Below are 114491 nucleotides of genomic sequence, written 5' to 3' on the forward strand. Positions count from 1 at the left end.
TCGCAAAACCTGAGCGCACCAGAGATTTATGCCAAGGATATCCCCCACGGCTTTCTTCTGCTCGAAGACCTGGGCGACGACCTTTTCTCCACGATTTGCTTGGATGGTTCCTCCAAAGAAACCGCGCTTTATCAAGCTGCGGCAGACGCGCTTATCGCTCTTCACAAGGCTCCGCCTCCAACGCTCGATCCTTACGCGCCCGGCCTCATGGCCGAGCTCGCTGCGCAATCGGTCGACTGGTATGCGCTTGGTCGCGAAGGCGGTGTCGATCCTGCCAAACGAAGCGCTGTCCTCAGCAGGATGGAGGATGCGCTCTCCGCATTTTCCAAAGACTTCACCGTTACAATCTTGCGCGACTATCACGCTCAAAACCTGATCTGGCTGCGCGATCGCGAGGGTCCGGCTCGTGTTGGTCTATTGGATTTTCAGGACGCCATGATCGGACACCCAACCTATGATCTTGTCTCCCTGCTGGAAGACGCGCGCCGCGATGTGAGCCCCCAAACCCAAGAGGCGACGCTGACCTATTTTATCGACCAAACCGGTCGCGATCCGGTCGAAACCCGCGCGGCCTATGCGACCATGGGGGCACAACGCAATCTGCGTATCCTCATGGTTTTTGCACGGCTGTCGCTGCACTTCCGCAAGCCTGACTACGTGGGCCTGATCCCGCGCGTTTGGGCGCATCTTCAAGGCAATCTTGCTCAGCCAGGCCTTGAGGGCCTGCGCGATGCAGTAACCGATGCCTTGCCCGAACCGACATCCTCCCATCTGACAAAGCTCAAAGAAAAATGCGGCACACACCCAACGCGGTCATGATCTTCGCGGCCGGGTTCGGCACGCGTATGAAAGAGCTGACACAGGATCGGCCCAAGCCGCTGATCCCGGTGGCGGGCAGGCCCTTGATCGACCATGCGCTTGATCTGGTGGACGATGCGAATATCGCCCTTCGGGTAGCGAATGTGCATTATAAACCCGAACCGCTGGTCCAGCATCTGACCGCGCGCGATGTGGTCATCTCGGACGAAACACATGCTATTCTTGAGACCGGTGGCGGGTTGAAAAAGGCCCGCGCCTTACTGCACGACGCACCGGTTTTTACGATGAACAGCGATGCGGTTTTCCGCGGTCCGAACCCGTTTGAGACGTTGCGCACCGCTTGGGACTCCGACCGGATGAGCGCCCTTTTACTCCTGATCCCCATTGCGCAGGCACGCGGCACGCTAAGCAATGGCGACTTTCAGGTCGACGCTGACGGGCGGCTCTCCCGAGGGCCCGGGCTGATTTACAGCGGCATTCAAATCATTGATCCAAGCGCGGTCGATCCGGTGGAAGACACCGCCTTCTCGCTCAATGTCGTTTGGAACCGCCTTGCCGCCGAAGATCGGCTATTTGGCGTCGCCTATGATGGCCAGTGGTGCGATGTCGGCCACCCCTCCGGGATCGCGCTTGCTGAAAGCTTATTGGCGGCTCCCGATGTTTAAGCCCAGCGCAACCCCTCGCGTTTTCGGCGCCGCCCCCGGCGTGGATTTCCCCAAAGCGCTGGTCGAGGGCCTGCGTCGGCGCATGGCGGACCAGCCGCCGGAAGCCATGGCGCAGGTAGAGATTTACGTAAACACACGCCGGATGCAGCGACGGGTCAGGGACATTTTCGATCAAGGTCCTGCAACGCTGCTGCCTCGGATCAAGCTGATCACCGATCTTGCGGATGATCTCTCACTGGCCGCGATACCGCCTGCTGTTCCGCCCCTGCAACGGCGGCTTGAGTTGACGAACCTGGTCGCGGCATTGCTCAAACAGCAACCTGACCTGGCGCCCAAAACCGCGCTTTACGATCTGGCTGACAGCCTTGCAGCACTTATGGATGAGATGCAGGGCGAAGGTGTCTCGCCAGAGACGATCGCGACCCTCGACGTCTCGGACCAATCCGGCCATTGGGAGCGGTCGCTGCAGTTTCTGCGCATCCTCAACACCTTCTTCGAAGCGGGCACCGCAGCTCCGGATGCAAATGCGCGCCAGCGCCTTGTGATTGAAGCCACGCTTGAAAAATGGACGCACACGCCGCCGCGTCATCCAATTCTCGTTGCGGGGTCAACTGGATCGCGTGGCGCGACAGGCCTGTTCATGAAAGCGGTCAGCAGGTTGCCCCAAGGCGGGATCATCCTGCCCGGCTTTGATTTCGATATGCCTCGCGCGATTTGGGAAACGCTCAGCGACGCGCTCACCGGGGAAGATCACCCGCAATACCGCTTTGCCCGCCTTCTGAGAGAGCTTGATCTGTCGAAGGCAGATGTTGCGGAATGGTCCAACCTTGCGCCAAGCGATCCCGCGCGCAATCGGCTCATCTCTCTCTCGCTGCGCCCCGCGCCCGTCACCCATCAATGGATGAGCGAAAGTGACAGCCTTGGCGATCTGCAAGACGCGACGCATGGACTGACATTGCTCTCCGCACCCTCCACCCGGATGGAGGCGGTCGCGATTGCCATGCGCCTGAGACAAGCGGCAGAGGATGGCCAGACCGCGGCGCTGATCACACCGAACCGGAACCTGACACGCCAGGTGACCGCGGCGCTCGACAAATGGGGGATCGTTCCTGATGACAGTGCGGGCGTTCCGCTGCCGCTATCTGCCCCGGGCCGGTTTTTGCTGCATATCGCAGATCTTTTCGGCCGCAAACTGACACCAGAGGCGCTGCTGACGCTGCTGAAGCATCCGCTGACAAATACAGGGTCCAGCCAGCGCGGCGATCACTTGCGCTGGACCCATGATCTTGAGCTTCACATCCGCGACGGCAAGCTGGCATTTCCCGATAGCGCGAGCCTGCACAAATGGGCCGCGCGCGCGAAAGAAGACGATGGGCGGCATGCATGGGTTACGTGGATTTGTGCGTTTTTGGCAGGGTTAGAGACACATTTTGAAGGCAACCTCACAGATTTTCTTGAGACACATATCACCAAAGCCGAGCTTATCGCGGATGGTCCGCTTGCCGGTTCGCAAAGTGAGCTTTGGGGCGAGGCAGCAGGGCGAAAAGCGCTTGAGATTATTGAGGAGCTCCGTTCTGTTGCGCAAACCGGCGGGCGGTTGGAGGTTGCCGACTATCGCTCTCTCATTCGGGGTGTCTTGAATCGTGGTGAAGTGCGTGACCGCGATGCGCCACATCCTCATGTCATGATCTGGGGAACGCTTGAAGCGCGCGTGCAGGGGACTGATCTGGTCATTCTGGGAGGTTTGAATGAAGGCATCTGGCCCGAACAACCCGCACCGGATCCATGGTTGAATCGCGTGTTGCGAGACCGTGCCGGGCTGCTTCTGCCCGAACGGCGTATCGGCCTGTCTGCCCATGACTACCAGCAGGGGGTCGGCGCAGCATCTGTTTGGCTCACCCGTTCGGTCCGGGATGCGGATGCCGAAACCGTGCCGTCCCGCTGGATCAACCGCCTGACCAATCTGTTGACCGGGCTGCCTGAGCAGAACGGTCCCGAGGCGCTGGCGCAGATGGGAAAGCGCGGACAGGTTTGGCTTGATCACGCCACCCTGTTTGAAGCTCCGACGCAAGGTCTGAAACCTGGTGGCCGCCCCTCTCCTGCACCACCTCTTGCGGCGCGGCCAGACGGGCTTTCCGTCACCCGCATTCGAACGTTGATCCGTGATCCCTACGCGATCTACGCTGATAAAATATTGCGACTTCAGCCCCTTAACCCGCTCCGACAAGAGGCGGATGCCCCCCTCAGAGGCATCACGATGCACAGCATCTTCGAGGCTTTTGTCAAAGACGACGGTCCGATCAACGGACCCGAGGGTCGCAACCGCCTGCTGGCTATTGGCGAGGCGCTTTTGGCAGAGAACGTGCCTTGGCCCATGGCGCGGCGCCTGTGGCTTGCCAAGCTGGCAAAGGTTGCGGATTGGTTCATGGCCGCCGAAGCAAAGCGACGCGACGGTGCCAAGCCTCACCTATTCGAGGAACGCGGCGAGATACAGATAGACACACCCGCCTTCAAGCTGACCGGCACCGCCGACCGGATCGACGTCACGGACGAGGGGGGCGCGATTGTTTATGACTATAAGACCGGTACGCCGCCAACCGCGCGACAGCAGAAAGAATACGATATTCAACTGTTGCTCGAAGCGGCGATGATCGAACGGGGCGGGTTCAGGAAGATCGGACCGATCCCGGTTGAAGACGCGATTTATATTGGCCTTGGGGCTAACCCGAAAGAAGTTGCAGCCCCCTTGGACGAGATTTCAACCAATGTCGTTTGGGGCGATCTTTTGGGTCTAATTCGACACTATTCCAGCCAAACTCAAGGATATACTGCACGTCGCGCGATGGAGCGTATCGGGGATTATTCCGATTATGATCACCTCTCTCGGTTTGGCGAATGGGATATCACGGACACCGCTGAACGGATTGACCTGACATGATCCGGAACGAGGCAACAGAACGGCAAGTGCAGGCCGCTGATCCGCAGCAATCGACATGGCTTTCGGCAAATGCAGGCTCGGGCAAAACACGTGTCTTGACCGACCGCGTCGCAAGGTTGCTGCTGGAGGAAGTCGAACCACAGCACATTTTGTGCCTGACCTACACAAAGGCCGCCGCGTCCGAGATGCAGAACCGCCTTTTTGCGCGGCTGGGGGCATGGGCGATGCGCCCTGACCCCGATTTGCGGCAAGACCTGACCGAGCTGGGCGTGGATGGCCCGATCCCCGACGAAATGTTGCGCAAGGCCCGCGTTCTGTTCGCCCGCGCGATTGAGACACCGGGTGGATTGAAGATTCAAACAATCCACTCGTTTTGCGCGGCCCTTCTGCGGCGCTTTCCGTTGGAAGCTGGCGTTTCTCCACAGTTCAAGGAAATGGACGACCGTGCCGCGAAGCTGCTGCGCGATGATATCCTTGATGCGCTAGCCGAAGGACCGCATCGCGCCGCTGTTGACCAGATGGCCGCTTATCTAAGCGATGACATTGCCAAGCTCGCCGCTGAAATCAGCAAGCATAAAGACCAGTTTTTAATGCAGCCTAATGATAGCGCTTTGCGCAAGCGTCTTGGCCTTACCGAAGCTTCCAAGTTGAGCGATCTGGCAGAGGAAACCTTCTTGCCCGGCGATGATGCTCTATTGGCTGGCCTCTTCGCGGATCTGCCAAAGGGCGGCGCCAATGATCTGAAGACTGCCGCAGCTTTGTCCAATCTCGTCGGGCGGCCCCTAATCGCTGCTGATCTTCCAACGTTGGAAAAGGTGTTTCTTGCGCTTTCCACAACCCAGCTTGCCAAGACGGGCAAGGTTCCGACGCAGTCATGCTGGGAAAAGACCGACCCAAGGCGCGATGCGCTCAACGACTTTATGGCGCGGATTGAGGACGCCCGGCAGACCCGTCTCGCCCTTCTCGCACTCGACAAAACCAAGGCGCTTTACGGCTTTGCGGTGCCCTTTGTCGCCGCTTACGAGGATGCCAAGCAACAGCGTGGCTGGCTTGATTTCGACGATCTGATCCTCAAAGCGCGCGCGCTTTTGACCAAGCCGGATGTGGCCCAATGGGTGCTATTCCGACTGGACGGCGGGATCGATCATATTCTGGTCGATGAGGCGCAAGACACCAGCCCCGCGCAGTGGGACGTGATCGAGCGTCTTGCACAAGAATTCACCGCTGGCGAAGGCTCCCGCGCAGAGGTACGGCGGACGATCTTCGTGGTCGGCGACAAGAAGCAGTCGATCTATTCCTTTCAGGGTGCGGATCCCTCTGCATTTGATCGGATGCGTGACGATTTTGCGAATGGTCTGCGCGCAGTTGGAGACGGCCTTGCCAATCTGCAAATGGCGCATTCCTTTCGCTCGTCTTCGGTCATTCTTGATCTGGTGGACGTAACACTTGACGAACAGGACTACGGCGATACCGCAGAGCTGAAACACCTTGCGTTCAAGGCTGATCTGCCGGGTCGCGTCGATCTTTGGCCCGTCGTGGAAAAGGCCGAAATCCCTCAGAAGGAGCATTGGCGCGACCCAGTCGACATGCTGGGAAATCGCGACCACCGCGTGGTTCTGGCCAAGCAAATCGCGGCACAAATCCGGCAGATGATCGACAGCCAGACGCCACTACCGGTGCAGGACAGGCAAAGCGATCCAGTGACCTATCGCCCCGCGACCGAAGGTGATTTCCTGATCCTCGTGCAGCGACGATCCGAGCTGTTTCACGAGATTATCGCAGCCTGCAAAGAGAAAGGGCTGGAGATCGCCGGTGCGGATCGGTTGAAGATCGGCGGTGAATTGGCGGTGAAAGATTTGACCGCTTATCTGAGGTTTCTGGCTACGCCAGAGGATAACCTCTCGCTTGCGTGTTTGCTCAAATCGCCACTTTTCAACTGGTCCGAGCAGGCCCTTTTTGACCTCGCACATCGGCGCGACGAGAGCTTTCTTTGGTCAGCCTTGCGCAGGCGCACAGAAGAATTTCCCGACACGCTCGCGCAACTCAACGCATTGCGGCGGGATGCTGATTTCCTGCGACCTTACGAGTTGATCGAACGTATCCTGACCCGTTTTGACGGGCGGCAAAAACTGCTGGGTCGTCTTGGGCCGGAAGCCGAAGACGGGATTGACGCGCTGCTGACACAAGCGCTGAATTATGAACAGTCCGAAGTGCCAAGCCTGACCGGTTTCATTACTTGGATTGAAGCGGATGATATCGAGATTAAACGTCAGCTCGACAGCGCAGGCGACCGCATTCGTGTGATGACCGTGCATGGCGCAAAGGGTTTGGAGGCACCGATTGTCATCTTGCCGGATACCGCCGATCGCAACCCTCCGCGCGCGGATGCCTTGATGATTGATAACGATCAGATCTTTTGGCGACCTGCAAAAGACGACATGCCCTCAGGTCTGATGGCACTCAAAGACGCGCGGGATTTGGCGTTGCGGCAGGAGCGAATGCGCTTGCTTTATGTGGCGATGACCCGAGCCGAAAAATGGCTGATCGTGGCTGCGGCAGGCGATGCGACCAAACCTGAGCGTAGTTGGTATAAGCTGATTGAGGCAGGGATGCAGACACGTCGGGCGATGCCATTTGATTTTCCTTTCGGCACAGGGATGCGGTTGGAGTTTGGCAATTGGCCAACACAGACGGAGAGGCGGGAGAGCACGCCTGCCGCAACGCTTCCCACGTTGCCGAATTTCTTTGGACAACCAGCGGCGAGTGTCCCGCCGCGCGCAGAGACGCTGTCACCATCCGATCTGGGCGGGCCAAAAGCGCTACCAAGCGCCTTGGGAGACGAAGAAGACATCGCCAAACTACGCGGAACGCAAATTCATCTGTTGTTGGAGCATCTGGCGGGGCAGCCAGTGGGGCGCTGGGATGCGCTGGCCGAAACGCTACTTGGAAGCAGAGCGCTTCCAGACGTCTTTGACGAAGCAAAATCGACCCTACTGCACCCTGATCTGGCATTTCTGTTCAGCGGGAATGCACTGACCGAGGTTCCTATCTCTGCCGATCTTCCCGCAGGTCGCATGCACGGCACTATAGACCGGCTTATGCTGACATCGGACGCTATTCTTGCCGTTGATTTCAAATCCAATCGTGGTGTTCCGGATAGGCCGGAAGACACGCCTGATGGTGTTTTGCGCCAGATGGCGGCCTATCAACATGGCCTTGCACAGATTTACCCCGACAAACAGATCGGCACTGCGATTGTCTGGACGACCATCCCGCGCCTCATGCGGCTGCCGCACAGTCTCGTGAACGCCGCCTTCAACCGGATCGGCATGCCTTGACGCCAGAACGCCGCGTCCCTACCTTCACCGTCCAAACCTCATGCCAAGGAGAATTCTCATGGCCACCGTCGCTGTCACCGATGACACTTTCGACGCCGAAGTCAAAAATGCCGATGTCCCCGTTCTGGTCGATTTCTGGGCCGAATGGTGCGGGCCATGCAAACAGATCGGCCCCGCTCTAGAAGAGCTGTCCGCCGAATATGAAGGCAAGGTCAAGATCGTGAAGGTCGATGTTGACAGCAACCCCGGTTCTGCCGCCGCCATGGGCGTGCGCGGGATCCCGGCACTGTTCATGTTCAAAGACGGCGAAGTGATTTCGAACCGTGCAGGCGCTGCGCCGAAAGCTGCGCTGCAAAGCTGGATCGACGAGTCGCTCTAAGCGCTTTGACTGCAGAATGACAAAGGGCGCCCCGGTGGCGCCCTTTTCTTTGAGGCCTTGTGCCGGTTTTGCACAGCCGCCATATATCAAGGACTTACGACAGGAGGCCCCGATGGCTGACGACACTTTCCCCGGATGGCATGGCACGACGATTATTGGCGTTCGCAAAGGCGGCAAGGTTGTGATTGCTGGTGATGGTCAGGTGAGCGTCGGACAGACGGTCATGAAAGGCACAGCCAAGAAAGTGCGGCGTCTGACGCCGGGTGGCTATGACGTTGTCGCGGGCTTTGCCGGATCGACCGCAGATGCGTTTACCCTGTTGGAACGGCTTGAGAAAAAGTTGGAAGCGACGCCTGGACAGTTGGCCCGCGCCTCTGTCGAGCTGGCCAAGGATTGGCGCACGGACAAGTACCTGCAAAAGCTCGAAGCGATGTTGATCGTCTCGGACGGCTCCGACCTTTATGTCATCACCGGCGCTGGCGATGTGCTGGAACCTGAGCATGACGTTACGGCGATCGGCTCGGGCGGCAACTTCGCCCTGGCCGCCGCGCGCGGCTTGATGGAGACCGACTTGGACGCCGAAGAGATCGCGCGCAAAGCGATGGCCATCGCCGCCGATATTTGCGTTTACACCAACGGCAACCTGACTGTGGAGACGATCAGCAAATGACCGACCTGACCCCCCGCGAAATCGTCTCGGAGCTTGATCGTTTTATCATCGGCCAGAACGACGCCAAACGCGCTGTTGCTGTCGCCCTACGCAATCGCTGGCGGCGCAAGCAGCTAAGAGATGATCTGCGCGATGAGGTGTATCCCAAGAACATCCTGATGATTGGCCCCACTGGCGTTGGTAAAACCGAAATTTCGCGCCGTCTGGCCAAGTTGGCCCGCGCGCCGTTTATCAAAGTCGAAGCGACCAAATTCACCGAGGTCGGCTATGTTGGCCGTGATGTGGAACAGATCGTTCGCGATCTGGTGGACAGCGCCATCGCCATGACGCGCGAGAGCATGCGCGAGGATGTCAAAGCCAAGGCCCATGCGGCTGCGGAAGAACGCGTGATCGAAGCCATTGCCGGTTCCGATGCCCGCGAAGGCACGCGCGACATGTTCCGCAAGAAGCTGAAAGCCGGGGAGTTGGACGACACTGTGATCGAGCTTGAGGTTGCCGAAAGCGGCCCGCCCCCGATGTTTGAAATTCCGGGTCAGCCCGGCGCTGGCATGGGCGGGATGATGAATCTGGGCGATATGCTAGGCAAGGCCTTTGGCGGGCGTACGGTCAAACGCAAACTGACCGTGGCAGAAAGCTATGAGACGCTGATTAGCGAGGAAGCCGACAAGCTGCTGGACGACGAAACCGTGAATGCTGCCGCTTTGGACGCGGTTGCACAAAACGGCATCGTTTTTCTTGATGAGATCGACAAGGTTTGCGCCCGCTCGGACGCGCGCGGCGGTGATGTCAGCCGCGAAGGGGTGCAGCGCGATCTGCTGCCCTTGATCGAAGGGACAATCGTTTCAACGAAATACGGACCGGTGAAAACGGATCATATCCTGTTCATCGCTTCTGGCGCGTTCCATATCGCGAAGCCGTCGGACCTACTGCCAGAGTTGCAAGGCCGATTGCCGATCCGGGTGGAGCTGCGTGCGCTCACCGAAGACGATTTCGTGCGGATCCTGACGGAAACCGACAATGCACTTACCCTGCAATATACCGCCCTTATGGGCACCGAAGAGGTTGTTGTAACCTTCACCGACGACGGCATCAAAGCTCTGGCCGAGATTGCGGCGCAAGTGAATGAGACGGTCGAGAATATTGGCGCGCGGCGGCTTTACACCGTGATGGAGCGCGTCTTCGAAGACCTCTCTTTCAGCGCGCCGGATCGGTCGGGAGATGAGGTGACGGTGGACGATGCGTTTGTCCGCAAACATCTGGGCGCGTTCATTAAATCGGCCGATATCAGCCGCTATGTTCTCTAGCGTCTTGTGAGCGTCCCCGACTTCCTGCGCGACAATGCCCGCTGGCTGGGCGCGGGGGTTTTGTTGACGTTCTTCTCCAGCTTCGGGCAGACGTTCTTCATCTCGATCTACTCCGAGCAAATTCGCACGGACTTCTCTTTGAGCCATGCGGGCTGGGGCAGCCTTTACGCCATTGCGACCACCGCATCGGCGGCGGTGATGGTCTGGGCAGGCATCCTCACAGACATCTTCCGAGTGCGCGTTTTGGGGCCGCTGGTTTTGGCCCTGCTCGCCATAGCATGCCTCAGCATGGCCCTGGCTCCCGCGGCGTGGATGCTTTTCGGAGTGATCTTCCTGCTCAGGTTTTCTGGGCAAGGCATGATGAGCCATGTAGCTGCCGTCGCCATGACACGCTGGTTTGTGAAAACACGCGGCAAAGCCTTGTCGACCGCCGCGGTGGGTTTCGCTATTGGCGAGGCGATCTTGCCCCTGTCCTTCGTAGCCCTGCTGGCCGTCCTGGGCTGGCGCATCCACTGGGGTATTTGCGCGACACTTTGCTTGCTGGCGATCCCGATGTTGCTTTGGCTTTTACGCCAAGAACGCACGCCGCAGGCTATCGCGAAAGAAACCCAGTCGGTTGGCATGGTGGGGCATCACTGGACACGGGGGCAAGCGATCAAGCACCCGCTTTTCTGGTTGATGGTTCCAACATTGCTGGGGCCTGCTGCTTTCGTGACGGCGTTCTTCTTTCAGCAAGTGCCGCTGGCCAATGAAAAAGGTTGGGCGCATATCGAGCTTGTGGCGCTCTTTCCGCTCTACACGCTTGTCAGCATCGGGGCCACAATCGGTTCAGGCGTTTTGATCGACAAGTTTGGAACCGCGCGCATGATCCCGATCTACCAACTTCCAATGGTTGCCGCGTTTACCATGATGTCTGTCGCGCAAACACCGTTGGGGGCCGCAATCGGCGTCGCTTTGATGGCCATCACGGTCGGTGCAAACGCGACAGTCCCGACCGCGTTCTGGGCAGAATTTTATGGCACAAGGTTTATTGGTGGGATCAAATCTATGGCTGCCGCAATTATGGTTCTCGGATCCGCTATTGGCCCCGGTTTAACCGGTTTTCTGCTGGATCAGGGTCTAAGTCTCAGCTTTCAGATGCTTGGATTTGCAATCTACTTTTTAATCGCCTCGGGCCTCGCCGCTATAGGGATCAGCCGTGCGCGTGGGCAGTTACCGCTGGCGGCGTAGATAAACATAATACGCCCCTTCGCCTCCATGCTTGATATGCGCTGGCGTGATTTGCATCACCACTTGCGCCAAAGAGCCCTGTCTTAACCATTGTGGCACTTGATGCCGCAAAATCCCGCGCGGGGTCGGGATCGGCCCGTCATGTTCCGAAACACGGCCCTTTCCGGTGATAACGAGAACCAAGCGCGCGCCCGAACCATACGCCGACAAGATAAACCGCGTCAGCGCGGGGTGGGCCTGTGACAGCGTCATGCCGTGCAAATCAATCCGGGCGTCTGGCGACAGCTTTCCGCGCTTCATGCGGGTGAAGGATTTGCGATCCATCTGTATGGGCTCACGGCGGAAATGATCGTGCAGATCGGGCTTGAGGTCATGGGCAGGTGCGCGCCTTACCTTTTGACCAACCGAGAAGGCCTGGATCTCGCGTTGTTCGGGCGTCGGCTTTTTGGGCGGCTGGTTGATCGTTGCTGTGCGTTTCACCGTGTGCATCGGAACTGCGGTTTCGGCCACCTGCTTCCACAGCTCCGCCTCGTCCGGGCGCAGGTCACGGCGCTTTCGGCTCATTTGCCCGGCTCCGTCACCGAAGAATACGCGCGCTGAATCGGCAATAGCACAACCATGCGCCCAGCGTCGCGAACCCGTCCCGCTTGACGCCCCGCCTCGTCCCCGGTGCCGTAGAAGATATCGGCGCGCTGCGCACCTTTGATCGCGGACCCGGTATCCTGCGCGACCATCAGGCGACGCATTGGATCGGCGCCGTCTTTCTCGATCCAGACCGGCGCGCCGAGCGGCACGATGCCCGGATCAACAGCGATGGAGCGCCCTTCCGTGATCGAACGATTCATCGCCCCAAGCGGGCCTTGATCGGCAGGCACGTCGCTCACTTCGCGGAAGAAAACATATGAGTTATTGTGTTGAAGCAAAGCACGCCCATCCACTGGGTTCTCCGCAACCCAGTTGCGGATCACCTGGGCCGAGACTTCGTGCGGTTCAAACACCTGACGCCGGATCAGCTCTTGCCCGATGGAGCGATATTCATGCCCGTTTTTGCCACCATAACCCACACGCACCAAACCTCCTTCGGCTAGCCTGATCCGGCCAGAGCCTTGAACTTGAAGGAAAAACTTGTCGACGGGGTTCTCCAACCAAACGATTTCAAGATTTCGGTCGGCAAGTGCACCGCCCTCTTCGATCTCTTTGCGGGTCAGCCATGGAGTGCCTGGCGTCACTTCCGGCGGAGTGCGGTAAAGCGGATAGGCAAAGCGGTCACTTTGCGTGCGCGATCCGGTCAATTCCGGCTCGTAATAGCCCGTGAAAAGCGCATCATTTCCGTCAGTCATCAGCACTGGCTTGAAGAACAGCTCAAAGAATTGCCGGGCATTCTTTTGCTGGCTGGCGACCGCGCAGAGCGATAACCAATCAGGGTCTTTCAGATCGGTGCAGGTGTTTTTGAAAACCTCAAAGGCCGCGCTGTGATCATCCTCAGCCCAGCCTTTGAGGTCGGAAAATTCCAGTGTGCGAACTGACACCTCAGCGCTGAGGGAAGATGCCGACATTGCAATCGCCAGTCCAAGAAGAGCCGCCCCAAGGGCGCGGCTCATTCGCCTGTTGCGACAAGCCGCCAATTTGGATCATCCGATCCCATAATCCGCGCGAAGGTCCAGACATCTTTCTGACGCTTGACTTCGCTCGGGTGGCCTTCGATGATATCGCCGCCTTTGTCCCGTACGACCGAAGTCAGCTCACCGACAAAACGAACGGAGATTTCGCCTTCGGTGGTTTCGGGATCAAATTCAGCTGCGACTAGGGTCATCTCGCGCACACCGCGGAAGTCTGCTTCAATCGTCAGGCCTTGCTCTTCGCGGGCTTCGACGACAGACGCAAAGCTTTCATACACGTCCTCGTCAAGGAACGGTTTGATCTCTTCCATCTCGCCTTTTTCAAAGCTCATGAGGATCATTTCATAAGCGCCGCGCGCACCTTGAAGGAACTCGCCAACACTGAAAGAGCCATCCGCGCCTTTCATCTTGGCCAAAGCCTCGGCGGCGGCGGATTTTTCATCAACGTGATCGGTAATGTCATGGTCCGGACCACCTTCGATCACTTCGAAATCCGGGCGGGAAGGCCGCGACGACGCGTCCTGAAGCGGAACTGGGGGCTTCTCAAAGCCTTCCCGTGTTCCAAGCACGCTTTTCAGGCGCAAAATCAGAAAAACTGCGATGCCGGCAAGAACCAAAATCTGGATAAGGGCAGAGCTCATTGAAACCTCTTTCAGGGGCGGGGCATGGTAACGTGCACTCAACGGACATATGTAAGTCAGGTGGTGGGTCAAGTCCACTGCAGCACTTAGACGTGAGGTTCCCCATGTGGCTGTTCATCGCCTTTCTGACCGTTCCACTGATCGAGATTGCCCTTTTTCTGCAAGTCGGGGGCCTCATCGGCTTCTGGCCGACTATGGGAACCGTGGTTCTGACGGCGATTCTCGGCACTTGGCTGGTGCGCTCTCAGGGACTCATGGCGATTTCAAACGTGCGGCGATCCTTCTCTGATCTGAATGACCCGACAGAGCCGTTGGCTCATGGCGCAATGATACTGTTTTCCGGAGCGCTATTGCTCACGCCAGGGTTCTTTACCGACGGTGTCGGCTTTGCCCTGCTGGTTCCAGGCATTCGGACAGCGCTTTTCCGCTACCTGCGCACAAAAATCAAAGTGCAGTCCTTCAGCGCTGGTCCCGATATGCGACAAGATCCCCGCGCCCGTCCACGCCCGACGCAAAGCGGCGTGATCGACGGCGACTACGAAGAAGTCGATCCACCAAAACGTCCCACCAATGGCCCGTCTGGATGGACCAAGCATTGAGACTGCCGCAGCAGAGTGCTAAACGCGCCGCAATTCATATTCAGGAGTAAACCCATGGCCGAAACAAACGGAGCCGCCGACCAGCAACAGGCGCCTCAGGTCAAAATGCAGATCCTCGCGCAATTCATTCGCGATCTGTCCTTTGAGAATATTCTTGCGCAAAAGGGCGTGTCTGGTGAAGTCACACCCGACGTTCAGGTTCAGGTGAACCTCGATGCGAAAAAACGCCCGACTGAGCATCAATATGAGGTGGTCGTGAAAACGCAGATCACCTCGAAAGCGAAAGATGGCGGCGAAACGCTGTTCATCATGGAGCTGGAATATGCAGGCATTTTCCACATCGAAAACGTGCCGGACGAGCAGATGCACCCATTCCTGCTGATCGAATGCCCACGGATGCTGTTCCCGTTCCTGCGCCGGATCGTGTCGGATGTCAGCCGTGACGGTGGTTTCCCGCCGCTCAATCTTGAAAACATCGACTTCATGGCGCTTTACCGCGCTGAGATTTCCAAGCGCATGGAAGCCGAAAAGGCTGCAGCGCCTGCAAACTAAGTCAGCGCGCCCACAACGCCGCGTCGCCCAATTTTTCGACAAAGGCTTTGTGGGCCGCTTCTTCCTCGGCCGTCAATCGCGACGGTAACGGCGTCGGCCGTTGGGATGGGCGCCAGTCTTCGCCGGAAGCTGCGTCCTTCGCGCTTTGGGACGATGTGCTCAGCCCAAAATCGGGCTGCTTGCCGCCGATGAGTTCAAGATAAACCTCTGCCAGAATCTCGGAATCGAGCAGCGCGCCGTGTAATGTGCGCGACGAATTATCTATGCCGAACCGACGACAGAGCGCATCCAAAGAGGCGGGCGATCCGGGAAACTTCTTGCGCGCGATCATCAACGTGTCGATAGCTTGATCCATCGGAAGGGTGGGGCGTTTGACCCAACCAAGCTCTGCATTGAGGAATTTCATATCAAATGCAGCGTTGTGGATGACCAGCTTTGCTTCGCCAATAAAATCGACAAACGCCTGCGCAATATCTGCAAAGACCGGCTTGTCACGAAGAAAGTCATCACCCAACCCATGCACCTCAAACGCCGCCTGCGGCATCGACCGCTCGGGATTGATATACTGGTGATAAGTTTTGCCCGTGGCGACATGATTCCACAGCTCAACCGCACCAATCTCGACGATGCGGTCGCCTTCGCCGGGTTCAAACCCTGTGGTCTCTGTATCAAGTACAATCTCACGCATCGGTTTGCCCCCTCAAATCATCCAGAATAGCCGCCACCTGGCGCTCTGCCGCCTCGATTGAGGTTGTCTCAACCACATAATCGGCGCGGTCCCGTTTTTCCGCATCTGGCAGCTGTTTGGCAAGAATAGTGTCGAATTGCGCCTCTGTCATAGTGCCGCGCTCCAACACGCGAGCGCGCTGAACATCTGAAGGCGCAGAAACGACGACGATTTTGTCAACACGCGTATTCGCGCCCGTTTCAAAGAGCAAAGGGATGTCCAAAAGGACGAGCTGTCCTTTATGGGTCTCTAGAAATTCAGCACGATCTGCGGCGACAAGTGGGTGCACAATTGCCTCGATTTTCCTGAGCGTATCGGGATCGTCCGAGATCAGCGCTTTCAATCGGTCGCGTGAAACCGCGTCACCTTCAATCGCTGCTGGCAGGGCCTCCGCAAGTGGCGCAACAGCAGCGCCACCTTTGGCGTAGAGCCGGTGTACCGCTGCATCTGCGTCCCAAACAGGAACACCATGCGCTGCAAACATCGCAGCCGTGGTCGATTTACCCATCCCAATGGAACCAGTGAGACCGATAATCATGCCAGCACGGCCGCGCGCAGCTCTTCATCGACTTCAGGACGCTTGCCGAACCAACGCTCGAATGCGGGCGTCGCTTGGTGAAGCAACATGCCAAGACCGTCGACCGTGACGCAACCCATCTCGCGGGCGTCGCGCAGGAGTTTTGTCTCAAGCGGGGCGTAGACCAGATCGGTCACAACTGCATCGCTCCGCAATCCATCAAGCGGCACGCGTAATTCAGAGTGGCCGGTCATCCCAAGGGACGTCGTGTTCACCACTGTCGCTGCGTCTTCGAGGATATTGCCAGCTTTGACCCAATCAACGACAACGATCTTGCTGCCAAATTCCTTTTGCAGATATTCAGCGCGCTGCCGTGTCCGATTGGTCAGTAGAATTTGCGGAACACCTGCCTCCAAAAGTGCGGCGATCACAGCGCGGCTTGCACCACCTGCACCAAAGACAGCTGCCGGGCCGCGACTTGGCGCCCAATTCGGCGCGCCAGAGCGGAGGTTTTCAAGAAACCCATACCCATCGGTGTTATCGGCATGAATTTTGCCGTCTTTGCGGAAGATCAACGTATTTGCTGCGCCCATCAAGGCCGCGCGATCTGTCACGATGTCTGCCAAGCCAACGACCGCTTCCTTATGGGGGATCGTTACGTTCAGCCCGACAAATCCCAGCTTAGGCAAAAGTCGCAATGTGTCCGCTAACGTGTCGGTTGTCACATGAAGCGGCATGTACTGCCCGGGCAGCCCATAACGTTTCAACCAATGGCCATGCAGCTGCGGGGATCGGCTATGGGCAATCGGGTCGCCGATCACGCCGGCAAGGGGAGTGGGTTTCGCGCTCATGACGAGAGTGTTCCGCGCAACGAGAGATATGACAAGAGCTCGATCAGGGGCAGGCCTAAAATGGTGAAATAATCGCCCTGAACCTGAGCGAAAAGCCGCACACCTTCTTCTTCCAGCTTATACCCGCCGACACTGTGACGGATGCTGTCCCAATTTCGGTCCAGATAGTCGGTAAGATAGTCATCGGAAATTTCGCGCATGATCAGACGCACTTGACCGACATGCCGCCAAACGGGCTTACCGTTTTCATAAAGAACGGCAGCCGACAACAGACTATGCCGCTTGCCAGACAGCGCGCGGATCTGGGCGCGCGCCTCGTCTTTATCACTGGGTTTGGAGAAAAGTGCGCCATCCTGCTCCAACACCTGATCGCATCCGATAACCAATGCGCCGGGCTCTTTTTCCGAGATGCGAAGCGCCTTCATCTCGGCCAGTGCGTCGGCGATATCGCGCGGCTTGGCACCTTCGGCCAGAAGCGACGCCTTGATCATCTCTTCATCGACCCGCGCTGGTTGCACCTCGAACGGAACACCGGCATTGCGCAGCAAGGTGGCGCGAATTTCAGAGCTGGAAGCAAGAAGGATGCGGTCGCTCATGTGTATCACCCTGTGGAGGAATCAGGCCCTTGAAATGGGGACAAAACGAACGCGTTTTCCACACGCGGCCACCATCCGCATAACTGGGCCTGTTTCAGCAAGCTACGCGAATTTCGTCAACCGTTGATAAGGATAAAATCCGGCTGTGGATAGGTTTGGACTTAGGCAATTCCATCACTGAAAAACTAATATAACGTACTGATATATAGTAAAAATATATCGTCCTTATCAGTCATACCTCGTTGAATAACTTCGTTGAAAAGATTTTATCCACGGGGAATGGCATGCCCTACAAAATCATCATCATTTCTTTCTTTCTTATATTTATTTAAGGGTGCCAGAGAAATGAGAGGAAGTGCTGTGCTGTCTGATCTCTATCTCTGGATTAAAGCGTTCCACATCATGTCGGTTCTGGCATGGATGGCAGGGTTGTTTTATTTACCGCGTCTCTACGTTCACCATGTTGAGCGGGCTCAAGGCAATGAAGAGATGTCTTCGGTCTTTGCAATGATGGAGCATAAACTACTGCGTCTTATCATGAACCCTTCGATGATCGCGACATGGATCTTTGGGCTTTTGCTTGTAGGCGCCGGGGTCGTCGATTGGTCGGCTGTCTGGCCTTACACCAAGCTCGTCGCGATTCTGGGGATGACCTGGTTCCACATGTGGTTGGCGAAACACCGCAAACTGCTGGCCAGTGGATCGTTCGAGACAAGCGGTCGGACCTACCGTATCATGAACGAAGTGCCGACCTTACTGATGATTGTCATCGTGATCTCTGTCGTGGTCAAACCGCTCTGAGATTGACTTTCTGCTGATCTCGGCCTATCCGAACACTCAGGTCCTGTTCTGGATACCTGTTTTCCATTCTTAACTCTAACGCTCCGTCGCGGTTTGCGCGTCGTAGAGCTGGAAGTATATCCCCGATGCCCGAAGATATGTCGCAAGAAAAGCTGAACCTCGCTGATCTGAAAGCGAAGACGCCTAAAGACCTGTTGTCGATGGCTGAAGAGCTTGAGATCGAGAACGCGTCCACCATGCGTAAGGGCGAGATGATGTTCTCGATCCTGAAAGAGCGTGCAGAGGACGGTTGGGAGATCTCAGGCGAGGGTGTACTCGAAGTACTGCAAGACGGCTTCGGTTTCCTGCGCTCGCCTGAGGCGAACTATTTGCCCGGTCCTGACGATATTTACGTCTCCCCTGACATGATCCGCCAGTTTTCATTGCGGACGGGCGACACGGTCGAGGGTGTTATCCGCGCGCCTGATGATAATGAGCGTTACTTCTGCATGACGAAGGTCACGCAGATCAACTTTGAGGATCCTGCGAAGGCCCGTCACAAGATCAACTTTGACAACCTCACGCCGCTTTATCCTGATGAACGGCTCACCATGGAAGTCGAGGACCCGACGATCAAGGACCGCTCTGCGCGGATTATTGATCTGGTCTCGCCAATTGGTAAAGGCCAGCGGAGCTTGATCGTGGCACCGCCGCGGACGGGTAAAACCGTTCTGCTACAGAACATTGCATCCTCGATCGAGAAGAACCACCCGGAGTGTTACCTGATCGTTCTGCTGATCGACGAACGTCCGGAAGAAGTCACCGATATGCAGCGCTCGGTTAAGGGAGAGGTGATTTCATCGACTTTTGACGAACCCGCGACACGGCACGTCGCTGTCTCTGAAATGGTGATCGAGAAAGCCAAGCGTTTGGTCGAACACAAGCGAGATGTTGTTATCCTTCTCGATTCGATCACAAGACTTGGTAGGGCATTTAACACCGTGGTGCCGTCTTCGGGTAAAGTTCTGACCGGTGGTGTAGACGCGAACGCGCTTCAACGGCCCAAGCGGTTCTTTGGTGCAGCACGGAATATCGAAGAAGGTGGTTCCCTGACGATCATTGCGACAGCTTTGATTGATACCGGCAGCCGGATGGACGAAGTGATCTTTGAAGAATTCAAAGGCACCGGCAACTCCGAGATTGTTCTGGATCGGAAGGTCGCCGACAAGCGCGTCTTCCCTGCGATGGATATTCTCAAGTCCGGCACACGGAAAGAGGAGCTGCTTGTCGACAAGATTGACCTGCAGAAAACCTATGTCCTGCGCCGCATCCTGAATCCGATGGGAACAACCGATGCGATTGAGTTCCTGATCTCGAAACTCAAGCAGACCAAGACCAATTCAGAGTTCTTCGATTCCATGAACACCTGATCTCTTGATGGGGGACTAACCCTTGGAGACGATCTTTGCCCTTGCAACGGCGCCCGGAAAAGCGGGCGTCTCTGTGGTCCGGATCTCCGGGCCACATGCGTTTTCGATTGGGGAAACATTGGCTGGGTCATTGCCTGAGCCACGTCAAACAGCAGTGCGGATTATCAAGGATCGTGATGGCGCCCCGATTGATCAAGCACTCATCGTTGCGTTTGCGCATGGGCACAGCTTTACGGGTGAAGACGTTGTCGAGTTGCAACTCCACGGCAGCCCCGCCATCCAGAAAGCAGTTCTTGCAGAGCTTTCTACTCACCTCGGCGCGCGCCTTGCCGAGCCTGGTGAATTTACCCGACGTGCCTTGGAAAACGGGCGTTTGGATTTGTCGCAAGTCGAAGCCCTGTCCGACCTCATCGAGGCGGAAACAGAAGCGCAGCGCAAACAAGCCATGCGGATTATGTCTGGCGAGATGGGCGAGAAAGTTAGCCTATGGCGTGCCGACCTGATCCATGCCGCCGCCCTTCTGGAAGCGACAATTGATTTTGCTGATGAAGAAGTTCCCGTAGATGTGACAGCTGATGTCCGCGCCCTCATTGAAAAGACAAAGGCTTTGCTGCGTTCCCAGATAGAGGGAAGCCATGTGGCAGAACGTATCCGCGACGGATATCGCGTCGCGATTGTCGGGGCGCCGAATGTCGGAAAATCTACGCTTTTGAACCGTTTAGCGGGGCGTGAGGCTGCAATAACGTCAGAGATTGCAGGCACGACACGTGATGTGATCGAAGTATCCATGGATATTTCCGGCTTGCCCGTGACTTTGCTCGATACTGCGGGCATCCGCGAGACCGATGATGTTGTCGAAGGTTTGGGTATTGAGCGCGCGTTGCAACGTGCACGAGATGCTGACTTGCGTGTTTTCCTTCTGGAAGGGGGGGAAGATCCCCAGATCGCCCCAGGTGAGGGGGACATTATCCTTCAAGCAAAAGCAGATGTAACGGGTAGCGGGATTTCTGGAAAGACGGGCCAGGGGGTCGATGACTTAATCGCGCAACTCTCCGAAGTGCTCGGAAACCGAAGCCTTTCGGCAGGCACCGCTATAAATGCCCGGCATCGTCAAGCCATGGAGGCAGCCCTTGTCTCGCTTGATGATGTGCTTGTGCAACTGGATCTGGGGCCGGATGTATATGATCTCGCCGCCGAAGGCCTCCGCCACGCGATCCGCAATTTGAGTTCACTCATTGGACTCGTCGATGCGGAGCATATATTGGACGACGTATTCTCAAACTTCTGTCTTGGAAAGTAGGAGTGTTTCACGTGAAACATTCGTTTGACATTATCATAATCGGGGGCGGACATGCGGGCTGTGAAGCCGCTGCAGCCTCTGCGCGCATGGGCGCTAAGACGGCTCTGATAACGCTGTGCCGCGATGATCTGGGCGTTATGTCCTGCAATCCTGCAATTGGTGGGCTTGGAAAGGGCCATCTCGTGCGGGAGATTGACGCGATGGACGGCATTATGGGGCGCGTTGCTGACCAAGCCGGTATCCAATTCAGACTGCTCAATCGACGTAAAGGGCCCGCGGTTCAAGGGCCTCGAGCCCAAGCGGATCGCGTTCTTTATAAGGCTGCAATGCAAGCCGAGATCACAGATACCCCGTGTCTAAGCGTTATCGAAGGGGAGGTTGCCGATCTGATCGTCCACGGGGATCGCGCTGAAGGCGTGCAACTCAGCGATGGAAGTGAGATTAAGGCTAAAGCAGTGGTCTTGACCACGGGCACTTTCCTGCGCGGCGTTATTCATATTGGCGATGTGTCTTACGGTGGCGGGCGGATGGGCGATAAGCCTGCGGATGCCCTGGCGCAGCGACTGGACGCATTGGATCTGCCTCTTGGCCGTTTGAAGACAGGCACGCCGCCGCGCTTGAAAGGTGATACGATCGACTGGTCTGAGCTGGAGTCGCAGCCCGCCGATGATGATCCAACGCTCTTTTCGTTCTTGTCTCAGAAGCCCGCCGCGCGCCAGATTTCTTGTGGGATCACCCATACGAATGCGCAAACGCATGAGATTATTCAGAAAAACCTAGGCCGATCTGCGATGTATGGCGGGCGCATTGACGGCGTCGGCCCACGTTACTGTCCCTCCATTGAGGATAAAGTTGTTCGGTTTGCTGACAAAGATAGTCATCAGGTTTTTCTAGAGCCAGAAAGCCTGTCGAGCGACACGATCTATCCGAACGGGATTTCGACATCGCTACCGGAAGATATTCAGGAGGCCTATGTTCGGTCGATCAAAGGCTTGGAGAATGTTGAAATTCTACAGCCGGGCTACGCGATTGAGTACGACTATGTCGACCCCCGAGCTTTGAGCGCAACGCTTGAATTGTCGCGCCTCGGTGGCCTTTATCTGGCGGGTCAGATCAATGGGACAACAGGATATGAAGAAGCTGCTGCGCAAGGCCTTGTTGCTGGTCTGAACGCAGCCGCAGCCGTTCAAGGTAAAGAGAGCATTCTGTTTAGTCGGGCCGACTCCTACATTGGCGTGATGGTGGACGATCTGATTACGCGCGGCGTGACGGAACCTTACCGGATCTTCACATCTCGCGCTGAATTTCGTTTGTCGTTGCGCGCTGACAATGCAGATCAGCGCCTTACGCCAAAAGCGATAGAGATTGGCGCTGCTTCGGAGGGGCGTCGGACAGCCTTTTATGAGAAATCAGAGGCGCTTGATGCGGCCCGTGCTCGTTTGAGCGCAATGAGCATCACCCCTAAAGCGCTGGCATCATTGGGTAAATCCGTTAACCAAGACGGCGTTCGGCGCGATGGTATTCAGGTGCTCACCTTTCCTGATGTAAAGTTTTCAGACCTTTTGCAGCTGGACCCAGCGCTTGCCGATGTTCCGCTGGATATCCAAGCTCAGATTGGCCGCGAAGCGCTCTATGTGAATTATTTAGAGCGGCAGGCGCGCGATGCGGACGCGGTCCGAAAAGATGAGGCGCTGCTGATCCCGAACGAGTTCAGCTACGATGCCATTCAAGGGCTGTCGAACGAGCTCAAGACAAAGCTGAAGACAGTAAACCCCACCACGTTGGGGCAGGCGGGGCGCATTGATGGAATGACACCCGCAGCGCTGACACTGCTTTTGGCGAAACTTCGTCAGGCAAAACGGGCGAAAGCTGGGTGATGGGCGCGCGATTATTGGATGGCTTGGATGTTTCACGTGAAACAAACGAGGCTTTACACGAGCTGTCGGCGGACCTCTTGAAGTGGACCAAGCGCATCAATCTAATCGCGCCGTCTACACAGGATGATATTTGGGCGCGGCATATCCAGGATTCTGCGCAGCTTTGGCCGTTGCGAGACGCCAATCCTGAAAAATGGTGCGATATCGGGTCGGGTGGCGGCCTTCCTGGTTTGGTTTTGGCGTTACTTGCTAAAGGTGAGGGGGCCGCGTTGGACTTTACCTTTATAGAGAGCGATACGCGCAAATGCGCATTTCTGACGACGATGGCCACCAAATTTTCACTGAAAGCGACTGTAATTGCCGAGCGTATTGAGGTCGCGCCGCCGGTTGAAGCAGATATTCTGTCCGCCCGCGCTCTTGCGCCGTTGCCGAAATTGCTAGACCTCGCCACGCGCCACGCGACACCCAATAGTGTATTTTTGCTGCAAAAAGGCGCGCAGTTTGAAAATGAGATCGACGCTGCACGCGACTCATGGCATTTCAAATACGAAACTATTCCTAGCCAAACGCATCCTGACGCTGTTGTTTTGAAGATCAAAGAGGTAGCCCGTGCCTGATCCGACCCGCTCCGCTGCCCCCCGTATTATCGCGGTTGCAAATCAGAAGGGTGGTGTTGGCAAGACAACGACGACAATTAATCTCGCAGCGGCGTTGGCAGAGGATGGGTTGAATGTTCTTCTGGTCGATATCGACCCGCAGGGCAACGCCTCGACCGGGCTTGGGATTAATCCCGAAGATCGCACACGCACCGTTTATGATCTGTTGCTTGGCGACACGTCGCCTATGGCGGCGGCACGTGAGACGAATGTCGATGGGCTGCTGATTATTCCGGCGACGACCGATCTTAGTTCAGCCGATATGGAGCTGATCTCGAACGAAAAGCGCAGCTTTGTGTTGCACGATGCGCTGCGACAGCCTGCGATGGCATCGCTAGAGCTAGACTATATCTTGATTGATTGCCCTCCATCGCTCAACATTTTGACGGTGAATGCGATGGTGGCTGCGGATTCCGTTCTGGTCCCACTGCAGAGTGAATTCTTTGCTCTAGAGGGGCTTTCGCAACTTTTGCTCACTGTGAAAGAGGTGCGCGAAACGGCAAATTCCAAGCTGCGGATTGAAGGTGTCGTGCTGACAATGCACGATAACCGCAACAACTTGGCGAAACAGGTGGAAGAAGATGCGCGCTCAAATCTTGGGGATTTGGTCTTCGCGACTGTCGTGCCGCGGAATGTGCGGATCAGCGAGGCGCCGTCTTTCGCCTTGCCGGTGATTGACTACGATCCCACATCGAAAGGCGCGATCGCGTATCGTATGCTGGCGCATGAGTTGCAGGAACGGCACGGAAATTAAGGAGCAGGATAATGGCGAAGAAACCTGGAAAGTCGCGCGGCTTGGGCCGTGGCTTGTCGGCCTTGATGTCTGATGTCGCTTTAGAAACGGACGCCCGAGAAAACACAACGCCTACACGCCGCGCCGAGATGGCCGTGCCGGTTGAACAAATCAGTCCAAATCCAGATCAGCCGCGCCGCAGCTTCTCGGACCCAGAGCTCCAAGAGCTCGCGGCCTCGATCCGAGAAAATGGAATAATTCAGCCTTTGATCGTGCGTCGCACCGGAGAGACATCTTTTCAGATTGTCGCAGGGGAACGTCGCTGGCGCGCAGCCCAACTTGCTCAATTGCATGAAGTGCCCGTTGTTATTCGCGATCTGGACGATACCCAAGTGCTTGAATTCGCAATCATCGAGAATATTCAGCGCGAAGATCTTAACCCCTTGGAGGAGGGTGCCGGTTACCAGCAACTGATGGAAAGCTTCGGTCATACTCAAGAGAAGTTGGCAGAAGCGATGGGCAAGAGCCGAAGCTATATCGCCAATCTGATGCGTTTGTTGCAGCTTCCTGATGACGTGCAGGAGCTTCTGCGAAGCGGCAAGCTGTCCTCCGGCCACGCGCGGGCGCTGATCACGAGCGAGAACGCATCGGAGCTGGCCAAGAAGGTGATCAAAGACGGTCTGTCTGTGCGTGAGACAGAGCGGCTTGCCAAATCTCCAAAAACAGAGACAAAAAAGGCTGAAACTGCAGCGTCAAGGCCTGAGAAAGATGCAGATACGAAGGCGCTTGAGGGCGATCTGAAGGCGGCAACCGGGATGAAGGTTGATATCGCGCATGACGGTGTGACGAATGCCGGTAAGCTGAGCATCAGCTATGCGTCGCTGGATCAGCTTGACGAGATTTGCCGCGTATTATCGTTGATTGAGCGCTAGTCGACCAAAAGATCGCGTAAGACGGCATTTAGCAGCGGGCGGCCTTTCGGGGTGACCCGAAGGTGCCCAGAACCTCTCTCAAGCAGGTTCATTTCTTCTAAATTATTGATATTATTTAGAAAATTTTCTTTCTTTCCTAAGTCACCTAGCCGTATCAGATCAACACCCTGATTGACCCGCAGGCCCATCATCAACATTTCGACCGCCTGATCTTCTGCAGACACCGTCTCAACCTCTGCATCACCAGCGCCTGTCTTCTCGACCTGGTTCAGCCATTTGCTAGGCATAAGCGGTGTGGTCGTCGCCATTTTCTGCCCTTCAACCGTCACGCGACCATGCGCACCGGGGCCGATCCCAACATAATCCCCATAGGTCCAATAAATCATGTTGTGCTTCGAGATCGCGCCGTTTTTGGCGTGGTTAGAGACTTCGTAGCTCGGAAATCCGTGATCTGCGCAAAGCGCTTGCGTCAGCTCATACATATCAGCAGAGGCATCTTCATCGGGAAGGCCACGTAGAAGCCCACGGTCGTAACGTGCGCCAAAGGCCGTGCCGCTTTCGATCGTCAGCTGATAGAGCGACAGATGATCGACGGCCATCGACAGGGCTTCGCGCAACTCGATTTCCCAATCCGCAAGCGTTTGGTCCTGACGCGCGTAGATCAGATCAAAGCTGACCCGGTCAAAGCTGTTGCGGGCAATCTCGAAGGCGCGTTTTCCGTCATCGACGGAATGAAGCCGCCCCAGGCGTTTGAGATCAGCGTCATTCAGCGCCTGCATCCCCATCGAAACGCGATTGACCCCGGCATCGCGGAACGCATCGAATTTTGCCGCCTCAATGGAGGTTGGGTTTGCTTCAAGCGAAATCTCGATATCGTTCGCCCATGTCCACGTCTCCTGCGCGGCTTCTAGAATGCCAGCGACCGTGTCGGGGTGCATCAAGCTGGGTGTGCCGCCTCCGAAAAATATGGTGCTGAGAACGCGGCCTCCGGTTAATGCGCCGTATCGCGCGATCTCAGACCGGAAGGCGGACAACCACCGGCGTTGATCGACGTGGTCAGAGACATGTGAGTTGAAATCGCAGTAGGGACATTTCGCCTGACAAAAGGGCCAGTGCAGATAAAGGCCGAAGCCCGCATTCTGCCAATCCTCAATCGCCAAAACAGCCTGCGACGAGTTTTGCGAACGCATCAGCGCGGTGGCTCATGGCGTGTTTCCTGGCGGGATCCATTTCGCCAAACGTCTCAACCTCGCCATCGGGCAGGAAGACGGGGTCAAAGCCAAACCCATTGCCCCCGCGCATGGGCCAGATGACTTGGCCACGCACGATGCCTTCAAAGACCTCGTCATGACCATCGGGCCAGGCGAGACACAAAGTGCAGTTGAACTGCGCCTGCCGCGGGGCAGGAGCGTTTACCTTTTCCAGCCTGGTCCAGACCTTCTCCATCGCCATGGGAAAGTCGCGGCCGTTTGGGGTTTCGGCCCAATCCGCTGTGTAAACACCGGGCGCGCCATTCAAAGCGTCAACGGAAATTCCGCTGTCGTCAGACAGCGCGGGCAGGCCGCTTTCCTTGGCAGCGAAATGCGCCTTAATCCGCGCATTGCCGACGAAATTGTCTTCGGTTTCTTCCGGCTCTGCAAAGCCCAGTGCTCCGGCAGAGACGACTTCAACCCCGAACGGCTCAAGCAGCGCGCCGATCTCGCGAACTTTGCCCGCGTTATGCGAGGCGATTACCAGTTTATTGTCAGTGAACTTACGCACCAACGGCGGCCTTTTGTGCTGCGACCAGTTCCCCCACACCCTTCTCGGCCAGATCAACAAGCTGATCCATCTGCGCGCGGCTGAACGTGGCCCCTTCGGCAGACATCTGCACTTCAACCATCTGGCCGGTGCCTGTCATGATGAAGTTCCCGTCCACGCCCGCTTCGCTATCCTCGGGGTAATCCAGATCGAGCACAGGTTGGCCTGCGTAGATCCCGCAGCTTACGGCAGCAATATGGTCAACCAGCGGATCGGTGATGATGTCACCCGTTTTCATCAGCTTGTTGACAGCCATACGCAGCGCGACCCAACCGCCTGTGATGGAAGCGCATCGCGTTCCGCCATCGGCCTGGATCACATCGCAGTCTACCACGATCTGACGCTCGCCCATCGCAACGCGGTCCACACCAGCGCGCAGGCTGCGCCCGATTAGTCGCTGAATTTCCTGTGTCCGCCCGGATTGGCCGTTCTTCGCTTCACGCCGCATCCGCGTGTGCGTTGCGCGCGGCAGCATTCCATACTCTGCCGTGACCCAGCCCAGACCGCTATTCTTCAGAAACGGGGGCACACGTTCATCGACCGACGCCGTGCACAGCACATGCGTGTCGCCACATTTGATCAGGCACGACCCTTCCGCATGGCGTGTAACGTCCGTTTCAATTGAAATCGCGCGCATTTCGTCCAGCGCTCTGCCCGAAGGTCTCATAAGGTCATCCTTTGATGTTTGTCCGTGGGATACCTATCTCTGAGTGCAAAGCGCAACCCCGATTGACGATGTCTCTCAGACCGATTTAATGCGCGGGGGCCCTACAGGAACGGTGATGTCGGAAGAACCGAAGATCCTCGACCAGATGAATGACCGCTCGCGCGAAGTGTTTCGTCGCGTGGTTGAGGGATATCTGGACAGCGGCGACCCAGTTGGTTCGCGAACGCTGACACGCACGATGTCCGAACGGGTGAGCGCCGCTACGATCCGCAATGTGATGCAGGATCTTGAGTATCTGGGCCTTCTCGACAGCCCCCATATCTCGGCCGGGCGGGTGCCGACGCAGCTTGGCTTGCGCATGTTTGTCGACGGCATCCTCGAGGTAGGCGATCTGCAAAACGAGGATCGCGATAAGATTGAGCGGACGCTGACCTCTAACGAATCTGACGTCTCGGGGATGCTGGATCGCGTCGGCTCGGCGTTGTCGGGGATCACGCAAGGGGCCAGTCTTGTTCTAACGCCAAAGCACGAAGCGCCAATCAAACATATCGAGTTCGTCTCCCTTGGAGCGGACCGCGCGTTGGTTGTTCTGGTTTTTGCTGATGGCCATGTTGAGAACCGCGTTTTCACCCCGCCTCTGGGTCAAACACCGTCCTCAATGCGAGAGGCCGCGAACTTTCTGAATGCCCTGGCCGAGGGGAAAACCCTGACCGAATTGCGTCGCACGATGACCAAGGATATCTCGGCCAAGCGTCAGCAGATCGACACGCTCGCCCATGATCTGGTCGAAAGCGGGCTTGCCGTTTGGGAAAACGAAGGGGACGTGCATGAACGTCTCATCGTGCGGGGTCGGGCGAATCTGTTGAATTCTGATGATGAAACCGCCGATCTTGATTTGATCAAAACGCTCTTTGATGACCTCGAACGTAAGCGCGACATTGCTGAATTTCTCGAACTGACCGAGGAAGGCGATGGTGTGCGCATTTTTATCGGCTCCGAGAACAAGCTTTTTTCACTTTCGGGTTCCTCTTTGGTGGTCTCTCCCTATATGAACGCGGACCGTAAGATCATTGGTGCCGTCGGCGTCATTGGCCCAACACGTCTGAACTACGGACGCATCGTGCCAATCGTCGATTATACCGCGCAGTTGGTCGGAAAATTAATCTCGGACCGAGGCTAGAAAGAAAAGTAGATGGCAGACGCGAAGAAAGAAGACGATTTTCTGGACGATGTGGACATGGCCGAGGCAGAGGAATTTGCCGAAGACGCCATGGAATACGATGATGAAGCGCTTGAGTTGGATGCGCTAAAGGCCGAGCGTGATGAGTTCAAGGACCGTTTCATGCGCGCCTTGGCCGATGCCGAAAACTCGCGCAAGCGGTCTGACCGTGATCGCCGCGAGGCCGAGCAATATGGTGGCTCCAAATTGGCCCGTGATCTGCTGCCCGTTTACGACAATATGAAGCGTGCGGTTGAAGCTGCGACCGATGAGCAGAAAGAAGTATCTGCCGCGCTGATCGAGGGTGTGGAGCTGACGATGCGCGAGCTTCTCAACACGTTCAAGAAGCATGGGATCGAGCCTATTTCACCCCAAGTCGGTGATAAATTCGATCCGCAGCTGCATCAGGCCATGTTCGAAGCCCCTGTGCCAGATACCAAGGCCGGCGACATTATTCAGGTCGCTGCCGAAGGGTTCATGCTTTACGATCGGCTGTTGCGCCCGGCGCAAGTCGGGGTGTCTTCGACGCCAGGCTAAGCCTTCTTGGACAGCGCTTTCAGCTCATAAATCAAGTTAAGTGCATCCTTGGGGGTAAGTTCGTCTGGGACGATATCGCCAAGACGCGCGTCCACTTTCGAGGATTGAGGCGCTGCGACTGGCGTTTCAGGTGTCGCCGCAAAAAGCGGCAGATCGTCGATCAGCGCCGCAACTTTTGCGCCACCGCTGCCCTCTCCGCTTTCCAGTTCGGCCAAGATTGTCTTGGCACGGTTCACGACTTTGCCGGGCAGCCCGGCAAGGCGCGCGACTTGCACACCGTAAGACCGATCCGCTGCGCCGCGTTTCACCTCATGTAGGAAGATGACCTCTCCGTCCCACTCCTTTACGGTGACAGTGGCGTTATCCACGCTATCCATCCGAGACGAGAGTGCGGTAAGCTCATGATAATGCGTTGCAAATAAGGCGCGGCATTGGTTTTCATCATGCAGATGCTCCAATGTCGCCCACGCGATGGAAAGCCCGTCATAGGTTGCCGTGCCGCGTCCTATCTCATCCAGGATCACCAGCGCGCGGCTATCGGCTTGATTCAGGATCGCGGCGGTTTCGACCATCTCGACCATAAAGGTCGAGCGCCCGCGCGCCAGATCATCAGATGCGCCAACGCGTGAGAATAGCTGTGACACTAGCCCGATATGCGCCTTGCTCGCAGGCACGAACGATCCCATCTGCGCAAGCAGCGCGATAATCGCGTTTTGGCGCAGGAAAGTCGACTTACCCGCCATATTCGGACCGGTCAGCAGCCAAACCCGCGGATCGTCTTCGCCCAACACACAGGTATTGGCCACAAACGGCGCGCCGTTTTGCTTGCGCAACGCCTGTTCCACAACTGGATGACGCCCGTTCTCGACCATGAAGCGGCGCGAGGCATCCATGATCGGACGGCTCCAGCCTTCATCGACCGCAAGGTCGGCCAAAGCGGTGGTCACGTCGATCTCCGCCAGCGCTTTGGAAGCCGCTCCAATAGCCGCCGCATTTTCCAAAATTGCGTCTTTTAGGCTTTCATAGAGCCGCTTTTCGATCTCAAGCGCCCGGTGACCGGCGTTGAGGATCTTGGTCTCCAACTCAGACAACTCAACCGTGGTGAAGCGGACCTGATTTGCGGTTGTCTGCCGGTGAATGAACGTCTCGTTCAGCGGCTCAGAGAGCATCTTCTCGGCATGGGTCGCTGTGGTTTCGATGAAATAGCCCAGCACATTATTATGCTTGATCTTCAAAGACGAAACGCCTGTTTTTTCGGCATAGGTCTTTTGCAGTCCCGCCACAACGCCGCGCCCTTCATCGCGCAAGACGCGTGCTTCATCCAGTTCCGGATCATAGGCGGGCGCGATGAAGCCGCCATCGCGGGCCAGCAGGGGCGGTTCGGCCACGAGTGCGTCGTCCAGAAGATCAATGAGTGCGCCGTGACCTTTCAGCGCCTCAAACGAGGATGATAGCGGTTTGGGCAGATCATCGGGCGGTGTCAGCGCCTCGGCTGCTGTCAGTCCGTTGCGAATGGCTGCAAGATCGCGCGGTCCGCCACGGTCGAGCCCCAGGCGTGACAAAGCACGATCCAGATCGGGCACGTTGCGCAGCGCCTCGCGGATATCTGACCGAAACCGGCTTTGGCTCACAGCATAGTCCAACGCCTCGTGCCGCGCCCCGATCAGGGCAAGATCGCAAGACGGGGCGGACAGGCGTTGCTCTAACAAACGACCACCGGCAGCGGTAACCGTCCGGTCAATCGCTGCAATCAACGACCCGTCACGACCGCCAGACAGGCTTGCCGTCAGCTCAAGATTGCGGCGCGTTGCGGGGTCAATTTGCATCGTTCCGCCCAGCGCCTCTTTAACGGGCGGGCGGAGCAGGGGAATGTTCCCTTTCTGCGTCAGATCGAGATAGTCGACCAAAGCCAGAAGTGCGGCCATTTCCGGGCGATCAAATTGGCCAAACCCGTCCAGACCTGCGACGCCGAACACCTGAGACAAGCGCGCCTCGGCGGCGGTGCTGTCAAACGATCCGCGCGCAAGCCCGGTCAGATGCGCCCCAGAGTCAGAGACTATGTCTGCCAAATCCGCTTCCAGCGTTTCAGAGACAAGCACTTCGCGCGGGGCAATTCTTGCCAGTTCGAACCCCAGCTTGGGGCGCGGGCAGGGAATAACATGCAGCGACCCGGTGGAGATATCGACCCATGCGATAGCGCCTTTCTCTCGGACCTCGGCAAAGCTGGCAAGGAAGTTATGCCGCCGCGCCTCCAGCAGGCTTTCCTCGGTCAATGTGCCTGGTGTCACCAGCCGAACGACACCCCGTTTCACAACAGATTTCGAGCCGCGCTTCTTCGCCTCTGCGGGGCTTTCGAGCTGCTCGCAAACGGCGACGCGAAACTGCTTGCGGATCAGCGTCAGCAAATAGCTTTCGGCGGCATGAACAGGAACGCCGCACATCGGAATATCTTCGCCCAGATGCTTGCCGCGCTTGGTTAACGCAATGTCGAGCGCTTCGGCTGCGGCCACGGCATCGTCAAAGAACAGCTCGTAGAAGTCACCCATCCGATAGAACAGCAGCGCGTCGGGATACTCCGCCTTGATCTCAAGAAATTGCGCCATCATGGGCGTGATCGCCGCGTTCACCCGATTGCCCCCTTCGGTCTTTTGCCGCGTCAGACTACTCAAGCCAGCGGGCGGATGGAAGGGCCGGTGCGTGCCAATTCTCCGGTTCCGTTCGCGCGGCAAATGAGGAATAGTGCGCCTCACTTTTCAATGAGAGGACCGCCCGCACATGTCGAACCCCAAACATACCCGCGAGGACGCGCTGGCTTTTCACCTTGAGCCGACGCCGGGCAAGTTCGAGATCACCGCGACGGTTCCGATGACGACACAGCGCGACCTTTCGTTGGCGTATTCACCCGGCGTCGCCGTGCCCTGCGAAGAGATAGCAGAGACCCCTGAGACCGCTTACGACTACACGAACAAAGGCAACCTTGTGGCCGTGATTTCGAACGGCACCGCGGTGCTGGGGTTGGGTAATCTTGGCGCGCTGGCCTCCAAACCGGTGATGGAGGGTAAGGCCGTTTTGTTCAAACGGTTCGCCGATGTGAACTCCATCGATATTGAGCTGGATACCGAAGACCCGGAGGCTTTCATTCAGGCCGTCAAGTTGATGGGTCCGACCTTTGGCGGCATTAACCTTGAGGACATCAAGGCGCCGGAATGTTTCATCATTGAGCAGCGCCTGAAAGAGGAAATGGATATCCCGGTCTTCCATGACGACCAGCATGGAACGGCGGTGATCTGTGCCGCTGGACTGATTAACGCCTTGCACCTGACGGGCAAGAAAATTGAAGACTGCAAGATCGTCTTAAATGGCGCAGGGGCCGCCGGCATCGCCTGTATTGAACTGCTCAAGGCAATGGGCGCCAAGCATGACAATTGCATTGTTTGCGACACCAAAGGCGTCATTTACCAAGGTCGTACCGAGGGGATGAACCAGTGGAAATCGGGGCATGCCGCACGCACCGATGCACGGTCCTTGGAAGATGCAATGCGTGATGCGGATGTATTTCTGGGCGTCTCGGCGCGTGGTGCGGTGACCAAGGATATGGTCGCCAGCATGGCCGATAATCCGGTGATTTTCGCGATGGCGAACCCAGACCCAGAGATCACGCCAGAAGAAGCCCATGAGGTGCGTGTTGATGCGATTGTTGCGACCGGTCGTTCTGATTATCCCAATCAAGTCAATAACGTGCTGGGGTTCCCCTACCTTTTCCGAGGCGCGCTGGACATTCATGCACGCGCCATCAATGACGAGATGAAGATCGCTTGCGCGCAGGCCTTGGCTGAACTCGCGCGCGAGGATGTCCCGGACGAAGTTGCAATGGCCTATGGCCGAAAGCTGAGCTTTGGGCGGGATTACATTATCCCCACACCGTTCGATCCGCGCCTGATTTACACGATCCCCCCCGCTGTCGCCAAAGCCGGGATGGAGACGGGGGCGGCGCGGCGCCCCATCGTCGATATCGAGAATTACGAGCTGACGCTCAAATCCCGCATGGACCCGACCGCGTCAATCTTGCGAGGGCTCAATGCGCGGGCGCGCTCCAAGCAGGCGACGATGGTGTTTGCCGAGGGTGATGATGAACGCGTGTTGCGCGCTGCTGTGAGCTATCAGCGTTCTGGAATGGGCAAAGCATTGGTCGTTGGTCGTGAGGATGACGTCAAAATGCGCCTCGATGGTGCAGGTCTTGGTGATGCTGTGCGCGAGCTAACCGTGGTTAACGCCGCGAACACAACGCATCTCGAAACCTATAAGGATTTTCTGTACGAGCGTTTGAACCGCAAGGGGTTTGATCGCACCGATATTCACCGACTTGCGGCCCGCGACAGGCATGTTTTCTCGGCTTTGATGTTGGCGCATGGCCATGCGGATGGTCTGGTGACCGGGGCGACACGCAAGTCTGCTCATGTGCTTGGCTTGATGAACCACGTTTTCGATGTGAGCGTCGGTGATGATGTCGTCGGCGTTACGGCGATTCTGCATCGTGGGCGGATTGTGCTGATTACCGATACTCTGGTGCATGAATGGCCTGACGAAACCGATCTTGCCAATATTGCGGTGCGCGGGGCCGAGGTTGCGCGCACCTTTGGCCTTGATCCGCGCGTCGCTTTTGTCAGTTTTTCGACCTTCGGTTACCCGGTTTCTGAACGCGCCGAGAAGATGCATATGGCGCCTAAAGTGCTCGACGCGCGCGGGGTTGATTTCGAGTATGAAGGCGAAATGACTGTAGATGTTGCGCTCAACACGCAAGCCCGCGAAGCCTATCCGTTCTCGCGGTTGACCGGCCCGGCCAACGTGTTGGTTGTTCCTGCGCGGCACTCTGCGTCGATCTCGGTCAAGTTGATGCAGGAAATGGCAGGAGCGACGGTGATCGGGCCGATCCTGACGGGCGTCGACCGCCCGATCCAGATCTGTTCAACTGTGTCGACAGCGAATGACATCATGAACATGGCCGTGATCGCGGCATGTAACGTCAAATGACGATTTACAACCTCGGTTCAATCAACGTCGATCTGTTCTATCAGGTCCCGCATCTGCCCAAACCGGGCGAGACATTGTCGGCCCGCGGCGTCACGGAAGGTCTGGGCGGCAAGGGGGCTAATATGTCGGTTGCAGCTGCCCGCGCTGCGGCCCGTGTTTGTCATATTGGTGCGGTCGGTTCTGATCGCGTCTGGCCGCGCGATCGCTTGTTGGAATATGGCGTCGATACGCGTCACATCGCGACGCTTGATGGGCAAACGGGCACCGCTGTCATCGCCGTTGATCCGGAGGGGGAGAACCTGATTCTCCTCAATGCCGGTGCAAATGCGCGAATCTCGGATCACGCGATTTCGGCGGCTTTGTCCGAGGCCCAAACCGGTGATATCTGCGTTTTTCAGAACGAGACCAATGGCCAGCGACATGCAGCAGAGACTGCCAAAAAGATGGGGTTACGGGTCTGTTATGCTGCCGCTCCCTTTGAGGTGTCAGCGGTTCGTGACGTCCTGGAGTACCTTGATCTCTTGATCCTGAACGAGATTGAGGCAGAGCAATTGCAGACGGGATTGGGCACGTCTCTCGATGATCTGCCGGTGGCTGATGTTCTGGTGACACTTGGTGCAAAAGGATGCCGGTGGTTGGGTGCGGCGGGCGAAAAGACGTTTGACGCCCTTGCTGTGGAAGCCGTCGATACCACCGGTGCGGGTGACACGTTTACTGGATTTTGGCTGGCCGGGCTGGACCGTGGAATGCCGATGGAGCAAGCAATTGGTCAGGCCAGCATCGCCGCCGCACTGATGGTCACGCGCCACGGCACCGCGGACGTGATCCCGGACCTGCTAGAGGTCCAGGAGTTCATGCAGCGTTAACTACCCGCAAACGGCGCCGCGCTGCCCCAAAGTTGCTTCACCCGTGCGTCGCGCCCGCATGCTTTGCGATACCGTTTATAGGCATCCTTCTTGGTGCGCGGACCAAAACGGGTCAAAATGACGTCTGAGCTTTTGTAGTAATCCTGGTGATAGTCTTCTGCTGGATAAAACTCTGCTTCCTGCAGAATCGGCGTGATGATCCGTTGACCCAATGCGGCTTGAGCTTCGGCTCGGATTTCCTGCGCGGCGGCTTGTTCGGCAGAGTTAGAGACGAAAATCGCTGTGCTATAGCTATCGCCGCGATCACAAAATTGGCCGCCCGCATCGGTTGGGTCAATCGACCGGAAGAACATCGCCAGAAGCTCGTCCGAGCTGACTTTACTGGTGTCGAATTGAATCTGAACGGCCTCGTAATGGCCACTTTTGCCGCTGGTGACGTCCTTATATGTTGGGTTCTCAAGAGTGCCGCCCGTGTAGCCCGAGACAACTTCGATCACACCGGGCACGCTTTCGAAATCGGATTCGACGCACCAGAAACAGCCGCCAGCGACGGTCAGGACATCCGTCGGACCTGCTTTCGCCTCGGTGCAGTGCAAAACCGCCCCGAATGTGATGGCAATTCCCAGAATAAGTGGCTTTATATGGCTCAACGTGAAAGTCATCTTGGGTCTCCTTTGTGAGCAGAGTGTGGAGTTTCTTCGGCGTAACCAACTCACCTCCGCGTGACGTCACGCAGGCGTGAAAATCATTGCGAGGCGACATTCGGTGAAAACAACTCACATTGCCATGTGGTCCGGCCCGCGGAACCTGTCGACAGCGATGATGTACGCGTTTGCGGCGCGCGGGGATTGTGCGGTTTGGGACGAGCCGTTTTACGCTGCTTATCTGTCGCAAACCGGGCTAGAGCATCCGATGCGCGAGGATATTCTGGCAGCCGGAGAGGTTGATCCCGTTGCCGTCGCCAAGCGTTGTTTAAGCACGATTCCGCAGGCACAGAGCCTGTTTTACCAAAAACACATGTGCCAGCATATGCTCTCGGGAATGCCGCGCGATTGGATGCGCGAGGTGCAGAATGTCTTTCTCATTCGCCACCCCGCGCGGGTGCTGGCGAGTTTTGCACAGAAATACGAAGAACCAACACTGGCTGATATCGGCTTTGCACAACAGGCCGCGCTTTTTGATGAGCTGACCGTTGAATTGGGGCAGTCCCCGCTGGTGATCGACAGCTACGATATTCGCCAGAACCCTCGACAAATGTTGCAGAGGTTATGTACCGCGCTGGGCCTTTCTTGGACGGACCGCATGTTGAGTTGGCCTGCAGGGGGTCATCCGGACGATGGTGTCTGGGCGGTCCACTGGTACAGCGCTGTTCACCGCTCAACAGGGTTTGCCGGACCAGAAGGCCCATTACCGGTGCTCACCGGGCGCTATGCCGAGGTGGTGGAAAAGGCACTGCCTTACTACCAGCGCCTCAAGGCCTTCAGTCTTTCAGCCGACGATTTCGCATCGCAATCAGACGCAGACGCAGCGCGTTCAGCTGAATAAAGCCTGCCGCATCTTTTTGATCGTAGGCGCCAGCATCATCCTCAAACGTCACATGCTCTTCACTGTAAAGCGACATATCGGACCAGCGGCCAACCGTGCGCACAGACCCTTTATAAAGCTTTAGCCGAACCGTGCCGGACACATGCTCCTGACTTTTGTCGATGGCAGCTTGCAGCATGTCCCGCTCAGGCGAGAACCAGAAGCCGTTATATACAAGCTCTGCGTAACGCGGCATCAGCTCGTCTTTCAAATGCGCCGCGCCACGGTCCAGCGTGATTTGCTCGATCCCACGATGGGCTTCCAGCAGGATGGTGCCACCGGGTGTCTCGTAGATCCCACGGGATTTCATGCCAACGAACCGACCTTCGACCAGATCAAGACGGCCCACGCCATGCTTGCCGCCAAGCTCGTTTAACTTGGTCAGGATTGTCGCCGGGCTCATCGCCTCGCCATTGATCGAGACGGCATCCCCTTTTTCAAACCCAACCTCGACGAACTCAGCCTCATTCGGTGCATATTCGGGCGCGACGGTGCGCTGATAGACGTAATCGGGCGCTTCAACGGCGGGGTCTTCCAGAACCTTGCCTTCGGACGAGGTGTGCAGCAGGTTCGCATCCACGCTGAACGGCGCTTCGCCGCGCTTGTCTTTTGCGATCGGAATCTGGTTCTTTTCGGCAAAATCAATCAACTTCGTGCGGCTCGACAGGTCCCATTCCCGCCAGGGTGCGATCACCTTGATGTCGGGGTTCAGCGCATAGGCTGCAAGTTCAAACCGAACCTGATCGTTGCCTTTGCCGGTTGCGCCATGGGCAACAGCATCCGCGCCGGTTTCTTCGGCAATCTCGATCAAACGTTTGGAGATCAGGGGCCGCGCGATGGACGTGCCCAGCAGATACAGCCCTTCGTAAAGGGCGTTCGCCCGGAACATCGGAAAAACGAAATCGCGGACAAATTCTTCACGCAGGTCTTCGATATAGATGTCCGACGCGCCCATCATCTCGGCCTTCTTGCGGGCTGGCTCCAGCTCTTCGCCCTGCCCCAGATCGGCGGTGAAGGTCACGACCTCGCAACCATATTCCGTCTGCAACCACTTCAGAATGATCGAGGTATCAAGGCCGCCGGAATAGGCCAGCACGACTTTCTTGGGCGCAGACATGGGGAAGCTCCGTTTTTCGTCAGGTCAAACCACGCGGGCGATATCGGGTTTTGTGCAGCAGGGCAAGGTGCGCGCGCGCTTGCTTTGACACGGTTTTTTCGGCATTGCAGCGCCATGAGCACCTTTTCCGAAAACGCCCGCAAGGCCGAGACCGCGATGCGCGAGGTTTTTCCCGCAACGCCGCTTCAGCGCAATGACCATTTGTCCGCCAGATATGGCGCGGATATTTGGCTCAAGCGCGAGGATTTAACGCCTGTCCGCTCGTATAAGATCCGCGGTGCTTTCAACGCGATGCGCAAGGTTTTGGCGAAGAGACCGGATCAAGAGCTGTTCGTTTGTGCAAGCGCGGGCAACCATGCGCAGGGTGTTGCGTTCAATTGTCGGCATTTTGGCAAGCGCGGTGTGATCTTCATGCCGGTGACAACACCACAGCAGAAGATCGACAAGACCCGAATTTTTGGCGGCGACGCGGTCGAGATCAGGTTGATCGGTGACTATTTCGACGTGACCCTTGCCGAGGCACAGGCCTATAGCGCCGATGTGGGCGCGCATTTCCTTTCGCCTTTTGACGATGAGGACGTCATAGAAGGCCAAGCCACCGTCGCGGTCGAGATGTTGCGCGATCTGCCGAAAGCGCCTGATATGGTGGTTTTGCCCGTTGGTGGCGGTGGCGTGTCGTCGGGCGTTCTGAGTTATCTTCAAGCAGAATCGCCCGAGACAGAAACGCGGTTTGTCGAACCTGCTGGTGGCGCAAATCTCACCGCTGCAATCGAGGCGGGTCAGCCCATCTCTTTGAATGCGGTTGATACTTTTGTGGACGGTGCTGCCGTCGCCCGGATCGGTGAGGCGACATTTGCAGTTCTCAAATCCGTGCCGCCCGCGCATATCCTTGTGGCACCAGAAGACCGTATCTGCACGACCATCCTTGAGATGCTCAATGTCGAAGGGATCGTTTTGGAACCGGCTGGGGCGCTGACCGTGGATGTGCTGCCCACGCTGGCTGATCAGATAAAGGGCAAGACGGTGGTCTGTATCACGTCCGGCGGCAACTTTGACTTTGAGCGTTTGCCTGAGGTGAAAGAACGCGCCCAGCGCTATTCCGGGGTAAAGAAGTATTTCATCCTGCGCATGCCGCAACGACCTGGTGCATTGAAGGATTTCTTGAACATGCTCGGCCCAGACGACGATATCGCGCGGTTCGAGTATCTCAAGAAATCAGCGCGAAATTTCGGCTCTGTCCTTATCGGGATCGAGACGAGCGACGCCAAGAATTTTGAAGCGCTGACCACGAAACTGGTCGAGGCGGGTTTCACCTATCGCGATATCACCAATGACGAAACACTGGCCGAGTTTGTCATCTAGCTAGGTGCGTCCGGCCAAATATGCGTCCTTGCTGAGCCTGTGGGCAGAGATGATTTCCTGAAGGTTCACATCTGCGCCCTGCCCTGCGCTGATTTCGCCTGCGCCTGCAAGTTCCGCGAGCTTTGAAAATCCGACCGTGACGGCATTGCCTTTGACGGAATGCAGGATAGCCTCAAGCGTCTGATTGGTTGGGGCAGTCTCAAGGCTATCGACACTATCCTGGACCTCATCCAGAAAAATTCTGAACACCTCTTCGAAATCCTCATCGCCCAATTCCATTTTCAAATCCTCAATGCGGGTCCAGTCGATCATCCTTGCCTCCAAGCGCTGGGCAGGACTGTGCCGCGCAGAGGTAAACATGGAGTTGAAGATCGAATTTTAGAAACTCCAATTAGAGCATTTACCGCCTGTTAAGCCACCTCAAGACACTCTCTGCTCAACCTAATGGGATAGATTGACGTGTCGTCATTGCGAAACAGCAACCTTCAGATCACAGAACTGACGGATCCCAGTGAACGGGCCGTGCAGACTATATTGGTGGTTGATGACAGCGCCGGGCAGCGCAAGTTGCTGTCGAAATCCTTGCAGCGCAGCGGGTTTGACGTGATCGAAGCGGCCTCCGGGCAAGCGGCGCTTGATCTGTGCCAAAGCCAGAGCGTTGATCTGGTCATTAGCGACTGGATGATGCCCGGGATGGATGGGCTGGAGTTTTGCCGCGCCTTTCGCGGCATTGAGAGGGAGGGGTATGGATATTTTATCCTGCTCACCTCAAAGGCCGAAAAGGCCGATATCGCCAAAGGGCTGGACGCCGGGGCTGATGATTTTCTGACGAAACCATTTACCCCGGCAGAGATTCTGGCCCGCATCCGCGCCGGCGACCGTATAGTCGATATGCAGCGCAGCCTGACCGAAAAGAACTCCCTTTTGGTGGCCTCCCTTGATGAATTGAAAGAGCTTTATTCGGTTCTCGACAATGATCTGTTGGAAGCACGCAAGCTCCAGCAATCACTGGTGCCGCAGCGCTTTTTTGAGCTGGACAACGCTGACATATCCCTGCTGCTCAAACCCAGTGGCCATGTGGGCGGCGATCTTGTCGGCTTCTTCCCGATCAATGAACGATCGGTTGGCTTCTACTCGATCGACGTCTCGGGCCACGGGGTGTCATCGGCCTTGCTGACCGCGCGGCTGGCGGGGCAATTGTCTGCCGCAGCGCCTGAGCAGAACATCGCTTTATCGAAGATTGGAAAGCATCAGTACGCCCCGCGTGCACCTGCGGATGCGGTGTCTGATCTGAACACAATGATCCAACGCGAGGTCGAGACAGAGCATTACTTCACAATCGTGCTTGCGCATTTCGATCTGGTGACAGGCCAAGGGATGCTTTGCCAAGCAGGGCATCCCCATCCGCTTCTGCATCATAAAGACGGTACGATCTCAGCAATCGGGGATGGTGGATTGCCTGTCGGCCTTCTGCCCTCTGCCCAGTTTGAAAACGTCGCTTTCACCATGTGCGAAGGTGACCGGCTTGTCGTTCTATCCGACGGCGTGATCGAATGTGCTGATCAAAACGGTCATGGATTGGATGATGATGGCGTCGAGGCACTTTTGAGGCGCAATCACCAATTGAAAGGCCAAGCGTTCATGGAGGCGCTGATGTGGGATCTGAGCGAATTTGCAGGAGGTCAGGTTATGGCGGACGATATCTCGGGCATACTGTTTGAATTCAAAGAGGGGCTAAACCTCTAAAAAGCTCGCAAGAAATGCACGATCGCCATCGCTGGCGACCAAATCCAAAGCCAGACCTGCATCTATAAGCGTCGCGCTGTGACCTTCTTCTTGCGGCGGTCCATGGGGGCGAACTGGGCGCGCGACATAGATGTGGCACACTTTCTCGGCCCAAATCTGGTATTCGGGCATGAAGGTAAAGAGCCGATATGCGCCCAGCTTGCGTGGGTTTGCGATCCGCCAACCGGTTTCCTCGAATACTTCGCGGTGCAGCGCCTCAATCGGCCCTTCGCCGGGATCAATGCCGCCACCGGGTAGTTGAAACTCTGGCACAGGCGCGGCTTGGTGGGTCAGCAAGATACGTGTTTCCAGGGGTAAAATCGCATATGCACCGGGGCGCATCCGATAGCGCTTACCGTTCACGACCCGCTCGCCATGCCGTCTCATCATAGCTGCCTTCCCTTGGACGCAGTCTTGCCGCGCCTATATGGACGCGGTATGCCAATCAGTGGCGTTTTAGGAAACCCCCATGTCACAGATAAGCCCCTTTGCTATGGACGACACCGTCCTGCCCTTCCAGCTTGACCGCGCCGATATTCGCGGTCGCGTCGCACGCCTTGATGGCGTGTTGGACGCTGTGTTGTCACAACATGACTACCCGCCTGCGATTGAAGCGCTGGTGGCGGAAATGACGTTGCTGACTGCGCTGATCGGCCAGACGATTGACCTGCGTTGGAAGCTGTCCCTGCAAGTGCGCGGCGATGGCGCGGCGCGCCTGATCGCGACCGATTATTATGGCCCAACGGCCGAGGGGAAGCCTGCCCAACTACGCGCCTATGCCAGTTTCGATGATGAACGGCTTGACCCAGCGGGTGAAGCCTTCCCACAGATCGGCAAAGGCTATTTCGCGATCCTGATTGATCAGGGCAAAGGTATGACGCCCTATCAAGGCATCACGCCCATCGCAGGCGGTTCGATCAAGGCTTGCGCCGAGACATATTTCGCCCAGTCCGAGCAGCTTCCAACCCGGTTTGAGCTGACCTTCGGCCAATCCCAAACGCCTGGCGGCGAAAGCAGTTGGCGTGCCGGTGGCGTGATGTTGCAGCATATGCCCAAAGCCTCGCCGTTTGCGGCGGGTGAAGGGGGCAGTGGCGAAGGTGGTTTGCTGAATGCCAGCGACGTTCTGGATGACGACGCTCAAGAAAACTGGGGGCGTGCGAACATCCTGCTCGACACCGTCGAAGAGCTTGAGTTGATCGGCCCGAGCGTGCATCCGAATGATCTGTTGCTGCGCCTCTTTCATGAGGAACAGCCGCGTGTTTATGCAGAGCAGCCGGTGGAGTTTGGCTGCACTTGCGCGCCGGACCGTGTGCGGCAAAGCCTGTCGATTTATTCCGCCAAGGATATCGCCCACATGACGACGGATGAGGGCAAAGTCACCGCGGATTGCCAGTTTTGCGGTGCGCATTATGAGTTCGATCCAGATACGCTCGGCTTCGAAGCTGGAACTTCTGGTGCACGCGCCTGATCTGATCGACCAGCTCCGGACGACCGTGGCCAATCCTTTGGCGCGGTCGTCCGATTACGATCTGAACCCTGACGTTGTCTTGCCCGAGGGGCGCAAGCTGCGTGATGCTGCTGTGCTGATCCCGATCTGGGAGCGCGTTGATGGTTTGCATCTGATCCTGACCAAACGCGCCTCTGGAATGAAGCATCATCCGGGCCAGATCGCCTTTCCCGGTGGCAAGCGGGACGACGGCGATGACAGTCTGCATGCCACTGCCCTGCGCGAAGCTCGGGAAGAGATTGCTCTGCCCCCCACTCACGTTGAGATCTTTGGCGATCTGCCTGTGCACGAGACGGTGACCAGCTTCAAGGTGCAGCCTGTTTTGGGCCTGATTAGAGACGATTTTACACCTATGGCCGAACCCGGAGAGGTGGCAGAGGTCTTCACGGTGCCGCTGCCTCACGTTCTTGACCCGGCCAATTATCTGATCGAGGGGCGTCGCTGGCGTGGGGTCCGTCGCCGCTATTTCGCGGTGCCTTACGGCCCCTACTACATCTGGGGCGCGACCGCGCGGATCTTGCGATCGCTCGCCGGTCCGATGGCGCTATGACCCGCATCAACGCGGATTGGGTGCTAAGCCCTCCGGCTCGGAAGGTCATGACACTTCTGCGCGATGGCGGCCATCAAGCCTATTTCGTCGGTGGCTGTGTGCGTAATGCGTTGCTTGAGGCGCAAGTGACCGATCTGGATATCGCGACAGATGCTTTGCCGAACGCGGTTTTGGCGCTGTCCGACGCGTCCGGTTTGAAAGCCATTCCTACCGGCCTTGAGCACGGTACCGTTACCGTAATCGCAGATGGCGTCCCATTCGAAATTACGACATTCCGCAAGGACATCGACACGGATGGCCGCCACGCCACGGTCGCCTTTACCGATGACCTGACACAGGATGCGCGGCGTCGCGATTTCACGATGAACGCGCTTTATGCAGATAGTGATGGTCGGGTCGTTGATCCGCTGAATGGACTACCTGATCTGCAAGCGGGCAAGCTGCGGTTCATAGATGATGCCGCCCAGCGCATCCGCGAGGATTATCTGCGCATCCTCCGGTTCTTCCGGTTTCACGCGTGGTATGCCGATCCTGCGGGCGGCTTTGATCCTGACGGTTTGAGCGCCTGTGCCGCTTTGGCTGACGGGCTAGCCGATATCTCGAAAGAGCGGATTGGGGCAGAGATGCTCAAGCTGCTGGCCGCCCCTGATCCGGGGCCAAGTCTTGGAGCGATGCAGCAAAGCGGTGTGCTGGCGCAGGTTCTTCCCGGCAGTGATCCGAAAGCGTCGTTTCTGGTGATCGCCACCCACCCAATTGACCCGATTCTGCGGCTGGCTGCGCTGGGCGGTGAGGCCCCTGCCGCGTATCTGCGCTTGTCCAAAAGCGATGCGCGTCGGGTTGAGGTGTTGCGCGATGCGGCGACCTCTACGCAGACGCCCGGCGCATTGGGCTACCGGCTTGGCGCGGTGGATGCCGTCGGCGCGCTGCATTTGCGCGCCGCGTTTTTCGAGCAACCGGTCAATCCGGATGACTGCGCCAAAGCAGAAAAAAGCGCGACGCGATCTTTCCCAATCAAAGCCGCTGATCTGATGCCTGCCTATCAGGGCGCTGCGCTGGGCAAACGTTTGAAAGAGATGGAGGAGGCGTGGATCGCCTCTGACTTCACGCTCAGCAAATCAGACCTCATGCGTCTCTAACTTACCGCAAGAAGCCAAATGACCTTTGATCCCCTTCTTCTTTTTGTCTTCTTTGGCCTCTTTTCGCCGGGCCCCAACGTAATCCTTATCACAGCGTCGGCGGCACGGTTTGGCTTTCAGCGCACCCTGCCCCATGTGCTGGGCGTTGCTTTCGGGGTTGGTGTCACATCAGGGCTGACCGGGTATGGTGTCGGCGCTTTGCTGCTTGCCCAACCGGCGCTGACCATTGCGCTGAAAACGCTCGCCAGCCTGTGGATTCTCTATATGGCGTGGAAGCTGTGGAATGCCCGCGCGGCGCAGGCGGACCCCACTCAGGATAAGCCGTTTACCTTTATCGAGGCGGTATTTTTCCAATGGGTGAATCCCAAGGTTTGGGCTGTTGCCCTTAGTGCTATGGCCTATGTCACAACCGCTGAACCCTTGGTTGCTGCCGCCCGCCTTGCCAGCGTATTTTCGGGCATCAACCTGTTCGTCTGCCTTTTCTGGAGCACGACCGGCGCGTTGCTTGCCTACCTTCTGACAAACCCAACCGCTTGGCGCCTCTTCATGCGCGTTATGGCGCTCTTACTGGCCGCTTTCGCACCGTTGGTTTTCTTGTCGCCATAATAGGTCTATATGATGGGAGTAACCGAATAGGCCGCTCCCCCGTGCTTCGTTTTTTTGAACAGCTTGTCGATCCTTATACCCCGTATGAGGAGACCAACACGCCGCCCACGCGGCTGTGGCCGTTCCTGCGCGACTACTGCAAACCCTTCAAAAAAGTATTCGTTTGCGCGGGCCTGATGTCGGTCGTTGTGGCCGCTGTCGAGGTCGCGCTGATCTTCTATATGGGGCGTATCGTTGATCTTCTGGGACAGACGACGCCCGCCGACTTCTGGTCGGAATATGGGCTTGAGCTGATCCTAATTGCCATCGCCATTCTGGTCCTGCGGCCTGCCCTGCAAGCGCTGGATGTGCTTTTGCTGAACAATGCGATTTTGCCGAATTTCGGCACTTTGGTCCGGTGGCGCGCCCATCGCCATGTGCTGCGCCAATCGGTCGGCTGGTTTGAGAATGACTTTGCCGGGCGCATCGCGAACCGCATCATGCAAACGCCCCCTGCTGCGGGCGAAGCGATCTTCCAGATTTTCGACGCGATCTCTTTTGCGCTGGCGTATTTCATAGGCGCTGCGATCCTGTTGATGAACGCCGATCCGCGTTTGGCAGTGCCTTTGGTGATCTGGTTCGGCCTTTACGCGCTGTTGGTGCGTTGGACCATCAGCCGGATCGAGTCAGCGTCCAAAGCCGCATCCGAGGCACGGTCAGAAGTGACTGGCCGCGTTGTCGACAGCTACACCAACATCCACGCCGTCAAGATGTTTGCGCATCATGATCGCGAGATCGACTATGCCTATGAAGCGATTGAGCAGACCCGCACCACCTTCCAGAAAGAGATGCGGATTTACACGATCATGGACATCTCGCTGGTCACGCTCAACGGTCTGCTGATCGTGGGGGTGGTCGGTTGGGCCATCGCGCTTTGGACGCTGGGCAATGCGTCTGTCGGGGTGATCGCGGCGGCCACAGCGCTGACGCTGCGGCTGAACGCCATGACTGGTTGGATCATGTGGGCGCTGTCCTCGTTCTTCCGTAACCTCGGCATTGTCGCCGAAGGGATGGAGACGATTGCCCAACCGATCACGCTTGTCGACGCGCCTGCGGCAAGGCCGTTGGAGTTCAAGAAAGGTCAGATCGAGCTGGTCGATCTGTCCCATCATTATGGTCGTGGCGAAGGTGGGCTGGACCGCCTGACGCTGACGATTAAGCCGGGCGAAAAAATCGGGTTGATCGGGCGCTCCGGTGCTGGAAAATCGACCCTGATCAAACTGCTTTTGCGGTTTTATGACCCCGATAGCGGGCGCGTTCTGATCGACGGTCAGGACATTGCGACCGTGCAACAGGACAGCTTGCGGACGGTCATCGGCACTGTTCAGCAGGAAAGTGCGCTGCTGCATCGGTCGGTGCGCGACAATATCTTGTACGGGCGTCCCGATGCGACCGAAGACGAGATGCTGAAAGCGGCGCGGCAGGCGGAAGCGCATGAGTTCATTCTTGATCTGGAAGATCAGAAAGGCCGCAAAGGCTATGACGCCCATGTCGGGGAACGCGGTGTGAAGCTTTCCGGGGGGCAACGCCAGCGGATCACACTGGCCCGCGCCATTCTGAAAGACGCGCCGATCCTTTTGCTGGATGAGGCAACGAGCGCGCTGGATAGCGAGGTCGAGGCGGAAATTCAGAAGACGCTTTATGGTATGATGGAAGGCAAAACCGTCATCGCCATCGCGCACCGTTTGTCGACGATTTCCCAGATGGACCGCATTCTGGTGCTGGATGACGGCAAAATCGTTGAAGAAGGCGATCACGAAACGCTTCTGGCCAAGCGGGGGCTTTATGACGCGTTCTGGCAGCGGCAATCGGGCGGCTTCATAAACACGCAGGCCGCTGAATGAAAATCTACGATTGGATTGATGCCTTTCAGCCATCCGAAGGGCCGCCGCCGCGCACGCTTTTGCGCTTTTTCCGGTGGGGCCTTTCCGGGGCTTGGCCTGTGATGGGGCTGGCCGCGGTTGTCTCTTCCGTGACCGGGGTGCTGGAGGTTGTCAGCGCGCTTTTCCTCGGTTGGGTGGTGGATGCGGCGCTTAGTGCGCAGCCGGAAACGGTCTTTGCAGACAACCGCAGCCTTCTTCTTTGGGCGCTTTTCTTCTTCCTGTTTCTGCGTCCGCTCTGGGCTGGGGTGGGCGCTTTGATGAGCAATGTTGTCGTCGCTTCCAATCTGGTTCCGCTGGTGAACTCCCGCCTGCATCGTTGGACGCTCGGTCAATCGGTCGGGTTTTTCGACAATGATTTCGCGGGGCGCATCGCACAAAAGCAGATGCAATGCGCGCGGGCAATGTCGGACGTGGCCGTCGAATGTATCAACGTCATGGCCTTCGCACTGGCCTCGCTCATCGGGTCGGCGGTTTTGTTGACGTCCGTCAACTCCACCGTGTCGCTGATCCTAGTTGTCTGGTTGGTCTTCTATATCGGTCTGATTGCTTGGTTCATGCCGCGCATCCGGGTGCTGTCGGCAGCGCGTGCCGGTGCGCGGGCGGTCGTGACAGGCCAGATCGTGGATACGGTCACGAATATCAAAACGGTGAAACTCTTTGCCCATGACGATCACGAAGACCAAGCCGCGCTGGGCGCGATGGCGAACTTCCGCGACAAATCCATCGCTCAGGGTATCTTCTCGGCCAAGTTCCGGCTGTCGCTAATTGCCCTGGCCGGGACGTTGCCCGTGCTGCTGGTCGGCACCTCGCTGCATTTCTGGTCTATCGGGCAGGCAAGCGCAGGGGACATCGCGGCGGCGGGTGCCATCTCAATCCGGCTGGCGCAGATGACCGGGTGGGTTAGTTTCACGCTGCTGGGCATTTACGCAAATATTGGCGAGGTTGAGGATGGGATGCGCACGCTTACACCGCCCCATGAGCTGACCGACCCGGACGCGCCTGCCGTGCTGGAAGATGCCGAAGGCGCCATCGAATTTCGCGATGTGGATTTTGCCTATGGGGGCGATGCAGGCGGGCTTTCTGGTGTTTCCCTCAAGATTGCACCGGGAGAGAAGTTGGGGATTGTTGGTGCCTCTGGCGCCGGGAAATCGACCTTGGTGGCACTGCTTTTGCGGCTCTATGACACCGAAAAAGGCGCTGTTCTGCTGGATGGCCATGATGTGCGGTCGCTGTCACAGCATGATCTGCGCCACAATATTGGGATGGTCACGCAAGAGACGGCGATGTTCAACCGCTCGGCCCGCGACAACATTCTTTACGGTCGTCCCGATGCGGATATGGAGGAGGTCGTTTCAGCCGCAAAGCGCGCCGAAGCGCATGGCTTTATTGAAACGCTGAAGGATCATCTGGGGCGTCCCGGCTATGACGCGCATCTGGGCGAGCGCGGTGTGAAGTTGTCAGGCGGGCAACGTCAGCGGATTGCCCTCGCCCGCGCTATCCTCAAAGACGCGCCTGTTCTGGTGCTGGACGAGGCGACAAGCGCGCTCGATAGCGAGGTCGAGGCCGCGATTCAGGCCGCCTTGGAGCGGGTGATGGAAGGCAAGACCGTACTGGCCATCGCGCACCGTCTCTCCACGCTCAGCCAGATGGACCGCATTATTGTGCTGGATCAGGGCCGCATTGTCGAAGAAGGCACACATGAGACGCTGCTCGCGCAAGAAGGGCTTTACGCGCGCTATTGGGAGCGGCAATCAGGGGGCTTCATCACGGCGAAAGAGGCAGCAGAATGACCCTTGAGATTGTGCGATTGGGCCATCTGGGCGACGGCATCGCGGATGGCCCGGTCTTTGTGCCGCGCACCTTGCCGGGTGAGGTCGTTGATGGCGTGGTGAAAGACGGCGTTTTGGGGGCACCCAAAATCGTCACCCCGTCCGAGCATCGCGTCAAAGCGCCCTGCCGCCACTACAACGCTTGCGGCGGCTGCGCCTTGCAGCATGCGGATGACGCCTTTGTCTCGGACTGGAAGGTCGGTGTTGTGCGGACGGCTTTGGCCGCAAAGAGTCTAGAGGCAGAGATACGGGGGATCGCAACCTCTCCACCCAATGCGCGGCGGCGGGCCAAGCTCTCCGGGCGGCGCACCAAGAAAGGCGCGATTGTGGGCTTTCATGCGCGCGGCTCTGATACGCTGACACCCGTGCCGGATTGCACTGTGCTGAGCCCACGGATTCTGGCGCTTTTGCCTGTGTTAGAGACGCTGACGGTCCAGATCGCGTCGCGCAAGGGGGAGGTGTCTTATACCGTCACCGCAGCAGAGGCCGGGCTAGATCTGGCCGTCGATGGCGCGAAAGAAATGACCGATGCGCTGCGCTTTGACATGGCGCGGTTCGCGCAAGAGGCGCAGTTGGCGCGGCTTAGCTGGCATGGCGAGCTACTGCTGACCCTTGCCGCGCCGACGCAACAGTTTGGCGATGTAAGCATCACGCCGCCGCCGGGTGCATTCCTGCAAGCGACCAAACATGGCGAGGAAACTTTGCTGGCCGCCGTCGAAGAGGCCACGAAAGGCGCGAAGTCTATCCTTGATCTCTTTGCAGGCTGCGGGACATTCGCGCTACCCCTCGCCCGTCGTGCGCCGGTTCATGCCATTGAAGCTGTGCCTGACATGATGGAAGCACTGGATGCGGGTTGGCGGATGTCCCAAGGGCTCAAGAAAGTGACGACTGAGACGCGTGATCTCTATCGCCGTCCCTTGGACGCCGAAGAGCTGGCTTCGTTTGATGCGGTCGTGATCGACCCACCGCGCGCCGGCGCTGAAGCCCAGTCAGAGCACTTAACCGGCTCTAAAGTGGCGCAAATTGCGTTTGTGTCGTGCAATCCGGTGACTTTTGCCCGTGATGCGAAAATACTCGTCGATGGCGGATATCGCCTGAATTGGGTCACAGTCGTCGATCAATTCCGCTGGTCCCCCCATGTGGAGCTTGCAGCCAGCTTCACCCGCACCGATATGAGCGTCTAAGGAAAAACGAGGGACGTCCATAATGCGCGCACAACTTGAAGCCTTTTTGGAACGTCCCGTCGTGCGCAACGGGATCATCGGCGTGATTCTGTTCAACGCGGTCCTGTTGGGGATGGAGACATCCAAGCCGCTGATGGCGTCATTCGGACCGCTGATTCTTGCGTTGGATAAACTCTGCCTTGGCATTTTCGTGGTCGAGCTGGTCCTGAAGCTGATCGCCTATGGCGGGCGTTTCTTCAGGTCAGGCTGGAACCTTTTCGATTTCGCGATTGTCGCGGTATCATTGGTGCCTGCCACGCAAGGCTTCTCGGTCCTGCGGGCACTCCGCATCTTGCGGGTGTTGCGGGTTATCTCGGCAGCGCCACGCTTGCGCCGGGTGGTCGAAGGGTTTGTGACCGCCCTGCCCGGCATGGGGTCGGTCTTTTTGTTGATGGGCATCATCTTTTACATCGGCGCCGTTATGGCGACCAAGCTGTTTGGAAACCAATTCCCCGAATGGTTCGGCAGCTTGGGGGCGTCGGCTTATTCGCTGTTCCAAATCATGACGCTGGAAAGCTGGTCGATGGGCATCGTGCGCCCGGTGATGGAGGTCTACCCCCACGCCTGGTTGTTCTTTGTGCCATTCATCATGGTGACGACCTTCGCTGTGGTGAACTTGCTGGTCGGTTTGATTGTGAACTCGATGCAGGATGCCCACGCGGTTGAGGAAAACGAGCGCACGGATGCCTATCGTGACAAGGTCCTGGCGCGGCTTGAAGCGATCGAAAAGCGGTTGGATAAATCCTAGTCCCGCGCCTTGTTTTGCTGTATGCGAAAGGCAAAACAAAGAACATATGGGCACGGGCAGATAATGCGCTTTTTGAAACTCATCCTTGTGATGACGGTGTTGGTCATGCTTGCCGCGTGCGCACCTTCTAAGTTCAAGACCTACAACGGTCCTGAAGTGACGCGGATCTTCGTTTATAAAGAACGGCGTGAGATGTTCCTCATGCATAATGATACGATTCTGAAGAAGTATAATTTCGATCTTGGTTTTGCGCCGGAAGGTGACAAGAAGATCGAAGGCGACGGCAAGACGCCCGAGGGCAACTACACGATTGATCGCCGCAATCCCAACAGCCGGTTCCACCTGTCAATCGGGATCGACTACCCGAATGCCGAAGATCGCCTCGAGGCGTTCTTGCTGGGTGAAAAGCCTGGTGGCGACATTTTCATCCACGGACGTGGCCCCGAAATTAAAAACCCCAGATCCGATTGGACCTGGGGTTGTATCGCGGTTACCGACAAAGAGATGGAAGATATCTACGCGATGGTGCCGAACGGAACGCCGATCACCATTCTACCTTAACCGCGTGCGGACGGGCCTTGATTTGCGGGTGGATTGGGTGTGACCACAGGCGCGGAACGTCCCGGATTGCCCATCACGAGTGTCCACCAGATTTTGCCGTTAGGCTCTTGGAACCAGGCAAAGCCAAGATCGCGTGCGTTGGGATCGACGATCGTGCGACGGGTATCGGGTTGCTGCATCCAGGCGGCCAGCGTGTCGAGATCGCTTTCATAGGTCTCCGAGATATTCTCGCCGACCAGCGCACCGGTGTAGCCGACGCGGCGGACACGGTCCAAAGGTGACGACCCGTCAGAGCCAAAGTGCCACGGGCGGTTTTGCACGGACATATCGCGGGCATGGGTTGCAGCGGCGGCGTTAAGCTGGGCGTTCAGCTCGACGGGGCCGACATTTGCGTTCTGGCGGATCACATTGATCGAATCGAGAACGCGGAACTGGATACGATTGCTTTCGCGTGCGGTAATCTTGAAGTTTCCGCGCCGGTCCTGTGCACCGACTGACGTCCCGCTGGGGGGTGTGCATGCTGACAGCACAAAAAGAGACGAGACCAAAATAAGTGTAAGACGCAACATTTGCCCACCTGACCGAAGTTTCCGGCAATCCCTATCGCAAGGCCGTTGCAGATCAAACCCGGTTTCATTTGAAATCGGCGATCTAACGCTTCTTTGATTTGCGACTGCGGCTTTCCGGTCATATGTCTGCATCAATTAACCGTGAAGATGGAGTTATCTGATGGCTAAGTCATTTGACCGCCGCGCATTCCTCGCGACCAGCGCTGCCGCTCTGGGTGCCGGGGCCGTTCCGGCAGTTGCGCAAACCGAAAACACCACGCAGATGGAAGAGCCGGTCGAGATCGTGCGCCGCAACATCTCGTCGTTCCGGTCGCTGGATTGGCGCCCCTATTTCAGCAATCTCAGAGGTGGGGCCTGCCTTGTGGACACGACCTCTCGGGCGCTGCATTACTGGTCCGAGGATCAGTCGATTTATAAGCTTTACCCGACATCGGTGCCGCTGACCGATGATCTGACCCGGACTGGCCGCACCAGTGTTGTGCGCAAGGTCGAAGGCCCCAGTTGGCGTCCGACACCGTCGATGAAGAAGCGTAATCCCGAATGGCCTGACTTCGTTGGTCCGGGCCCCGATAACCCACTTGGCACCCATGCGCTTTACCTGTCCTGGACCTATTACCGGATCCACGGCACGCATGACACGCGCAAGATCGGGCGTCGGTCTTCGAACGGATGCATTGGCCTCTACAACGAGCATATCCAAGAGCTTTACGCGCTGACCGGCGTCGGCACGCAAGTGTTGCTTATTTGACGACATCTCTGTGTTCTGGGCAGGAAGATGGCCAAGATGCGTTTGCATTTGGCAAAACTTCCTGCTTAGAAGACTTTACGAGGTACAGTCTTGGGTGCCTGCACGTCCTCAATGAACAACGTGCTCAGGCAATATCTGGAGGTTAACATGAAGAAACTTGTTCTCGCCGCTGCGTTTACCGCTGCTGCTTCCACCGCTTATGCAGGTGCAATGTCGGATCCCATCGTGGAGCCCGAAGTTATCGTTGAAGAGCAGTCCGGCACTTCGTCCGGTGGTGTTATCATCGGTCTGCTGCTGCTGGCCGTTCTGGCCGCTGCTGCGTCCAACTAAGTTTAGTTACATACAAATTAAAAAGGCGGTGGAGCAATTCACCGCCTTTTTTCTTGTCTGCATGTTGGGTTCGGCGTTCAGCCCCGGCTCAGCCAGCCTGCCAGATTGTCGTCAATCACTGACGAAAGCGCTTCGATATGTGCGTCATCGTCGTTGAGGCAGGGAATATAGGTAAATTCTTCGCCGCCAGCTTCCTCAAAGCTCTCTTTGATCTCTTCGTTGATCTCTTCCAGCGTTTCGATGCAATCGGCTGAGAAGGCAGGCGCGCAGACGGCGATCTTCTTCTTGCCCTCTTCTGCAAGGCGCGCGACCTCTTCGACAGTATAGGGTTTCAGCCATTCTTCGGGGCCAAACCGGCTTTGGAAGGTTGTCTTGATCTCGGTATCCGCCCAGCCCAGACGCTCTTTCAAAAGGCGCGTCGTTTTCTGGCATTGGCAGTGATAGGGATCGCCCTCCATCAGATAGCGCTTGGGAACACCGTGATAGGAGCAGACCAGAATATCGGGTTTGCTGTCCATCTCGGCATAAGTCCGCTCAATGGATTGGGCGAGCGCGTCGATGTATTTCGGATTGTCGAAATAGGCAGGCACGGTGCGCACGGCAGGCTGCCATTTTTCATGGGTGAGCGAGCGGAAAAATTCGTCATTCGCCGTGGCCGAGGTGGCCCCTGCATAATGCGGATAAAGCGGGAAAAACAGAATGCGCTGGCACCCGGCTTCACGCATCGCACGCACCTTGGATTTGGTCGATGGATTGCCATAGCGCATGCAGAAATCGACCATGACCTGATCGCCATAGCGGTCATGCATCGCCTCTTTGATTTTGGCGGTCTGATCCTTGGTGATCGTCATCAGCGGGCTTTCCCCCGCTTCGTGGTTCCAGATCGATTTATACGCAGCACCGGATGAAAACGGGCGCTTGGTCAGGATGATAAGCTGCAAAAGCGGCTGCCAGATCCAGGGCGAATAGTCGATCACGCGGCGGTCCGACAGAAACTCGTTCAGATACCGGCGCATGGACCAATAGTCGTAATTATCCGGCGTGCCGAGATTGGCCAGCAGGATGCCCGTGCGCGCGGGTGGCACTTTGGGGTGGTCCGCATCTGCATGGATGGGGCATTTCGCCTCCATCGGAGCAAGGTCGGTCAAGGCCGCGCTGGATTTGGCATCAAGCATCATGAAGTTCCGATATCAGATAAGAATATAAGTGTGCAGTTAATTAGTTATACGGGGTCGTCAATCATTTGGATGACTCAGGCGGATCATCTGCGGGGATTTCGACCGTTCCCAGGGCTTCGGCCAAGCGGTACTGTGCCGATCCGGGGCGCAAAGGCTTTTGCTGGCTGTCATCCGGGGACCAGCCCGACAGGAAAATCAGCTCGAATGTGGCGGTAATCCGATCATTCTCGGCGGGGAAATGGGTTTGATAAAGGCGCTGGGCCTCTAACAGAACGTCGCGACGTAGGGGCGCGCGATCGCGCATCGCAAGGGCGTTCGTCTCGCCCATGCGCCGCAAGTCCTGCATCAGATGCAGGGCAGACTCATAGGACACGCGCACAGGCGTCGTATCGGCAACAGGAAGCGCGAGGCCCGCGCGTTGCAGAAGGCCACCAAGATCGCGGACCTCTCCCATCGGTGCGACGCGCGGTGACAGACCGCCGCGCAACGCAGTCTCGGCCTGCGCAAGCACGCTGCGCAGCTCGTTCAGGGTCTGACCCCCAAGACAGACACCAAGAAAAAGCCCGTCTGGTTTCAACGCACGGCGGCATTGCACAAGCTGGCCCACCGGATCGTTCGCCCAATGCAACGCCATCGCGTGGATCACCAGATCATACGTGCCGACTTGCAGATCGAGCGTCTCGGTGTCTGCAATGATGCGCGCGCCGGGCATCTGATCTTCCCAAAACTGCGGAAAACCGGTGACCACGGCGATATTGGTAAACGTCCTGTTAACCTCTTGCAGTCTTTCATGGAGCTCATCTGCCGCCTGTGCATGCAGGAACAGATCATCCGGGTTTTGCACGCGGGCGCGGTGTTTGAGAAGCGCGGCTCTGTCGGTGAGGATCGGGGCATTGGTCATGCCAAGCTATGTAGAAGGGACCTGACATGATGCAAAGCGTGTTGCGCCTGTTATATCCGCCGCAATGCCTGACCTGCGATGCGCTGGTTGAGCAAGAGCATGCGCTTTGTGCCGATTGCTGGCAGGGCGCGCATTTCATTACCGGGCTGGTCTGCGATTGCTGCGGTGTGCCTTTACCCGGCGAAGAAACCGAAGAGGTTCTCTGCGATGATTGCATGGTTATCGCCCGACCATGGACCCGCGGGCGCGCTGCGTTTCTTTATTCGGAGACGGGGCGCAAGTTGGTTTTGGCCTTGAAACATGGTGACAGGACCGACCTTGCGCCGCCTGCGGCCCGTTGGCTGGCGCAGGCGGCAAGCGACTTGATCTCTGATAAAACCCTGCTCATCCCGGTGCCGCTGCATTGGCGTAGGCGCGTCCATCGGCGCTATAACCAATCGGCTGAGATGGCGCGCGCCTTGGCGCAAGTGACCGGCGCACCCTACCGCCCCGACATGCTGGAGCGACGAACGGTTACCCGGTCTCTGGACGGTCTGACCCGCGAGGCGCGATTCGAGGTGCTGAGCGGGACCATTGAGGTCCAGCGTGGTAAAGAGGTCGAGGTCGCCGGAAAGGACGTGCTTTTGATCGACGATGTCATGACCTCTGGGGCCACATTGGCAGCCTGTGCCGAGGCGTTGAATGGGGCCGGGGCGGCGAACGTTAATGTCGCAGTTCTGGCACGCGTTGCAAAAGAGACCTAGATGTCTAGGGTCGCGCCGGAAAAGGGCGCGGGACTGAAAAGGACATTTTTGATGCAACCGATTGAGATTTACACATCCCCTCTGTGCGGTTTTTGCCATGCGGCCAAGCGGCTCTTGAAGCAAAAGGGTGCAAGTTTTTCCGAGATCGACGTGCTGCGCGATCCAGCCAAGAAGCCCGAAATGATCAAGCGCGCCAATGGTGGGCGGACCGTGCCGCAGATTTTCATCGGGGATGTGCATGTCGGTGGATGTGATGACCTCTACGCGTTGGAGCGGGCTGGCAAATTGGACGCCCTGCTTGCCGCGTAGATGCTTAAAACGGCTCTGATACAGCTAAATTCGGGCGATACGCCTTCTGAAAACCTGCCCGTCACGCAAGACTTTATCGCCGAAGCCGCCGGAGACGGCGCGCAGTTTGTCCTGACGCCTGAGGTGACAAATTGCGTCTCTGCCTCGCGGGCGCATCAGCTGGAGGTCCTGCAGACCGAAGCCGAGGATCAGACCCTGGCGGCGCTCCGCGCGCAGGCGGATGCGCTGGGTATCTGGCTGCTGATCGGCTCGCTGGCGCTCAAGACGGATGACCCGGATGGTCGCTTTGCCAACCGGTCTTTTCTGATCGGCCCCGATGGCGGAATCGTCGCGCGCTACGATAAAATGCACATGTTTGATGTGACCGTGTCCCAGAAAGAGACTTATCGCGAATCGAAAGGCTATCGACCAGGGGAGACCGCGGTGATTGCAGAGGTAGAAGGCGCGAAAATTGGCCTCTCGATCTGCTACGATATCCGCTTCCCTTATCTTTACCGCGCCTTGGCGCAGAGCGGCGCGCAGGTTCTCACCGCTCCGTCTGCCTTTTCAACCGCCACGGGCCCCGCTCATTGGGAGCCACTTTTGAAAGCCCGCGCGATCGAGACGGGCAGCTTCGTTCTCGCCCCAGCCCAAACAGGGCTCCACGCCGCCACCACAGGCAAAGCGCGCGAAACCTACGGGCATTCGCTGGCAATCTCGCCTTGGGGTGAAATATTGTGCGACGGCGGTAAAGCGCCCGGTATATCGCTGATCTCGCTAGACTTTTCCCAGGTACAGGCGGTAAGAAACAGCATCCCGTCCCTAACCCATACACGCACCTTTACAGGTCCATGATGAGTGACAAAAGCGATCCCCTGGCTATTGCCTTGTTCAGTGAGATTCTGATGGCAGAGCAACTGACGCGGAACCGCATTTCGCGGGTCCTGCCAAAGGGTATGGAGCTGTCGCATTTTTCGGTGCTGAACCATTTGGCGCATGTGGGGGGGGAACGTTCGCCGGCTCAACTTGCCAAAGCCTTTCACCTGACGCGTGGGGCGATGACCAACACGCTCAACAAGCTGGAATGGGCAGGCTATGTGCATATTCGCCCCGATTGGGACGATGCGCGGCGCAAGATGGTGGCGATCAGCCCGTCTGGGCGGGCCGCGCGGGATGCCGCGCTTGATATTATCTCGCCACTGATTGCCGATGCAGTGCGCGATCTTGGCTCCGAGAAGGTGCGCGCGACGGTGCCGGTCTTGCGCGCGCTTCGGAACAATCTGGCGGGCGAAGACTAGGGCTTTACGCTGGCCGTCACGTAATTCACGCTCAGGTCACGGTCCGACAGAGACCAAGTCCAGCCAACAGGATTAAAGACGAAACCTTTGCGGTCCACCGGATCAAGCCCGGCTTTCGTCAGCAGATCAAACAGCTCGTCCGGAGTGATAAACTTCGACCATTCATGAGTGCCTTTGGGCAGCCAGCGCATCACATGCTCAGCCCCGATGATCGCGACCATAAAGCTCTTGGGATTGCGGTTCAGCGTCGAGCAGAGGTGCAGCCCGCCGGGCTTCAAGAGCATCTGGCATGCGGTCACATAGGCCAGCGGGTCCGCGACATGCTCGACCACCTCCATGTTCAGCACGACATCAAACTGCTCCCCCGCTTCGGCAAGCGCTTCGGCCGTGGTGTGACGATAGTCGATCTCAAGCCCGGATTGGACGGCGTGCACTTTCGCAACGGGGATGTTCCCCTCAGCCGCGTCAGCGCCCACGACCGTGGCGCCTAGACGCGCCATCGGTTCTGACAGAAGGCCCCCACCGCAGCCAATATCGAGAATGCGCAGCCCGGCAAATGGGGCCTCGTCATCCAGATCGCGGTCAAATTCGACTGCGATTTGGGACGTGATGTAATCCAGACGACACGGATTGAGCATATGCAAAGGCTTGAACTTCCCGTTCGGATCCCACCATTCGGCAGCCATCGCCTCAAATTTGGCGACTTCCGAGGCATCCACGGTGTTTTGCATCTGGGTCACGTTTCTTTTTCCTGTGCTGGATGGCAGAACCATTTGCTGCGTTATATAGGGACAGTATGGACAAATTCTCTGGCCAAAAGAGCGCAGCTCAATTTCTGTATCCTCCGATTGATCCCTTTGATCAACGGATGTTCGATGTGGGCGACGGCCATCGCATTTATATGGAGCAGTGCGGCAACCCGGAGGGCATTCCGGTCATCGTGCTGCATGGTGGCCCCGGTGGCGGCTGCAGCCCGGCAATGCGGCGTTATTTTGATCCGGCAACCTATCGCGTCATTCTGTTTGATCAGCGCGGATGCGGGCGCTCGAAACCCCATGCGAGCATCAAGGACAACACGACCTGGCATCTGGTTCGCGATATCGAAGCGATCCGCGAGGTGCTTAAGATCGACCGCTGGATCGTTTTTGGCGGAAGTTGGGGTGCGACCTTGGCGCTGGTCTATGCGCAAACCCATCCCGACCGTGCCGCCTATCTCGCGTTGCGCGGCGTCTTTCTGGCGACGCAGGCCGAGTTGGATTGGTTCTATCAAGGTGGCGCAGGTGGCTTCTGGCCTGATCTGTGGCAGCGTTTCGTCGATCTGATCCCCGAGGACGAGCGGTTCGACATGATTGCGGCCTATAACCGGCGGCTCTTTTCCGGTGATCTGATGATGGAGACACGGTATGGCCGCGCTTGGGCCGCGTGGGAGAACGCGCTGGCCTCTATCGACAACACAGGCGCGACCGGGGAAAGCCCTGCGGATTACGCCCGCGCCTTTGCCCGGCTTGAGAACCATTACTTCACGAACAAGGCTTTTCTGGAAGAAGATGGACAAATTCTTAAAAACGCATCGCTTTTAAAGGATATTCCCGGCAAGATTGTGCAAGGGCGATATGATATGATTTGTCCGCCACATTCCGCTTATGCCTTGTCAAAGGCTTGGCCACGTTGTGAAATGAAAATGGTTCCAAAGGCGGGACATGCTTTGTCCGAGCCGGGGATCAGTGCCGAGTTGGTCCGCACGATGGACAGTTTGCGTGACAAGCCCGAGAGGCTTGGTCTGTAACGACTTTTTCTTGGTCGGCGTGTTTTCGCCCGCTACTCTGACCGTCCGAATCAGGTGGACCCCTTTTTGAGCTTGAAACACAGACATATTTCCCGACGGGCTCTTCTGACCTCAGGTGCGCTGGCTGGTGTGCTTGCGGCGACAGGTGTGCCTTTGCACGCGCAGCCCAAGCGTGGCGGTACGTTACGATTAGGCCTGGAAAGTGATGGCATTCAAAGGTGGGATGCGCGCCGGCACTTCGATCCGTTAATGCGCGTGGCAGCGCAGGGCTGCGTGTTTGATTGCCTGACCGAGGTCACAGCGCAAGGCCAGCTGGTCGGTGAGTTGGCGGAAAGCTGGGAAGGCTCTGCGGATGCGACTGTGTGGACGTTCACGCTGCGCTCTGGAGTGACCTTTCACAACGGGCGTCCGTTTGGCGCCGATGACGTTGTCGAAAGCCTCGCTTTTTATAAAAGCGACAAGGATGGTGCGGCGCTCCCGTTTGCCTGCCAGATGGCCGATATTCAAAAGCTGGGCGACCGCAAAGTGCGGATCACGCTGGAAGAGCCGAACGCTGATTTCCCGTTCCTGCTCGCGGATCCGCAGATGCTGATCTATCCCGCACGGCAAATGGGCGAGGCCATTACGCGCGGCATCGGAACCGGGCTTTACCGCGTTGCGCATAAAGACGACGGTATCCTGCGGCTGGAACGTGTCGTGGGTCATTACAAGGATGGCAAGGCAGGCTGGTTCGACGCGGTTGAGCTACATCCGATTTCGGATAGCACAGAACGCATGACAGCCTTGCTGACGGATCAGGTAGACGCCGTCGGAGACGTGCCGTTTGACGCTATTCCTTATCTCAAAGGGCGTGATGACATAGACCTTTCCGTCGCGCGCGGCACGCGTCATATGGTGCTGGACCCGGAAGAAATGGGCGCGCCGCGCGATGTGCTGCGCCAAGAGATTGACCGCGAAGGCATCGTAACCGAGCTGCTCCATGGGTATGGCTCTGTCGCGCAGGATCACCCGATTGGGCCAGGCAACACCTATTATACCGAGATCGAGGTGCCCGCCTCGCAAGGGCCGAAACTTCTGCTCAAGGATTTGTCGCGCGTGTCGTTCCGCGATGGGCGCATGACCGAAGATTGGATGTTCTCGACGCTCAAGCACCCTGACACTCCGCGTTTCAAGGCGCTTTTGAAGGAAGCGCGCGCGACGACGGACAGCAAGCGCCGCGGCGAGATTTACGCAGAGATGCAAAGGATCACTGCCGAGGAAGGCGTCGAGGTCATCCCGGCTTTCGCCGATTATGTGGACGCGCATCGCAAGACATTGGCCCATCCCGAAACGCTGGGCACGTTGGCGGCTCTGGATAGCAGCCGGATCGCAGAACGGTGGTGGTTCGCCTAAGGGCTTGCAGACTCGGTCGCGGCTCCGTATATGCAGATCAACAGCGGCGCGCTGGGGTCCAAACCTGACGCTCCACCGGAAATCGTAACGGGCCGCGCGCCCGTTTTTTTGTGCTTACTCGAGACCTGATAATGTCTGATCTGATCGCCAAAGCCGCCATCGACAAACGTATGGCCGAAATCCTGACCCCCGTGATCGAGGGTCTGGGGTTCGAGCTTGTGCGCGTCCGTTTGATGAGCGGCAAGGAAAGCACGCTGCAACTGATGGTGCAGCGCCCTGATGGCGCGATCGAGGTTGATGAATGTGCGCAGATCAGCACGGCCGTGTCGGCTGTGCTGGACGTCGAAGATCCGATTTTGGACGCCTACACGCTTGAAGTCTCCAGCCCCGGCATCGACCGCCCCCTGACCCGGCTCAAGGATTTTGACCAGTGGGAAGGCTATGAGGCCAAGATCGAAACGACCGAGCTGATCGACGGACGCCGCCGCTTCAAGGGCGAGCTGGCCGGGATCGACGGTGATGAGGTTCTCATCAACATCCCCGAAGGCACCATCGGTCTGCAGTTTGACTGGCTGTCGGACGCGAAACTTGTGCTGACCGATGATCTGATTAAAGAGATGCTCAAGCAGCGCAAAGCCGCGGGCATCGTGAATGAAGACGACTTCGACGCAATCGAAGAAGAAACCCAGACCGAAGGGTCCAAGGAGGACTGACAATGGCGATCACTTCCGCAAACCAGCTGGAACTGCTCCAAACTGCCGAGGCCGTGGCCCGTGAAAAGATGATCGACCCCGCGCTGGTGGTCGAAGCGATGGAAGAAAGCCTCGCCCGTGCGGCGAAGTCGCGTTACGGCAGCGAAATGGACATCCGCGTGTCCATCGACCGCAAGACCGGTCGCGCGACCTTTACCCGCGTGCGCACTGTGGTCGAGGATGAAGAGCTTGAGAATTATCAGGCCGAAATGACCGTCGAGCAGGCCAAACAATATCTGGATGCGCCTGCCGTTGGTGACACCTTCGTTGAGGAAGTTCCCCCGGTTGAGATGGGCCGTATCGCCGCGCAATCTGCCAAGCAGGTCATCCTGCAGAAGGTTCGCGAAGCAGAACGCGATCGCCAGTTCGAAGAGTTCAAAGACCGCGCCGGCACGATCATCAACGGTCAGGTCAAGCGCGAAGAGTATGGCAATGTTATCGTCGATGTGGGCAGCGGCGAAGCTGTTCTGCGCCGCAACGAAAAGATCGGCCGCGAAAGCTATCGCCCGAACGACCGTATCCGCTGCTACATCAAGGATGTGCGCCGCGAAGTGCGCGGCCCGCAGATTTTCCTGAGCCGCACCGCGCCGGAATTCATGGCCGAGCTTTTCAAGATGGAAGTGCCGGAGATTTACGACGGCATTATCGAGATCAAAGCGGTGGCCCGTGACCCCGGCTCGCGCGCGAAGATCGCTGTCATCAGCTATGATGGCTCGATTGACCCTGTCGGTGCTTGCGTTGGTATGCGTGGTAGCCGTGTGCAGGCCGTCGTGAACGAGCTTCAGGGCGAGAAGATCGACATCATTCCGTGGAACGAAGACCAGCCGACCTTCCTCGTGAACGCGTTGCAGCCTGCCGAGGTGACCAAGGTGGTTCTGGATGAAGAGGCCGAGCGCATTGAAGTTGTTGTGCCGGACGAGCAGCTGAGCCTCGCCATCGGTCGCCGTGGTCAGAACGTGCGTCTTGCCTCGCAGCTGACCGGTCTGGATATCGACATCATGACTGAGGAAGAAGAAAGCGCGCGTCGTCAGGCCGAGTTTGAACAGCGCACCAAGCTGTTCATGGATACGCTCGATCTGGACGAGTTCTTCGCCCAGCTTCTGGTCTCCGAAGGCTTCACGTCGCTTGAAGAAGTGGCCTATGTCGAGGTGGACGAACTACTGGTCATCGACGGTGTGGACGAAGACACGGCCAGCGAATTGCAGGCCCGTGCCCGCGACCATCTGGAAGCCCAGAACGCCAAGGCGCTTGAGAACGCAAAAGCGCTGGGCGTCGAGGACAGCCTTATTGCATTCGAGGGGCTCTCTCCCCAAATGGTAGAGGCATTGGCCGAAGATGGCGTGAAAACGCTGGAAGACTTCGCGACCTGTGCCGACTGGGAGCTGGCCGGTGGCTGGACGACCGTCGATGGTCAGCGTGTCAAGGATGATGGCGTGCTTGAAAAGTTCGATGTCTCTTTGGAAGAAGCTCAGAATATGGTGATGACCGCACGGGTTATGCTGGGCTGGGTGGATCCCGAAGATCTGGTCGCTGATCAGGCTGCGGCGGAAGCCGAAGCAGACGGCGAAACCACCGAGGAGGCCGAGGCCTGATCGCAGGCCTCGGGGTCTGGCGATGGGTCGCGGTGGTCGCGATAAGGATCGAAGCGAGGCGGAGCGCAAATGCATCGCCACGGGAGAGGTCCAGCCAAAGGACGGGCTGATCCGATTTGTGGTCGGCCCGGACACGCAGATCGTGGCAGACGTTCTGGAGAAACTGCCCGGTCGCGGTATCTGGGTATCGGCCAATCGCGATGCGTTAGAGACCGCGATCAAGAAGGGCCTGTTTGCCCGTGGGGCCAAACAAGCGGTGCAGGTGCCTGACGATCTGCTGGAACAGGTCGAACGGCAATTGGCTGCGCGCGTGGTCAATCTGGTCGCGTTGGCGCGTAAATCCGGTGCTGCGGTCTGTGGGTTTGAGAAGGTTAAAGGCATGCTCGCCGATGGGCGTGCCAAGGTTTTGCTTCAGGCCAGCGACGGCTCGGAGCGGGGCAAGACGAAATTGTGGACGCCCGAAGGCGGACGCTATTTTGGCGTTTTGACTGCGTCAGAATTGGGTTTGGCATTTGGGCGGCAAAGTGTGATACATAGCGCGCTCTCGGCTGGTGGACTCGCGACACGTGTTGTAGAGGAAGCCTCAAAGCTGAAAGGCGTCCGAGAGACAGCCGCCATTTATGACGGCGAGAAAGACGGCGAACTGCGCCGGAAAGGTAAGACTGCTAGATGAGCGAAGACGACGGCAAAAAGACACTTGGTCTGCGTGGCGGGGCCCGTCCGGGCAACGTAAAGCAAAGCTTTAGCCACGGACGCACGAAGAATGTCGTGGTGGAAACCAAACGCAAACGCGTTGTGGTGCCCAAGCCGGGTGCGGGAAATGCACCAGCTCCGACCGTTGGGGGGGATCCCTCCCGGCGCCCTGCGGGTATTTCCGACAACGAGATGGACCGCCGCTTGAAGGCGCTGCAAGCCGCCAAGGCGCGCGAAGCCGAAGACGCGGCCAAGCGTGAAGCGGCTGAGAAAGAGCGCGCGGAAGAGCGTGCCCGCCGCCGCGAGGAAGCGGAAGCCAAAGAGCGTGAAGAGCAAGAGCGCGCCGAGCGTGCCAAAGCCCGCGCCGAAGAAGACGAGCGTAAGAAGCGCGAAGTGGAAGAGGCCGCCAAGCTGGCCGCCGCCGCTCCGCCCCCTGCCGAGGACGCGCCGCGCGGCAAGTCTGCTGCAGCACCCGCTCGCAAGGCCCCTGCGCGTGAAGAGCCTCAGAAGGCGAACCGCAACAAAGGACGCGAAGACAATCGTCGTTCTGGAAAACTGACGCTGAATCAGGCGCTGTCTGGTGGCGAAGGTGGGCGGCAACGCTCCATGGCGGCGATGAAGCGCAAGCAAGACCGCGCCCGCGCGAAAGCGATGGGTGGCACGGTCGAGCGTGAAAAGGTTGTGCGCGATGTGCAGCTGCCCGAATCTATCGTGGTTCAGGAGCTTGCCAACCGTATGGCGGAACGTGTTGCTGATGTCGTCAAATCGCTGATGACCAACGGCATCATGGCGACGCAGAACCAGGCGATTGATGCCGACACTGCCGAGCTGATCATTGAAGAGTTCGGCCACAAGGTCGTGCGCGTCTCGGATGCCGATGTCGAGGATGTCATCACGCAGATTGAAGACGACGAGAAAGACCTCGAAGCGCGGCCCCCGGTCATCACCGTTATGGGTCACGTTGACCACGGCAAAACCTCGCTTCTGGACGCGATCCGCAATGCGAAGGTTGTCTCTGGCGAGGCAGGCGGGATCACGCAGCACATTGGTGCGTATCAGGTTGACCAGGACGGCACGAAGCTGACTTTCCTTGATACACCCGGCCACGCGGCGTTTACGTCGATGCGGGCACGTGGTGCACAAGTGACTGATATCGTTGTGCTTGTTGTAGCTGCGGATGACGCGGTGATGCCGCAGACGATTGAGGCGATCAACCACGCGAAAGCGGCGCAAGTGCCGATGATCGTGGCGATCAACAAGATCGACCGCCCGGCCGCTGACCCCAACAAGGTCCGCACCGACCTTCTGCAACACGAGGTGATCGTGGAGCAGATGTCAGGTGAAGTGCAGGATGTTGAGGTTTCGGCCATCAACGGCACGGGTCTTGAGCAACTGCTCGAAGCGATCTCGCTGCAGTCGGAACTGCTGGAGTTGAAAGCTAACCCCAATCGCTCTGCCATGGGTGCGGTGATCGAGGCTCAGCTTGACGTGGGCCGCGGCCCCGTTGCGACGGTTCTGGTGCAAAACGGCACGCTCAAGAAGGGCGATATCTTCGTCGTGGGCGAGCAGTGGGGCAAGGTCCGCGCGTTGATCAACGATCAAGGTGACCGTGTTGATGAGGCTGGTCCGTCTGTTCCGGTTGAGGTGCTTGGCCTGAATGGCACGCCCGAAGCAGGTGATGTTCTGAACGTCGTGGACACCGAAGCTCAAGCCCGCGAGATCGCCGAATATCGCGAGAAAGCCGCGAAAGAGAAACGCGCCGCCGCTGGTGCTGCGACCTCTCTTGAGCAGCTGATGGCGAAAGCCAAGGAAGACGAGAACGTCACCGAAATGCCGATCCTCGTGAAGGCAGACGTGCAAGGTTCGTCCGAGGCGATCGTTCAGGCGATGGAAAAGATCGGCAACGACGAGGTGCGCGTGCGCGTGCTCCACTCCGGTGTGGGCGCGATCACCGAGACGGATATCGGTCTGGCCGAAGCCTCTGGCGCGCCGGTCTTCGGGTTCAACGTGCGTGCGAACGCCTCCGCCCGGAACACTGCCAACCAGAAGGGTGTCGAGATTCGCTATTACTCGGTGATCTACGACCTTGTGGACGACGTGAAAGCCGCCGCCAGCGGCCTGCTGAGCGCCGAAATCCGCGAGAACTTCATCGGGTATGCCGAGATCAAGGAAGTCTTCAAAGTTACGGGCGTCGGCAAGGTTGCTGGTTGTCTGGTCACTGAAGGCGTCGCGCGCCGCTCTGCCGGGGTGCGTTTGCTGCGTGACAACGTGGTGATCCACGAAGGTACGCTGAAGACGCTCAAGCGTTTCAAGGACGAGGTTGCCGAAGTGCAGTCTGGTCAGGAATGCGGCATGGCCTTTGAGAATTACGACGATATCCGCCCGCAGGATGTCATCGAGATTTTCGAGCGCGAAGAGGTCGAGCGCACGCTCGACTGATCCTCTACCGATATGACACGAAAAAAGGGACGGTCGCTTGGCCGTCCCTTTTCCTTTGATACGAGGGTCTTCTTACTGGATACGAGGCCTAATTGGTCAAACGGGCATTCCGGTGAATGTGCGGTCGCCCACACGAACAAGGATCTTCCCGCAGGACAGCGCACGCACAAAGGTTCCTTGCACGGACACGCAACTGCCCAAAGTAATGGTCTTCAGCATCTCAAATCCTCCCCAGAGCTTGGTGCTAGTACAACCGTAGCGAAACAGCATTTATAAATCACTCGAAAAGTGTGCAAATTGTGTCTATTCCCGCTCGAAATTGAGGCAAGAATGCTCTTTCTAAAGCCAATCCCGCAGTATCGGGATCAACGGGAGGTCCGCGGCGGGCATTGGATAGCTCTTTAAATCCTGAGGTTTCACCCATTTGAGCGCCTGATTCTCTCGGGATTGTGGCGTGCCGTCCCATTTGCGGCAGGCAAAGAGCGGCATCAGCAGGTGAAACGTGTCATAAGAATGGCTGGCGAATGTCAGCGGGGCCAGACAGCTTTCCCACGTGTTGATCCCCAGTTCTTCCTCAAGCTCGCGGATCAGGGCGTGCTCTGGCGTTTCGCCCGCCTCGACCTTGCCACCGGGAAATTCCCACAGCCCCGCCATGGATTTGCCTTCCGGGCGCTGGGCCAACAGCACGCGTCCGTCGGGATCAATCAGCGCAACGGCTGAGACAAGGACGGTTTTCACGACCGATAATCCGCGTTGATGGTGATGTAGCCATGGGTCAGATCGCAGGTCCAAACCGTGGCCGAGGATTGTCCCATACCCAGATCGGCACAGATCACGAGGTTGTCGTTCTTCATATACGCCGCGCCGACGTCTTCCTTGTAATCAGGACTGACCCAGCCGTTTTCGGCGACCTGAATATCGCCGAACGCGATGCTCAGCCTGTCACGGTCCGCCGCGGCGCCGGATTTGCCGACCGCCATGACGATACGACCCCAATTTGGATCCTCTCCGGCCAAAGCCGTCTTCACGAGGGGCGAGTTGGCGATAGAAAAACCGACTTTCCTGGCGTCTTCATCGCTTTCAGCGCCTTTAACGCGGATCTCGACAAATTTTGTGGCCCCTTCGCCATCTTTGACAACCTGATGCGCCAGATCGAGCATTACGTCATAAAGGGCTGCCCGGAAGGCCACGCTTGTGCAGTTCACCTCAACCCCGGATGCGCCAGTGGCTGCCATCAGAACTGAATCGGAAGTGGATGTGTCGCTGTCTACGGTGATGCAGTTAAAAGTCGTGTCAGACACGTCGCGTACCATCCGTTGCAGGTCGCCTTGTGGGATTTTCGCATCGGTGAAGATGTAGACCAGCATCGTCGCCATATCTGGTGCAATCATGCCAGAGCCTTTGGCGATACCAACGATTTTGATGATTTCACCGTCGATAACCAGCTCGTCCACAGCGCCTTTTGCAAACGTGTCCGTTGTGCGGATCGCGTCGGCTGCGGCGGCGATGCCGTCGGGGGAAAGCCCGTCTTTCAACGTCTTGAGGCTGTCGATGATCTTTGCGTGCGGCAGCGGTTCACCAATCACGCCGGTCGAAGCCGTGTAGACCCTGCGCTGGGGGATATCGAGGATATCCGCCACTGCTTGGGTAATCGCCTCAACCGATTTCTTACCATTGCTGCCGGTAAAGGCATTGGCATTGCCGGAGTTGACCAGAAATGCTGCCCCTTCATCAGGCAGCGATTTCAGCTTGGCCTGACAATCCAGCACCGGAGCCGCCCGCGTCGCAGACTTGGTAAACACCCCCGCCACTGTTGTGCCGGGGGCCAGTTCAACCAACATGACGTCATCGCGCCCTTCGTAGCGCACACCGGCAGCCACAGTGGCAAAGCGCGCGCCAGCGATTTCGGGTAGGGACGGAAACCGCTTTGGAGTGAGGGGCGACACGGTCATGGTTACTTACTCCGACAAAAGGTCCGCATTGCGCAGGATGCTGGCGTCAATCTCTCCCAGATCGGGGAGGGTGACCTCGGCGGCCTCGGTCAATTCGGTGATGTGGGTCTCCAGTGCGACCTGTTGCAGTTCGGCGGTCAGCTCTTCGCGCACGTCGTCAAGGGTAGGCGCGTCTTTCAGACGGCTTTCGTCCAGTTTGATCACGTGCCAGCCAAACTGTGTTTGAACCGGCGCCGAAATCGCGCCGTCTTCAAGACCGATGACCGCGTCCTCGAAAGGTTTGACCATCATGCCGGGGCCGAACCAGCCCAAGCTGCCGCCGCCGGGGCCAGAGGGGCCGGTCGACTTCTCCTTGGCAAGCTCAGCAAAATCCGCACCACCTTCCAGCTCGGTCACCAGTGCCAGCGCCTCTTCTTCAGTCTCGACAAGGATATGCGACGCGTTGAACTCTTTTTCAGGCTCAACAGAGGCGTATTTCTCTTCATAGAGCGATTGCAGCATCTCATCGGTTACGGCGTCTGCGATAAATTCATTGATCGCCACACCGGCCATTGCAGCGCGGCGTTCGTTCTCAAGGCTCAGCTCAACGCTTTTGGGCACATCTGCCGTTTGCTGGGACAGCACTGTCTGCTGCACCAACTGCTCGCGAATACCTTCAAACAGCACATCATCGGGAAGTTGCTGATACTGCTGGGGAAGCTGGGCACGGGCAGTGATCATGTGCCCCACCGTGATCTCGGTGCCGTTCACATTCGCGACGACTGTGTCCGCTGTCATCTCCTGCGCGAAAGCGGGAAAGGCGCCACAGATCGTGGTTGCAACGGCCAGCAAGAAGTTATGGTGTTTCGACATCTATCGTTCCTTTGATCGGCCGCAGGCTCCGGCGACGTTGACACTGTGTTTACTGGCCCTTACATCGCCTAGATGTCGTGCGAGGGACAGCCTCCGCCCATGTTCTATGGACACCGGAGAGGGCGAGCAAGCAACCTTATGACACGATCCTGTTAAGCCACCGTGCGGAGAGACTATGCTGGGTATCGGAACAATCGCCAAAAAGGTTTTTGGCACGCCAAATGATCGCAAGGTCAAGGCAACGCGCCCACTTATCGCAAAGATCAACGCATTGGAGCCTGAGTTCGAAGCGCTGAGCGATGACGGTCTGAAAGACCGCACCGAAGCGCTGGCAAAACGGGCAATGGAAGGCGAAAGCCTTGATGCGCTGATCCCCGAAGCCTTCGCTAACTGCCGCGAAGCCGCCAAGCGCGCGCTGGGCTTGCGGGCGTTTGATACGCAGCTGATGGGCGGTATCTTCCTGCATCAAGGCAACATCGCCGAGATGAAGACGGGCGAGGGCAAGACCCTTGTCGCGACCTTTCCCGCCTATCTGAACGCGCTGACTGGCAAGGGTGTGCATATCGTGACGGTCAACGATTATCTGGCCAAGCGCGATGCCGAATGGATGGGTAAGGTCTATGCTGCGTTGGGTCTGACGACGGGCGTCATCTATCCCGATATGCCCGATGAGGAAAAAGCGGCTGCCTATGCCGCCGATATCACCTACGCGACCAATAACGAATTGGGCTTTGATTACCTGCGCGACAACATGAAGGCCGAGCTGAGCCAGATCGCCCAGCGCGGACACAACTTCGCGATTGTGGACGAGGTCGATTCGATCCTGGTGGACGAAGCGCGGACGCCGCTTGTGATCTCGGGTCCTGCCGAGGACCGGTCCGAGATGTACATCACTATCAACGCGGTGATCCCGGATCTGACAGAAGAACACTATACGATGGACGAGAAGGCGCGGAACGTGACCTTCACCGATGCGGGTAACGAGTTCCTTGAAGCCAAGCTGCACGAGGCGGGTATCCTGCCTGAAGATCAGTCGCTTTATGACCCCGAAAGCACGACCATCGTGCACCACATCAACCAGGGCCTGCGCGCGCATACCATGTTCCAGAAGGACAAGGATTACATCGTGCGCGACGGCAAGGTGATGCTGATCGACGAGTTTACCGGCCGCATGATGACAGGCCGTCGTCTGTCTGAGGGTCTGCATCAGGCGCTTGAGGCGAAGGAAGGCGTGGACATCCTGCCTGAGAACGTCACGCTCGCCTCTGTGACCTTCCAGAACTACTTCCGCCTTTACGACAAACTAGCGGGCATGACCGGCACCGCGCTGACCGAAGCCGAGGAGTTTGCCGAGATTTACGGGCTTGGTGTGGTTGAGGTTCCGACGAACCAGCCGGTCGCGCGCAAGGACAATCACGATGCCGTCTACCGCACGGCAGAGGAAAAGTTCGGCGCGATTGTGAAATCCATCGCCCAGGCGCATGAGAAAAACCAGCCCGTTCTGGTTGGCACCACGTCGATTGAGAAATCCGAATTCCTGAGCGATCTGCTGAAAGAAGCAGGCATTCCGCATAACGTCCTCAACGCGCGCCAGCACGAGCAAGAAGCCCAGATTGTGGCAGATGCCGGTAAACTGGGCGCGGTGACGATTGCGACCAACATGGCCGGTCGCGGCACCGATATTCAGCTTGGCGGCAATGTCGAGATGCGTGTGCTGCAAGCTTTGACCGAAAACCCCGAAGCAGACCCCGAAGAGACCCGCACGCGGATTGAGGCCGAGGTTGCCGAGGAAAAGGAAAAGGTCAAAGAGGCGGGTGGCCTCTTCGTTCTGGCAACGGAGCGTCACGAGAGCCGTCGCATCGACAACCAGCTGCGCGGTCGTTCAGGCCGTCAGGGCGACCCGGGCAAATCCTCGTTCTATCTGTCGCTCGAAGACGATCTGATGCGGATTTTCGGCTCGGACCGTTTGGACAAGGTCCTGTCGTCGCTGGGCATGAAAGAGGGCGAGGCGATCATTCACCCATGGGTGAACAAGTCGCTGGAAAAGGCGCAGGCAAAGGTCGAAGGGCGCAACTTCGACATCCGTAAGCAGCTTCTCAAATTCGACGACGTGATGAACGAGCAGCGTAAGGTGATCTTCAGCCAGCGCCGCGAAATCATGGAAGCCGAAGACCTGCACGAGATCGCGCAAGACATGCGCCACCAGGTGATCGACGATCTTGTCACGCATTATATGCCGCCGAAAAGCTATGCAGATCAGTGGGATACGGATGGGCTCCATACGGAAGTCCGCGAAAAGCTGGGTATCGACGTGCCGGTCAAAGATTGGGCCGATGAAGAAGGCGTCGATGACGAGGATGTCCGCGAGCGTCTGGAAAAGGCGACCGACGCGTATATGCAGGAAAAGTCCGAAGCCTTTGGTCTCGACACGATGCGCAACATTGAGAAGCAGGTATTGCTGCAGACCATCGACACCAAATGGCGCGAGCATCTGGTGACGCTGGAACATCTGCGGTCGGTCGTCGGTTTCCGCGGCTATGCGCAGCGTGACCCGCTCAATGAGTATAAGACGGAATCGTTCCAACTGTTCGAATCGATGCTTAATTCCCTGCGCGAGGATGTGACGCAAAAGCTGTCGCAGATCCGTCCGATGACCCAGGAAGAGCAAGATGCGATGATGGCGCAGATGCGCGCCCAGCAAGAGCAATTGGCTGCCGCTGCAAACCCTGCTCCGGTTGCAGAAGTGTCCGAGGGGGCCATTGAGGGTTTCGACGAGAATGATCGCACGACCTGGGGTAATCCGGGGCGCAATGATCCGTGCCCGTGCGGCTCTGGCAAGAAGTTCAAACACTGTCACGGAAAGGTCTGATCGCCTTACGGTTGTCACCAGACGGCCTTATTGAAGGACCGCCCGCGCCCTAAAGCTGTCATGATTTATCGGCAATATCCCGCTCAAAGCCATGTTTTTGGTACTGGAGTTGGGTATGTTGAACAAGAAGCAGATTGTAACCGCAGGTGCGACGCTGGGTATCGCGTTGGCGACCGGATTTGTCATGCAAAACGGGGATGCTGTGGCCTCTCGCTTGGGCGATGCGCCTGAGGCGCAGCCACAAGCAGAACCGGCAGAGGCGCCCGCTGTCGTACAGTCCAGCATTCTGCCCAGCTTGCCTGAAACCCCTGCAGAGCCTGAGCCAGTTGAAATGGCCGCGTTGGAAGAAGACGTGACTGTCACCACCGACATAGCGCCGCCCCCTGCCCCCGCGGCGGAGCCTGAGCTGGTTTGCGAGACAACGCTGCAAGCCGAAGCTACTGCCGCTGCGATGGTGCGCCTTGATCTGATGTCTGCATGTCATCCGAATGAGCGCGTCACGATCCACCACGAAGGTATGATGTTCACCGCGGAAACTGACACCAACGGTGCTGTTTCTGTTGATGTGCCAGCTTTGAACCAAAGTGCGATCTTCATCGCGGCCTTTCCGAATAACGAAGGCGCAATGAGCCAGATTGATGTGCCGTCGCTGGAATTCTATGACCGTGTCGTTCTGCAATGGCGCGGCGAGAATGCCCTGCAACTCCATGCGCGTGAATTTGGCGCTGATTATGGCGAAGAGGGTCATGTTTGGTCCGAAACGACCCGCGATGCGAGCGTTGCAGCGACGGGTCAGGGCGGTTTTATCACGACCCTTGGCTCCGGTTCTGATGACACGGCCCTGCTGGCCGAGATTTACAGCTTTCCCACCGGCTTCATGACCGATGATGGTGAGGTTGCCTTGTCGGTAGAAGCCGAAGTGACCGCCAAGAATTGCGCGCGCGATATCGAAGCTCAATCCATCCAGATCAGCCCTGAGGCCGAACCCGCCGTTGTTGATCTGGTTCTGTCCGTTCCGGGCTGCGATGCGGTTGGCGACTTTCTTGTGTTGAAAAACATGGTGCAAGACCTGACACTGGCTGCCAAGTAAAGCTGGCCAAAGGCTCCACCCCCATGCGCATTTTATGTGCGGCGCGTGTCGCCGCACTTTTCCTGTTTTGGTCCTCGATTGCTGTCGCGCAGACGGTCACGTTGTCTGCGCAAGACGGAAGCCTCGCTTTGGAAGGCCGGGTTCTGGGCTTTGACGGGCGGTATTTCCGGCTTGAAACGGTTTATGGCGAAGTGACCGTAGACGGCGACGCGATGATCTGTGCGGGCGGCGGCTGTCCGACCCCGAGCGCACCGATGATCCGCGTTCGTATTTCCGGCGCGGCCTCCGCCACGTCCGTCTTGCTGCCCGCTTTGGTGGAGGGGTTCGCGCTGCGCAACGGCTATGCCTTCGCCCGTGTGACCGAAGATGCAACGCATTTCAGCTACACTCTGGTCGATGGATCAGACGGCACATCCCTGATCGACATCGGCTTTCGCGTCAGTAGCTCAGGGGAAGGTTTTGCGGATCTGATCGTGGACGAAGCGGATCTTGTCGCCAGTCTACGCCCCATCCGCCCCGGTGAGGCCCAGTTAGAGGAAGAGGCGGGGCGTGGCGACCTTACCCAGCCCGGCCAAGCAAAGGTCTTGGCTCTAGATGCAATTGTGCCGGTTGTAAGCACTGAAAGCGCGCTGACCGAGATTACGTTGCCTTTTCTGATCGCCGCATTCTCTGATCCGCAAAGCAAGACGCCTGTCCATACACTTGCCCGCGGCTCGGGCGTGGTCGAGCTGTTTTCAGATCGTGCCTTGCAGACCGAAGGGCTGTCCCTCGCCCCTCAGATCGTCTTTCATCAGACGTCTGCCGCCTTGAAAGAGGCGTTGCTGGGCGATCCAAACGCGATCGGTCTGATCGCACTGTCAGAGGCCTCGGGACTGCGCACATTAACTCTGTCTGGGTCTTGCCCGACCCCTTATGATACTCTGCTCACCACCCTGAAATCCGGCGACTATCCTCTTGTCGCGCCGATCTACCTCTACCGTCCGATGCGACGACTTCCGCCGATTATGAAGGACTTCATGGCGTATCTTGAAACACCAGCAGCGCAGGTTGTCGTTCAACGAGCGGGGTTCGTAGATCAAGCACCTGACTTGATCCCGCTTACCGCACAAGGTGGACGACTTGCCGGTGCGATTGAACAGGCCGGCGCCGAGGTGCCCCTGCCCGAGCTAAAGAATATCGTCACAGCATTGGCTGGATATCAGCGCCTGTCCTTGTCGCTGCGCTTCGAGACTGATGGAGAGACGTTGACGCCTATCTCACGCGCCGCCCTGGACCGGTTTGCAAAGCAGATTGCGCAGGGCGCTTATGCGGGTCGGCCATTGTTGGTGACGGGTCACACGGGATTGGACGGCGCCTTTGCAGAGAGCAAAGACGCGTCGCTCGTGCTGGCCGAAACTGTCCGAAAAGCGCTGCCTGCTACTCAAGAGGTTGAGGTGCTCGGCGCGGGTGATGCGTTACCAAGTGCTTGTGAAACAACGACTTTGGGGCGCACGCAAAACCACCGGGTCGAGATTTGGGTCAAATAAGACGATGCGCGCGAAAGCTGAGCGTGTCGGACTTCCCGATGATGAGATGATCGTGCAACGTCAGATCAAGGGCGTTTGCCGCCGCCTCGATCTGCTTAGTGACGGCGATATCTGCCTCTGACGGTGTGGGATCGCCCGACGGATGATTGTGCACAAGAATGAGCGCAGAGGCATTCAGCTCCAAAGCGCGTTTGACAACCTCGCGCGGATAAACCGGGACGTGATCGACGGTGCCTTTGCCTTGCGCCTCATCGGCGACAAGGACGTTCTTGCGATCCAGATAGAGAACGCGAAATTGCTCCGTCTCAAGATGTGACATGGCGGTTTTGCAATACTCCAACAGCGCGTCCCAGCTAGAGACGACAGGTCTTTGCAACACCCGCGCGCGCGCCAGACGATGGGCGCTTGCCTCGATAATCTTCAGCTCGCAGATAACGGCGTCACCGATACCCTTCACCTCTGTCAGCCGGTCCACGGGGGCAGAGATTACGCGATTGAAGTCACCGAACCGATCCAGCAGCGCATGGGCAATCGGTTTGACGTCCTGTCTGGGTATCGCCCGAAACAGGACCAGTTCCAACAGCTCGTAATCCGGCACGGCCTCAGCACCGCCCTGCATGAACCGCGTGCGCAGGCGTTTGCGGTGGTCGCGCAAATAACTGGGCAGGCGCGCGCCTGTCGCAATCGGTTCGCCTTCAAAAAGGGGGAGTGGGGCTTCGGCGAAGGCATCTTGGGTCATGCCCCGATCCTTCGCCGAAAGAATGAAAAAGCGGTTAACCTAGCTTTTCATACTGTCCCAGAAGTTCTTCACCGATGAGAAGAAGGAAGAGGACTCAGGGTTGTTATCCTCTGACATCTTTTCGAACTCGCGCAGCATTTCCTTCTGCTTCGACGTCAGGTTAACCGGGGTCTCCACCGCCATCTCGATATACATGTCGCCCTGTGGTCCGCCGCGCAACGCAGGCATGCCCTTAGAGCGCAGACGCATTTGACGGCCCGATTGACTACCCGCAGGGATTTTCACCCGGCTACGACCGCCATCAATTGTGGGGACTTCAATATCGCCACCCAGGGCAGCCGTCGCCATCGACACAGGCACACGGCAGAACAGATGCTGGCCGTCACGCTCGAACAGGTCGTGTTTCTCGACCTCGATGAAGATATAGAGATCGCCCGTCGGCCCACCGCGCATCCCGGCCTCGCCCTCACCGGCCAACCGAATCCGTGTGCCGGTCTCAACACCCGCAGGAATATTCACGCTCAGCGCTTTTTCCTTTTCCTGACGGCCTGAGCCGCCGCAAACCTTGCACGGGTTCTTGATGATCTGGCCAAGGCCTGAACAGGTCGGGCAGGTGCGTTCGACCGTGAAAAAGCCCTGCTGCGCGCGGACTTTGCCCATACCCGAACAAGTCGGGCAGGTCACAGGTTCAGAGCCACCTTCAGAGCCAGTGCCACTGCATGCCCCGCAAGTCACGGATGCCGGAACGGTGATCGTCTTTTGCAGACCTGCATAGGCCTCTTCCAACGACACGCGCAGGTTATAGCGCAGGTCAGACCCGCGTGAGGCGCGTTGGCGTCCGCCTGCGCCGCGTTGGCCGCCCATGAAGTCGCCAAACAGATCGTCGAACACGTCCGAGAAGGCTGAGGCAAAGTCGCCTTGCTGCCCGCCATAGCCTTGGCCGGGCCGCCCGCCGCCACCGCCCATGCCACCTTCGAACGCGGCATGGCCATAACGATCATAGGCCGCCTTTTTCTCGGCGTCCTTGAGAACCTCATAAGCCTCGTTGGCCTCTTTAAATTGTGCTTCGGCGTCTGGATTGTCGGAATTACGGTCGGGATGAAGCTCTTTCGCTTTGCCGCGATAGGCCTTCTTGATCTCGTCCGCAGATGCGCCCTTCTGGACGCCAAGCACGTCGTAATAGTCACGTTTGCTCATGGATCTCCCCCTTGAGAGAACGCAAAGACCGGCCCGCGCGTTGGGGCCGGTCCTGCAAAGTCCATGCGGCCCTTACGAGGCGCGCTTGTCGTCGTCGAGGTCCTCGAAATCGGCATCCACGATGTCGTCATCGACGCCCTGCGGCTCGGAATCGGCCTCAGGCGCTTCGCCTGCAGCTTCTTCCTGGCTGGCCTTATAGATCGCCTCGCCCAGCTTCATCGCGGCCTCGGTCACATTCTGGATGCCACCTTTGATCTTGCCAGCATCTTCGGTCTCAAGGTCGTCCTTGAGCGCGGCGATGGCCAGTTCGATCGCTTCGATTGTCGTCGGATCCACCTTGTCGGCATGCTCTTCCATCGACTTCTCAGTCGAGTGGATGAGGCTCTCCGCCTGGTTTTTCGCTTCGACAAGCTCTTTGCGCTCTTTGTCGGCTTCGGCGTTCTCTTCCGCGTCACGGACCATCTGGTCGATATCCGCATCCGACAGACCGCCAGAGGCCTGGATCGTGATCTTCTGCTCTTTGCCGGTGCCTTTGTCAGCGGCACCCACGGAGACGATGCCGTTGGCGTCGATGTCAAAGGTCACTTCGATCTGGGGCATGCCGCGCGGTGCGGGCGGGATATCCTCGAGATTGAACTGGCCGAGCATTTTGTTGTCGGCGGCCATCTCGCGCTCACCCTGGAAGACCCGGATCGTCACCGCGTTTTGATTGTCCTCGGCGGTCGAGAAAACCTGGCTTTTCTTCGTCGGGATCGTCGTGTTGCGGTCGATCAGGCGGGTGAAGACACCACCCAGCGTCTCGATGCCCAGCGACAGCGGGGTCACGTCCAGCAGAACCACGTCTTTGACGTCGCCTTGCAGAACACCGGCCTGAATGGCGGCGCCCATTGCGACAACCTCATCGGGGTTCACACCTTTGTTCGGCTCTTTGCCGAAGAACTTGGTGACCTCTTCGATCACCTTCGGCATGCGGGTCATACCGCCGACCAAAACGATCTCGTCAATATCGCCAACCGACAGACCGGCGTCCTTCAGCGCGGCCTTACACGGCGTGATCGACTGCTTGATCAGGTCGTTCACAAGGCTTTCCAGCTTGGCACGGGTCAGTTTGACGACCATGTGCAGCGGCTGACCACCATTCGGGTCCATCGAGATGAACGGCTGGTTGATCTCAGTCTGGCTGGAGGAGGACAGCTCGATCTTGGCTTTCTCAGCGGCTTCTTTCAGACGCTGCAGGGCCATCTTGTCTTTCGTCAGATCGACGCCGTTTTCCTTTTTGAACTGCTCCGCAAGGTAGTTCACGATGCGCATGTCGAAATCTTCACCGCCAAGGAACGTGTCGCCGTTGGTGGATTTCACTTCGAACAGACCGTCGTCGATCTCAAGGATGGTGACGTCGAACGTACCACCGCCAAGGTCATAGACAGCAATCGTCTGCGTCTCTTTCTTATCAAGGCCATAGGCCAGCGCGGCCGCTGTCGGCTCGTTGATGATGCGGAGCACTTCGAGGCCCGCAATCTTGCCGGCGTCTTTCGTCGCCTGGCGCTGGGCGTCATTGAAGTAAGCAGGCACGGTGATGACAGCTTGCGACACCTCTTCGCCCAGATAGCTTTCTGCCGTCTCTTTCATCTTTTGCAGGATGAAAGCCGAGATTTGCGAGGGGGAGTACTTCTCACCCTTGGCTTCGACCCATGCGTCGCCATTGCCGCCGTTGATGACCTCAAACGGCATGTTCTTCTTGTCTTTGGCAAGATCGGCATCGTCGAACCGACGACCGATCAGGCGTTTGACGCCGAAGATGGTGTTTTCAGGGTTGGTGACGGCCTGACGCTTTGCAGGCTGGCCGACAAGGCGCTCGTCATCTGTGAAGGCGACAATCGACGGGGTCGTGCGCGCGCCCTCTGCGTTTTCAATTACCCGCGGCTGCGAGCCATCCATGATAGCGATGCAGCTGTTGGTGGTTCCAAGGTCAATGCCAATTACTTTAGCCATAGGTTAACATCCCTCTCTTTTGGCGATGTGGATGCGCGGACCCGGTTTTTCGGCATCCCCGCAGTCTATAACAGTTTAGAGCGGCCCACTGACCGCCCCGCTTCGATGGGTATATAAGGAGGGGGTCAGGCCCCTGCAAGCGTCCGAATTGCTGGGTTTGGCGGAAAAAACGCAAGGTTTTGGTAAGAAAGTGGTCGTGGAAAGGCAGTTGATGGTGCATCCGACGCTCACCGTGCGGGGATTTCAGGTTTTCAAAGGGTTTCTGAGCCCTGCCGCGCAATCAGCGTTGGTCGATGATCTGCGCGAGGTGATCCGTGTAGCGCCGCTGTTCTCGCCGCAAACACCTTACGGCAAACCGATGACCGTGCGCATGACCTCTGCCGGGCGGTATGGGTGGTATTCGGACCGGACGGGCTATCGCTATGCGCCCCGGCATCCCTCTGGCGTGGCTTGGCCTGCGATCCCGGATCGTGTGCTTAAAATTTGGGCAGATGTGGCGGGGTCGGCGCGCGCCCCAGATTGCTGTTTGCTGAATTTTTATGCACCCGAGGCGCGGATGGGGATGCATCAGGACAAGGACGAGGCCGATTTCAGCCATCCCGTTGTCTCGGTCTCATTGGGCGATGACGGTCTCTTTCGCGTCGGCAATACCGAACGGGGCGGCAAGACCGAGTCGCTTTGGCTGCAATCGGGGGACGTTGTCGTCATGGGCGGTGCTGCGCGCCTGACCTATCACGGCATTGATCGGATCAAACCTGGCTCAAGCACGCTTTTGGCCAAGCCCGGACGGATCAACCTGACGCTGAGAGTTGTCGATTAACGCCCCGCGTTGTGCGAGAGAGAGGCATTCTTGCGGGCATAAAATTCCCCCATCAGGCCAATCAGAAGCAGCACAATCCCAACAATCAATGCATATTCGTAATTGGTGTAATGCGGGTTGTAGTTGATGAACAAAAACCCACGCGCCTGGTCGATGACATGAAACAGCGGGTTCCAGTCAAAAAAGGCCAGCATAAAGCTGGGTAGGGAGTTGGCCACGAACATCTTGCCAGAAGCGATCATGTTGGCCCGATTATAGACCTGTGCTCCGATGCTGACAAAAGACGGAAACCAGGGGCGCAGGGCTAGAAAGATCATGCCGACGCCGACGCCGGTGAACCACGCCAATGCGACCATACCTATCGCGCCTGGATAATCCTCAATCACGACGGGAGTGACGGCGACATGGTAGATGAAAAGGATCGACAAGAGTGACAGCACCTGAATGTAAAGCGACCCGAATGCGGCCGCAGCAAGCGCGACAATTGTATTCATCGGCGCGTGTTTCATCATCGGCGATGACGGTCCTTCGGCGCCCAGAACGGCGCTGACGGTTTTGGTGTGGGTCATGAACAGGAAAACGCCTGACATAATATACAGAACGAAATCGCCACGCAGGGCGGCCCCGCGCAAACCCAAGACAGTGAACATTACATAAAAGGCTGCCACGAAAGTGATAGTTTGCAGCATGTTGATGACAAGACTCATCACAGCATTGTTGTGGGTCTTGCGGATCGACCGAACGACGCTGTGATAAATCAGCTCGAACATGCTGAAGACAGAGCTTCGCTTTCTATGGGTCGCTTCGAACTGGAACATATTTGCCTCTCGCACCCTTGGTGGCGCGGTGATGGAGTATCAGGGAATTCTTGCCGTTCTCTTTGCATGCAATCATAAGGAAATCGGCAACTAATTCAATATCGCAGGGATTTGCGATTTAAGGAGAGCGCTCTTGGACTATCAGGCACTGACCCACACGATCCGGCGCCTTGCGCTGGAGGCAGGCGACCTCATCATGGAGATATACGACTCCGATGATTTTGATGTGAAAGTGAAGTCTGACGATAGCCCTGTGACCGCAGCAGATGAGGCCGCGGATGCACATATCTCGGAAGGGTTGCGGGCGGCGTTTCCGGATGTCGCTTTGGTGACAGAGGAACAATCGGCCTCCCACACGCTGGAGGCGCGGACGTTCCTGATTGTCGATCCGCTGGACGGCACCAAAGAGTTCATCAACCGGCGTGGCGATTTCACCGTTAATATCGCGCTGGTGGAAGACGGCGTGCCGACCCGTGGCGTGGTCTATGCCCCGGCGCGCAAGCGGCTGTTTTATACCCAAGCCCATGGCACAGCGGTCGAGGAAACTGGGCCTTTTGCGAAAGAAGGGATTGGCGATACCACGAAGATCTCAGTCTCTGATCCGGATAATTCGGCGTTGATGGTGGTCGCATCCAAGTCCCACAGGGATGCCGACACAGACAGCTATATCGCCAAGTATCAGGTCGAAGACAGCAAGAGCGCTGGCTCATCGCTCAAGTTCTGTCTTGTCGCGACGGGGGAGGCCGATCTCTATCCGCGTCTTGGTCGCACGATGGAATGGGACACAGCAGCCGGACACGCTGTTCTGGCAGGTGCAGGTGGGCGCGTTGTCCGCTTTGATGATCATACGGATCTGGTTTACGGCAAAGACGGGTTTGCCAACCCGTTCTTTATAGCCTTTGCGCCGGGTGTGGATCTGGAAAAGCCCTGATGTCTGTCCTTCTGGTGATCCCGGCCCGCTATGCTTCGAACCGGTATCCGGGCAAGCCATTGGTTGGCTTGAAAGGTGCAGATGGGCAGGAAAAGAGCCTGATTCAGCGCTCGTGGCACGCCGCTATTGCGGTTCAAGGTGTCGATCGCGTTGTCGTCGCAACCGATGATGATCGCATCAAGCAGGCGTCCGAGGCATTTGGCGCAGAGGTTGTTATGACCTCGTCAACGTGTGAGAACGGCACCGAACGCTGTGCAGAGGCGCATGCTGCATTGGGTGGTGGTTTCGACATTGTGGTGAACTTGCAAGGCGATGCACCGCTGACCCCGGCCTGGTTTGTCGAAGACCTGATTTCCGGCCTGCAATCGGACGCAGAGGCCGATATCGCCACGCCAGTCCTGCGCTGTGATGGTGCGATGTTGGCCGGTCTCAAGCAAGACCGCGCGGAAGGCCGTGTTGGCGGCACCACTGCGGTCTTCGATGTGCATCAAAGCGGTCTTTATTTCAGCAAGGAAGTAATTCCTTTCACATCTCAGCCTTATGCCGACACAGCAGAAACGCCCGTTTTTCACCATGTTGGTGTCTATGCCTACCGCCCCGAGGCGTTGGCGCTTTACCCGACATGGAGACACGGCCCACTTGAGCAGCTTGAAGGGCTTGAGCAGCTTCGTTTTCTGGAGAATGGGCGCCGTGTCTTATGCGTCGAGGTCGAGGCGAAAGGGCGCCAGTTCTGGGAGCTGAATAATCCCGAGGATGTGCCAAAGATAGAGACCATGATGGCCCAAATGGGTCTTGAATGACGCAACCGACGGTCAGCATTGTCGTCGTGAGCCGCAACCGCGCGGCACTTCTCAAGCGATGCATGATGGGGCTGTCGCAACTTCTGTATCAGCCTTACGAGATCGTGGTCGTCGCTGATTCTGCGGGATTGGATGCGCTGGGAGAGTATCCGGGCCAGATTAAGACGGTGGTCTTTGATGCGCCTAATATTTCAGCAGCGCGTAACATCGGCATTCTGCACACCAGCGGAGAGATCATCGCCTTTATCGACGATGATGCGGTACCAGAGCCGACCTGGTTGGCTGAGTTGGTCAAAGGGTTCGATCCGGGCGATATTGCCGCTGTCGGTGGATATGTGCGGGGCCGGAATGGTATCTCCTTTCAATGGAAAGCCGGGGCCGTAGATCAGACGGGGCAGCGCGTCGAGATTGATGGGCCGGAGACCCCGTTTATGCCTGAGGTGGCGAGCGGCCAAACCGCCAAGCTGGAAGGCACCAACATGGCAATCCGGCGCGATATATTGGTCGCGCTGGGCGGTTTTGATCCGGCGTTTCACTATTATCTTGATGAAACGGACCTGTGTTTGCGCCTCGCCCATGCAGGCCACGCCATTGCATTCGCTCCGCGCGCAGAGGTGCATCATGGCTTTGCCGCGAACGCGACGCGCAGCGTTAGCCGTGCGCCAACGAATCTGTTTCAGCTGGGGGCCAGCAAAGCAGTATTTCTAAGAAAACATGCGAATCCCGCTGAGTTAGAGCCGCTTTTTTCTGAATATACGCAGACACAAAGGCGCCGATTATTAAGCTATCTGGTCCACGGGATGATCGAACCTCGGGACGTGGGGCGTTTGCTGAAAACTCTGCGTGATGGGTTCGAGGAGGGGCGCAATCGCGCGTTTGCCGAGCATAGTCCCATCGCAAAACCTCAAACCTTCCTGCCCTTCCAGACCACGGCTTCTGGAGGGTCTGTCGTGCTCAAAGGGCGGGTGTGGCAGCGTGGCTCTTTGAGGCAACGCGCGCGACAGTTGCGCGACAAGGGGCTGATTGTGACGATTCTTCTGCTCGACCCATCTTTTCGCAGGCATCACGTTCGATTTGAAGCGCCGGGGATCTGGGTGCAATCAGGGGGGCTTTGGGGTCGATCGGATCGCAGCCAGGGGCCTGTGCTGAGCAAAGGATTTCATGGGCGCATTAAGCAAGAAATCCAGCGCTTTTCCGCGCAACGTGCGCTTTCTGACGATGATCACTAACACTTCCCCTGAAAACCGATTCAAATTGGCAACATAAGGTTGATAGTCTTTTGAAGAGATACAGTTCCGAAAGACTTATGGTATATCCGGAAAACGGTTCGGCGCCGGGCGGCGCTCTGAGACCACAACGAAAGGTGAGGACAGAATGAAGCGCAAAGTCACGAAAGCCGTTTTCCCGGTTGCGGGTTTGGGAACCCGGTTCTTGCCTGCGACGAAAGCTGTTCCGAAAGAAATCATGACGCTGGTCGACAGACCGCTCATCCAATACGCCATTGACGAGGCCCGCGCGGCGGGTATCAAGGAATTCATCTTTGTGACCTCGCGCGGCAAGAACGCGCTTGAGGATTACTTTGACCACGCGCCAGACTTGGAATCTTCCTTGCGCAAGAAGGGCAAGACAGAGCTTCTGGAGACCCTCAAAAGCACCAATATGGACAGCGGCGCGATTGCCTACATCCGCCAGCACAAAGCGCTGGGCCTTGGCCATGCCGTCTGGTGCGCGCGTCGCCTGATCGCGAACGAGCCCTTTGCCGTGATCCTGCCGGATGACGTGATCGCCGCGGAAAAGCCCTGCTTGCAGCAAATGGTTGAGGCCTACGAAGAAACCGGCGGCTGCATGGTTGCCGCAATGGAAGTGCCGCCGGAAAAGGCGTCTTCCTACGGGATGCTTGATGTGCGCGAAGACATGGGCAACATGGTGTCGGTCAACGGGATGGTCGAAAAGCCGGACCCTGAGGATTCGCCCTCCAACCTGGCGGTGATCGGTCGCTATATTCTGACGCCGGATGTGCTGCGCAACCTGAATCGTCTCAAATCCGGCTCCGGTGGGGAAATTCAGCTGACCGACGCAATCGCTGACGAGATCAGTGAAGAGCGTAACGTTTACGGATATCGCTTCCGTGGCCAGCGTTTTGATTGCGGATCGAAGGCGGGGTTCTTGCAGGCGACCGTTGCCTTTGCACTTGGCCGCGATGATCTGAAAGGCGAGTTTTCCGAATATCTCAGCCATATGGTGTCCCAACAGAACGCGGCCCAGTAAGCTGCGATCATGAAACATGTATTGGTCACGGGTGGTGCTGGGTATATCGGCTCGCATGCGTGCAAGGCGCTGAAAGCGGCCGGTTATGTTCCGGTGACCTATGACAACCTTTCGACCGGGTGGCAGGATGCCGTCAAATTCGGCCCGTTTGAGCAGGGTGATCTGACCGATGCAGCCCGCCTTGACGCTGTTTTCGCGAAATATGAGCCTATCGCTGTGGTGCATTTTGCAGCGCTCAGCCAGGTGAGCGAAAGCATGCAGAAGCCAGCGCTTTATTGGCGCAATAATGTCGTCGGCTCTCTCACCTTGATTGAAGCGATGCTGAAGGCAGGCTGCAAAGAGATCGTCTTTTCATCAACCTGCGCCACCTATGGCGATCATGATAATGTCGTGCTGGATGAAAACTGCCGGCAAGAGCCGATCAACCCCTATGGCGCCTCCAAACGGGCGATTGAGGATATGCTGTTGGGCTTCGGCGAAAGCGACGGCCTGCGTTCGGTTGTCTTCCGATATTTCAACGTGGCCGGGGCAGATCCCGATGGCGAGGTTGGCGAGTTTCATCAGCCCGAGACGCATCTGGTTCCGCTGATGTTGGACGCGATTGACGGCAAGCGGGATGCTTTGACGATCTTTGGCACAGATTACGAGACACCCGATGGCACCTGCATTCGCGACTATGTCCATGTGATGGATCTGGTGGATGCCCATGTTTTGGGTCTGAACTGGCTGCAAGACGGCAAAGAAAGCAGGGCCTTTAATCTTGGTACTGGTAACGGCTTTTCGGTGCGTGAAGTGGTCAACGAAAGCCGTATCGTGACCAACAAGGACGTGCCGGTGGTTGAGGGTGCTCGTAGAGCCGGGGATTGCACAATGCTTGTGTCCGGCAGTGTGAGAGCCGAAGCTGAGCTTGGATGGCGGCCAAAGCGGTCGAATATGAAGCAGATGATTATTGATGCATGGCGCTGGCACCAAACCGGGCATTACGATCAATAGCGCGCGGACGCGCTGTCTGGACCTGACGCGCCTAATCTCTCGCGCTGGGCGGCGGTTGACTGGCGTCGACCGGGTCGAAATGGCTTATCTGACGCAATTTCTGGAATTGGATGGCCCGCTTTTCGCATTGGTGCGCACGTCATTGGGCTATGTGCTGCTGGACCGGTCCGGTGTTGCAGCGATTGCGACCTGCCTTCAGACGAATGTCTGGCCTGCCCGCGATATCTTGAGCCGCTTCACCAATCGCCGTCATGTCAAACGCCAAAAGGCTGAAAGCGCGCTGAGGCAGCACGCCCTTGCCCGGTGCCGGCCGCGCGGTCTGGCCCGCATGATCGCAACGCATATCCCCGCCGGTGCCAGCTACTTCAACGTCGGCCACGCCAATCTCAGCCGCAGGGTGCTGGACGCGTTCGCCCATAGCCAGCGTGCCGTGATGATCCATGACACAATCCCCTTGGATTACCCGGAATATCAGGCCGATGGCATTCCAGCGGCCTTTGCCGCCAAGCTGCGTCGCGTGGGGGATTTGGCGGATCTGATTATCTACAACTCTGCCCAAAGCCAGCGTGACGCGCAGCGGTATTTCGACGAATGGGGGCAAGCTCCCAAGGGGATTGTGGCGCTTTTGGGTGTAACAGAGCCTGATATGACGGGAGGTCGCTGGCCTGAAGAGGTCGATCCCAACCGCCCAGCTTTTGTTTGCGTTGGCACGATTGAGCCGCGCAAGAACCATGCGCTGCTGCTGGACGTATGGGACCAGTTGGCACAAGAGCGCGCGCCTGCCGAGATGCCACAACTTGTGATCGCAGGCGCAAGGGGTTGGAAAAATGAGAAAGTATTTCAAAGGCTTGATGCGTCGGATAACGCGATCATCGAACTGAACGCCATTTCTGATCCGGATCTTTTCACCCTACTGAACGGTGCCACGGCCCTGCTTTTTCCAAGCGTCGCCGAAGGCTTTGGGCTGCCGCCTGCCGAAGCTGCCCTGCTGGGAACGCCAGTCTTATGCGCCGACCTGCCCGTTTACCGCGAGTTTCTTGGGGATATCCCCGTTTACCTAGACGTAAATGACGGGTATCTTTGGAAAAAAGCGGTTGAGACACTGCTGGAACGGGGAACACAAAGGCCGGACAGGCAGGCGATATCGGATCAGATCGCGCTTCCAACATGGACAGAACACTTCAATATCGTCTTAAGGGTTGCATGATACGGGTTTGAACGCAGGCAAAGGCCATTAAAGGGACGTTTTGGGACTGGCACAAACATATCGACTGCGACTGCGTCGTAAACGGTTCCGGCTTCGCGCCTATCGCAAGAGCCGTGAGCTGGTTTCGACGGTGAATCGCACAGGCCAGATCAAGCCCGGCGACGTGCTGTCGTTTACCACGCAGCGCAACGAACGCATTCGTCTGCCTTACTTCCTTCGCTATTATCGCGACATGGGGGTTAACCACTTCTTCTTTGTCGATAACAACAGCGATGATGGCTCGTTGGAGTTTCTGAAAGACCAGCCCGATGTGTCGGTCTGGAGCACCCAAGGCAGCTACAAACGCTCGCGTTTTGGGGTCGATTGGCTGAATTACCTTCAACTGAAATACGCCCATGGCCATTGGTCGCTGGTTGTCGATCCGGACGAGTTTCTGGTCTATCCGTTTTGCGACACGCGACCCATTCAGGCACTAACAGATTGGCTGGACGCGTCCTCCATCAAGTCGTTCAGTGCGATGTTGCTGGATATGTATCCCAAGGGTCCGCTGAATGATGTGCCTTATCACGAAGGCCAGGACCCGATGGAGATCGCCTCGTGGTTCGATTCGGGCAACTACACGATCGAGCGGAACAGTCGGTTCGGAAACTTATGGATTCAAGGTGGACCGCGCGCTCGTGTGTTCTTTGCTGACAAACCCGAACGAGCGCCTGCGCTCAATAAGATTCCGCTGGTCAAATGGCATCGCAATTATGCCTATGCTAGCTCGTCGCACATGTTGTTGCCGCGTGGTTTGAACCAAGTTTATGACGAATGGGGTGGGGAGAAAGCGTCGGGGTGTCTGCTTCATGCCAAATTCCTCAACACCTTCCCGCAAAAGGCCCGTGAAGAGCTGGAACGTAAACAGCATTATGCGAACAGCCATGAGTATCGCGCCTATGCCGCAGGGTTGCAGGAAAATCCGGACCTGTGGTGCAAATGGTCCGAAAAATACATAAACTGGCGCCAGCTTGAGATCCTTGGCCTGATGTCCAAGGGCAACTGGGCATGAGGAGGGCGCCGTGACCGTCGGGATCGTCATGCTTGTGCACACCTCGTTGCACCGGGCCGAACAGGTCGCGCGCCATTGGGCAGCCGCTGGGTGCCCTGTTGTGATCCATTGCGACAAGTTCGTGGATCGCCAGACTTATCAGACCTTTGTGCAAAACCTCGCAGATGTGGATGAGGTCTCTTTTTGCAAGACGCGGTATCGCTGCGAATGGGGCACCTGGGGCATTGTTGCCGCGTCGCAAGCCGCGTCGGAGCAATTGTTGCGCACCGATGACCAGATCACCCATGTCTATCTGGCCTCGGGATCGTGCTTGCCGCTGCGCCCGGTGCAAGAGTTGATCGATTACCTTGCCGATCGCCCGCGCACCGATTTCATCGAATCCGCCACGACCGAGGATGTCCCTTGGACCGTTGGCGGCTTGGACGCGGAACGGTTCACGCTGAACTTCCCGTTTTCATGGAAAAAGCGGCGCTATTTCTTCGACCGTTTTGTCGAGCTGCAGCGCAAGGTGGGCTACAAACGCAAAATCCCCGCCGGGATCGTGCCGCATATGGGATCGCAATGGTGGTGCCTGACACGGCAAACCCTCTCGGCGATCCTTCAAGACCCGGACCGCAGCATTTATGACGCCTATTTCAAGCGCGTCTGGATTCCGGATGAGAGCTATTTTCAAACGCTCTGCCGGATTTATTCGTCGAATGTGGAAAGCCGCTCTCTGACGCTGTCGAAGTTCGATTTCCAAGGCAAACCGCACATCTTTTACGACGACCATCTGCAGCTTTTGCGCCGTTCGGACTGTTTCGTTGCACGCAAAATCTGGTCCAAGGCAGATCGGCTTTATTCTGCGTTTCTGACCGATGCCGAAGGCGCGATGAAACGGACGGAGCCGAACCCGGGCAAGATCGACCGTATCTTCGCCAAAGCCGTGGAGCGCCGGACCCGTGGCCGCGCTGGTCTTTACATGCAAAGCCGTCTGCCCAATGAGGGCTGGGAAAACGGCGTGACCAGCGCGCCTTATTCGGTTTTCGAAGGCTTTGCCGAGCTTTTTGAGGATTTCGAGCCGTGGTTGACGCGTGCGTCGGGGGCCAGAGTGCACGGGCATCTCTTCGCCAAGGACAAGGTCGAGTTTGCCAATAACGAAGACAGTTACGCTGGCGCGCTTTATAACTCGGCCAAGGCGCGGGACTACCGGTTCAAGGCGTTTCTGACCAACCTGATCTGGAACACGCGCGGGGAGCGTCAGTGCTTTCAGTTTGGCCCTGATGACAATCAGGATGTCGAATGGCTGCTTGCGAAAGACCCCAATGCGCAGATCTCGGTGATCACGGGGGCGTGGGCGGTCCCGCTCTTCAAGACGAACCGCAACTTCTCGGACTTGCGGTCAGAAGCGGCTCGGCTGCAGAAAATCGAAAGCCGTCACTTGGATGTGCTACGCTCGTATTACACCAAGGCGCGGGTGCGGATTTGGACGATGGCGGACTTTGTCGAAAGCCCGATGGAGCCGCTGCAGATGATCATTGACGAGATTGGCCCGAAGAACCTGCGCCGCTTGACAGAAGTTCCGCGGATGGTTGATCTGACGGGCTTTGGTCAGTTCCTGCAGAACCTGAAAAACCAAGGGATGCATCCGCATTTGATGGGTGACTTCCCGGTTGGCGATGATCCGGTGCAGCCCAAGGATCAGCCGCGCAAACCTTATCTGGTGCGATAACGCAATATGTCTCAAGACTTTGACTTTTTTGTCGTTTTCGCCGAGATGCGGACAGGCTCAAACTTTCTGGAAACCAACATTAACGAGTTTCCCGGCCTTGCCTGTTACGGCGAAGCCTTCAATCCGCATTTCATTTGCTACCCTAATAGGACCGATCTTTTCGGGGTCACGCAAGCGATGCGCGAAGGCGATCCGGCCTCGCTGATTGACGCGATGCGCAAGAATACCGACGGGCTTCCTGGCTTTCGGTTCTTTCACAATCACGACGGGCGGGTTCTGGAGCATGTCCTGCCCAATCCGCGCTGTGCCAAGATTATCCTGACGCGCAATCCGGTCGAAAGTTACGTCTCGTGGAAGATCGCGCAACAGACCGGGCAGTGGAAACTGGCCGATATGAAGCACCAGAAATCCGCGCAGATTATGTTTGATGCGGATGAATTTGATCGGCACCTGACGGCCCTGCAGGCGTTTCAGGTGCAGTTGCTGAACACGTTGCAGATCACCGGGCAGACGGCTTTTTACCTGGCCTATGAGGACGTGCAGGACGTCAACGTCATGAACGGGCTCGCCGGGTTTTTGGGCGAGACGACGCAGTTGGACAGCCTGTCCAAGAAGCTCAAGAAGCAGAACCCTGCGCCTTTGTCCGAGAAAGTGAAAAACTTTGATGAGATGCAACTCGCGCTGGGCAAGACGGATCATTTTGATCTTTCGCGCACGCCCAATTTCGAGACACGGCGCGGCCCTCAGGTGCCGAGTTTTCTGACGGCTGCGGAAGCTCCTTTGATGTATCTTCCCGTGCGCGGGGGGCCGGATCGCAAGGTGAAGGCGTGGATGGCGGCGCTGGACGGGGTAAAGCCCGGCGCGCTTCAGGGCAATTTTAACCAAAAGTCCCTGCGCCAGTGGAAGCGCCAGCATAACGGGCATCGCAGCTTTACCGTGGTCCAGCATCCGGTGGAGCGCGCCCATGTCGCCTTCTGCGAGAAAATCCTGAACGCGGGCAAAGGCTCTTTCAAAGAGATACGCAACACCTTGCGAAGGGTCTACAAGCTGCCGATTCCTGTAGGAGAGGTCGATGCCAGTTGGGATCGCCGCCAGCATCGCGAAGCGTTTTTGGCCTTTATCGCGTTTCTAAAGGGCAATCTGAACAACCAGACAGGCATTCGTGTCGATGGTTTCTGGGCCAGTCAGGCGCAATGCCTGCAAGGCTTCGCGCAATTTGCGCTGCCCGATGTCACGATCCGCGCGGATCGCATGGAAAATGGTCTGGCCTATCTTGCCAGCGAGATCGGGTATGAAAGCCCGGCTCTTGTCGAGTTCGACAATGGTTACCCTATCCAGCTGGTCGACATCTACGATGACGCGATCGAGGCCGCCGTGCGCGATGTGTATCAGCGCGACTACATGACCTTTGGATTTGGCAGCTGGGCCTAGGCGGCGCGGATCGCCGCCTGCGTTTCTGTGAGGATGGTGTAAAGCGTGTCAGAGCTGGGATTGGCCCGCAGCTTGGTGCAGAAATCCGTATTCCGGAGTGTCCGAGAGACCAAAGCAAGCGCTTTCAGATGTTCGACCCCTGAATCCTCGGGCGCAAACAGCGCAAAGATCAGATCGACGGGTTGGCGATCGACGGATTCATAATCCAGCGGCTTTTCGAGCAAGATGAACAGGCCCAGCACATTGTCCAACCCGGCAAGCCGGGCGTGGGGAAGTGCAACGCCATGGCCCACACCTGTGGGGCCAAGGCTTTCACGCTCAAGCAAACGGTCCAGAACAACGCCGCAGTCCAACCCGTAGGCAGACGCTGCTGTCTCGCTCAGATCTCGAAACAGGCGCTTTTTACTGGTGGCGCTACTGACGACCTTCACGGCCTCAGCTTTGAGAATCGTATCTAGTTCCATCTTGCCCAGCCCCCTTTGCTGGGTTTGGCGGCTTTACGCTTTCAAACTGCTCGGGTCAATCCAGCCGATGTTTCCATCATCGCGCCGATAAACCACATTAACCGCATTATTTCCCTCGTTGCGGAACACAAGAACGGGCGCCTCCTGAAGCTCCATCTGCATCACGGCTTCACCGACAGAAATCGAAGGGATTTTCGTTTCCATCTCGGCAATGATCATCGGCTGGAGCGATTCTGGTTCGGACCCGTCCGTGTCCTCACTTGACGCGAGGATATACGAGGAAGCCTCCATAAGTTCAACCGGCTGGGCACGCTCGCGGTGATGATCTTTCAACCGGCGCTTGTACCGGCGCAGCTGCTTTTCCATCTTTGCGTTGCAGCTGTCAAAAGCCGCATAGATTTCAGTGGCATGGGCCTTGGCTTGTGCCGTTAGACCGGTCGACAAATGCACCGTGGCCTCACAGACAAACTCATGTGCGCTTTTGGAAAAAATGACATTCGCGTCTGTCGGTCGCTCTGCATATTTCGCAACGACGTCGCCCATTTCCTCTTTCACATGGGTTTGAAGGGCTGATCCGATGTCAATTTGTTTGCCGCTGATCTGGTATTGCATACAAGCTCCGTAGTCGTTTTGAGACAGCTTTCCTCTGAGCCCGATAGGGGCCGTAAAAGAGTTACAGCGTCGTTAATGGAGATGACGAAAGTGGTCGTGTGCGTAAGCTCAATCGGGCGCGTCTGCGTCCTGTTTGCCGTGAGGGCAGCGTTTGACATGCAACGACTCTCATCCCTGTCAGTTGGCGCTATTGGGGGGGCATCTGTCAATCATTGTAATTTGAAAATGAGTGCTTAACCGGTTTCAATCCCTGGGCGAAGACTTGCGAACCGACTGATTGCAAACATCTTTCCGGACATCCCGGCAAGGACTTGCTGAGACCTGCGACAGATCGGATCAAGAAATGCGGAAGCTCTCGCCCAAATAGACCCGGCGGACATTCGCGTCCTCGACGACCTCTTTGGCGGTCCCGCTCATCAGAACCTTGCCGTCGTGCAAAATATAGGCGCGGTCCACGATTTCGAGCGTTTCACGGACGTTGTGATCGGTGATCAGCACACCAATCCCGCGCTTGGTCAGATCGGCCACCAATGCGCGGATATCGCCCACAGCAATCGGGTCGACACCCGCAAAGGGCTCGTCCAGAAGCAGGTAATTCGGGCGGGCGGCCAGGCAGCGCGCGATCTCGACCCGGCGACGCTGACCGCCGGACAGAACCAGCGCAGGTGCGCGACGCAGGTGTTCGATGCCAAACTCAGACAGCAGATCCTCAAGCCGGGTCTGGCGGGCCGGGCGGCTTTTCTCGGTAATCTCGAGGATGGACATGATGTTGTCTTCGACGGTCATGCCCCGGAAAATCGACATTTCCTGTGGCAGATAGCCGATGCCCAATTGCGCGCGGCGATACATCGGCAGTGTTGTCACATCGCGCCCATCAATCGTCACCGATCCACCCTCGGGCGTGATCAGGCCCGCGATCGCATAAAAGCAAGTCGTCTTGCCCGACCCGTTCGGGCCCAGCAACGCCACAACCTCGCCGCGGCCCAGCGTCATGCTCACATCGCGGATCACGGGGCGTTTGCGGTAGCTTTTCTGCAGGTTCTCGATGACAAGGCCCTGCATCTGCTCGCTCGCAACGCTCAGCGTCGGGGTCTCAGCCATCAGAGGGCGCGTCCTCGTCGTCATCATCGCCGGTCAGAATGGATTTCACACGGCCTTCGACGCGGGCTTCGCCAGTGTCCATATTCGCGCGCAAGCGGTCGCCGGAAACGGCGCTGCCGCCTTGGGTGACCAGCACATTGCCAACCATCACGACCATGCTGTCGGACAATGTGTAGACCGCCGTTTCGCCTTCGGCAGCTTCCGGCCCATTGATCAGTGTGACGCCATCCTTGGCCTCGACCCGCTCAATATCGCCACCACCTTCGGTGTAGAAAACCTTGACCCACGGCGCATAGAGGCGCATCGCGCCTTGCCCGACGATCACCTCTCCGGTGAAGATCGCCCAGCCTTCGTCCTGATTGACCTCAAGTTGGTTGGAGGTGACCTCAATCGGTGCATCAGGGTCGTTTTCCAGACCCCCAAAATTGACTTGAGCGCCCTGCGCCAAAGCTCCTGTCGCCACAAAGGCGAGCACAAATGCAAGATGGCTCAAACGCATGTCAGTCATAACCCCGATTTAGTCGCCTTTGTATATCACCTTAACGTCGCCTTTGAAAACCATCAGCGTCGTGCCGTTCTCTTGCTGTGTCATCTCCATCCGGTCTGCGGAAAGATCACCGGCAGGTCCGGTTCCTTCGACGCGTCCGGTTGTCTCAAGGCGGGTGCTGTCGAGGGTGGTTTCCACCTCGTTCGTGAGCACGGTGTAGCCGTCAGAGGTTTGCACTTCGACGCCACCGGAAAGGGTCAAAAGCTCGGTATCATTATCGATCACGCCGGCGGGCGCATTGATGTCGATCCGCACACCGCGCTCTGTCTCGATCTGGGCGCTCAGGTTGTCTGCATCGAACCGCGCGGGGTTGGTGATGTCGGGCCGCGCGGCATCCGCGACAACCGTGATGGCAGAGCCATCGCCGGTCATGCCGGTATAGGTGGGCCGCCCCACGCGTTGCTCGCGCTTCAGTTCTTCAACCTCGGCTTCGGAAAACGGCAGGTTCGCCTCGGGGTCCACGGGGCGCGACAGCAGGAAAAGCGTCGACAACAGGCCAAGCGCGAAGAGCGGCAGGGCAATCTTCAGCCCTGCGACGGCACGCGAATATCCTTGGCCATGGGTGGTCATCACGCCACGCCAGCGCGCAGGCAGTCATGGATGTGCAAGATGCCCAAAGGCATGTCGTTCCCCTCGGGATCGACAACGAACAAACACGTGATCTTGCGGTCATTCATAATTGCAACGGCTTCCTGGGCAAGCGCATCGGGGCTGACAGTGCGGGGCGATCTTGTCATCACCTCGGCCGCCGTCAGATCGAGCAGCCCATCCATGTGACGGCGCAAGTCTCCGTCGGTTACGATGCCCACAAGATAGTCATTCTGATCCGTCACACCAACCACGCCAAAACCTTTTTGCGAGATTGTGAGAAGCGTATCGCTCATCGGGGCAGTCTGGTGGATCGTCGGGATCGCGTCGCCCTCATGCATCAGGTCGCGCACTTTCGCCAATTGCGCGCCCAGTTTGCCGCCCGGATGGAAGTCGCGGAAATTGGCAGGCGTGAACTGGCGATGCTCCATCAAGGCAACGGCCAGCGCGTCGCCCAAGGCCAGCGTCATCGTGGTCGAGGATGTGGGCACAACGCCGGTCCCGCAGGCTTCATCCGCTTTCGGCAGAACAATCGCCACGTCGCATTGCTTGAGCAGCGTGCTATCCGCGCGGCTTGCCACGCCAATCATCGGAATGGAAAAGCGTCGCGTATGGGCGATGACATCGGCCAGTTCCGGCGTCTCGCCAGAGTTTGACAGCAGCAAAACCACATCGCCCTGCGCCATCATCCCCAGATCGCCGTGGCTTGCCTCGGCTGGATGCACAAAATGCGCAGGCGTCCCGGTGGAGGCGAATGTCGCCGCAATCTTGCGCGCGATATGACCTGACTTGCCCATGCCCGACACAATGATGCGGCCGGGCGCGTTCAGGATCAGCTCAACCGCTTCGGCAAAGCCACCATTCAGGCTCTGTTCCAGCAGGGATAGCGCCTCTGCCTCGGTCTTGATGACGCGGCGGGCGGTGCTGAGCAGGGTGTCTGGGTCGGTCATGATCCGGGCCTGTCAGTGCGAGAAGATGTCGATCTCAGGCCATCCCTGAAGATCAAGCTGCGCGCGCATCGGCAAGAAGTCAAAACAGGCCTGCGCCATCTCGGTGCGCCCCTCACGGGCCAGCATCTCGTCCAGCTTCTCGCGTAGCTTATGCAGATAAAGAACGTCGGACGCCGCATATGCGACCTGCGCATCCGTGAGTGCCTCGGCCCCCCAGTCGCTGGATTGCTGCTGTTTGGAGATATCCACCTCCAGCAGTTCCTGCAGCAGGTTCTTGAGCCCGTGCCGATCCGTATAGGTCCGCACAAGTTTCGAGGCGATCTTGGTGCAGTAGACCGGCGCGGTGACGGTCCCAAACGCATTCAGCATCGCCGCGATATCGAACCGCCCAAAGTGAAAGAGCTTGAGCACATCCGGGTTCGCCAGCATTCGGCAGAGGTTCGGCGCCTCGGTCTGCCCTTTGGCAACCTGCACCAAATGCGCATCGCCATCGCCCCCCGACATCTGGATGACGCACAGCCTGTCGCGATGCGGGTTCAGCCCCATCGTCTCGCAGTCGATTGCGACGATTGGACCAAGGTCGAGGCCGTTGGGCAGGTCGTTCTGGTAGAGGTGGTTGGTCATGTGGCTTCCACTTTGCGGTCTTGCGACGTGATACAGGGGTGCATGACAGCAAAGCAAGCGCGTCCTATGGTCGTCCGTATGTTCGCCAATTTGCCAAAATGCTGGGCCAGACCCCTTGAACAGCGCGCAGATCCCCTTTTTGACTTACTGAAAGCCCTGAGACCTCAAAACCATCTTCGGGAAAAGTTTTACCCTTCGCCTGTTCATAGGCGTCGAATAGCAGTTCAACCTTCGCGTCTCCTACCCCACTATGTTTGGTCATCCGCCGTTTTACATCCGGCTTGCCTGTTCTCCAGATGCGCTGCTGAAGTTGCTTGTAAACGTCGTGATCGAGCCGACCCGTCTTGGTCGATTTGGAGGGCATCCTAAGAATGATGTTGTCATCGGATGCCGTTAAGAAAGGTGCTGGGTCTCCTTGATCCGTCGTTCGGCTTGTTTCATTTGCGTCTTTGAAAGCCTTTTCATCGTCTTTTGACATCGTGACATTATCGTCGCCAAATCCTGTTTCTTCAGTGTCTTCAACGGTAAAATTGGGGTCACCCGGCTGGGGTGTGCTTGGAAGAGGGAACCGGGATCTGATCACAACATTTCTTGTGAGTTCTGGAACGCTATTCAGGTTCGTATCAATGACGCTAGCTTCTGCGATGAAGTTTGCGTTGACATAGCCGGGACCGACGAAACCGGCGGCTCCGTAGCTCGCTAGATTGGTATCCTTCTCGTCAACTGTTACGGTATAGCGAACCCAATAACGGTCGTCATTCACCCATCTTTTAACATGCTTTTCGATTTGGTTTTTGTGTTCGCTGTTTGCGTTCACAGTGATTGGAAACAGGTTATAGGTCAGCCCAGGGCCACCCACATTGTCGTTCAACAAGTGGCCCCGGATATAGAGCTGGTTTCCTGGTATCGTCTGGCCAGGCGGGGCGGCGGCGACCGACCCGATCGTCGGCAATTTATTCATGAGCGTTGGCTGAATTCCGGGCTTGGGGGATGATCCAGCGGGATGATCAGGCCCTATCGGATCGGCAATCATCTCAAGTCCAACGACGCTTCCGAAACGCTTTTCTCGTTTCCAGTCAACTTTTGAGTCTCTGGAACCGCTTGCCGCTGGATCGTTCTCACCTCGAATTGGTTCGTAGACGCTTTCATCAAGGTTTGGATTTATGCCGCCTTTAACGCGAAATCCCTTTTTGAAATCCCCGACAAAGGCGAGATGCGACAACCTAAAACGTCTCTTGATCGCTGGGAAATAGTCGTCCAAAGCGTCGCTGTCAGAGGCAGAACGACTTATGATTTGAATCATAGAAGCCGCCGCGTCGACATCTTCCTTTTCCTGTTTCTTCGTTCTGGGAAGAGTTGCTGGCGCTTCTTCAAGCGTCTTCATCGTCAAAGGCTTGGGATATCGCGGCTGACCAGCGTTTGGCACTTCGGACTCCGGAGCGGCCCCTCGAACTGATGGATCAGGCTTCGCAGCGTCCTGAAGCGCGGTCTGCGACCCAGAGGTTTTTTGCGAAGGCGTTGTCTTCGGGACCGGCTTATCTTTCGGGTCCGCATTCGGATCAGGCACTTTCGAGCGTTTTGGAGGCCGCGCCGCTGGCTCTGGTGGCTTGCCCGGCTTCCCGGCGTTCTCTGCCTCTGCTGGCATCTCCGCCTCGCGCTTCTCTTTCAGCGCGCCTTTCCATTCGGCTTTGTTTTTCAAAGCCTCGCGCGCGCCGGACGGTCCGGGGCCGTCTTTTGGCATCGCGTCCTGAATCAGCTTGTCGGTGTCGATGTCGCTGGTTGTCATCTCCAACTCGGGCGCTTCGCCTGATCCGAAGACGTAGTTCATCTTGGCTTGCAGCGCTAAATCGGGGCCGACGGACATGACGTGTTCGGCCAGCTTCCACTCGCGTTCCCAAACGGTGACGAACAGCGCCTCGATCTCTGCCCAAGCGTTCAGCCCTAACGTAAGCCGCGCGCCTGCGGCTATTGTGGCGACGCCTTCGATGCTCCAATCGCCGTCGGCGTAGTTCAGCTCTGGCACCACAGAAATCGCCCCATAAATGCCCGCTGTTGCGACGCCTTCGATGCCGCCGGTCAGACTGCCCAGCAAAACGTCCAGCCCGAGCCCCGCGCCAAACGCGACATAAGCTTCGGCAAAGGCGGGAATGTACATCTCGCCTGTGATCGAGAAGGTCGGATCGGCTTCATCCGCGCCAATCGTGTAGGAGCCTTCGACCCTAATGTTGCGGAAAACGCCTGGACCGATACCTGCACGTATTCCTGCGCGGACCCGGATGACGGCGACGAGCATCGCCCAAAGCGGGATGTTCTGGGAGTACTTGAACAGCTCTTTATCGAGCCGTTTTTCTGGAAACAGCTCCAGCGGTTCAGTCACCTCAATCGCGCCTGAGATGTCGATCCCACCCTCTGGCAGGATCGTCGCCTCCAACGTGCCGGCAAGCCGCGGCATCAGCTGCGCTGTCACCGATCCGCCGCCGCCCACTTGCAGATCGCCTTCCTCTGTCTGCGCCAGCGTTACCCGGATCGTGCCAGACAGCTTGCCGTTATCGGCGCTATAGGACATCTCGGTCTCGCCCGACCAGCGGCCTTCGGCAAAGCGCACGGTGACCTCGCCGCCCAGACCGGGCAAGGCGACCGTATCAATCGGCACCTGTGCTTCGCCCTGAATATCGCCGTTGACGTAGGCGAGGCTGACATGCGCGCCCTGCAAACCCGGCACGGTCAGATCAACCTCGGCACCAATCGCCAGATCGCCGGTTTCGCTATAGCTTGCTGACAGCGATCCGGTGCCTGCCGGTCCAAGATCAACGCCAACAGTGCCGCTGAAACCAAGCGCGCCATTCTCGCTTAAGGTCGCTGTGATAGAGCCTGACGTGATCGGCAAACCGTCCGGAAAATCAGACGCCGATACTGTAACACTTCCCGATACCGCGCCATTGGCGAGGCGCAGCGTGCCAACGACCGGGTCCATTGCGGGCAGGTTCACCTCAAAGCTGCCATTGCCCGAAATGCGCCGATCTCTGCCAAGTGACGCGCTGGCAATCGTCACGGTTCCAAGATTGCGATAGGTCGCAGTGAAATCCGCGACCGACAGGCTGGGGTCGCCATTGTCATAGCCGATGGTGATCGTGCCACCGTTCAGTTCTAGCCCCGCAATAGGGGTGCTGAGCTCTCCAGCGGTGATCGTCGCTTCGGCGCTCAGATTTCCGGCGTTGTCACCGCTGATCTCGGCCGTGATTTCATCCGCAAAGGGAGGTGTAATCGTCAGCGTGCCATTGGCGGAGAAGGCCCCATTTTCACCAAAGTCAAAATTGACGGTTCCATTGCCAAGATCGCGATAGCTTAGCGTGACGGTGCCGTTGCCGCTGATTTTGCCATCATCGATCGTAAGCGTCCCGCCGCCCTCGGCTGTCAGGCCTGCGATCGAAGGCGCCATATCGGCCCCTTCAACGGTGACGGAGCCGCCAATCGCCCCCTCTTCACTGATGGTCAAAGAGACGCTTGGATTGCCCAAAGCCGCGATATTCAATTGGCGGGAGGCGCGCCCTCTGATCCTCGCATCACCGTCGCTGTTGATCCGAACGGTCAACTCGGCTTCGTCCAAGCCGGGAACCGCGACATCGGCACTGATATCGAGCCTGTTTCTGCGGAAAGTGGCCGTTTTCAGCGCAAGACCCGGAACCGGATTTGGCAGAGTGCTCAAATCAATCTGACCGCTTTCCAACAGATCGGCAGCAATGGTCAGGCCGGTGCCAAGCCGCGCTTTGAAGCTGCCATCGTCCAGCAGGCCCCATGCGGACGCGGGAACGGCTGCGGCAGCCTCCTGGTCTTGCGCCGATGCAGGGGTTTGTGCCGGTTCCGGGCGTGCCGGAACCTGTTGCGGATCGGCGGATGTGGGCATCACCACGCTCCTTTCAGCGCGGCGTAGTGATCCCCGAAGACGGATTTGCGAACCGGTTTGCCTTGTTTGCGCAACTCGGCCGCGACGGCGGTGTAAAGCAGCTGCGTTGTGATCTTGGAACCGGTCTGGGCGGCCCGATGTGCTGCTGCCAGCGCGCAATTGCGTATCTCGCCGCCCGTAAGATCGAAGGTTTCCGCGAGCTGGGCGAAATCGACCGATGCATCGACGGGGGCCGCTCCGTTTTTGAGGCGCTCCCATAGGGCCAGCCGTTCGGTCGGGCCGGGGGCGGGAAAATCAATGACCCAGTCGATCCGTCTCAGGAATGCGTCATCCATATTCTGGTGAAGGTTGGTTGCCAGAATAGACAGACCCGAGAACGCCTCCATCCGTTGAAGCAGAAAGGACGTTTCGAGGTTGGCATAGCGATCCCGCGCATCCGAGACTTCGGAGCGTTGACCGAAAATGGCGTCTGCCTCGTCGAAGAAAAGGATCACGTCGGCTTCTTCCGCAGCGCAAAAGACCTGATCCAGGTTTTTCTGTGTTTCGCCAAGATATTTCGAGACTATTCCGGCCAAATTGACCCGAAAAAGCGGAAGCCCAAGAGTTTTCCCAATGATCCCGGCGGCCATGGTTTTCCCTGTTCCGGGGGGGCCTTTGAACAGCGCTGTGCCGCTGCGTGTCTTGCCGAAGGTGCTGCCCAATTTCCAATCGTCCAGAATGCAGCCCGCTTGCTGGCGCCACGTAATCATCTGGTTCAGCGCGGACTTGGTTGTCTGCCGGACGATCAAATCCTTCATCTCGAAACTAGAAGTGACAGGGGTTGCCAATCCCGCCATTGCCTGTACGCAATCCGTATTCAGACGCGCCATTGCGGTGGGGGCAGAGGGCGCGTCGCGAAGAGCGAAAGCGATATCGAACACGCGGAAACTGTTGGTGTTGCGCAGATCCGGGTCGTGCGCGCCGAATGCCTCTTGTAGGGCTTTAATCGCGTCGGATTTCGACAGATCACAGTGGATCTGCGTACTTGTGTCCTGTTTCCAAGGGCTCAACCGGCCTTGGATCATCGTCAGAGATGGGCCGATAAGCGCTTCAACCGCGTTGCAAAGCGGGTGCTTCGCCTCTGAAAACCCATCAAGGCAGACGTAACATCCGGTCACAAGAGCGCGTCGGATATCAGCGATAAGTGGTGCATAGTCCGTGTAGTCCGCTCCGCGCAGCACGGCCAAGGCGCGCCGATCATGCGCGGCGGTGGAGAGCAGTGTCAAAGCGGGATCGTTTGGGTGATCAGTAATGACGCTGGGGAAGGGTGCTGTAGATTCTGTGACTGGCAAGGGCGGAATGACAAGGCCGCGGAAAGAGGTGCTTTCAGGGTCGATCAGATCGTCGAGAAAATCCTCACTCAGCGTGATAGTAGACTCTATAAAAGGCTTTTTTGCGTTAAAGTCGATCAGCCCAAACCGCCGCAATGGCGCTTTGGGGTGGAGGGCGCGTCGCACAGTCAAACTATCAACGTCGCTAAAAAGTGACAGGCGCTGACATAAGGCAGGCGTCAAGGCGCGGCGGCTCATGTCGTCGTTCAGATAGCCATAAACACGCCCGAAACGTGGGTCGATGGCGGGCGCTGCGGCGAGAACAAGGATGTCCAGCTCGAACGTGCTGAGCCCAAGCGCTGCGCCGTAGTCGCCCCAAAGGGATGTGTTGCGGGTGGATTGAAGCTGAGCCCAGGCATGTGCGATCTGCTCGGCTGTTGCGAAGGTTCCTTCAACCTCGATACGTCCAGACAACGCATCAAGGAGCGCTTCAGCCTCGGAATCAGACACAAACAAGCCTAAAAAACCTTCGTTCCGGTCATCGCCGCGCAATGCGCGCGTGATCGCGACCTCGTGCTTCATCCTTAAAGAAAGAACCTGAAGCGCTTGCGACAGCCAAAGACCGGCATCAACCGAGTGTTCTGCAAAATCCTTCATGAGGCGCGCCCTTTCAATAAGATAGTGAGGGCAGGACCACCGGGCCATGCAGGCCCTCGGGGACCAAGATGGCCGCCCATTTGGAGCACGACGCCGAGGGGCATATCGGTCAGATCGACGACTAAACTGCCCTCTGTTTGTTCAATACGTCCCGGTCGGTGCAAAAACTCGCGTAGGAGATAAGGTTTTGAGCTGGCTTGCAGGCCCGGCAATTGAGCGGCGAAATCTGCCAGCAAGAGGGTGCTTACACTTGAGATTTCGTCTTCAAAAAGGCCAGGGCAAGTGCGACGCAACTGAGCCACGTAGCGCGTCGATAGAATGTCATTAAGTTCGCTTTTTTTCTTATTAGACTCTCTTTTTTGGATCAGCGATATGAAGGGATCGCGCTGCACTGCCGTTTGATCCTCTTCCGGAAAGAGGTCGATGATCGCATTTGCGAGACCTGGTGGATCGAGTGCATCATGAAGACCAAGACGCAGCACGGAAGGCAGTAGAAGCGCAAGGCCAGCGAACTGCGAAGGGACGGGACCTTGGGGAAGGTGCTTGTCGGTTCTTCCAGATAGGATCGGTTGGGACGTGCCGCTCGTTGATTTCTGTCTGATTGTCGAAATGAGCGCGACAAGATCGCGCTGAACGACAGGATCAGATCCCGCCTGCGCGACCTCGGGCAGGGAGAGACGCTGCCCGACTTCTGTCAGAAGCGCCTCAAGCTGTTCTTTTGTCGGTCCACTGCCGCTTGCCGCTTTCGGCGTCAGCGCATGGGTGCAGAGCGTGTCGAGCAGTGCGGCCAAGATGGCTGCCTCACGCATCGCAGTGCCGTGCTGGAGCAGTTTTGACAGTAGGGTAAAAAGCCTATTTCGCGGTGAAACAGAGTCGATTTTGGACCAGTGAGCAGATTTTAGAAATCGAGCCGCTTGTTCCAGAACATCTGTCATCTTGGGGCGGACGGGGTGATGCTGTGTCATACGGCGCATCAACGCCAACTGATCAGATATGGACAGGCTTGAGGCAATCGCCTCTATCGCGCTGCTTTCGATTTCTTGAGTTGAAAGGTGACGCAAGGCATCGGGACGTTGGGCGAGGACCTCAACCGCTGCCTCGCGGTCAGAGATGTAGCGTAACGCTGTGAAGTCGGGGAATGCCCAGTCGGGGCCACGGGAAATACCAAGGCGATGCAAAACATAGGCTGCGGCATAACTTGCCTCATCCGGCCAAATCGCGATCTGATCAGAGCGCTGCTGGATCACACCACGCAACGCGGCGACGATCCGGGCGGCGATAAGGCGGGCGATGTCGCGCAGCTCAGAACCTGCGGTCAGGTCGATGCGCAATTGCAGCTTGCGGATGCGGATGACGCCGCGGACGTCTTTCAGAACCGGGTCGGCGGCCTCGGACAGGATATGCGGCAGCACTTCGCGCAGCACACGGTTGAGCGTTAAACGCAGCGCGTCTGCGGCGACCGGATCGCCCAGAAAGGCGCAGCGCGTCTCGATCGCTCCTATGCTCAGCCGATTGGTCATCGCAGGGTGTCGATGGCCCGGATAAACGCTTCCAGTTCGCGTTTGAGCGTCCGAACCTGTGCAAGGGGCAATCCCAGAAACCGCATAGAGTCGCGCTGGGTCAGGCGCATGAACTGAACCGGCCCGGTGATATCGAAGGTCATCAGTTTCTCGACAAGGTCGGGTTCCATGATCCGGGGTTGTTGATCGACAGCAGATAACCGCGGCGCGCCCGCAGCAGGCCGACCCGTGAACCGGCTGTCATATCCCAGAGCGATGGTCAGATCGTCGAGCTTCTCCCAGGTTTCGATATCCAGATCAGGCTCTTCCGGGGGCTCTTGATTGCAGAGGCAAGCCATCAACCATTCCTGCATCAGCTGCATGGGCAACAGACGACGGCGTTCAATCATTTCGATGTCGAAACCATCTTCGCTGAAGCTCACACGACCCAGCACCAGAAGATCGGTGTGTGGGTCATAGGCCGCAGGAATTTCGATGTTGGGAACCGCTTTGCCGAAGCAGATGAAGGGATTGCGGGTTTTGCAGGTCGGCGCGGTGTGCCGCATCGCATCGGGCAGGGTCTTCAGCAAGACGATCTCGACCGTGTGACAGGCCCGTGCCGGGCGCAGGACATTCGCGGGATGACCGCAATCATCCGAGACGCCGGGGCGCTTTTGCGCCTCGGCCAGCATGGGTCGGATCAGCAGCCAAGCAGAGAGCACGCCGGTTTCCTCGACCTCGTCGAGGGCGCAGGCATCGCTGCCTTCCGGGCAAAGCTCTTTGATCGCTTCGTCCAGATTTTCGAGCTGCAGGTCCCTTTCCAGAAAGACCTCGTTGCCGCTGGGTGAGACGCCGTAGCCTCCGGTCAGCACGACGCCTTTCTCGCCCGGCTCAAGGATCAACCCGGCCACGATACCCGTGCCAAGCGCATAGCGTCGCATCCGGTCCAGTTCCGCATTGCGGCTTTCACGGCCAAGGTTCAGATCAGACGCCCGCACGATCTGGCGGTCGAAGTAAAGCGGCTCGGAGACGCCATTGGCGTGCTTGAGCAGCGTGAGGTTCGGGGGAAGTTCGCTCATGACATCATCCTTTCACGTCGAACCAGCTGGTGAAGACAGCGCCGGGGACACCTTCTTCGTTCGGCAGTCTGCCCCCAAGGAACGAGCCGTTCAGGGGACGCCTGTTCACGTCGATGACAAAGTCGGTATAGAACACCATGCGATAGCGCCCGTCAGCGAAGAACTCCCAATTGTTCAACTGGTTACGATCCACTCTGCTGCGCAGCGTGACGCCCCGGGTGGCGTCCGCGTTATCCAGAACCTCCCACTCCTTGAGAACACCGTCTCCGATGGAGCCGTCATCAAAACTGATCGGATGGCAGTCCATGATGTCCATCGTCTGCCAGCTTGCGAAGGGATCAAACGTCTGGTTGAGGCGCTGTAATTCGACAATCATCGTCGGGCCGGAGGCTTCGGACCCGGTGAACTGCTCGAACATCGCGGCTTCCTCAAAGGCGAAGGCAAAGCCTTTGTTCAGCAAAAAGGCGTTGAAGTCGTTCGAGGTCATGGTGCCGCGATGCACCCAGCTCATCGCGATGATCTTGTTCAGATCAAGGTCAAGGCCGGTTCCGGGATCGCCCTTGTCGCCTTTGGCCCCTTGTGGTCCGCGGGGGCCTCTGGGACCGCGAGGGCCCTGTATCCCTTGCTCGCCTTGGATACCCTGTTCGCCTTGAATACCCTGAATACCCTGAATGCCCTGCTCGCCCTGGATGCCGGGCACACCGGGTTCGCCCTTGGCACCCGGAGGGCCTTCGGCGACCCCCTGCCTGAGCATACATTCGATGACATCGCGGAGCGTCTCGGCGGACGGCACGATCTTGCGGAGCGTCAGATTGTCGATCTCAACCGCGCCGTCACCGCCAAGGCCTTCATCGACCATCTTGGGCAGAACCAGATCGTCGCCTTCACCGTCAAAGGTGAAACCGTCCAAGTGACCCAGAATGACGATATGTTCGCCGTCGTCAGTGCAGCTGTCGCAGCCCTCCAGCGAGGCGGTCAGCTTTGCCCCGCAATTCACTTCGCGCAGGTCGATGACTGCGACCAGACCGCGATCAGGCTGCGCGCCGGTTTCCGCGTCTTTCGCAGCCAGATAAAGCGCGCCGCCGCGGATCGGCATGGCCGTGTTCTGCCCCAGCCCGTCAATGCGCAACGCGTCGCCGGGGATCGACAGATCGGCGGGCGTGTCGTCGACCTCCTTGATCAGTTCGGCATCGACAGCCATGAAGCGGGTCGCGCCCGCCTCGTCTTGCATGGCCAGATAAATCTGCCCTTCGGTTGGGGCCAGCTCCATATCCAGGGCAAGGCTGTCAAAGGTCGCGCCGCGCCCGGTCTGTTCGACATTGATCGCGTCGCCGGTGAAAGTGTAGCGGTTCAGCGTGGCGCGTGGGCCGTCATCATCGTCGATGGTGGAAAGCGTATAAAGACGCTCGCCATCCAGACTGAACCGGACCGAGGTCAGATGCTCTGCATCACCGATGTCCGACAGCTTTTCAGGGCGCATTGCGGTCAGCGCAAGATTGTTAGCGCCGCTGTTCAGACCGCCAGAGAAAAGCTGCGGCAGATCAATGATGAAAAGCCCGTTCTGCACGCCAACCTGCGAGCTGAAGACAGCAAGCCGATTGCCGGCCGGGGACAAAACCATGCTGTCGATATGCCGGTCAAGATAGGCGCGGCCCCGGCCAAAATTATACTGGATGGTCTTGCGGATCAGAGCCTCGGGTTGGTTATTTCCGGGGTTACCTGCTGCCCATTCGGTCAGCTTGGTAGTGCCATAGACCGCCAATATCGCGCGGCTGCTGCTTGGAAAGGACAACACGTAAAGCGACCCGGTATTCGGATCAGAGACGATCACCGGCGGGCGACCGCGACCGGCGTCGATGATCCCAAGCGGCGCGTCGCTTTCGGTGACCTGATCGGTGGCCCAGACCATGATCCCGGTCTGAATATCGGTGTCGAAATTGGTGAAACCCGTGCCGGACGCATAGACCTGATTGGCCGCGATGGAGGCACTGGTATGCCCGATCTCATCCGGCCCGGTCAGCCGTGTGACCAGATCATGCGTGGCCAGATCATAAAGCTGAAGCGCGCTGCCTTCGCTGTCATTATTGGCCGCGACCTGCAACCAGTCGCGTCCTTCATGGATGAACTGCCCGGCGGGGTTTTGCCCGCCCAGAACGATGCTGTGATCCCAGCTGAAATCAGGGATCGAGGGGGTTTCTTCGTTGCGTGCGGCGGCAATGGGGGCGGCATCCAGCACGATGGTGAAGCCTTCGAGGATGCGGTTGAACTCGGTCGGAACACCCGCGCTATCGCAGCCCGGCAGAATGATCGGAATGGGGGACTCGCCCTCGTCACAGCGCTTGATCCCTACGATCAGGGAGTTGCTGCCATCCAGCTTATCGCGCAGCTCTTCATCGGCGGCGATCAGGTCGCGAATGCGAACCAAAGCGCGGTCCGGCACGACAATTTCCTGCCCGCAGCAGTCCAGCGCCATGCCGGGTTCCAGCACCATGAACTTGTCGCGGCACCCGTCGGAAGGGTGCTGCACCAGCTTGAGCCCGCAGACAACGCCATCACCATGCAGCAGTGCGTTATGCATGTTGCGGTGGCCGATATTATAGCTTTGCTCTGCCGTGAAATCGGCGCTCGTCAGCAGCTTGCCATCGAAATACGTGTTGCGCTTCGGCGCATGCAGGCCGCAGGGAATGCAGGTGTCGGTGGTTTTATCATCTAGCATGAACAGGTCCCCCGTGTCGGGTTGGGTTGGAATGAGAGCGGGCCGGAATTTGGTGGCCCATCGGTTGAAAAAGTGCCGCCCAGCTGGCCTTCGCCCAAGACAGGCGCATCGAGCGATCCCAGCAGCGTATCGACGCCGATCATGGATTGCTGACCGACAGAAATACCGGGATAGACAAGTCGGATGTCATAAACGGTATGCGCAGGGATCGACGCGTCGATCAGCCGTCTGATCTGGCGATCTGCGTCCTCGGTGCGCACTGCACTGGCTGGGATAACGATGGTAAAGCGGTGGGCTGTGTCGGGCATTGCCAGCTCGGCGCCCCCGACGGCCAGCCCCTCGGAGGGCAGGCGAAAATGCTCGATCACTTGCGGCAGGGGGGCGGGCAACCCGGTGTGCCAGCGCAGGATCTGTTGCAGCCCGGAAACGGTGCCGCGAATGCGGTAATAGGCGATGGCCTGGCGCAGCACGGTGCGGCGCGTTTCTTCGGGCCAGTTGGCGAAGAACTGCAGATCGAACCAAGAGCCGAGCCAGGACAGAAATTCGTCCGGTACGGCCTGAGCATCGAAAAGCTGCGCGATGCCGCGGGTCTGGGCGGTAATCTCGGAAAAGATCGTGTCAAAATAGCTGAGGTAGCGATCAAGGAAGGCCGCACTTTCCGGGTCTTGCCGCAAGCTGGCGGGCAGGTCGTTCAGACTGCTGCGGCGCGGCCCGTAAATGTCGATCTCGGCCAATTCGGGAGAGGTTTCGCCATCGCCAAACATCTCGATCCGCAGCCAAAGATAGCGCCCGGGCGCGCTTTGGATCAGTACTTCGGGCGTCGTGGTCGGCGTGATCTCCAAAGAGTCTGACCAGGGGTTGGCGACGAAGCTGTCGAGGCGGTCGTCTTCGATCAGGCTGTCGCTTGTCATTGTGCGGATCAGCAGGCGCGATCCGGTGGGCATTTGCACATCCAGTGTAATGCGATCCCATAGGAATCCGGTCTTTTGACTGTCCAGCGCCTGCGTCGTGATTTGCCCATAGCGCGGCACTTCCAGACGGTCGGGCAGTGCAAGGATTGGTTGGCCTGATGGAAGGTGCCGTCCGTCTATGGCAAGCGTCAGCCCGTGCAATTTGAGCGGCTCATGCCCCGGATAGTGCGGGTCGTCGTAAAGCAGCGTTGTGGCGCTTATCCTGCGGAGGGCGGGGCGGGCAGAGGGGGTGTCGGGCAGGCGATCCGCCGTCTTTGTCCGGCCATTGGGCAGAACGCGGTGCAGGCCCGTGCTGTCGAGCACATAAGCCAGCGGTTCGGGGGCTGCGATGGTGTCGCATCCGCAACCACAGGTGCAGTCCTTAGCGCATCCGTTTGGCATAGCGAGGGCGCGGGGTTGATCAAAGGTCATTGCGCGTTTGGGGAAGCTGGGGTCATGTCGCCAGTTGGTGTCGAACCGCAGCAGATCGCCCGCGTCTTGGCGCAAGATGTATGCGCGACCTTGCGGGTCGAAGCCGACCGCGACCGGCCCGCCTTCAAGCGGAATGACATGACGCAGATAGGCGGTGGGGTAGGCCATCACGAGGATACGCGCGGCCCCTTTGTCAACGATCACGAGGTCTCCGGTCGGGGCGACTGCGACGTCTGTCGGCTTCACCAGCGTATAGGGGTCGGCTTCATTCGGAAGCGGGCGTGCGGGCCAAAGCGGCGTCAGCGGGTCAAGCGCATCGACTTGCCCGAAGAGGATCACGCGGGCCTCTGGATCGGCAAGAAACACCCGGCCTTCGGAATGGATATCCAGCCCGCGCGGCAAAGTCCGTCCGCCAAAGCTGCCGAAGGGTTCGGTCACGGAAATCGGCTGCTGCCCGGCGATGTTGAGCCGCAAGGCGTTGCCGATATCCGGCACGCCCGGTTGCGCAGCCTCAAGCGGCCAGCCGATGGCCGGGCTAAAGCGCAGGAACGGCGCGACCGTGGGGCGGATCGGCTTATTCATAGCGCGCCACCAAGGCGATTGCGTCACGCTCAAGCTGCGGCAGATGCCCGTCTTTTAGAGTGTTGAAATCACGGGCCGTCACCAGCCCTTGGCCTTCCAGCTGAACACCCAGTCCGGTCACGCGCCGCACCCCTTCGGTGCCCAGCATCAAGTCGTAAAGATCACCGTGATAGATATCCTCGCCAAAGCCCCAACCAGTGCCATCGCTGCCGCCTTTGATCGGGTGCATGAAATCAAGCAGAGCGGCGTAAACCGCCTCGCTCACAGCGCCCAGATCGTAGCCGGTGCGCACGGTCAGATCGCCTTGGATACGGGCGATGCGGGTGTAGACCGGGTTGGTCACATAAAGCTCGGTCGTGATCAGGCGGCGCGGCTCCAGATAGGCGCAGATCGCGCGGGTTTGGGCGCTGGTCGGCTGCGGTGCGGGGTCGTCGCCTTTAGGCAAAACGACGAGTGAAACAGCACCAGGTTTGTCGTCAAATGTGCCGTCGCCATTGGGGATTTTACCCGCCAACGCATAGGCCTTGTGCAAGTTCACACCGGGCGTCTCCAAGGCCAGATCGGCGAAATCCTGAGCGCTCACCGCGCGGTCGCGGTGGCGCAGATCATGGGGGGCGCGCAGCTTGACGCTTTCCAGATCGTCGCCGTCTGATCCGCCATGGGCGTCGCCCTTGTTCACCGCCGATTTGACGAGCCGGATCTTGCCCTTGATCTTGCTGATCACACCCGCACGCACATTGCCGATGGAGCCTCCGCCCGTGCGATAGCGTGTCGCCGTGATCGCCTGACCCGCAACCGGAATTTGCCCGCGCCGCCCGTCGCCAAAGGTCACCGTGCCGGTGGTCGGATCAAGGATGTAATGCGGATCGGCAGGACCGGATTTGTAGAAATCTTCCACCCGCTGCCACGGCGTGCCGGAGGTGTCGCCCACCGTCAGCTCCAGGGCAGGCAGGCCGGTCTGCGGCTCGATCAGAACGGGCGCTTTGGAGAGCGTGAATTGCTCCGACGGGCGGCCTGTGGCGCTGCCCAGACGCTCATCCAGTTGCGTGGCGGCCTGGGTGGAGGGCACGGTGTTCAGTCGTACATCCTGCAGGATCGCAGGCGGGATGTCGTCTTCCGTGATCGCGGATTTGAGCCGGGCGCGCAGCCAGTACATCGGGCGAAACTCATCAGCGGCAATCGGCAGGTCTGCGACGAAATCGGGATGCGCTTCGGCCCAGTCGGTCTGGCTGACATTCTGCGGTGTGAGCGTGACACTGGCCGGAGACAAAGCGGTTACGGCCTCTTCCGGGGTGCCATTACAGGCGGCCAGAAGATCGACATCCGTGATGTCCATTTTGGCCCAGATGTCATCGCTGAGCCCGTCCAGAAGCGGTTTGCCGAGGAGTTCGATCAAAGCCAGCAGATCAGCCTTTGTCTGCGGCGGTCGCCGCCCACCGAAATCAGCCCAGAAGCCGGACGACAAAGCATTGGGCGAGAGCGGCACCGCACCGCGTGGAATTTCCAGAACCACATGGCCTGACCGGGTCAGCCCATTGGTGTCATCGCGCGACAGCGACAGGGTCGCCCAACCCGTATTGGCGCTGTCTTGCGGGAAGGTGGCCGGAGGCGTTCCGGTGTCGGTCCAGACCTGCCATTCGATCTTGGAGGAGACCGCGTCTTCGCCCTGACACTTGGTTAACACGGGGCCATCGAAGGGCGTCAGACCGCCTTCGCCATCGGGGATCGGATCATAGATATCCGTGCCATCGAAATAGAGATCAAGCGGCCCCGGCGTTAGCACATCCTGCAAGAAGCTGGCGGGCGATCCATCCAATTTCGGGCGCACCAGCAGCCCTAGATACATCGCACCGCGCGCTGGGCTGGTCGTATCAAACGGCGCGAAGGGATTGAGCAACTCAACGTCGTCTTCATAGCGCGTCACCAGTTGCCGCTTGCCGTCCAGACCTTTCGGCGCGGTCACGATCATCCCGAACGCTGCGTTATGCGCGACCAATGAGCGGTCTGTTTCAAACGGAACCTGAACTGTCAGATCTGGATCATCAACCGCCAGTTTTGCACCCATCGGAACTGGCACGGTCAGCGGGTCTGTCGGTTGCGAAAGCGCATCGAGCGTAAACGTGATCTCGGCGCGGGCCGGTTCAGGCGGGCGGGGCTTGATGCCGATCAGATCGAGGAACTTGATGTAGTTCAGATCGGGAACGCGGTTCAGCTCATAGAGGATCGTCTCGGACATCCAGGCGTGCAGTTTGACCAGTGTCATGCCGGGATCGCTGTCATTCAGATTGGTCCATTCCGGCGTGTAGCGAGGAATGCGTTCGCGGGCCTCATCCACGAGGTCCTTGAACGTGCGGCTGTCGAGTTTGGGCGCAGGAAGTGACATAAGTCGGCCTCTATTTAGGCCCTTCATTGATGTAGAAGGGGTAGACAATATTGAGGGCCATGTTGTTGGCCCGAATGCGGTAATCGACTTGAATCAAAAGCATATTCGGCGCGTCGGCATTGGCGGTGGCCGACACTTTGAGCACGTCGATGCGGTGCTCGAACCGGGTCAGGGCGTTGCGCACTTCGGTCTCGATCTGTGCGCGGGTGCCGGGGTTGTTGGGGGCGAACACATAGTCGTGCAGCCCGCAGCCAAAATCCGGCTCCATGATGCGCGAGCGCTTGGGGGTCGACAGGATCAGCCAGATCGCCTCCTGCACCGATTGTTCGCCTTCTGACCAGCCAAGCCCGCCGCGTCCATCGACGCGGATGGGCCATTTCCAGCCTTGTCCCAGTGTTGCGCTCATCGGTTAATCCCCCACCATGACGGTCGAAAAGCCGACCATGACCTGACCCACGGCGTTGCCGTCGTTCTGGTCTGTTGTGTCGAACTGGCGGACGATGAATTCGCCATTGGCCTTCACGCTGCCGGAGGCGCTGGTGAAGGTGGTCGCGGCCAGATGCGCGCTGTTTTGCACGCCCCCGCTGGAGCCTGGCTCCCCCCCGCTGGAGTTTGCGATTTCGTCCGTCTCGATGATGACCGGCTTGCCGCCTGCGTTGACGCTTTCGGCCCCGGTCGCGTCAGAAAGCTGTGCGATATTCGGATAGGGGATCGGCACGTCCCCGCTGGGAGTTGGGGTCAGGCATACGTCGGGAAACGCAAAGCAGATGCCGTCGGTTCTAGCGATTGGCTTGCCCATCAAGCCACCTCCTTGAGCAGTTCGATCCGCCGGTATTGATCCGCCGGATGTGCGGTGAAGGTCCAACCGCCGCGCCACAGGATTGTGGCTTGCAGGGTGGCTGGGTTCACGATCAGCGTGTCGGCGCGCAGGTCGGGAAGCTGTTGGAACGCCCAGCGGTTCGGCTTGTCGGGGCAGTGGCCTGAATGAAAGCGGTAGCGGGCTGGCAGGCTCAGGTCGGGTAGAGTGAGCTGGAACGGCGTGTCGCTGGCATCACTGGTCCGAAAGATTTCGACCAGTTGGCCGGAGGCGATATTCGCGTCGGGGCGCAGATGGGTGAAGCCGTTGCCGCGCCGATGGCCGTTGTGAAAGAACGGCCCATAGCTTGCGATCCACGCGTCATTGCCCCCCGGATCACCGTTGTCCGAGAGGCGGCGGTGTTCGCTGTCGGGCGGCTCCCATCCGAACAGGTTCAGATCAGGATCCGCGGGGCTGTTGCGGCGGAACCAGTCGGTGCCGTCGATGCGGATCAAACCGGTGCCAGTGCCCGAGGCAAACCCTTCGACGATCAGATCGACATTGCGCTTTTGCGGGGCGATATCAGCGTCCCCGGTATAGGTGAACGCCGTCAGTTTGCCGTCCATGTCATAGGTCCCGGTCTGGTCTGCAAAGTGGATCGCGTTGCGCGCAGGTGCGGGGGCCAGAACCATCTCGTGAATGCCGACGGTTCCGGGGATCAGATCGTAGGCGGCTTTGACAACCACCGTTCCAAGCACGCGCGTCAATGCGGTGCCTCCGGCAGGTTTCGCGTTGCTGACCAAGAAGGCCGCGGCATGCGTGTCAGGGTTGGGAAGCGTGATTTGCATCAGTTCAGCTCCACCGTGGTGCCTTTGACGAAGGCGGTCCCGCCAGCCTCGACCGTGATGTCCTTGTCAGAGGTGATCTTGATCCCCTCCTTGCCCATCTCGATCTTGTTGCCGTGCATGTCTTCCAAGAGGATGCCGCCCTCGTCCGTGTCGGTCATGACCAGCTTGTTTTTCTTGCGCGACAGGATCGTCAGTTCTTCGGGTTTGTCCGTGGGAACGGCCTGTTTCTTGCCGTAGATGAAGCCAAGGATGACGGGCTTGGCTCCATACTGGCCGATCACGGCCATGTCGCCGTCTTCTTCGCTGGCGTATGGCAGGAAGGACATGCCACCCTCGGCGCTGGCCATGGGCATGGCGACCTGCATCCAGTCGCTTTCGATATCACCGCCCTGATCGAGCCGTTTCACACGGGCTTTCAGACCCTCGACGGTTTCCTCGGCCTCGATCACGCGGCCCAGCACAAGCGATGGGGTCAGCGCGGTCATCACAGCACCTCCTTGCGGGCGGAGAAATTCGTCAGATAGCCAGAGCCGCCCAGCGCGTGGGTGCTTTTGGTGATCCGGTAGATGCCGCTGAACCGAGCACCGAGGCCGATCAGTTTGACGGTTGTGCCTGCGCGTAGTTGCGGCAGCCCGATGGAGCTGCCAGAGCCGGTAATCAGGTTGCCTGCAAGCTCTGTCAGGCGCGCGAGGGCTGCACGTTCCGCATCCGCTTCGGTCTCGACGGTGGAGGGTTTGATGACCTCGTAAAGCCCGTCGATCCCGGTTGTGATGTCGGTCGTGCCGGTCGGGCCAAGCGCGTCGGGGGCGAGGTTGATGTCATCCCATGTCTTGGTGACTTCGATCTGGTCCTCCTCCGCTGCGGGATCGCCGGCGCGGACGGTGACGCCTGCGAATTGGCCGGCAGTGGACAAGGCGGGCGTGAAAGAAATCAACGTGCGGCCCCATTCGAACTCTGCCACTGGGTCCGATCCGGCGGGCTTTGAAATCAGCAGCGTCGGCTGGCTGTCCTCGCTGCCGGGAAGAACGCTCAACGTCATGCCGTATTCGCCCGCGCGCTTGGCGACCTCGTCGTAAAGCAACCCTTCGACGGCAACGCGTTCGCCCGCTTCGCCTTCTTCCTCGACCGGGTCCCATTCGACCTGCACCGCGTTGTCGCGGCACATCTGATCGACGATGGCTTTCGCGGTGCCATCGTAAGTCGTGTCGATCCGGATCTTCTGCAGCCCGCGGAGAAACTTGTTCAGCGCGCGGATACGGCAGGTTGGGGCGCCGCCCGCCGGGAAGGTCGGCGCAAGCGAGATCACTTCGCCCGTCATCACCAAAGGCAGGTCGCCATCCTCAAGATAGCCGAAGTAAAGCGATACCTCTGTCCCCGGCTCGAAATTCGGAATTTCAGAGCCTGTGTCGGGCTGGGTTAGCGGCACGCCGTTTTCATCCCAGGGCGAAGAATACTTCGGGCGCAGCGCCATTGGGTCCCAGTCGTTCACGACGAACTCGAAACTGTCGATATTCTCAAGATCGTCGTTGAAGCTGACCTCGGTCACATCGGCCACCAGCTCCGGCCCGGCCTCGCGCCCTTCGATCTTGATGCGAAAGGCGGGGGTCAGGAACTGGCGGTCTTTGTAGAAGGCTTCACTGGACATGGGCTACACCAAGGGTGGGAGTTCAAGTTGATCGCCGGGCGTCAGGGCGCGGACATCGGCAAGGTCATTATGGGCGGCAATCACGCGCCATTTGCTGGCATCGGCATAGGCGTCATGTGCGATCAGCGGCAGCGTCTCGCCCTCCTGCACCACATGCACCCGCGTGTGATCGGCGGATTGGTAATTGATCCGGCTCAGCTGCTCGGCCAGCGTCGTATATTGCTTTAGCGCCAGCGTGACGGTGGCACGTAGCGGCTTGCCCGACGGGCTGAAGAGCGTGAAGCGCCGCGCACAGGACAGAACGACCGCTTTGAACGTGCGCTCAGGCTCTTCGCTTTCGCCCATGGCGAGGCCGGGGAAATCGTCGCCCCACGCAATCTCGACCAGCGGCGGCATATGCGTCTCGCCGTAAATCGCGACGAGCTTGTGCAACTGGTGCACCTCTGCCGTAACGGAGGTTGCGTCCTTGCCAGTGCCGCCTTCGGTGCTGTCAAAGAACAGCTCAAGGCTCAGCGTTTCGGCATTGCCGCGCACGAACTGCATCAAGGGCTGTTCCAGACCGGGGATCGCAACATCAGCAAATTGCGCGGCCTTCGAGAAGGACAGCTCTGGCGGCGCGTATTTCACTGTGATCGGGTCTGTGCC

105 protein-coding genes (2 of these 105 running past the window's edge) are annotated in these 114491 nt (G+C 58.0%); 58 read left to right on the forward strand and 47 right to left on the reverse strand.

The features are described from left to right. From KUW67_RS05420 to KUW67_RS05455, 8 genes are all read left to right on the forward strand, one after another. Positions 1-819 carry the 3' portion of an aminoglycoside phosphotransferase family protein gene (locus KUW67_RS05420; protein WP_224824257.1) on the forward strand. Its footprint begins 210 nt before the window's first position, so 819 of the gene's 1029 nt are visible here — the last part of the coding sequence; the start codon falls outside the window, past its left edge; the stop codon is at positions 817-819. After that, positions 792-1484 (forward strand): nucleotidyltransferase family protein, encoded by a 693-nt coding sequence (locus tag KUW67_RS05425; protein WP_224824258.1) that lies wholly within the window; start codon positions 792-794, stop codon positions 1482-1484. Before KUW67_RS05420 ends, KUW67_RS05425 begins: the two co-directional genes overlap by 28 nt. After that, positions 1477-4422 carry a double-strand break repair protein AddB gene (addB, locus tag KUW67_RS05430; protein WP_224824259.1) on the forward strand — a complete coding sequence of 982 codons (2946 nt, stop codon included), beginning with the start codon at positions 1477-1479 and terminating at the stop codon, positions 4420-4422. The genes KUW67_RS05425 and addB overlap by 8 nt, the downstream gene beginning before the upstream one ends. Then, positions 4419-7760, forward strand: a complete 3342-nt coding sequence (gene addA, locus KUW67_RS05435) for a double-strand break repair helicase AddA (RefSeq protein ID WP_224824260.1) — start codon at positions 4419-4421, stop codon at positions 7758-7760. Before addB ends, addA begins: the two co-directional genes overlap by 4 nt. A 58-nt stretch (positions 7761-7818) precedes the next feature. Beyond that, complete coding sequence (gene trxA, locus KUW67_RS05440; RefSeq protein ID WP_224824261.1) at positions 7819-8139, forward strand: thioredoxin; 321 nt, start codon at positions 7819-7821, stop codon at positions 8137-8139. Between the two features lie 112 nt (positions 8140-8251). After that, on the forward strand, positions 8252-8809 hold the full coding sequence (hslV, locus tag KUW67_RS05445) for an ATP-dependent protease subunit HslV (protein ID WP_224824262.1): 558 nt from the start codon (positions 8252-8254) through the stop codon (positions 8807-8809). Then, positions 8806-10113: an ATP-dependent protease ATPase subunit HslU gene (gene hslU / locus KUW67_RS05450; RefSeq protein WP_224824263.1), complete on the forward strand. Its 1308-nt coding sequence runs from the start codon at positions 8806-8808 to the stop codon at positions 10111-10113. The genes hslV and hslU overlap by 4 nt, the downstream gene beginning before the upstream one ends. A 6-nt stretch (positions 10114-10119) precedes the next feature. Continuing rightward, the gene (locus KUW67_RS05455; protein WP_224824264.1) at positions 10120-11343 is read left to right on the forward strand and encodes an MFS transporter; all 1224 of its coding nucleotides are present in this window, start codon (positions 10120-10122) and stop codon (positions 11341-11343) included. On the opposite strand, the gene KUW67_RS05460 is transcribed toward KUW67_RS05455, so the two are convergent. Genes KUW67_RS05460 through KUW67_RS05470 form a run of 3 tightly spaced genes read right to left on the reverse strand, consistent with a single transcriptional unit; the run spans position 11326 to position 13603 of the window. Next, the gene (locus KUW67_RS05460; protein WP_224824265.1) at positions 11326-11907 is read right to left on the reverse strand and encodes a Smr/MutS family protein; all 582 of its coding nucleotides are present in this window, start codon (positions 11905-11907) and stop codon (positions 11326-11328) included. The genes KUW67_RS05455 and KUW67_RS05460 overlap by 18 nt on opposite strands. Next, the gene (locus tag KUW67_RS05465; protein WP_224824266.1) at positions 11904-12944 is read right to left on the reverse strand and encodes a murein transglycosylase A; all 1041 of its coding nucleotides are present in this window, start codon (positions 12942-12944) and stop codon (positions 11904-11906) included. Before KUW67_RS05465 ends, KUW67_RS05460 begins: the two co-directional genes overlap by 4 nt. Further along, the gene (locus KUW67_RS05470) at positions 12941-13603 is read right to left on the reverse strand and encodes a Tim44/TimA family putative adaptor protein (RefSeq protein WP_224824267.1); all 663 of its coding nucleotides are present in this window, start codon (positions 13601-13603) and stop codon (positions 12941-12943) included. Before KUW67_RS05470 ends, KUW67_RS05465 begins: the two co-directional genes overlap by 4 nt. Positions 13604-13707: 104 nt before the next feature. Here KUW67_RS05470 and KUW67_RS05475 point away from each other — a divergent pair, with 104 nt between their 5' ends. After that, the gene (locus KUW67_RS05475; protein WP_224824268.1) at positions 13708-14202 is read left to right on the forward strand and encodes an FxsA family protein; all 495 of its coding nucleotides are present in this window, start codon (positions 13708-13710) and stop codon (positions 14200-14202) included. Between the two features lie 54 nt (positions 14203-14256). Beyond that, positions 14257-14754, forward strand: coding sequence for a protein-export chaperone SecB (gene secB / locus KUW67_RS05480; RefSeq protein ID WP_224824269.1), 498 nt, complete (start codon positions 14257-14259; stop codon positions 14752-14754). 1 nt (position 14755) lies between these two features. Here the strand turns inward: secB and dnaQ are convergent, their stop codons facing one another. Genes dnaQ through KUW67_RS05500 form a run of 4 tightly spaced genes read right to left on the reverse strand, consistent with a single transcriptional unit; the run spans position 14756 to position 17445 of the window. Next, positions 14756-15442 carry a DNA polymerase III subunit epsilon gene (gene dnaQ / locus KUW67_RS05485; protein WP_224824270.1) on the reverse strand — a complete coding sequence of 229 codons (687 nt, stop codon included), beginning with the start codon at positions 15440-15442 and terminating at the stop codon, positions 14756-14758. After that, the gene (gene coaE / locus KUW67_RS05490; protein WP_224824271.1) at positions 15435-16019 is read right to left on the reverse strand and encodes a dephospho-CoA kinase; all 585 of its coding nucleotides are present in this window, start codon (positions 16017-16019) and stop codon (positions 15435-15437) included. The genes dnaQ and coaE overlap by 8 nt, the downstream gene beginning before the upstream one ends. Further along, positions 16016-16849, reverse strand: a complete 834-nt coding sequence (locus tag KUW67_RS05495; protein ID WP_224824272.1) for a shikimate dehydrogenase — start codon at positions 16847-16849, stop codon at positions 16016-16018. The genes coaE and KUW67_RS05495 overlap by 4 nt, the downstream gene beginning before the upstream one ends. After that, on the reverse strand, positions 16846-17445 hold the full coding sequence (locus KUW67_RS05500) for a nucleoside triphosphate pyrophosphatase (RefSeq protein ID WP_224824273.1): 600 nt from the start codon (positions 17443-17445) through the stop codon (positions 16846-16848). The genes KUW67_RS05495 and KUW67_RS05500 overlap by 4 nt, the downstream gene beginning before the upstream one ends. Positions 17446-17790: 345 nt before the next feature. Here KUW67_RS05500 and hemJ point away from each other — a divergent pair, with 345 nt between their 5' ends. The 7 genes from hemJ to KUW67_RS05535 all read left to right on the forward strand — a co-directional run bounded on the left by hemJ (position 17791) and on the right by KUW67_RS05535 (position 25153). Then, complete coding sequence (gene hemJ / locus KUW67_RS05505) at positions 17791-18246, forward strand: protoporphyrinogen oxidase HemJ (RefSeq protein ID WP_224824274.1); 456 nt, start codon at positions 17791-17793, stop codon at positions 18244-18246. A 137-nt stretch (positions 18247-18383) separates the two neighbouring features. Beyond that, positions 18384-19655, forward strand: a complete 1272-nt coding sequence (gene rho / locus KUW67_RS05510) for a transcription termination factor Rho (RefSeq protein ID WP_224824391.1) — start codon at positions 18384-18386, stop codon at positions 19653-19655. Between the two features lie 22 nt (positions 19656-19677). Continuing rightward, positions 19678-20955: a tRNA uridine-5-carboxymethylaminomethyl(34) synthesis GTPase MnmE gene (gene mnmE, locus KUW67_RS05515; RefSeq protein WP_224824275.1), complete on the forward strand. Its 1278-nt coding sequence runs from the start codon at positions 19678-19680 to the stop codon at positions 20953-20955. A gap of 2 nt (positions 20956-20957) precedes the next feature. Continuing rightward, positions 20958-22832, forward strand: coding sequence for a tRNA uridine-5-carboxymethylaminomethyl(34) synthesis enzyme MnmG (gene mnmG, locus KUW67_RS05520; protein WP_224824276.1), 1875 nt, complete (start codon positions 20958-20960; stop codon positions 22830-22832). Further along, on the forward strand, positions 22832-23449 hold the full coding sequence (rsmG, locus tag KUW67_RS05525) for a 16S rRNA (guanine(527)-N(7))-methyltransferase RsmG (protein WP_224824277.1): 618 nt from the start codon (positions 22832-22834) through the stop codon (positions 23447-23449). The genes mnmG and rsmG overlap by 1 nt, the downstream gene beginning before the upstream one ends. Further along, entirely contained in the window at positions 23442-24242 is an 801-nt protein-coding gene (locus KUW67_RS05530; protein ID WP_224824278.1) for an AAA family ATPase, read from the forward strand. The genes rsmG and KUW67_RS05530 overlap by 8 nt, the downstream gene beginning before the upstream one ends. Before the next feature lie 11 nt (positions 24243-24253). Continuing rightward, positions 24254-25153 (forward strand): ParB/RepB/Spo0J family partition protein, encoded by a 900-nt coding sequence (locus KUW67_RS05535; RefSeq protein WP_224824279.1) that lies wholly within the window; start codon positions 24254-24256, stop codon positions 25151-25153. On the opposite strand, the gene hemW is transcribed toward KUW67_RS05535, so the two are convergent. The 3 genes from hemW to rph are packed head-to-tail and all read right to left on the reverse strand — an operon-like array spanning position 25150 to position 27620. Continuing rightward, positions 25150-26307 carry a radical SAM family heme chaperone HemW gene (hemW, locus tag KUW67_RS05540; protein WP_224824392.1) on the reverse strand — a complete coding sequence of 386 codons (1158 nt, stop codon included), beginning with the start codon at positions 26305-26307 and terminating at the stop codon, positions 25150-25152. The two genes, KUW67_RS05535 and hemW, sit on opposite strands and share 4 nt — an antisense overlap. Next, the gene (gene rdgB / locus KUW67_RS05545) at positions 26303-26917 is read right to left on the reverse strand and encodes an RdgB/HAM1 family non-canonical purine NTP pyrophosphatase (RefSeq protein WP_224824280.1); all 615 of its coding nucleotides are present in this window, start codon (positions 26915-26917) and stop codon (positions 26303-26305) included. The genes hemW and rdgB overlap by 5 nt, the downstream gene beginning before the upstream one ends. Continuing rightward, a complete protein-coding gene (gene rph, locus KUW67_RS05550; protein WP_224824281.1) occupies positions 26907-27620 on the reverse strand; it encodes a ribonuclease PH in 714 nt (237 codons plus the stop codon). Before rph ends, rdgB begins: the two co-directional genes overlap by 11 nt. A 115-nt stretch (positions 27621-27735) precedes the next feature. On the opposite strand from rph, the gene hrcA reads away from it, so the two are divergent. Continuing rightward, entirely contained in the window at positions 27736-28800 is a 1065-nt protein-coding gene (gene hrcA / locus KUW67_RS05555) for a heat-inducible transcriptional repressor HrcA (RefSeq protein ID WP_224824282.1), read from the forward strand. Between the two features lie 12 nt (positions 28801-28812). Beyond that, positions 28813-29376 (forward strand): nucleotide exchange factor GrpE, encoded by a 564-nt coding sequence (locus KUW67_RS05560; RefSeq protein ID WP_224824283.1) that lies wholly within the window; start codon positions 28813-28815, stop codon positions 29374-29376. On the opposite strand, the gene mutS is transcribed toward KUW67_RS05560, so the two are convergent. Continuing rightward, positions 29373-31982: a DNA mismatch repair protein MutS gene (gene mutS / locus KUW67_RS05565; RefSeq protein ID WP_224824393.1), complete on the reverse strand. Its 2610-nt coding sequence runs from the start codon at positions 31980-31982 to the stop codon at positions 29373-29375. The two genes, KUW67_RS05560 and mutS, sit on opposite strands and share 4 nt — an antisense overlap. 169 nt (positions 31983-32151) lie before the next feature. Here mutS and KUW67_RS05570 point away from each other — a divergent pair, with 169 nt between their 5' ends. Together KUW67_RS05570 and KUW67_RS05575 are read left to right on the forward strand one after the other, a co-directional pair. Beyond that, entirely contained in the window at positions 32152-34407 is a 2256-nt protein-coding gene (locus KUW67_RS05570) for an NADP-dependent malic enzyme (RefSeq protein WP_224824284.1), read from the forward strand. Next, the gene (locus KUW67_RS05575) at positions 34404-35273 is read left to right on the forward strand and encodes a ribokinase (RefSeq protein ID WP_224824285.1); all 870 of its coding nucleotides are present in this window, start codon (positions 34404-34406) and stop codon (positions 35271-35273) included. Before KUW67_RS05570 ends, KUW67_RS05575 begins: the two co-directional genes overlap by 4 nt. Here KUW67_RS05575 and msrA read toward each other — a convergent pair. Continuing rightward, positions 35270-35935 carry a peptide-methionine (S)-S-oxide reductase MsrA gene (gene msrA / locus KUW67_RS05580; RefSeq protein ID WP_224824286.1) on the reverse strand — a complete coding sequence of 222 codons (666 nt, stop codon included), beginning with the start codon at positions 35933-35935 and terminating at the stop codon, positions 35270-35272. The genes KUW67_RS05575 and msrA overlap by 4 nt on opposite strands. Positions 35936-36059: 124 nt before the next feature. Between msrA and KUW67_RS05585 the strand changes: the two genes are divergently transcribed. Continuing rightward, positions 36060-36818 (forward strand): sulfotransferase, encoded by a 759-nt coding sequence (locus KUW67_RS05585; RefSeq protein ID WP_224824394.1) that lies wholly within the window; start codon positions 36060-36062, stop codon positions 36816-36818. Here the strand turns inward: KUW67_RS05585 and KUW67_RS05590 are convergent. Beyond that, positions 36754-37974 (reverse strand): argininosuccinate synthase, encoded by a 1221-nt coding sequence (locus KUW67_RS05590; protein WP_224824287.1) that lies wholly within the window; start codon positions 37972-37974, stop codon positions 36754-36756. The genes KUW67_RS05585 and KUW67_RS05590 overlap by 65 nt on opposite strands. Positions 37975-38088: 114 nt before the next feature. Here KUW67_RS05590 and ilvA point away from each other — a divergent pair, with 114 nt between their 5' ends. Continuing rightward, positions 38089-39336: a threonine ammonia-lyase IlvA gene (gene ilvA / locus KUW67_RS05595; RefSeq protein ID WP_224824288.1), complete on the forward strand. Its 1248-nt coding sequence runs from the start codon at positions 38089-38091 to the stop codon at positions 39334-39336. On the opposite strand, the gene KUW67_RS05600 is transcribed toward ilvA, so the two are convergent. Continuing rightward, positions 39337-39648 (reverse strand): Hpt domain-containing protein, encoded by a 312-nt coding sequence (locus KUW67_RS05600; RefSeq protein ID WP_224824289.1) that lies wholly within the window; start codon positions 39646-39648, stop codon positions 39337-39339. It abuts the gene before it with no gap. Between the two features lie 147 nt (positions 39649-39795). On the opposite strand from KUW67_RS05600, the gene KUW67_RS05605 reads away from it, so the two are divergent. Beyond that, positions 39796-41082, forward strand: a complete 1287-nt coding sequence (locus KUW67_RS05605) for a PP2C family protein-serine/threonine phosphatase (protein ID WP_370634911.1) — start codon at positions 39796-39798, stop codon at positions 41080-41082. Here the strand turns inward: KUW67_RS05605 and KUW67_RS05610 are convergent. Further along, positions 41071-41511, reverse strand: a complete 441-nt coding sequence (locus tag KUW67_RS05610) for an NUDIX domain-containing protein (protein WP_224824290.1) — start codon at positions 41509-41511, stop codon at positions 41071-41073. The genes KUW67_RS05605 and KUW67_RS05610 overlap by 12 nt on opposite strands. 79 nt (positions 41512-41590) lie before the next feature. Here KUW67_RS05610 and KUW67_RS05615 point away from each other — a divergent pair, with 79 nt between their 5' ends. From KUW67_RS05615 to KUW67_RS05655, 9 genes are all read left to right on the forward strand, one after another. Continuing rightward, complete coding sequence (locus KUW67_RS05615) at positions 41591-42589, forward strand: Hsp33 family molecular chaperone HslO (RefSeq protein ID WP_224824291.1); 999 nt, start codon at positions 41591-41593, stop codon at positions 42587-42589. After that, on the forward strand, positions 42531-43178 hold the full coding sequence (locus tag KUW67_RS05620) for a CoA pyrophosphatase (RefSeq protein WP_224824292.1): 648 nt from the start codon (positions 42531-42533) through the stop codon (positions 43176-43178). Before KUW67_RS05615 ends, KUW67_RS05620 begins: the two co-directional genes overlap by 59 nt. Beyond that, on the forward strand, positions 43175-44314 hold the full coding sequence (locus tag KUW67_RS05625) for a CCA tRNA nucleotidyltransferase (RefSeq protein ID WP_224824293.1): 1140 nt from the start codon (positions 43175-43177) through the stop codon (positions 44312-44314). The genes KUW67_RS05620 and KUW67_RS05625 overlap by 4 nt, the downstream gene beginning before the upstream one ends. 18 nt (positions 44315-44332) lie before the next feature. Continuing rightward, positions 44333-44920, forward strand: a complete 588-nt coding sequence (locus tag KUW67_RS05630) for a LysE family translocator (protein ID WP_224824294.1) — start codon at positions 44333-44335, stop codon at positions 44918-44920. Positions 44921-44961: 41 nt separating this feature from the next. Continuing rightward, on the forward strand, positions 44962-46803 hold the full coding sequence (locus tag KUW67_RS05635; RefSeq protein WP_224824295.1) for an ABC transporter ATP-binding protein: 1842 nt from the start codon (positions 44962-44964) through the stop codon (positions 46801-46803). Continuing rightward, positions 46800-48632, forward strand: a complete 1833-nt coding sequence (locus tag KUW67_RS05640; RefSeq protein ID WP_224824296.1) for an ABC transporter ATP-binding protein — start codon at positions 46800-46802, stop codon at positions 48630-48632. The genes KUW67_RS05635 and KUW67_RS05640 overlap by 4 nt, the downstream gene beginning before the upstream one ends. Continuing rightward, positions 48629-49855, forward strand: a complete 1227-nt coding sequence (locus KUW67_RS05645; RefSeq protein ID WP_224824297.1) for a class I SAM-dependent RNA methyltransferase — start codon at positions 48629-48631, stop codon at positions 49853-49855. The genes KUW67_RS05640 and KUW67_RS05645 overlap by 4 nt, the downstream gene beginning before the upstream one ends. Before the next feature lie 22 nt (positions 49856-49877). Continuing rightward, a complete protein-coding gene (locus KUW67_RS05650; RefSeq protein ID WP_224824298.1) occupies positions 49878-50642 on the forward strand; it encodes an ion transporter in 765 nt (254 codons plus the stop codon). 63 nt (positions 50643-50705) lie between these two features. After that, positions 50706-51203: a murein L,D-transpeptidase family protein gene (locus KUW67_RS05655; RefSeq protein WP_224824299.1), complete on the forward strand. Its 498-nt coding sequence runs from the start codon at positions 50706-50708 to the stop codon at positions 51201-51203. Here KUW67_RS05655 and KUW67_RS05660 read toward each other — a convergent pair. After that, positions 51200-51772, reverse strand: a complete 573-nt coding sequence (locus KUW67_RS05660; protein WP_224824300.1) for a CAP domain-containing protein — start codon at positions 51770-51772, stop codon at positions 51200-51202. The two genes, KUW67_RS05655 and KUW67_RS05660, sit on opposite strands and share 4 nt — an antisense overlap. A gap of 160 nt (positions 51773-51932) precedes the next feature. On the opposite strand from KUW67_RS05660, the gene KUW67_RS05665 reads away from it, so the two are divergent. Both KUW67_RS05665 and KUW67_RS05670 read left to right on the forward strand, forming a co-directional pair. Then, entirely contained in the window at positions 51933-52520 is a 588-nt protein-coding gene (locus KUW67_RS05665) for a L,D-transpeptidase (protein WP_224824301.1), read from the forward strand. Between the two features lie 147 nt (positions 52521-52667). After that, positions 52668-52850 carry a hypothetical protein gene (locus tag KUW67_RS05670; RefSeq protein WP_224824302.1) on the forward strand — a complete coding sequence of 61 codons (183 nt, stop codon included), beginning with the start codon at positions 52668-52670 and terminating at the stop codon, positions 52848-52850. A gap of 77 nt (positions 52851-52927) precedes the next feature. Here the strand turns inward: KUW67_RS05670 and hemH are convergent, their stop codons facing one another. Together hemH and KUW67_RS05680 are read right to left on the reverse strand one after the other, a co-directional pair. Beyond that, entirely contained in the window at positions 52928-54025 is a 1098-nt protein-coding gene (gene hemH / locus KUW67_RS05675; protein ID WP_370634918.1) for a ferrochelatase, read from the reverse strand. 64 nt (positions 54026-54089) lie between these two features. Continuing rightward, complete coding sequence (locus KUW67_RS05680) at positions 54090-54929, reverse strand: methyltransferase domain-containing protein (RefSeq protein ID WP_224824303.1); 840 nt, start codon at positions 54927-54929, stop codon at positions 54090-54092. A gap of 29 nt (positions 54930-54958) precedes the next feature. Here KUW67_RS05680 and KUW67_RS05685 point away from each other — a divergent pair, with 29 nt between their 5' ends. From KUW67_RS05685 to KUW67_RS05700, 4 genes are read left to right on the forward strand one after another with little or no spacing between them, the layout of a single operon-like run. Further along, positions 54959-55672 (forward strand): double zinc ribbon domain-containing protein, encoded by a 714-nt coding sequence (locus KUW67_RS05685; protein WP_370634919.1) that lies wholly within the window; start codon positions 54959-54961, stop codon positions 55670-55672. Between the two features lie 51 nt (positions 55673-55723). Continuing rightward, entirely contained in the window at positions 55724-55981 is a 258-nt protein-coding gene (gene grxC / locus KUW67_RS05690) for a glutaredoxin 3 (RefSeq protein ID WP_224824305.1), read from the forward strand. Further along, on the forward strand, positions 55982-56815 hold the full coding sequence (locus tag KUW67_RS05695) for a carbon-nitrogen hydrolase family protein (RefSeq protein ID WP_224824306.1): 834 nt from the start codon (positions 55982-55984) through the stop codon (positions 56813-56815). Next, complete coding sequence (locus tag KUW67_RS05700) at positions 56815-57258, forward strand: MarR family winged helix-turn-helix transcriptional regulator (protein WP_224824307.1); 444 nt, start codon at positions 56815-56817, stop codon at positions 57256-57258. Before KUW67_RS05695 ends, KUW67_RS05700 begins: the two co-directional genes overlap by 1 nt. Here the strand turns inward: KUW67_RS05700 and ubiG are convergent. Then, positions 57255-57989 (reverse strand): bifunctional 2-polyprenyl-6-hydroxyphenol methylase/3-demethylubiquinol 3-O-methyltransferase UbiG, encoded by a 735-nt coding sequence (ubiG, locus tag KUW67_RS05705; protein ID WP_370634920.1) that lies wholly within the window; start codon positions 57987-57989, stop codon positions 57255-57257. The two genes, KUW67_RS05700 and ubiG, sit on opposite strands and share 4 nt — an antisense overlap. Before the next feature lie 65 nt (positions 57990-58054). Between ubiG and pip the strand changes: the two genes are divergently transcribed. The 6 genes from pip to infB all read left to right on the forward strand — a co-directional run bounded on the left by pip (position 58055) and on the right by infB (position 65912). Then, positions 58055-59044, forward strand: a complete 990-nt coding sequence (gene pip / locus KUW67_RS05710) for a prolyl aminopeptidase (protein ID WP_224824309.1) — start codon at positions 58055-58057, stop codon at positions 59042-59044. A gap of 249 nt (positions 59045-59293) precedes the next feature. Beyond that, positions 59294-60436, forward strand: coding sequence for an ABC transporter substrate-binding protein (locus KUW67_RS05715; protein ID WP_224824310.1), 1143 nt, complete (start codon positions 59294-59296; stop codon positions 60434-60436). A gap of 131 nt (positions 60437-60567) precedes the next feature. Beyond that, a complete protein-coding gene (rimP, locus tag KUW67_RS05720; protein WP_255596706.1) occupies positions 60568-61149 on the forward strand; it encodes a ribosome maturation factor RimP in 582 nt (193 codons plus the stop codon). 2 nt (positions 61150-61151) lie between these two features. Next, positions 61152-62780 carry a transcription termination factor NusA gene (gene nusA, locus KUW67_RS05725; protein ID WP_224824311.1) on the forward strand — a complete coding sequence of 543 codons (1629 nt, stop codon included), beginning with the start codon at positions 61152-61154 and terminating at the stop codon, positions 62778-62780. Positions 62781-62802: 22 nt separating this feature from the next. Further along, the gene (locus KUW67_RS05730) at positions 62803-63453 is read left to right on the forward strand and encodes an RNA-binding protein (protein ID WP_224824312.1); all 651 of its coding nucleotides are present in this window, start codon (positions 62803-62805) and stop codon (positions 63451-63453) included. Further along, on the forward strand, positions 63450-65912 hold the full coding sequence (infB, locus tag KUW67_RS05735) for a translation initiation factor IF-2 (protein ID WP_224824313.1): 2463 nt from the start codon (positions 63450-63452) through the stop codon (positions 65910-65912). The genes KUW67_RS05730 and infB overlap by 4 nt, the downstream gene beginning before the upstream one ends. A gap of 96 nt (positions 65913-66008) precedes the next feature. On the opposite strand, the gene KUW67_RS18340 is transcribed toward infB, so the two are convergent. The 4 genes from KUW67_RS18340 to KUW67_RS05750 all read right to left on the reverse strand — a co-directional run bounded on the left by KUW67_RS18340 (position 66009) and on the right by KUW67_RS05750 (position 68716). Beyond that, on the reverse strand, positions 66009-66131 hold the full coding sequence (locus KUW67_RS18340; RefSeq protein WP_255596707.1) for a hypothetical protein: 123 nt from the start codon (positions 66129-66131) through the stop codon (positions 66009-66011). A 120-nt stretch (positions 66132-66251) separates the two neighbouring features. Beyond that, positions 66252-66650, reverse strand: a complete 399-nt coding sequence (mutT, locus tag KUW67_RS05740) for an 8-oxo-dGTP diphosphatase MutT (RefSeq protein ID WP_370634912.1) — start codon at positions 66648-66650, stop codon at positions 66252-66254. Continuing rightward, positions 66647-67864 carry a bifunctional glutamate N-acetyltransferase/amino-acid acetyltransferase ArgJ gene (gene argJ / locus KUW67_RS05745; protein WP_224824314.1) on the reverse strand — a complete coding sequence of 406 codons (1218 nt, stop codon included), beginning with the start codon at positions 67862-67864 and terminating at the stop codon, positions 66647-66649. The genes mutT and argJ overlap by 4 nt, the downstream gene beginning before the upstream one ends. A gap of 6 nt (positions 67865-67870) precedes the next feature. Beyond that, positions 67871-68716, reverse strand: a complete 846-nt coding sequence (locus KUW67_RS05750) for a peptidylprolyl isomerase (protein ID WP_224824315.1) — start codon at positions 68714-68716, stop codon at positions 67871-67873. A 175-nt stretch (positions 68717-68891) separates the two neighbouring features. On the opposite strand from KUW67_RS05750, the gene secA reads away from it, so the two are divergent. The 3 genes from secA (at position 68892) to KUW67_RS05765 (ending at position 74201) form a co-directional block, all read left to right on the forward strand. After that, positions 68892-71585 (forward strand): preprotein translocase subunit SecA, encoded by a 2694-nt coding sequence (gene secA / locus KUW67_RS05755; RefSeq protein ID WP_224824316.1) that lies wholly within the window; start codon positions 68892-68894, stop codon positions 71583-71585. A 115-nt stretch (positions 71586-71700) separates the two neighbouring features. Next, positions 71701-72675, forward strand: a complete 975-nt coding sequence (locus tag KUW67_RS05760; protein WP_224824317.1) for a hypothetical protein — start codon at positions 71701-71703, stop codon at positions 72673-72675. A 23-nt stretch (positions 72676-72698) separates the two neighbouring features. Then, complete coding sequence (locus KUW67_RS05765) at positions 72699-74201, forward strand: substrate-binding domain-containing protein (RefSeq protein ID WP_224824318.1); 1503 nt, start codon at positions 72699-72701, stop codon at positions 74199-74201. On the opposite strand, the gene radC is transcribed toward KUW67_RS05765, so the two are convergent. From radC to dnaK, 3 genes are all read right to left on the reverse strand, one after another. Further along, the gene (radC, locus tag KUW67_RS05770; RefSeq protein ID WP_224824319.1) at positions 74194-74940 is read right to left on the reverse strand and encodes a DNA repair protein RadC; all 747 of its coding nucleotides are present in this window, start codon (positions 74938-74940) and stop codon (positions 74194-74196) included. The two genes, KUW67_RS05765 and radC, sit on opposite strands and share 8 nt — an antisense overlap. Positions 74941-74979: 39 nt before the next feature. Further along, positions 74980-76137, reverse strand: a complete 1158-nt coding sequence (gene dnaJ / locus KUW67_RS05775) for a molecular chaperone DnaJ (protein ID WP_224824320.1) — start codon at positions 76135-76137, stop codon at positions 74980-74982. A 72-nt stretch (positions 76138-76209) separates the two neighbouring features. Further along, on the reverse strand, positions 76210-78129 hold the full coding sequence (dnaK, locus tag KUW67_RS05780; RefSeq protein WP_224824321.1) for a molecular chaperone DnaK: 1920 nt from the start codon (positions 78127-78129) through the stop codon (positions 76210-76212). Positions 78130-78340: 211 nt separating this feature from the next. Here dnaK and KUW67_RS05785 point away from each other — a divergent pair, with 211 nt between their 5' ends. Further along, the gene (locus KUW67_RS05785) at positions 78341-78949 is read left to right on the forward strand and encodes an alpha-ketoglutarate-dependent dioxygenase AlkB (protein WP_224824322.1); all 609 of its coding nucleotides are present in this window, start codon (positions 78341-78343) and stop codon (positions 78947-78949) included. On the opposite strand, the gene KUW67_RS05790 is transcribed toward KUW67_RS05785, so the two are convergent. Further along, positions 78946-79767, reverse strand: coding sequence for an ABC transporter permease (locus KUW67_RS05790; RefSeq protein WP_224824323.1), 822 nt, complete (start codon positions 79765-79767; stop codon positions 78946-78948). The two genes, KUW67_RS05785 and KUW67_RS05790, sit on opposite strands and share 4 nt — an antisense overlap. 133 nt (positions 79768-79900) lie before the next feature. Here KUW67_RS05790 and cysQ point away from each other — a divergent pair, with 133 nt between their 5' ends. The 9 genes from cysQ to KUW67_RS05835 all read left to right on the forward strand — a co-directional run bounded on the left by cysQ (position 79901) and on the right by KUW67_RS05835 (position 90159). Next, complete coding sequence (gene cysQ / locus KUW67_RS05795; protein WP_224824324.1) at positions 79901-80698, forward strand: 3'(2'),5'-bisphosphate nucleotidase CysQ; 798 nt, start codon at positions 79901-79903, stop codon at positions 80696-80698. After that, on the forward strand, positions 80698-81498 hold the full coding sequence (locus tag KUW67_RS05800) for a manno-octulosonate cytidylyltransferase (RefSeq protein WP_224824325.1): 801 nt from the start codon (positions 80698-80700) through the stop codon (positions 81496-81498). Before cysQ ends, KUW67_RS05800 begins: the two co-directional genes overlap by 1 nt. Beyond that, complete coding sequence (locus KUW67_RS05805) at positions 81495-82727, forward strand: glycosyltransferase family 2 protein (RefSeq protein WP_224824326.1); 1233 nt, start codon at positions 81495-81497, stop codon at positions 82725-82727. The genes KUW67_RS05800 and KUW67_RS05805 overlap by 4 nt, the downstream gene beginning before the upstream one ends. 145 nt (positions 82728-82872) lie before the next feature. Beyond that, the gene (gene galU, locus KUW67_RS05810) at positions 82873-83766 is read left to right on the forward strand and encodes a UTP--glucose-1-phosphate uridylyltransferase GalU (protein ID WP_224824327.1); all 894 of its coding nucleotides are present in this window, start codon (positions 82873-82875) and stop codon (positions 83764-83766) included. A gap of 9 nt (positions 83767-83775) precedes the next feature. Beyond that, the gene (galE, locus tag KUW67_RS05815) at positions 83776-84759 is read left to right on the forward strand and encodes a UDP-glucose 4-epimerase GalE (RefSeq protein WP_224824328.1); all 984 of its coding nucleotides are present in this window, start codon (positions 83776-83778) and stop codon (positions 84757-84759) included. Then, positions 84719-85966 (forward strand): glycosyltransferase family 1 protein, encoded by a 1248-nt coding sequence (locus KUW67_RS05820; RefSeq protein ID WP_224824329.1) that lies wholly within the window; start codon positions 84719-84721, stop codon positions 85964-85966. The genes galE and KUW67_RS05820 overlap by 41 nt, the downstream gene beginning before the upstream one ends. A 40-nt stretch (positions 85967-86006) precedes the next feature. Next, on the forward strand, positions 86007-87017 hold the full coding sequence (locus KUW67_RS05825) for a glycosyltransferase family 2 protein (RefSeq protein ID WP_224824330.1): 1011 nt from the start codon (positions 86007-86009) through the stop codon (positions 87015-87017). A 10-nt stretch (positions 87018-87027) separates the two neighbouring features. Beyond that, entirely contained in the window at positions 87028-88728 is a 1701-nt protein-coding gene (locus KUW67_RS05830) for a beta-1,6-N-acetylglucosaminyltransferase (RefSeq protein ID WP_224824331.1), read from the forward strand. 6 nt (positions 88729-88734) lie between these two features. After that, positions 88735-90159, forward strand: a complete 1425-nt coding sequence (locus tag KUW67_RS05835) for a nodulation protein NodH (protein ID WP_224824332.1) — start codon at positions 88735-88737, stop codon at positions 90157-90159. Here the strand turns inward: KUW67_RS05835 and KUW67_RS05840 are convergent. From KUW67_RS05840 to KUW67_RS05935, 20 genes are all read right to left on the reverse strand, one after another. Beyond that, positions 90156-90623, reverse strand: a complete 468-nt coding sequence (locus KUW67_RS05840) for a PTS sugar transporter subunit IIA (RefSeq protein WP_224824333.1) — start codon at positions 90621-90623, stop codon at positions 90156-90158. The genes KUW67_RS05835 and KUW67_RS05840 overlap by 4 nt on opposite strands. Positions 90624-90656: 33 nt before the next feature. Next, a complete protein-coding gene (hpf, locus tag KUW67_RS05845) occupies positions 90657-91235 on the reverse strand; it encodes a ribosome hibernation-promoting factor, HPF/YfiA family (protein ID WP_224824334.1) in 579 nt (192 codons plus the stop codon). A 336-nt stretch (positions 91236-91571) separates the two neighbouring features. Then, positions 91572-92336 carry an LPS export ABC transporter ATP-binding protein gene (gene lptB / locus KUW67_RS05850; protein ID WP_224824335.1) on the reverse strand — a complete coding sequence of 255 codons (765 nt, stop codon included), beginning with the start codon at positions 92334-92336 and terminating at the stop codon, positions 91572-91574. After that, positions 92329-92844, reverse strand: a complete 516-nt coding sequence (locus KUW67_RS05855) for an LptA/OstA family protein (protein WP_224824336.1) — start codon at positions 92842-92844, stop codon at positions 92329-92331. The genes lptB and KUW67_RS05855 overlap by 8 nt, the downstream gene beginning before the upstream one ends. A gap of 9 nt (positions 92845-92853) precedes the next feature. Continuing rightward, on the reverse strand, positions 92854-93453 hold the full coding sequence (gene lptC / locus KUW67_RS05860) for an LPS export ABC transporter periplasmic protein LptC (protein ID WP_224824337.1): 600 nt from the start codon (positions 93451-93453) through the stop codon (positions 92854-92856). Next, positions 93453-94421: an SIS domain-containing protein gene (locus tag KUW67_RS05865; protein WP_224824338.1), complete on the reverse strand. Its 969-nt coding sequence runs from the start codon at positions 94419-94421 to the stop codon at positions 93453-93455. Before KUW67_RS05865 ends, lptC begins: the two co-directional genes overlap by 1 nt. 12 nt (positions 94422-94433) lie before the next feature. After that, a complete protein-coding gene (locus tag KUW67_RS05870) occupies positions 94434-95045 on the reverse strand; it encodes a ribonuclease D (protein ID WP_224824339.1) in 612 nt (203 codons plus the stop codon). Between the two features lie 64 nt (positions 95046-95109). After that, complete coding sequence (locus KUW67_RS05875; protein ID WP_224824340.1) at positions 95110-98949, reverse strand: hypothetical protein; 3840 nt, start codon at positions 98947-98949, stop codon at positions 95110-95112. After that, a complete protein-coding gene (locus KUW67_RS05880) occupies positions 98949-100916 on the reverse strand; it encodes an ATP-binding protein (protein ID WP_224824341.1) in 1968 nt (655 codons plus the stop codon). The genes KUW67_RS05875 and KUW67_RS05880 overlap by 1 nt, the downstream gene beginning before the upstream one ends. Next, a complete protein-coding gene (locus KUW67_RS05885) occupies positions 100913-102340 on the reverse strand; it encodes a hypothetical protein (protein ID WP_224824342.1) in 1428 nt (475 codons plus the stop codon). The genes KUW67_RS05880 and KUW67_RS05885 overlap by 4 nt, the downstream gene beginning before the upstream one ends. 92 nt (positions 102341-102432) lie before the next feature. After that, positions 102433-103494: a hypothetical protein gene (locus KUW67_RS05890; RefSeq protein ID WP_224824343.1), complete on the reverse strand. Its 1062-nt coding sequence runs from the start codon at positions 103492-103494 to the stop codon at positions 102433-102435. 4 nt (positions 103495-103498) lie between these two features. Continuing rightward, entirely contained in the window at positions 103499-106210 is a 2712-nt protein-coding gene (locus KUW67_RS05895) for a hypothetical protein (protein ID WP_224824344.1), read from the reverse strand. Further along, complete coding sequence (locus tag KUW67_RS05900) at positions 106204-108174, reverse strand: phage tail protein (protein ID WP_224824345.1); 1971 nt, start codon at positions 108172-108174, stop codon at positions 106204-106206. The genes KUW67_RS05895 and KUW67_RS05900 overlap by 7 nt, the downstream gene beginning before the upstream one ends. Beyond that, positions 108167-110557, reverse strand: a complete 2391-nt coding sequence (locus KUW67_RS05905; RefSeq protein ID WP_224824346.1) for a putative baseplate assembly protein — start codon at positions 110555-110557, stop codon at positions 108167-108169. Before KUW67_RS05905 ends, KUW67_RS05900 begins: the two co-directional genes overlap by 8 nt. A 10-nt stretch (positions 110558-110567) precedes the next feature. Continuing rightward, entirely contained in the window at positions 110568-110963 is a 396-nt protein-coding gene (locus tag KUW67_RS05910; protein WP_224824347.1) for a GPW/gp25 family protein, read from the reverse strand. A 3-nt stretch (positions 110964-110966) separates the two neighbouring features. Further along, positions 110967-111356: a PAAR-like domain-containing protein gene (locus KUW67_RS05915; protein ID WP_224824348.1), complete on the reverse strand. Its 390-nt coding sequence runs from the start codon at positions 111354-111356 to the stop codon at positions 110967-110969. Further along, positions 111356-112201: a hypothetical protein gene (locus tag KUW67_RS05920; RefSeq protein ID WP_224824349.1), complete on the reverse strand. Its 846-nt coding sequence runs from the start codon at positions 112199-112201 to the stop codon at positions 111356-111358. The genes KUW67_RS05915 and KUW67_RS05920 overlap by 1 nt, the downstream gene beginning before the upstream one ends. Continuing rightward, the gene (locus tag KUW67_RS05925) at positions 112201-112686 is read right to left on the reverse strand and encodes a phage baseplate assembly protein V (protein ID WP_224824350.1); all 486 of its coding nucleotides are present in this window, start codon (positions 112684-112686) and stop codon (positions 112201-112203) included. The genes KUW67_RS05920 and KUW67_RS05925 overlap by 1 nt, the downstream gene beginning before the upstream one ends. Continuing rightward, on the reverse strand, positions 112686-113846 hold the full coding sequence (locus KUW67_RS05930) for a phage late control D family protein (protein WP_224824351.1): 1161 nt from the start codon (positions 113844-113846) through the stop codon (positions 112686-112688). The genes KUW67_RS05925 and KUW67_RS05930 overlap by 1 nt, the downstream gene beginning before the upstream one ends. 3 nt (positions 113847-113849) lie before the next feature. Beyond that, positions 113850-114491: the 3' portion of a LysM peptidoglycan-binding domain-containing protein gene (locus KUW67_RS05935; RefSeq protein WP_224824352.1), read on the reverse strand. The gene runs 60 nt beyond the window's last position; 642 of the gene's 702 nt are visible here — the last part of the coding sequence; its start codon lies off the right edge, out of view — the gene reads right to left on this strand; it ends in the stop codon at positions 113850-113852.

Source organism: Cognatishimia sp. MH4019 (genome assembly GCF_020177595.1).
Taxonomy (GTDB): Bacteria; Pseudomonadota; Alphaproteobacteria; order Rhodobacterales; family Rhodobacteraceae; genus JAHTBL01.

Excerpts from the sequence above, each read along its gene's own strand:
- KUW67_RS05910 (WP_224824347.1), bottom strand. The coding sequence starts at position 110,963 with ATGAGCGCAACACTGGGACAAGGCTGGAAATGGCCCATCCGCGTCGAT.
- KUW67_RS05865 (WP_224824338.1), bottom strand. The coding sequence starts at position 94,421 with ATGACCGACCCAGACACCCTGCTCAGCACCGCCCGCCGCGTCATCAAG.
- KUW67_RS05790 (WP_224824323.1), bottom strand. The coding sequence starts at position 79,767 with ATGTTCCAGTTCGAAGCGACCCATAGAAAGCGAAGCTCTGTCTTCAGC.
- KUW67_RS05870 (WP_224824339.1), bottom strand. The coding sequence starts at position 95,045 with ATGACCAACCACCTCTACCAGAACGACCTGCCCAACGGCCTCGACCTT.
- KUW67_RS05765 (WP_224824318.1), top strand. The coding sequence starts at position 72,699 with ATGCGCATTTTATGTGCGGCGCGTGTCGCCGCACTTTTCCTGTTTTGG.
- KUW67_RS05715 (WP_224824310.1), top strand. The coding sequence starts at position 59,294 with ATGCGCGTGGCAGCGCAGGGCTGCGTGTTTGATTGCCTGACCGAGGTC.
- KUW67_RS05475 (WP_224824268.1), top strand. The coding sequence starts at position 13,708 with ATGTGGCTGTTCATCGCCTTTCTGACCGTTCCACTGATCGAGATTGCC.
- dnaJ (WP_224824320.1), bottom strand. The coding sequence starts at position 76,137 with ATGAGCAAACGTGACTATTACGACGTGCTTGGCGTCCAGAAGGGCGCA.
- KUW67_RS05600 (WP_224824289.1), bottom strand. The coding sequence starts at position 39,648 with ATGATCGACTGGACCCGCATTGAGGATTTGAAAATGGAATTGGGCGAT.
- KUW67_RS05700 (WP_224824307.1), top strand. The coding sequence starts at position 56,815 with ATGAGTGACAAAAGCGATCCCCTGGCTATTGCCTTGTTCAGTGAGATT.
- KUW67_RS05425 (WP_224824258.1), top strand. The coding sequence starts at position 792 with ATGCGGCACACACCCAACGCGGTCATGATCTTCGCGGCCGGGTTCGGC.
- coaE (WP_224824271.1), bottom strand. The coding sequence starts at position 16,019 with ATGATTATCGGTCTCACTGGTTCCATTGGGATGGGTAAATCGACCACG.
- KUW67_RS05570 (WP_224824284.1), top strand. The coding sequence starts at position 32,152 with ATGTCGAACCCCAAACATACCCGCGAGGACGCGCTGGCTTTTCACCTT.
- KUW67_RS05460 (WP_224824265.1), bottom strand. The coding sequence starts at position 11,907 with ATGAGCCGAAAGCGCCGTGACCTGCGCCCGGACGAGGCGGAGCTGTGG.
- KUW67_RS05620 (WP_224824292.1), top strand. The coding sequence starts at position 42,531 with ATGAGTTCGATCCAGATACGCTCGGCTTCGAAGCTGGAACTTCTGGTG.
- KUW67_RS05615 (WP_224824291.1), top strand. The coding sequence starts at position 41,591 with ATGTCACAGATAAGCCCCTTTGCTATGGACGACACCGTCCTGCCCTTC.
- KUW67_RS05685 (WP_370634919.1), top strand. The coding sequence starts at position 54,959 with ATGCAAAGCGTGTTGCGCCTGTTATATCCGCCGCAATGCCTGACCTGC.
- KUW67_RS18340 (WP_255596707.1), bottom strand. The coding sequence starts at position 66,131 with ATGCTGAAGACCATTACTTTGGGCAGTTGCGTGTCCGTGCAAGGAACC.
- KUW67_RS05730 (WP_224824312.1), top strand. The coding sequence starts at position 62,803 with ATGGGTCGCGGTGGTCGCGATAAGGATCGAAGCGAGGCGGAGCGCAAA.
- KUW67_RS05645 (WP_224824297.1), top strand. The coding sequence starts at position 48,629 with ATGACCCTTGAGATTGTGCGATTGGGCCATCTGGGCGACGGCATCGCG.
- hslV (WP_224824262.1), top strand. The coding sequence starts at position 8,252 with ATGGCTGACGACACTTTCCCCGGATGGCATGGCACGACGATTATTGGC.
- KUW67_RS05630 (WP_224824294.1), top strand. The coding sequence starts at position 44,333 with ATGACCTTTGATCCCCTTCTTCTTTTTGTCTTCTTTGGCCTCTTTTCG.
- KUW67_RS05785 (WP_224824322.1), top strand. The coding sequence starts at position 78,341 with ATGGTGCATCCGACGCTCACCGTGCGGGGATTTCAGGTTTTCAAAGGG.
- radC (WP_224824319.1), bottom strand. The coding sequence starts at position 74,940 with ATGACCCAAGATGCCTTCGCCGAAGCCCCACTCCCCCTTTTTGAAGGC.
- dnaK (WP_224824321.1), bottom strand. The coding sequence starts at position 78,129 with ATGGCTAAAGTAATTGGCATTGACCTTGGAACCACCAACAGCTGCATC.
- mutS (WP_224824393.1), bottom strand. The coding sequence starts at position 31,982 with ATGATGGCGCAATTTCTTGAGATCAAGGCGGAGTATCCCGACGCGCTG.
- hemJ (WP_224824274.1), top strand. The coding sequence starts at position 17,791 with ATGAGAGGAAGTGCTGTGCTGTCTGATCTCTATCTCTGGATTAAAGCG.
- KUW67_RS05500 (WP_224824273.1), bottom strand. The coding sequence starts at position 17,445 with ATGAGCGACCGCATCCTTCTTGCTTCCAGCTCTGAAATTCGCGCCACC.
- KUW67_RS05820 (WP_224824329.1), top strand. The coding sequence starts at position 84,719 with ATGCATGGCGCTGGCACCAAACCGGGCATTACGATCAATAGCGCGCGG.
- hrcA (WP_224824282.1), top strand. The coding sequence starts at position 27,736 with ATGTCGGAAGAACCGAAGATCCTCGACCAGATGAATGACCGCTCGCGC.
- dnaQ (WP_224824270.1), bottom strand. The coding sequence starts at position 15,442 with ATGCGTGAGATTGTACTTGATACAGAGACCACAGGGTTTGAACCCGGC.
- ilvA (WP_224824288.1), top strand. The coding sequence starts at position 38,089 with ATGAGCACCTTTTCCGAAAACGCCCGCAAGGCCGAGACCGCGATGCGC.
- KUW67_RS05590 (WP_224824287.1), bottom strand. The coding sequence starts at position 37,974 with ATGTCTGCGCCCAAGAAAGTCGTGCTGGCCTATTCCGGCGGCCTTGAT.
- KUW67_RS05470 (WP_224824267.1), bottom strand. The coding sequence starts at position 13,603 with ATGAGCTCTGCCCTTATCCAGATTTTGGTTCTTGCCGGCATCGCAGTT.
- KUW67_RS05640 (WP_224824296.1), top strand. The coding sequence starts at position 46,800 with ATGAAAATCTACGATTGGATTGATGCCTTTCAGCCATCCGAAGGGCCG.
- KUW67_RS05665 (WP_224824301.1), top strand. The coding sequence starts at position 51,933 with ATGGCTAAGTCATTTGACCGCCGCGCATTCCTCGCGACCAGCGCTGCC.
- KUW67_RS05465 (WP_224824266.1), bottom strand. The coding sequence starts at position 12,944 with ATGAGCCGCGCCCTTGGGGCGGCTCTTCTTGGACTGGCGATTGCAATG.
- secB (WP_224824269.1), top strand. The coding sequence starts at position 14,257 with ATGGCCGAAACAAACGGAGCCGCCGACCAGCAACAGGCGCCTCAGGTC.
- galE (WP_224824328.1), top strand. The coding sequence starts at position 83,776 with ATGAAACATGTATTGGTCACGGGTGGTGCTGGGTATATCGGCTCGCAT.
- hslU (WP_224824263.1), top strand. The coding sequence starts at position 8,806 with ATGACCGACCTGACCCCCCGCGAAATCGTCTCGGAGCTTGATCGTTTT.
- msrA (WP_224824286.1), bottom strand. The coding sequence starts at position 35,935 with ATGACTTTCACGTTGAGCCATATAAAGCCACTTATTCTGGGAATTGCC.
- infB (WP_224824313.1), top strand. The coding sequence starts at position 63,450 with ATGAGCGAAGACGACGGCAAAAAGACACTTGGTCTGCGTGGCGGGGCC.
- ubiG (WP_370634920.1), bottom strand. The coding sequence starts at position 57,989 with ATGCAAAACACCGTGGATGCCTCGGAAGTCGCCAAATTTGAGGCGATG.
- rho (WP_224824391.1), top strand. The coding sequence starts at position 18,384 with ATGTCGCAAGAAAAGCTGAACCTCGCTGATCTGAAAGCGAAGACGCCT.
- KUW67_RS05535 (WP_224824279.1), top strand. The coding sequence starts at position 24,254 with ATGGCGAAGAAACCTGGAAAGTCGCGCGGCTTGGGCCGTGGCTTGTCG.
- KUW67_RS05670 (WP_224824302.1), top strand. The coding sequence starts at position 52,668 with ATGAAGAAACTTGTTCTCGCCGCTGCGTTTACCGCTGCTGCTTCCACC.
- galU (WP_224824327.1), top strand. The coding sequence starts at position 82,873 with ATGAAGCGCAAAGTCACGAAAGCCGTTTTCCCGGTTGCGGGTTTGGGA.
- KUW67_RS05610 (WP_224824290.1), bottom strand. The coding sequence starts at position 41,511 with ATGATGAGACGGCATGGCGAGCGGGTCGTGAACGGTAAGCGCTATCGG.
- pip (WP_224824309.1), top strand. The coding sequence starts at position 58,055 with ATGGACAAATTCTCTGGCCAAAAGAGCGCAGCTCAATTTCTGTATCCT.
- KUW67_RS05760 (WP_224824317.1), top strand. The coding sequence starts at position 71,701 with ATGTTGAACAAGAAGCAGATTGTAACCGCAGGTGCGACGCTGGGTATC.
- argJ (WP_224824314.1), bottom strand. The coding sequence starts at position 67,864 with ATGACCGTGTCGCCCCTCACTCCAAAGCGGTTTCCGTCCCTACCCGAA.
- KUW67_RS05655 (WP_224824299.1), top strand. The coding sequence starts at position 50,706 with ATGCGCTTTTTGAAACTCATCCTTGTGATGACGGTGTTGGTCATGCTT.
- lptC (WP_224824337.1), bottom strand. The coding sequence starts at position 93,453 with ATGACCACCCATGGCCAAGGATATTCGCGTGCCGTCGCAGGGCTGAAG.
- KUW67_RS05575 (WP_224824285.1), top strand. The coding sequence starts at position 34,404 with ATGACGATTTACAACCTCGGTTCAATCAACGTCGATCTGTTCTATCAG.
- KUW67_RS05920 (WP_224824349.1), bottom strand. The coding sequence starts at position 112,201 with ATGCAAATCACGCTTCCCAACCCTGACACGCATGCCGCGGCCTTCTTG.
- KUW67_RS05875 (WP_224824340.1), bottom strand. The coding sequence starts at position 98,949 with ATGCCCACATCCGCCGATCCGCAACAGGTTCCGGCACGCCCGGAACCG.
- addA (WP_224824260.1), top strand. The coding sequence starts at position 4,419 with ATGATCCGGAACGAGGCAACAGAACGGCAAGTGCAGGCCGCTGATCCG.
- rsmG (WP_224824277.1), top strand. The coding sequence starts at position 22,832 with ATGGGCGCGCGATTATTGGATGGCTTGGATGTTTCACGTGAAACAAAC.
- KUW67_RS05890 (WP_224824343.1), bottom strand. The coding sequence starts at position 103,494 with ATGAGCGAACTTCCCCCGAACCTCACGCTGCTCAAGCACGCCAATGGC.
- KUW67_RS05835 (WP_224824332.1), top strand. The coding sequence starts at position 88,735 with ATGTCTCAAGACTTTGACTTTTTTGTCGTTTTCGCCGAGATGCGGACA.
- KUW67_RS05925 (WP_224824350.1), bottom strand. The coding sequence starts at position 112,686 with ATGACCGCGCTGACCCCATCGCTTGTGCTGGGCCGCGTGATCGAGGCC.
- KUW67_RS05495 (WP_224824272.1), bottom strand. The coding sequence starts at position 16,849 with ATGAGCGCGAAACCCACTCCCCTTGCCGGCGTGATCGGCGACCCGATT.
- addB (WP_224824259.1), top strand. The coding sequence starts at position 1,477 with ATGTTTAAGCCCAGCGCAACCCCTCGCGTTTTCGGCGCCGCCCCCGGC.
- KUW67_RS05750 (WP_224824315.1), bottom strand. The coding sequence starts at position 68,716 with ATGTCGAAACACCATAACTTCTTGCTGGCCGTTGCAACCACGATCTGT.
- KUW67_RS05895 (WP_224824344.1), bottom strand. The coding sequence starts at position 106,210 with ATGCTAGATGATAAAACCACCGACACCTGCATTCCCTGCGGCCTGCAT.
- rph (WP_224824281.1), bottom strand. The coding sequence starts at position 27,620 with ATGAGACCTTCGGGCAGAGCGCTGGACGAAATGCGCGCGATTTCAATT.
- KUW67_RS05695 (WP_224824306.1), top strand. The coding sequence starts at position 55,982 with ATGCTTAAAACGGCTCTGATACAGCTAAATTCGGGCGATACGCCTTCT.
- KUW67_RS05585 (WP_224824394.1), top strand. The coding sequence starts at position 36,060 with ATGTGGTCCGGCCCGCGGAACCTGTCGACAGCGATGATGTACGCGTTT.
- KUW67_RS05905 (WP_224824346.1), bottom strand. The coding sequence starts at position 110,557 with ATGTCACTTCCTGCGCCCAAACTCGACAGCCGCACGTTCAAGGACCTC.
- KUW67_RS05625 (WP_224824293.1), top strand. The coding sequence starts at position 43,175 with ATGACCCGCATCAACGCGGATTGGGTGCTAAGCCCTCCGGCTCGGAAG.
- rimP (WP_255596706.1), top strand. The coding sequence starts at position 60,568 with ATGTCTGATCTGATCGCCAAAGCCGCCATCGACAAACGTATGGCCGAA.
- KUW67_RS05915 (WP_224824348.1), bottom strand. The coding sequence starts at position 111,356 with ATGGGCAAGCCAATCGCTAGAACCGACGGCATCTGCTTTGCGTTTCCC.
- KUW67_RS05650 (WP_224824298.1), top strand. The coding sequence starts at position 49,878 with ATGCGCGCACAACTTGAAGCCTTTTTGGAACGTCCCGTCGTGCGCAAC.
- KUW67_RS05880 (WP_224824341.1), bottom strand. The coding sequence starts at position 100,916 with ATGAAGGATTTTGCAGAACACTCGGTTGATGCCGGTCTTTGGCTGTCG.
- hemH (WP_370634918.1), bottom strand. The coding sequence starts at position 54,025 with ATGCTTGATGCCAAATCCAGCGCGGCCTTGACCGACCTTGCTCCGATG.
- trxA (WP_224824261.1), top strand. The coding sequence starts at position 7,819 with ATGGCCACCGTCGCTGTCACCGATGACACTTTCGACGCCGAAGTCAAA.
- KUW67_RS05855 (WP_224824336.1), bottom strand. The coding sequence starts at position 92,844 with ATGACTGACATGCGTTTGAGCCATCTTGCATTTGTGCTCGCCTTTGTG.
- KUW67_RS05900 (WP_224824345.1), bottom strand. The coding sequence starts at position 108,174 with ATGAATAAGCCGATCCGCCCCACGGTCGCGCCGTTCCTGCGCTTTAGC.
- lptB (WP_224824335.1), bottom strand. The coding sequence starts at position 92,336 with ATGGCTGAGACCCCGACGCTGAGCGTTGCGAGCGAGCAGATGCAGGGC.
- grxC (WP_224824305.1), top strand. The coding sequence starts at position 55,724 with ATGCAACCGATTGAGATTTACACATCCCCTCTGTGCGGTTTTTGCCAT.
- KUW67_RS05930 (WP_224824351.1), bottom strand. The coding sequence starts at position 113,846 with ATGTCCAGTGAAGCCTTCTACAAAGACCGCCAGTTCCTGACCCCCGCC.
- KUW67_RS05660 (WP_224824300.1), bottom strand. The coding sequence starts at position 51,772 with ATGTTGCGTCTTACACTTATTTTGGTCTCGTCTCTTTTTGTGCTGTCA.
- KUW67_RS05840 (WP_224824333.1), bottom strand. The coding sequence starts at position 90,623 with ATGGAACTAGATACGATTCTCAAAGCTGAGGCCGTGAAGGTCGTCAGT.
- KUW67_RS05680 (WP_224824303.1), bottom strand. The coding sequence starts at position 54,929 with ATGACCAATGCCCCGATCCTCACCGACAGAGCCGCGCTTCTCAAACAC.
- KUW67_RS05800 (WP_224824325.1), top strand. The coding sequence starts at position 80,698 with ATGTCTGTCCTTCTGGTGATCCCGGCCCGCTATGCTTCGAACCGGTAT.
- KUW67_RS05560 (WP_224824283.1), top strand. The coding sequence starts at position 28,813 with ATGGCAGACGCGAAGAAAGAAGACGATTTTCTGGACGATGTGGACATG.
- hpf (WP_224824334.1), bottom strand. The coding sequence starts at position 91,235 with ATGCAATACCAGATCAGCGGCAAACAAATTGACATCGGATCAGCCCTT.
- nusA (WP_224824311.1), top strand. The coding sequence starts at position 61,152 with ATGGCGATCACTTCCGCAAACCAGCTGGAACTGCTCCAAACTGCCGAG.
- KUW67_RS05805 (WP_224824326.1), top strand. The coding sequence starts at position 81,495 with ATGACGCAACCGACGGTCAGCATTGTCGTCGTGAGCCGCAACCGCGCG.
- secA (WP_224824316.1), top strand. The coding sequence starts at position 68,892 with ATGCTGGGTATCGGAACAATCGCCAAAAAGGTTTTTGGCACGCCAAAT.